A 112592-nucleotide genomic window follows, 5' to 3' on the forward strand; every position below is an offset into this window, starting at 1 on the left:
CGGCGCCTGTCATTATAGATACTTCTCTTGCTAGCTGATTAACTATTTCCTTTAGACTTTGAGGTACCATAGACAGCTGCTCACTTTCTGGAAACAGCGCCGCCAGCCGCGCCGACTCCCGCCGGCTACGGGCGAAAGCGCGGAGCTGCAAGCCGACAATCAGCGCCACGACCAGCAGCTCCAGCAGGGAAAGGGCCATAATCAGTAGAGTGCGGGGCTCGCCCCCGCCCGGCGCGGGAACGATAATCGAAGAGAAAATTAAATCGGCGCGAATGCCGGGCGGGGGCAAGCCCCGCACCCTACGCGAAGTGAATCTGCGCCTTCTGGCTGATGTGCCAGTCGCCCGAGGCCTGCCGCTGCACTGTGCCCGGCACGTCGGTAATGATGCGCGAAACCGCTCCCTGCGGATAGTTATACGTGCAGGCCGGGTCCAGAATGCTGTGGTGCGAGCCGATGTAGCCGCTGTGGGCCGCCTCGTTGCGCGTGACTACGAACGTGCCCTGGTCGGGCGTCTGCGCATCAACCGTGATTTCAAAAATAGTGTACGAGGCCGGCGCGTCGGCCAGGTTGTCGCGCCGGAAAGCTCCGTCGAGCGGCTGCTGATTAACGTAGATGGTGCGCAGCTGGGGGATAGGAGCGGGGGTCGTAGCCGCGGCGGGTTCGGCTGTCACCAGTTCCAGCAGGCTGGGCGGCAGGGGGGGGGTAGGGCCTGCCGCCAGAGCGGGTGCGGGCGGGCTCACCGCCGGGGTCGCGGCGCGCGGCGCGGCTACTGGCGCCGCTACATTTCGCGGCGCTGAGGGGGGCAGCACCACGGCCGGCGGGCTGACTGCGGGCTGAGAGGCCGCGGGCAGCGCCGCCAGCACCTGTCTGTGCACTTCCTTACGCAGCTCTTCATATTGGCCGGGGCTGAACGTGTTGCTGTCGATAGTCCGGCGGCTGGTACCGCTGGAAGCCGCTGGGCGGCCAAGTCCGCTCTTGGGCCGGGCGCGGGTCAGCAGCAGATACAGCACACCCAGCAGGCTGAGCGCCGACATAATCAGGGAAAGCATAGGCAGCCAGGAAGAAGCGCTTTCGGGCGCGGGGTCGGAGTAAGGGGCTGGCGCGGGTAGGGCGGGGGCGGGCTGCGGGGCGGTATCGGAGGTGCCTGCCGCCGGCGCCGCTACCGGTAGTCCGGCGCCGATGGCGGGGCCGGCCAGGGTGAGAGCGGCGGGAGCTGGCGGCAACGATGGAGCCGTAGCCAGTTGGCTGAGCTGCGCCGACAAGGCATCAAGCCGTTGCTTGCGGGCCGGGTCCTTCATACGGTCGGCGTTGCTTTCCAGCTTGCTGCGGATGGCCGTTAGCAGCTTCGGTAGGTTCGTGGTGCCCCGGGTTTCTTCGTAAAAGGTCTGGAAGGTTTGCAGGTGACTCTGCTGCCTGGGCCGCTGCTGCTTTTCTGCGTTTACGGCGTCGGTGAGGCTGCTGGCGAACGTGGACAGGCTGCCCTCATCCATCGCCGGCTCCAGCTCCGGGCGCAAACTCGCCAGGTCCGGGTCGTCGGCGTAGATGAACCGGGCCGCGGCGCCCCAAATTCGGGCGCGGCGCTCGTCATTGGTTGCTGACGGTTGAGTGGCTCCCGCCGCTGGCCGCGCCGCGGGCTGGCCCTGGCCCGCCGCCGGGCGGCTGAGCCCAGCTGTGAGGAGCATGAGTGCCAGAGCGTGGCCCAGCCTGGCTGGCTTATTTAGGTTGCGCGGCATAGTAGCGGCGGAAAAGCTCCCGGCCCAGCTGAAACAGCGCGTCGCGGAAAGGGAAGAAAAACAGGGTTTCGGGGAGCTTGTCCTCAGGCTTGGCGCCGGCGCTCAGCAGCTGGTTGAGGCCCGCGTTGAGGCTGTCCTTGAGTTGGCCGTCGAGGTAGTTGTACACAAAATCCGGGTCCAGCTCCACGTTCAAATCATCCCACAGCTCCCGCACGCCGGGCGAGTCGTGGGTGATGAAGCGGGTCAGGCGGCGGGCATTGGCCAGCACGTCCTCGCGCAAGCTCACGGCCTCGCCCAGCGTGATGAGGCCAGTCGGTGCGGCGGCATTGGCCGCCGACGGGGGGGTAGGGGCCACGGGAGCCGGCTCCAAAACTGGCACTGGCGCCGGAGCGGCTGCCGCCGAAGCTCCGCCCGCACCCTCAACCGGCGCGCTGCCCCAGCCGATGCTGCCCAAGTCGGGGAAGCCATCTGCTTCGGCCGGCGCCGGGTCCGGCATGGCGGGGGGGGTAGGGACGAAAGTCGGCGCCGAAGTTGGGGCGGATACATTCGCGGCGGCTACCGACGGCGGCAAAAACTCCGGCGTGGCGGTGCTCACGACGGGCGAGGGCACCGGATTGCCAGCCGCCAGCGCCACAACGGCCGGCGCTGGCGTTACGGCCGGCGCCGGGGCGGCGGTTGCCGGAGCATTAGCCCCGTCGGGCGTCCAGGCGCCGGCCAGCACGAACTCCGGCGGCGAGGCCAGCCGGCCGCCGCCGCTCAGCTTCCAGAGTACGGCGCCGTTGGCCGTGGCTTCCTTGGGCTGCGAAACCAACGTCAGGCGGAAGTCGCGCGGGGCCGCCGCACCGGCCGCGAACTCCAGCACCAGCCGCGCCAGCTGGGTCAGAGCCGACAAATCAGCGTTCAAATCCAGCAGCCGCAGATACATGCTGCCCTTGCCCGAAAAGCACAGGTGCCGCGGCACCGCCACGCCCCTGGCCCGGCACACCTGTCCGACGTGGTACACGACGGCCGCGAAGTGCAGCAACAGCACCACGCGCAGATACTTGGCCCCGCGCAGCTCCCGCGTAAACTCCAGCTGCTTGTCAAACCCGAAGAGCAGGCTCACCACGTCGGCCGAGCCAGCCTTGCTTTGCAGGGCTGATTTGACCACCTCGCGGGCTGCGAAGGCTTCCTGGCTGATGGGCTTATTGGCCGTGCGGCTCACGTAGTAGTAGAGCATCCCGTTTTGCTGGCGGGCGCCGCCGGCCGCGCCATCGCCCCAGAGCACCTCGCCGGCAAAGCGGAACGAGAGCGAGGCTTCGGGCTGCCGGCCGCGCAAGAGCAGCACGTCCGTGGTACCGCCGCCGATGTCGATGTTGACCACGTTGTCGTAGTCGTTGGGCACGATGCCGCCGTCGGTGCGCGGGTCGGTGAGATAGAGGTAGGGCGCCCACGACTCCGTGATATCGGCCAGCCGGGCGCCGGGCGCGGCCCCAAACACGCGCTCAAACTCCGACTGCCATACGTCCTCGAACAGCCGCCGCCCAATCGGCTTCATGCTCAGGGGTCGCGACCAGACCACTTGCGTCAGGCTCACATCGCCCTCATTCAGCGCCACTTTGTGCTTAATCATCAGCAGCAACTCGCGCACGAAGGCCCGGATGCGCTCCTCGCCGGCCGCCCGGTTGCTGCCCTCGGTGTCCCACTTGAGGTTGGTCTGGTAGCGGCCTTTTTCGGGTTGATTGTAGAGCGCCCCGTCGCGGCTCATGTGGAAGCCGATGTTGATGGAGCCAAACAGCATGGGGTCGCCCTCGCTCACGAAGGCCGGCGACTCGCAGGTCGCCGTGCGAATCGGGAAGGCCACGTCGGCGCCCTCAGCTCCGACGAAGGCGGGCACGAACTCGCGGTTGCGAATTGTATCGGCCAACGGCATCGAGCCCAGGCTGTTGACGCCGTAGCGCTTGGCCAGGCTGTAGTCGGCCGAGAGCAGCGGCCGGTTCAGGGTCACGACTTGCAGCTCCTTTTCCTTGCTGATGTTAAACGGCTGCGGTTCGGCCCGCTCGGCCGTGGCGAAGCTCACGTGGGTGTTCGTGGTACCAAAATCGACCGCAAACGTGTAGCGTCCGGCCCCGCCAACGGCCGTTTGCCAGCGCGGCACGAGCAGGCCGTTCACGGCCGAGCCGGCCGGCGCGAACCCGCCCAGCGGCGAGGCCACTTCCACGAAGTCGAAGGGCGTGCCGAGCACCTCGTAGTAGGTGCTGGCCGGCTCGCCGGGGTTGCGGCCCTGGCGCGCGTGCGTGCGCACGCCGCGGGTGCTGCCGCCCGCCAGCGGCCCCAGTTCCTGCGAGCCCACAAAAAACCGCAGCCGGGCCAGGTCAGCGCCCTCGTTCTGGTCCAGCAGCTCGACGTAGTACTCGCTGTTGAAGCCCGGCTGGGAGCTGTTCGGAAATTTATAAAACGGAAATACGCTCACGTTGACGCGGGCGCTGACCCGGCCGCCGACGTAGGGCGTCTTGGCGTTGTCGCTGGGCGCGGCGGCCACGGGCTGGTCGGCGCTGGCACCGGGGCCGGGCCGGTAATAGTAGCGCCGCTCGTACACCACTTCGCGAGCGCTCTGCACCGGCAAGGTGAGCTGCACCAGCACGTGGTTGTCGAATACAGTCAGGCGCAGGTAGCGGTCGAGGTCTTCGGGGCGGAAGTAGTCGAAATAGCGCTTCTTGAGCGGCAGCAGAAACCGGAACGGCCGGTCCTCGGCGCGCGCGCCCGGCTCGGCCTGCACCGTGCCGAAGTAGAACCGCTCGGTATTGACCGCAAACGGCACTTCGATGAGCTGGTCTTCCAACAAGTCATTGACCGTCAAGAAGGGATACAGCACGCCCAGCCCTTCGAGCCGGCGCTCTTCCGGCGGCTGGGGGTAGGACCATCTAATCACGGTCTGGTCGGTGCCCGGCGTGCCGCCGAAGTAGTTGCTGCGCCGCAAATCCAGCCCCGGCAAGAGTGCCAGCGGCGTTTTGCCCAGCTGCGGCACCGTAGCCGCCAGAAACCAGTCGGAGCTAATCGGCTGCTGCGCCTCCGCCAAATGCCGCAGCACCACGCCCCGAATCTGCACCGCGTTGCCCTGCGCATCGCGCAGTGGTTCATACGGCTGATTGAACGCGGCTTCGGTCAGCTTCTGCTCGGCCAGCGCGTTGATGCGCGGGTTGTCAAGCGTGGTGAGCAGCCCGTACACGGCGCCCGCAAAATCAGCCTCGCGCAAGGTCGGCTGCACCGTGAACAGACCATAGACGTAGTCCTGAAAAGCGGCGCTGCGGCTGCCCAGCGGCACTACCTGCGCGTCGAAATAGAAGCCCGCGCCGCCCTTGCGCTGGGTGTTCAGCGGCTGAATTTCAGGGTGCACGAAAACGAGCGTGAACGGCGAGGTGCCGCCCAGCAGCTGCGTGGTGCGCGGCCCGCCGCCGGGCGCCTGCCGGTCGGCAAAAATCAAATACAGCGAATCGACATCCCGGAAATGCTCATCGGCTAGGTACAAGGCCAGCGTGTCGCCGAGCAGCTTCACCCGCAGGTCAGAGCTGCCCTGCATGAGCGCCAGCTGCTCCTGTTTCTGCCAGGCCACGAACCGCAGCTGGTACTCGTCGGTCGGCTTGGAGTAGAAGAGTAGCTCCAGCATGTCCCAGCACTGCGACACGAGCCGGTGATACAGCGAGGTGCCCTGCGGCTGCTGGCGCACGAACTTAAAGGCCGTTTCCAGCAGATGGAGCCGCCCGAAGGGGGTAGGGATGGCCGTGGCCGTGCGCCGCGAGGTGCCCGCCGCCGGGTCCGCAATCCGCTCGGCTTCGAGGGCCGTGAGCTGGTTGGATTCCTGCCAGCCGCGCAGGTTGGCGTTACCGCGTTCGAGCAGTTGAAGGATGTTGCTCATTTATAGTTGGTTGCTGATTATAAATTCATCTGTCATGCTGAGCTTGCGAAGCATCTTATCACGTGAGAACGACGCAGTAACCATCTGTTCTGGTATCGTTCCTCGGCGAGAGGATGCTTCGCAAGCTCAGCATGACAGTCTTTGAAGTAATGTCTCCTACCTCCTAAAACCCCGGCACCTTCTCCGTCACTACCTCGTGCATCACGTCGCTGAAAGCCCGAATAAATTCGCCCGGCGCCTCGGCGTCCGTCACTTTGCGCAGCTGCTTGTCCAGCCGCTCCCGCACGTAGCTGCGGCTGATAACATCGGAGTTAAAAAAGCCTTTTTTCGCCTCCTGCCCGACCACAATCTTGTCGAAATCGGCCTCACCCAGCCGGAACGGCGCGAAGCGGCGCGCGTTGCCTTGCAGCTCGCGCAGCCAGGCCGAGAAGCTAATGGGCTGGCCTTCGGGCGAGTTATAGTCGAACAAAAACCGGCGCAAGTCGCGGTAGAAGGCGCCCGTCTGCCAGGCCGATTTCAGGCCGATGTTCTTGGCGTACACCGCGTCGTCGGTATCGGGAAAGTGGTGTTCGAGCCAGGTGGCGAAAAACTCAAACTCGGTGAGCGCGGCGCCGATGAGCGGCCGGGTTTGGCCGGGGTCGAAGCTCTGGAACTGCACGTCCTGGTCGTCGCGCTCCAGACCGTACTCGTAGTAGTGCGTGTCCTGGAGCAGCGTGGCGGCCGGGTGGCGCATGAAATCGAACACGGCCAGCGCGCCCACTACTTCCACGAAGTGGGCGTCGTTGCGCTGCTGGCCTCCGCCTTCGCGGTTTTCCTGCTGCTTTTTGGCCTGGTCGCCCACGTAGTAGAGCGCGTTTAAGCCCGGCAGATTGCGTTGGTAGTAAGCCAGCGCGGCTTTGGTTTTGGTGATGAACGTGTTCGAGTCGATGGCGCTGGTCTCGTCGCTCTTCAGGTCGAAGTAGGGCAGCACCGTCAGGGCGCCCATCGGCGCGGCGTTCAGGCGGTCCTGCTTGGGCAGCTTGCCGGCGGGGTTGCGCAGGTTTTTGAGCAAGAGCGGAAAGCCCGCCGCGCCCGTGCCGCCGAAGATAGACGAGATGAAGAACACCCGGTCGTCGGGCCCGAAGCCGTTGGCAAAAAAGTCGATTTCCGGCGAAGTCGAAAGCTGGTTCAGGACCACGCTACCCACGTTCGGACTGCCCTTGAAACCCACTTTCAGGTTCTCATCAAGATTCTTCTTGTCGAAGAGCAAATCAACCAGGTGGCGGCTTTCCACGGGTAGGGCGTGGTAGTGCAGGTAGTCGCGCAGCGGCTCGTCCATGCCCGAGAAATTATACTCAAACGTCTCCTTCACCCGCGGGTCGCGCACCTGCCCGCTCGTGCTCGCCAGCGAGGCCAGCGTGGCAACTTCGGTATGGAAAAACTGGCCGGCCTCCGGCGCCGGCTGCAACTGGCTGCGCAGGCGCTGGTAGGTCTTGAGCAGCTCAATGGTGCGCTGCTTGTCACCGTTGAGCGCGTCGGGGTCGATGAGGATGGGCACCACGCGGTCGCAGTTCTGCATCTCAACGCCGGCTGCCAGCAGCATGGTCAGCGAGCGGATGACGCGGGCGCCGGTGCCGCCGATGCCGAAAACATATAAGGTTGCCATAGGCTAGAGTTTGAAAAAAAGAACGTCATGCTGAGCTTGCGAAGCATTTTATCACGTGTGAACGACGCAGTAACTAATTGTTCTGGCTTCGTTCGGCAGCGAGAGGATGCTTCGCAGGCTCAGCATGACAGACGGGGGTAGGGATTCCACAAAATCTAATTCGGCCAGCGCACCGGCGTGGTGCGCGCGCTCACCGATAAGCTCTTCACGGCAAAGGAAAGCAGCACGTAAAACAAGACCGCGACCAGCGCATTCGTCGCCGTGAAGCCCCACAGGTAGCGCTTCAGCGTGGCCGCCTGCCCGGTCGTCAGCTCCTCGCCGGTCTGCGCCAGTTGGTCGGTGACAGCGGCGGCGGCCTGCTGCCAGGCCACGACGGCGCCCAATACGGCCGTGAGCAGCAGCACCAGCGCCCAGTGCCGGGTTTTAAACCAGGAAGTGGTCAGCGCGCGGTTCAGCACCACATAAAAGACCAGCGCCATTGCCAGCGCCAAAAACAGCGTGCTCAGCCCCACGCCCGGAAAAATGCTCTGCCGGTACACCGGAATCAGGCTGGCCGGGTCGGGGTTGCCCAGAAAGGTTTGGTAGAGGGCCGAGAAGAAATTTTGCAGCATTGTACGCTTCGCTTAATGAAGAATTAGGAATGAAGAAGGAGGAATTGCGCCCTGCGAAACACTGCGTGAAATGACGTCTGCTCAGTCGTGGCGCACCGTCAGCGGCACGTCGAATACCGCCGCATTCGCCGCCGGCTGCCCCGCAAAATAGTCACGCACGCCGGTCAATACTTCCGTCAGCAAGAACGTTTTCGCCCCCTGACTGACAATGCGGCTGTCGTTGGTGGTCGAGTAGCCCGCCACCCAGGTCGGCATCGGCGGCGCCAAGGTGAAGCGCAGCGTCTGCGGCTTGCTGCCCGGCAACCGGCTCAACCCAACCTGCGCGAAGTGCGAGTACGCCCGGCCGGCCGGCGGCACGGCCGGCCCGGCGCCTACCCCCCAGGTTTTGAGCAGGCGCGCATCGGTGTTGGTAGCGTCGAGCTGGAGCTGCGGCGCCTTGAAATTTTGCTGCACCGCCAGCGGCAGGTTCTTCAAATCGAAGCCCACCGTGAGCTGCGCGGGGGCCGTTTTCGACAGCTCCGTGAAGCTCACGCCCGTGGCCTTGCCGCCATCTGGGCCCGGCTCGGCATACCACTGGCCCTGGCTCTGGTAGCCGGTTACGACGCCGTGAGGGGGGGTAGGGAAATGCAGGTTGAAGTGCGCCTGCGGCTGGCCGTCGAGCCGGCTGAGCAGGTTAGTATCAACTTGCCGCACCAGCTCCGGCGCGCCCAGCACCCAGATGTAGTAGGGCAGGCGGGCGCCCTTCAGCAGCTGCGGCGCCGTGCGGTTGCCGGGGAAAAACTTGTCGCTGAACTCGGATACATTCGCGAAAACCGACACCGCCAGCTGCGCCGGGTCGGGCGCGGTGCGCAGGGCGTCCTTCACGTCGGTCTTCACCCGGAACACCTGCCGCGAATCCTGCGGGCCGTAAATAAAATCGGAGATGATGACGCTCACCGTGCCGGGCTTCTGGGCGTGCAGGCGCAGCACCTGGCGCAGCATTTCGGGCATCTCGGTGCCCGTGGCCGACTTTTTCATCCCTACCCCCACGGTTTGCGTCAGTTCGTCGTAGGTCGTTGGCATCAGCCCGCCCGGCGCCTGCGGAGTGGGTTGGCCCACGAAATAATAGGCCGGCTGCGCGCCTGGCGTGGCATTCACATCGGAGAGCAGCCCGGTCACGGTTTGCTGAAACTGGCTGCCCGGCTCGCCCGGCCGGTTGGGCTTCATAAAGCCGCGCATCCCGGTCGAGATGTCCACGAACACGTTGAGCTGGCGCAGGCCGGCGGGCGCGGTTTTGTCGGCGGCGGCGCCGCTGGGCGCCGGGGCGTCGGCGGCGTTGGCTTTCGCGGCGGCGCGCTGTTCGGCCTGCTTCTCGCCGGGGGCAGTGCAGTTGGTCAGGCCTAGAGCTAATCCGCTGGCCAGCAGCAGCCCAAAGTGTCCGAAATTTCCTCTCATAAGCTCAATAAATCAACCGCGAAGCCAGTTAAACGAAGAAGCGCCGCAAACTAGTCAATTGCCCAGCTTAATCAGGCAGTTGGGCCTATAAGCTACTAAGCCACCGGCGCGACCCCAGTACATTTACGCCCACCGCTGGCCCGCCGCAAACGCCATTCCCTACCCCCATGTTGCGCCTGAACCCCCTCCGACTGGCCTTCACCGCCACTCTCTTCGCCGGGAGCCTGAGTGCCCAGGCCCAAACCAGTGCCCCACTTTATCCGAAGCTGAGCAAAACGCTCGACAGTCTCGCCGCCGTCGACCAGCGCCCCATGCAGCAAATGATGCAGGGCCCGCAGCCCGATAGCGTCATGAAACGCCTCGTGGCCGAACAGCCGCTCAACTTTGCCCGGCACCAGCCCATCCTGGAGGCTATTGTGAAGAAATACGGCTATCCCGGCTTCCGGCAAGTCGGCGAGAAAAGCTCCAATAACTTCTGGCTGCTCGTACAGCACGCCGACGCCTACCCCCTCTTCCAGCGCCAAGTCCTGAAGCTCATGCTAGTTGAGGTACAGCGCAAAAACGCCAGCCCCCGCAACTACGCCTACCTCACCGACCGCATCGCCGAAAACTCCGGCCAGCTCCAGGAGTACGGCACGCAAGTCAAGTACGAAGGTCCCGGCATTGGCAAAGCTGCCCCGCGTTCCCTGCGCGACCCGAAAAACGTGAACAAGCGCCGCGCCGCCATCGGCATGGAAACGCTGGAAGACTATCTGAAAACAAGCGACGCCCTGCACGAGCAGATGAACGTGGCGAAGCCGAAGAACTTCTAATAGTAGAAGCAATGATAATGCGTTACATAACAGCAAGAAGAATCATCTTGAGTTTTATAATGATAGGTTGCCTTTTACTAGCTCTACGGCTGCGTAATCACAATCTGGCTGTGCGATACTTGGCTAATTGTAAAAAAGTTGAAGTAGGCATGACAGTTCAACAAGCAGAGTGGATTATGGGTGACGAGGACGGCTCCGGTCATCAAATTTCTAAGGATGGCCTAATAGAATATAACACTCCTCTCTTTGCCCGGACGGGCACTATTATTTCTTTCAACCCAAAAACTGGTATTGTAACAGAGGTAATTTGCGGAGACCAAGTTTGGAAGGGATTGAACAATTAAAAAGCCCGCTAGCATAATGCCAGCGGGCTTTCCCATTCTAAAAGCATACTGAAGCTTACGCCCCAATCGCCACGCGCTTGAAGTCTGAAACGGTCAGGCCTTTCGACTTCTTGTCCAGCAACTGCGCGATGGTCACGGAGTTGTCTTTTACGAACTCTTGGTTGAGCAACGTCTGGTCTTTGTAGAACTTGTTGAGCTTGCCCTGGGCGATTTTCTCCAGCATGGCTTCGGGCTTCCCTTCGGCGCGGGCCTGCTCCTTGCCGATTTCAATCTCACGCTCCACGGTGCCGGCGTCCACGCCGTCCTTGTCCACGGCGACGGGCTTCATGGCTACGATTTGCATCGCCACGTCGCGGCCTACTTCGGCCGTATCAGCGCCGCCCACGTTCTTCAGGCCCACAAGCACGCCTTTTTTCTGGTCGGAGTGGATGTAGGAAGCCACTTTCTCGGCCGTCAGCGTGGCGTAGGTCACATCGAGCTTCTCGCCGATTTTGCCCATCAGGTCGGTGATGTGGTCCTGCACAGTCAGGCCATCGGACTCTTTCGCGCTGAGCAAGTCTTCCTTGGTGCCGGCATTGGTGCGCACGGCGGCGTCCAGAATCTGCTGAGCTAATTCGCGAAAATTGGCGACTTTGGCCACCGATTCGGTTTCGCAAGCCAGGGCAACGAGCTTGCCGCTGGTCTCATCGTCGCTCAGGCTCACGAGCACCAGACCTTCCGAGGTCTCATTCTCAGCGCGCTTATCAGCGATTTTCTGGCCCTGCTTGCGCAGGATGTCGCGGGCGGCTTCGAAGTCGCCGTCGGCTTCCACGAGGGCTTTTTTGCAATCCATCATGCCCGCGCCAGTCATGGAGCGGAGCTTGTTTACGTCTGCGGCGGTAATGGCGGCCATACAAGTAGCGCGGACTTTGTAGTCCGCGAATTAGGTGAAAAGTAGCGCGGAAACTATAGTCCGCGATTTGAATGATTTTTTTGAATACTCGCGGACTACAAAGTCCGCGCTACACCTCGCTATAGAAAAAGGGAACCCCCGGAGCCAACGGCCGCGCGAAGGTTCCCTTCTTTCAAAAGGCAAAAAGAAGCTTACTCAGCGGTATCAGCGGCCGTTTTCTCAGCAATGGCTGCCTCATCGGCTTCCTTGCGGTCGGCATCTTCCTTGTCCACCTTGCGCTCCGACATGCCATCCTCGATGGCCTTGCTAATAACGCCCACAATCAGCTGAATCGACTTCGAAGCGTCGTCGTTGGCCGGAATCGGGAATTGCACCAGCTCGGGGTTCGAGTTCGTGTCGCACATAGCGAACACCGGAATGCCCAGCTTCTGCGCTTCTTTCACGGCGATGTGCTCGCGCTTCACGTCCACCACAAACAGGGCGGCGGGCAGGCGGCTCAGGTCGGCGATGCCACCGAGCACGCGGTCGAGCTTCTCCCGCTCGCGCGACATCATCAGCTTCTCGCGCTTGGCCAAAGCGGCGTAGGCGGTGTTTTCCTTCACCATCTTGTCAATGGTGCTCATTTTCTTGAGCGACTTACGCACCGTGGCGAAGTTGGTCAGCATCCCGCCGAGCCACCGGTCGGTCACGTAAGGCATTTTCAGCCGCACGGCCTCCGTGGTCACGATTTCCTGCGCCTGCTTCTTAGTGGCCACGAACATGACTTTGCGGCCGCTCTTGGCGATGTTACGGATGGCTTGCGCCGCGTAATCAAGCGAAACCAGCGTCTTGTTCAGGTCAATAATGTGGATGCCGTTCTTCTCCATGAAGATGTACGGCGCCATTTTAGGGTCCCACTTGCGCGTGAGGTGGCCGAAGTGGGCACCCGCGTCAAGGAGTTCTTTATAGGTGGTGGACTGAGCCATAATAGATTGCGATGCTGGAGTTTAGCGTTTGGAGAACTGGAATGAGCGGCGGGCCTTGCGCTTGCCGAATTTCTTGCGTTCCACCATGCGCGGGTCGCGGGTCAGGAAGCCTTCTTTCTTGAGCGCGGGCCGGGTTTCGGCGTTGTCGCTCACGAGGGCTTTGGTGATGGCGAGGCGAATGGCTTCGGCCTGCGCCGAGATGCCGCCGCCGTGCACGTTCACCTTAATGTCGTACTGCCCGATTTGCTCCAGAATCGCAAGGGGTTGGTTCACGACGTTCTCCAGCAGCTCGTTGCTGAAGTACGATTTCATGTCCCGGTCATTGATAGTGATATTCCCTTGCCCGGCCTGCATGTAGATGCGGGCCACCGAGGTTTTTCTTCTACCAGAGGTGTTAGTAATTGCCATTAGTTGGAAAATAGAAAAAACGCAGACCGATTTCGGCCTACAGGTTGGTCAGTTCAATTGCTTTGGGCTGCTGCGCCTCGTGCGGATGCTCGGTGCCGGCATACACGTAGAGGTTGCGGTACTGAGCCGCGCCGAGCTTGTTGCCCTGCAACATTCCGCGCACAGCGTGCTCAATCACGCGGGTCGAGTCGCGGTTCATGTGCTCGCGCAGGGTGCGCTGCTTCTGGCCGCCGGGGTAGCCCGAGTGGGTGATGTAGACCTTATCGGTCATCTTCTTGCCCGTCACGCGCAGCTTGTCGGCGTTCAGCACGATGACGTGGTCGCCGCAGTCGGCGTTAGGGGTGAACGACGGCTTGTGCTTGCCGCGCAGAATGTTGGCAATCTGGCTGCACACGCGGCCCAGGGGCGCAACGCTGGCATCCACGATAACCCACTGCTTTTGCGCGTTGGCTTTGTTGACGGCTTGCGTCTTAAAGCTCAGATGGTCCATGACGGGAAGGCTAAACGGTTGAAAATGAAGGCCGGGCCAAGGTCAGCTCCGGGAAAAACGGACACAAAGGTAAGCTTTTATCGGCAGAATGCCAAGCTACACCTTGAAGTTGTGCCTGATAGCGAATAGTTTCCGTCGCTACGCATACTGCCGCAACGTCTCGACCAGCACCCGGAAATCCTTGGGGTAGGGCGCTTCCATAGTTATTTCCTCACCATCCAATCCGGTGAAGCTCAGCCGCAGCGCGTGCAAGGCGAAACGCTTAATGAAGGGTTGCTCCTCCTCGCCCTCCTTCAGATTAAACCGCTTCTTCAACGATGACAGATAGAAGTCCTCGCCGCCATAAAGCCCGTCGCCGATGATGGGCGCCTGCAAATACATCAGGTGCAGCCGTATCTGGTGCATCCGGCCCGTGACAGGCTCGGCCAGAACCAGCGCGTGCTTAGCGAAGGTGTCGAGGGTTGTGAAATAGGTTTCGGCGGGCTTGCCGTTGTAGGCCAGGCGGGCCTTGCCGCGGGTCGTGTTCTCGATGTTGCGGTTGACCAGCTGATGCTCTAGTTGCGGCGTGCCCCACACCACGGCGTGGTACTGCTTTTTCACCTCGCGATTCTCGAATTGCATAGCCAGGTGCCGGTAGGCAGCCGGGTTTTTGGCTAAGGCCAGCACGCCGCTCGTGTCACGGTCGAGGCGGTGGCCGACCTGAATGTCGTCGTAGTGCTGGCGAGCCAGGCCCAGCAGGTTCACCGCGCCGCCTACCCGCTCGTCGAGCGTGGGCAGGAACGGCGGCTTGCTGACGACTACGTAGTCGTCGTTTTCGAACAGAATCAGGTCGGGAAAGGCGAGGGGCTTCATATTGCCCACGAAGGTAGGGGTAGGGACGTGGGCTGTTCAACGACGGTTCCCGCAGAAGGCGCAGAAGAAACGCAGAGGTCCGCGACGTGCCTACTGCGCTTTCGGCCGTGGTAGCTTAAACTCCAGCGTGGTGCCCTGGCCCAGCTCACTGCGCACCCGAATCGTCGATTTGTGTGCCTCAATGATGTGCTTGCTAATCGCCAGCCCCAGCCCGGAGCCACCTGATTCGCGCGAGCGGCTCTTGTCAATGCGGTAGAACCGCTCGAAGATGCGGTTCAAATGCTCCTGCGCGATGCCGGCGCCGTCGTCGCGCACGGCTAGGCGCACGGCGCTTTTGCTTTCCACCAGCGACACGACTACGTGGCCATGTTCGCGGCCGTACTTGATGGCGTTATCAATCAAATTGACTAGCACCTGCCGGATGCGGTTGCGGTCGGCGAGCACGGGCAGGCCAGGGTCAGACAACTCGGCCAGGGTAGGGGGAAACAGCTCCAGGCGCACATCGCGGCGGGCGGCTTGCTGCTCCAGCAGCTCAAAAATCTCGCGTACCAGCGTCACGAGGTCGAAGCGCTGGCGGCGCATTCGTACTACGCCCTTTTCGAGTTGCGAGATGGTGACCAAATCCTGCACCAGCGCATCGAGCGCGTCGAGGCTGACGGCGGCTTTTTGCAAAAACTTGCGCCGCATTACCGGGTCCGATTCGCCCTCCTCGTCCTCATCCAGGATGGTGTGCACGAAGCCTTGCGCGGCGAAAATCGGCGTTTTCAGCTCGTGCGATACGTCGGCCAGAAACTCGCGGCGCAGGACTTGCAGCCGCTTCAGCTCCTCTAATTCCTGTTGGCGCCGCTCGGCCATCTGCAAAATTTCGTCGCGCACCCGCTTGATGGGTTCGGAGCGAAATAAGAACTTGTTGCTCAACCGCTTAAACTCCTTGCGCTTGATGTGCTCCAGGCCGGCGTAAATGCCGTTGATTTCCTGAAATATCAGCGCCTCAAACGAGAGATATACCAGCAAAAAACACCCCGCTACGGTGATGCCCACCGCCAGCACCGCCTCCCGAAACGGCAGCGTCGGCACGATGATGGCGGTCGTCGTGAGCACTCCCGCTACCAGCAGTGCAATCAGGATTGCGACGGTGCGCGACGAGAGGTTCATTTAGGCAGTGAGCAGAAGCAGATACAAAGGAACGTCATGCTTCCTCTAGCGTCCGCTTGCCGAAGCATCTCGCGGGCAGCACTAATCGATGATGCTTTAACGATTAGACTACTTTCCCTGGCGAGATGCCTCGGCAAGCGGACGCTAGAGGAAGCATGACGTTCTTTAATTCCCTACCCCCTCAATCCGCGTTAAACTTATACCCTACCCCCTTTATCGTCTGGATGTGGTGCTCGCCCACCTTCTCGCGCACCTTGCGCACGTGCACGTCCACGGTGCGGGCCAGCACAAAAACGTCGTTGCCCCAGATGTTTTGCAGTAGTTCCTCGCGGTTGAATACCTTGTGCGGGGAGGCGGCCAGGAAAGCTAGCAGCTCAAATTCCTTTTTGGGCAAGGTGATTTTGCGGCCCTCTTGGTACACGGCGTAGCCGGTGCGGTCGATGCGCAGGCCGTTGATTTCAATGGCATCGATGGCGGCGTGCGGGTCCTGCTCGCGGCGCTTGACGGCGGCCAGCCGGCCCAGCAGCGCCCGCGGCTTAATGGGCTTGGCGATAAAGTCGTCGGCACCGGCCTCAAAGGCGGCGACTTCCGAAAACTCCTCGGCTCGCGCCGTCAGAAACATGATGTACGTGTCCTTGAACTTGGGCTGCTCGCGCAACTGCCGGCAGGTGGCAATGCCGTCGAGGTGGGGCATCATCACGTCGAGCAGGATGATGTCGGGGCCGAAATCAGGGGCGATTTCAAGGGCCCGGCGGCCGTCGGGAGCGGAGGCCGTCAGGTAGCCTTCTCTTTTCAGATTATACTCCAGCAACTCCACAATGTCGGGGTCGTCGTCGACGACGAGAATCTTGTAAGCGTTGGGTTTGGGCGTTGCCACGGCGCGAGGGGGGTAGGAAAAGGTACGGTCCTGCTTACGCAAAAGTACCGGGTGAGCCAGGGCGGGCGCTGTTACGTTTTTGTTACCGGGCCATGTTCAGCCGGCTTTTCAGGCCCTCTGCCTTGTACATATCCACCTTGATGGCGCCCACAAACAGCTCCGCTTGAAACAAGACCGGAATCTTGTTTTTGTCGTCCGACAAATACACCGAAATAGCATTTTCTCCCCGAAACAGCTTGTTGGCCGGCATCTTTGGCGTCAGCTTGATGGTGCGGATGGCGCCGGCCTTGGTTTCGGTAATTTCGCGGCCCCGGAATGTGACTTCCAGCACGTAGCTCTCGCCTTCCAGGAAGCCCGGCACCTTGAGCACGTCGCCGGGCTTCAGCTTTTCATAGTTCAGCGTGCGCAGGAAGTAAAAGCCGCTCACCATATCCTGCGCATTATTGAGAATCTTGACCGTGGTGCGCTTTTCGCGGTCTTTCTTGTGCTCGTGCACCTCGGCCAAATCGCGGGAGTGGTCGAAGTTGACCGTTTCTTTCTTGCGATAATTCTTCTCCGCAATGTCGCGGGTGGCGCGCAGGGGCAGGATGCTGGCCGTGTCGATGTAGGAGCGCCACTGGTCGCGGACGCGCAGGAAATAGTCGAACGAGCCCGTCGTGCGCCCGGTCACGGTGGCCTGGTAGCAGGGCCGCTCGTTGATGCGCTCGAGCCGGCCGCTGGTTTCAATGGTGGCCTCGGCCGCGTTGATGAAGCCGTAATGAACGCGGTAGCGGATGGTTTCGCCGCGGCCGAAGCTGTTCTGCGGCACCACCCGCGCCGCCTCGCCGGGACCGCCCGCGCCGGGATTGGGTTGGGCGGCCAGCAGCAGTGCGGCCACAAACGGAGTAGCAAAAAGCCAGCGGCGGTTCATCGGATAGAATAGCTAGAATAGCAAATAGGACGGGACGAATAAGGCGCGCCTTGACAAACGCAATGCCAGGCAAAGGTAAAGTAGCCGCAACGCTGCGGGCGGCGGTGCCGGGCTTGCCCAACCGCGTTCCCTACCCCCCTGTTTGAAGAGAGGGGGTAGGGAATGGGCGGCAGCCGCAACGCGGTAACGCAAAAAAGCCCGCCACGATATCGTAGCGGGCCAGTTTTGTTTGCTCCTCGGAGAGCGGCGTGGCCTACAGCGTGTCCTCGCCGTCCTCGGGGCCGCTCAGGTCCACGGGAATGACGGCGGCGATGTCCGCCGGCCCGTTCTTGACGAGGTCGCGGATTTTCTGCTCGATTTCGTCGGCCATCTCGGGGTTATCGAGCAGCAGGGTTTTCACCTGCTCGCGGCCCTGGCCGATGCGGTTGCCGTCGTAGCTGAACCACGAGCCTGACTTGGCGATAATGCCCATATCGGTGCCCAGGTCCAGGATTTCGCCCACTTTCGAGATGCCCAAGCCATAAAGCAAATCGAACTCAATAACCTTGAAGGGCGGCGACACCTTGTTTTTCACCACTTTAACTTTAGTGCGGTTGCCGACCACGTTGTCCTTGTCCTCCTTAATCTGGCCGATGCGGCGAATGTCGAGGCGCACGGAGGCGTAGAACTTGAGGGCGTTGCCGCCGGTCGTGGTCTCGGGCGTACCGAACATGACGCCGATTTTCTCGCGCAGCTGGTTGATGAAAATGCACAAGCAGCCGGTCTTGTTGATGGTGCCGGTGAGCTTGCGCAGCGCCTGGCTCATGAGGCGGGCGTGCAGGCCCACTTTCGAGTCTCCCATGTCGCCTTCGAGTTCGGCCTTGGGCACGAGGGCCGCTACCGAGTCAATCACGATGATGTCGATGGCGCCGGAGCTAATGAGCTGGTCAGCGATTTCGAGGGCCTGCTCGCCGTTGTCGGGCTGCGAGATAATCAGGTTGCTGGTATCAATGCCCAGCTTGGCGGCATAAATCGGGTCGAAGGCGTGCTCGGCGTCGATGAAGGCGGCCACGCCGCCGGCTTTCTGGGCCTCGGCGATGCAGTGCATGGTGAGCGTGGTTTTGCCCGACGACTCCGGGCCGTAGATTTCGACCACCCGGCCGCGGGGCAGCCCGCCGATGCCCAGGGCAATATCAAGACCGAGCGAGCCGGTGCTGATGGCCGGAATATCAATCTTGGGGGTGTCGCTGAGCTTCATCACGGTACCCTTGCCAAAAGCCTTATCCAGCTTCTCCATCGTGAGCTGGAGGGCCTTGAGCTTTTCTGCGCTGGCGTTGGAGGGACCGGAGGTCTTGTCGGCGCGCTCGCCTTTATCGGCCTTGTCAGCCTTCTCTACTTTGTCAGCCTTGTCGGCTTTGGTTGCAAATGCCATGAATGGAAGTGGTTGGGAAAAAGGAAGTAGGTTTGGCAAAGAGAAGCAGCGTGGCAGCCGGTAAAAATGGCCTTAAAACCCGCGCCAGGGTCGTTTTCAGGCGGCTTTTAGTAACAGGCTCCACCCCGGTTTCGTGCCGTTGAGTAAGGAAATATATGGGAAAGTTTCTTAGGATTTTGCTACTGTCTGGCCTCGTGCTGCTTAGCGCCGGGCAGGCACGGGCGCAGCTGGACAACCGGGCGTTTATGAGCGAAGAGCCCGGAATACGGCGAGGCATTCTCTTCCTAGAAAATCCCTTGCATGAATATAAATTTCGTGTCCTTCAAGACCGACGTGATTCATTAGGTCAAGTTTTACTTTCTCTTAACGCATTCACTTTCTTCAAGGATAACGAATATTTTAACAAAATCATCGAGGGCTATACCTTATTCGGTACGCAACTCAACCCGCAACTTGCTTATTATCCCATCAAAGGCTTGCGACTAGAAGCGGGCGTTTTTCTTTGGAAGGATTTTGGAAATCCACAATTGCAACTGGTGCGCCCAACCTACCGCGCGACTTGGACGAAAGGTCCTAACCAATTCATTCTAGGCAACATTCGGCCGCATTTGAACCATCAGTACATCGAGCCGCTATTCAATTTTGAGCGGGTGATGTTGAATCCATTGGAAGAGGGTTTGCAATACCGGCTGCAAACGTCGAAGCTTTGGCTTGACGTGTGGGTTGATTGGCAGCGGCAGCAATACCGATACAGCAATTACCAGGAACAGTTGGCTGGAGGCCTGAGCAGCCGGTTTTCTCTCACCCGCCCCGAAAACGCTATTCAGGTTGTGCTCCCCTTCCAGTTTACAGCTACCCATAGTGGCGGGCAGATTGACACATTGGATAAACCGCTGCAAACGTTATTCAACGAAGCTATTGGACTAGAAGCGCGCATGATGCTTGGCTACCGGCTGCGGGCTTTCCGCTTAAACGCTTATGCCCTTGGCTTTCAAGACCGCTCTTTTACTCAGGTATTTCCTTTTAAGCGAGGCGCGGGCTTATACCTCAACGGCACGCTAGAAACCAAGCATGTGCACACCATGCTCAGCTATTGGCAGGGCCGGCGCTTCATCGCCCCGCTCGGCGGCGACCTGTACCAGGGCGTCTCGCGCACGGTTAATAATCCCGCTTATCGCGAAGCCAATCGCCACCTGCTGCTCTTGCGCCTGCTGCGCGACTTCCGCATCAGCGACGCGGCGGCGCTGACCGTGCGCGTGGAGCCAGTGTATGATTTGAACGCCCGGCTGCTGGATTTCTCGTTTGGAATTTATTTGAACTTCCGGCAGGAGTGGCTGCTGGGCAATGTGAGGCAACGGGTGCGGGTCGGGCAGTGAGGGGCCATCCGGCCGGCCGTCATGCTGACAAAGGGAGCATCCTATCACGTTAGAGCGAGGCAGTAGTCGCTGTTCTGGTTTCGTTCCCTGGTGATAGGATGCTTCCTTCGTCAGCATGACAGGATGCCAGCATAACAGTACCTAACCTACGCCCTACCCCCCCGCTCCAGCGCGAAGTGCAAAATCGTGGGCTCAATCGGGGCCGTGCCGCTCCACCAGTGGCGGCGGGGCGTGGGCGTGGTTTTCCAGACCCGGAAGCCTGCGGCTCTGGCCACGGCGTGGGCGCGGGGGTTGTTCTCGTAGCAGCGGATGACCAGCCGCTGGGCGCCCACGGCGTCGAAGCCAAAGCCAACGAGGGCGGCCAGCGCCTCGCGGGCGTAGCCGTGGCCTTCGGCTTCGGGAGCTAAGTAGTAGCCAATTTCGGCGCTGCCATCCAGCTTGGGCATCAGGCAGATGTCGCCGAGGTATGGGCCGGTTTCCTGCTGCCAGATGCCGAACACGTAGAAGCGGCCCGTTTGCCAGTCGCGGGCGAAGCCGGCCAGCGCGCGGGCGGCGGCGGCCAAGTCGTACACGGTGTTGGTGCGGTCGGGAAAGGCTTGGCGCAGGCGGCTGCGGTGCTGGTTGAGCAAGCCGAAAAAAGCCGGCGCGTCGGCCGGCACGTAGGGGCGCAGGTGCAGGCGCGGGGTGAAGAGTGCGGTAGTGGCGGGAATGGCGAGTGACACGGACGGCAGCGGCAAAAGCAAACGCGGGACTGGCTTGGGCAGAGTAGGGGGGGTAGGGAGTGCGCGGCAGCTCAGGCGTAGCAACCCCACCGAAAGCAGCTCGTTAGCAACGTGGCGGCCGTACCGCGGTTGCCAAAAACCGGGCCGCCACTTTCCCTACCCCCTGCTCTACTTTCCAACCCTTCCAACCAACCCTTTTTTCCTGATTTTTATGGCAACAACTCACAGCTACGGCCGCCTGCAGGGCAAGGTCGCTATTGTCACGGGGGGCGGCGCTGGCATCGGTGAGGCCATCTGCAAGAAATTCGCGCGGGAAGGCGCGGCTGTGGTCGTAGCCGGCTTCGACGAAGACCCGGTGCGGGATGTCGTGGACGAGATTCAGGCCGTCGGTGGCCGGGCCTACGGCTTCATCGGCGACCTCAGCCGTCAGGACGCGGCCGAAGCCTGCGTGAAGCACACGATAAAGCACTTCGGCCGGCTCGATATCCTGATTAACAACGCCGGCGTGTTTCCCGAAACCGCCGAGCTGGACAAGTACCCGGTCGAGGCGTTCGAATATTTAGTTAAAAACAACATCTACTCGGTTTTCCACATGACCCGCGCGGCGCTGCCGCAGCTCCAGAAGTACCGCGGCAACATCGTTTCGGCCGGCTCGGAGGCCGGGCAGATGGGCTCGCCCAACATCACGCCCTACGGCGCGACCAAAGCCTGGGTGATGACCTTCATGAAGGGCTTGGCTACGGAGCAGGCCAAGCACGGCGTGCGCGCCAACAGCGTCGGCCCCGGCCCCATCGACACGGCCTGGACCCACCAGGAAAGTGGCCCGATGGACTCGAAAATGGAGAAAAACACCGTCAACGGCCCGCCGATGGGCCGCCGCGGCACGCCCGAAGAAGTTGCCAACGTCTACTTATTCTTAGCTTCGGACGAAGCCAGCTACGTCACCGGTGCCACGTATTTCGTTGACGGCGGCGTCACCAATTCCAAAAGCCTCGCCGGTGAGGAAGTGCCCGCCGAGCTGAAAAAGCAGCCCAAAGGCAAGCTGGACCTGCGCCACGCCCAGGCCGGCCACGCCGAGCTGCGCCAGCAGGACGCCGGCCGGATGCGCTAAGTTTGTCTGAACCACGGATTTATCGGATTAAACGGATTGGTCGGATTTTGTAGACGGCGCCGCGTTCACCTCTTATCGAGTCCTTCCCTACCCCCGCCAAAAGTTAAAGGCCACTCAAGCGAGTGGCCTTTTTCATGTTATTAATCACCAAGCAGCGCCATCTACAAAATCCGACCAATCCGTTTAATCCGATAAATCCGTGGTTCAGACATGCTGCTGAGGGCTGCCCAGCGCCTGCTGCGTGCGCATCACGTTTACCTGCCGGGCCGCTTCGTTGAAAAACTCCAGCCGGCGGAAGAGCATCTCCTTGGTCAGCACTCGGCCTTCGGGCGTGCGCATCGACGCTTTTTTATCTCCCAGAATGCGCGCCATCGTGGCTTCAGTCTGCGTTTCGTGCGCGAAAAACTGGCCGGCAAAGTCACGCAGCAAGTCTATGCCCCGATGCTCCGGGTTCAGCCGAAACTGCTCGCCGCCCTGGTTGAGCACCTCGCAAAGCACATATACTTCAATCGGCAGCGAGGTTTGCAGCGCCGTCGTGCGCAGGTCCAGCCCCGCGTCGAAGGCATCGAGGAGGATGCGCAGGTTGCGCTCAAATTGCTGGTAGTAGGCTTGGGCTTCCATAAACGTTTGTCATGTTGAGCGCAGCGAAACACCTTATCACGTTCGCGCTCCTCCGAGTAAGTAGCTAAAGTGGCGCGAACGTGATAAGGTGTTTCGCTGCGCTCAACATAACCGAATTTATAACAGCTCTCTCACAATCTGCTCGATGCTCACGCCTTCGGCTTCGGCCTTGAAGTTGCGCACCAGCCGGTGGCGCAGTATCGGCAGGGCCACGGCGCGTACATCCTCAATGTCAGGCGAGTACTTGCCGGTGAGTAAGGCGTTGCACTTGGCGCCCACAATCAGGTGCTGCGAGGCGCGCGGGCCGGCGCCCCACTCCAGCAGCTGCGTGGCACGCGGGGCGGCGCGCTCGGTGCCAGGGCGGGTTTTGTGCACCAGGCCCACGGCGTACTCTACCACGTTGTCGGCCACCGGTACGCGGCGCACCAAGTCCTGATACGCTTGAATGTCGGGCCCGTGCAGCACTTTGCCCACCGTCGTTTTGCGGTCCGAGGTTGTGTTCTTGACGATGTTCAATTCCTCAGCGTAGCTGGGATAGCCCAGCTCGATGTTGAACATGAAGCGGTCGAGCTGGGCCTCGGGCAGGGGGTAGGTGCCTTCCTGCTCAATCGGGTTCTGGGTCGCCAGCACGAAAAACGGGCGCTGCAAGGCGTAGCGCTGCCCGGCCACGGTCACGGCGTATTCCTGCATACTTTCCAGCAGCGCGGCCTGGGTCTTGGGCGGTGTCCGGTTAATTTCGTCGGCCAGGATGATGTTGGCGAACACGGGGCCTTTCACGAATTGAAAGTCCCGGCTCTGCGTCAGCGTCTCCGAGCCGACGATGTCGGAGGGCATCAAGTCGGGCGTGAACTGGATGCGGTTGAAGCTCAAATCCAACGAGTCGGCGATGGTTTGAACCAGCAGCGTCTTGGCCAGGCCGGGCACCCCAACCAGCAGGCTGTGGCCCTGCGAAAACACGGCCGTCAGCACCAGCCGCACCACTTCGTCCTGGCCTACGATGACCTTGCCGATTTCGCGGCGCAGCGTTTGGTAGGATGCTGCGAGAGCATCAGCGGCTTCTTTGTCGTTAGTGAAATTGGGCATTAACTATAGTAGAACGTCATGCGGAGCTTGCCAAAGCATCTCACCTGGGGTACTAACCCTAATAAAAAATAGATTACTGCCCCATGCGAAATGCTTCGGCAAGCTCCGCATAACGTTCTTTTTTTGATTCCTCAGCACTACTGCGACTCCAGCACCTTGCACTGCGCGTATTCCGGCGCTACCTCCAGGTATACGCTGCCGCGGTTTTTCAGAAACCACGCGTCCAGCGCCTTGTTGCGCTTTTCATTGAGGGCGGCGGCGGCAATCTTCTGGTAATCTGCCTGCAAATTAGCCTGGTGGGGCGGCGTGTTGGACTTCAGCCACAGGATGCGCATTCCGTCCTTGCCGTCGTCGGTGCGGTAGGGCAGGGGTGGGGTGATGTGGCCCACCTTCATCGTGTCGATGGTGAAGAAGATGGCCGGGTCGAGCTTATCGAGCGGCATCCGCGAGCCGCCATCCTGGCGGTTGGCCAGCAGGCCGCCGTTGCCGGCGCTAGTTTTGTCGGAGCTGAACTCCTTGGCCGCTTTGGCAAAGCTGAGGCTGTCTTTCAGAATCTGGCGGCGCAGCGTGGTTAGCTTTTTAGCCGCTTCGTTGGCGTCGGCCGCGCCGGTGGCGGGCTTGAGCAGGATGTGGCGCGAGCTGAACGAGTCGCCCTTGCGCTCAATGAGCTGAATCAGGTGAAAGCCGAACTGCGAGCCCACGACCGGCGAAAGCTGGCCCGGCTCCAGCCGCAGCGCGGCGGCCGTGTACTCGGGCACCAGCTCGCCCTTCTTGAAAAAGCCCAGGTAGCCGCCTTCCTTGCCCGAGCCAGGGTCTTCGGAGTACTGCTTGGCCAGGTCTTCAAACTTTTCGCCCGCCAGCACCCGGCCCCGCAGGTCGTTGAGCTTGGTGATGGTTTCCTGCTTGGCCTTGTCGCTGATTTGGGCCGGCAGCACAATCTGGCCCACCTCCACTTCGGTCGAAAAGTAGGGCAGGCTGTCCTTGGGCACGCGGGTAAAGTAGGCGCTTACCTCGCGCGGCGTCACCGAGAGCTTGCCCGTAATTTCCTCCTGCATTTTCTGCTGCGTGAGCTGGTCTTTCACCTGCGGGCGCAGGTCTTCCTTCAGCGTTCTAACGGGCTTGTTATACAGCTCTTCAAGCTTCTTTTCCGAGCCGATTTGCTGCACGAAGTAGGCCATGCGGCGGTCCAGCTCGCCGTTAACCTGCGCGTCAGTCACGGTTACGGAGTCCACTTCGGCGCGGGCCAGCATCAGCTTGTTGATAACCAGGCTTTGCAGAATCTTGCACTTCAAGTCGGGGGGTAGGAGCTTGCCCTCAGCGCGGGCCACTTCCTGGGCATAGATGTTCTCCACATCCGAGCGGAGCACGATTTGGTTGTCCACCTTCACCACGATGCCGTCGAGCAGCTGCTGGCCCTGAGGCCGGCCGACGCCGAGCTGGGCGCGGCTGACGAGGGGGGGTAGGGAAAGCATCAGGGCGAAAAGCAGCGGCAGGCGCCGCGAGATAAATTGCATCATAACGCTAGAGAGGCCGAAAGCCGGGCAAAGGTTGCGGCGTGGCAGAGGGGGTAGGATTTGCTCGCTAAAGGTTGCGGAGTGCAACAACTGCCTTTAGCCGAATTAGTAGTGGTGCTCCAACACCGGAAGCCGTCCAGATATTCCGCGAAACGGCGGGCTGACTCGGATTATTTCGTGACGAGCCTGCCGACTTCGGCCTCATTCACCTGCACCGGGTACTGCTGGCGCAGCTGGCCTATCCACTCTTTTTCGAGGTAAGTCTGGTAGTCGCTGGTGGCCTGACCGCGGGCGTCGGCCAGGGTTTTGGGGCCGGCGGGCAAGGCTTTATTCACCTTGATGACGTAGTAGCGGCCATCCTGCTGGGTGGTGTAGGTGCCCGGCGCGCGGTTCAGGTAGGCGTCCATCACTTTGTTGTCGCCTTGCTGGAAGGTGCGCTGGCTGATTTGCACGGCCAGCGGATTGCGCTCGTTCAGCTGGGCTTCGAGCGCAGTGGGGTTGGTGCTGGTCAGGGCAATCTCAACCGCCGCGGCTCCGCCGGCCGCCGCTTTAGGGGCCGTGCGCAACTGGCGCGCTGAGCCAAAGCCTTTCTGCGTCAGATAAGCTACGGCGGCTTTGGCGCGGCGGGCGGCCAGGCTCGCCGGCTCGCCCTTGCGCCCGCGCCCCGTGAAGGTGACGGCCGTGAGCGTGTCGGCCGAGAGCCGCTGGCCGACTTCATCCAGCGCTGCCGCGCCGGCCTTGGTCAGCTTATCGGAGTTGGGGCTGAAGGCAGCAGCAGCGGGCACGCCGCGCGTGAGGCGGTAGCGGCCGGTAGCCAGCTCGCGCTGGGCGCGGGCCAGCAGCTGCGGGCTGGCGGCCGAAATCAAGGTGCCCTGCGCGCGCTGGCCCCACTGATAATTGCCCTGATTGGCGGCGAAGAATTTGCGCAGGCCCACCGTATCCTCGATGGCCTTGCTCCACACTTTCTCGTCCATCAACTGGAAGAGCAGAATGCCATCGCGGTATTCCTTGACCAGCATCCGGTAGTCCTCGTACTTGGTGTCGAGGTTATTCTTCTCGAACTCGGTCAGGCTCTGGTCCACGTACTGGTCGTAGAACTGCTGCATCACGAAGGCGGGCTGGGCCGTGGGCCGGGGCCGCTGGTTGGCTTGCACGAAGGCCAAAAAGTCCTTCACCAGGTAGGGCTGCGCTTTGATGGTAAATAGCGGCACGTTGTCGGAGCCGGCTTGGACCGATTTCCTACCCCCCTTGCCGGCCGCCACCGCCACCGGTGTGTACTTGAAGCGGCCCTTCACCAGCGCCGTGTCGGCTTTGGCAAAGGCAAACGACCGGGCGGCCGGAATCTCCAGAAACTGGTTTTCGGTGCGGATGCGCTTGAGGAACGCGGCCCGGTTCAGCTCCGAGCGGGAATCCTTAGCCACCTTGCCTTTCAGGCTCGGCTCCAGGTCGGCGAACTTCGCCACGGGCTGCTTTTCGAGCAGCTTGATAACGTGGAAGCCGTAGGGCGTTTGCACCGGCGCGGCGATGTCGCCGGGCTTTTGCAGCTTGAAGGCCACCTCCTCGAAGGCCGGAATCATGCGGCCCGTGCCGAAGGGCGGCAGCTCGCCGCTGTTGGCGGCCGAGCCGGCATCCTCGGAGAACTGCGCCACGAGCTTGTCCCAGCTTTCGCCCTTGCGCAGGCGGCTGTACAGCTCGTCAATCTTCTTTCGGGCCGTGGCCGAGTCGGCCTTGGGCGCGCCTGCGTTCAGGCGCACCATCAGGTGCGCCACCTTGATTTCGCCCTGCGCCGGCCGGCGGTCGTTGACCTTGATGATATGGTAGCCGAAGCGCGTGCGCACCGGCGGGCTGACCTGCCCGACGGGCGTCTTGTACGCCGCCGTCTCAAATGGATAAACCATCTGCATGGCCGTGAAGTAGCCCAACTTGCCGCCATTCTCCCTGGCCGACGGGTCTTCCGACACGGTGCCGGCGAGCTTGGCAAAGTCCTCGCCGCCGGTTACTTGCTGGCGGTATTGGCTGATTTTCTGGTAGGCGGCCAGCGTGTCGGCCGGCACGGCGTCGGGCGCCACGCGCACCAGGATGTGGGCGGCGCTGATTTCCTGCTGCATCCGCTCGTAGGCCTCGCGCACGAGCTGGTCGGTCACGCTTTTCTCGGTCAGATAGGGCTGGGCGAGCTGCTGGCGGTAGCCGTCCAGCTCCCGCTTAAACGCCTGCGTGGTGTCGAGGCCGCGCTTTTCGGCTTCCAGCACCTTAAGGCGGAAGTTGGTGTAGAGGTCCAGGTATTCCTGCACGCTGGCCTTGGTGCCGTACTCCGGCGCCGAGCCGTTATTTTTGCGGTAAACGTAGGCGAACTCGCGGGCCGGTACCACCACCGGGCCCAGGGTTTCGATGGCCGCGCCGCTGCCCGTGGCGGCGGCCGTAGTAGCAGCCGGTTTGCTGGCCTGGCAGCCCGCCAGCAGGGATACGGCGGCGCTGCCGACGTACAAAAGACGTTTGTGCATAAACGAATAAAAGGAGAAGAGTCGGCCGGGGCGAAAAGGAGCTGTCAGCGCCGCTGACGAATTGGAGTGCGCAAGGCCAACGACGCAAATTTAGCGAATGTTCAGCCGGCGACGGATGGGCGGAGAAATTATGCTTGTTAGCGGAATAACCAAAAACGCCGCTCAAACGAGAGGTTTGAGCGGCGTTTGCTGAGAAGAGAGGGGTAGGAAATCAGGCCAGATGCTTGTGCAAGTGGCAAACTGTGTGGCTGCCGCGCTCAAAAAACTCCACCCGGTCCATGATGCGGTTGACCAGCGTCATCCCTACCCCCCCCTTGCGGCCCTGACGAATGTACTCGCGCAAGTCGGGGTTCTGGTGGGCGGGGGGCAGGTAAATAGTGTCGCCGTGGTCTTCAATCTCTACTTCGAGGTTGCGGTTGTCGAGCACCAGCCGCAGGTCCAGAAACTGCGCCTCATTCTCCTCGTTGGCATGGATGATGAAGTTGGCCACGACCTCATCCACGGCCAGCACTACCTGGTTGACGGCCAGGTCGGGCAGGCTGGCCGCCACCAGAAAGCCGCCCACGAAGTCGCGCACCTGTTTAAGGTTGTGGCGCGAGCAACTAATGCGGAGGGCATTCTTCATCGGTGAATGAGCGATTGAGCAACTAAGTAAACCAGTGACTGTGAGCGGATTAGTCAGGGAAGCGAAGCAGGATTCACTTAGCCGATTATTCACCCACTCCCTTATTGGCTAGGCGGCCACCGCTTCGGCCTGGGTGGGCACGATGGTCATCAGCCCATCGAGGCCCAGAATCTCGAACACGTTAAACACTTTCTCCTGCATGTTGAAGAAAATCAGCTTCACGTTGGCATCCTGCAATCGTTGGAGGTGGGAGATAAAGACGCCCAGGCCGGCGGAGGAAATATAAGTAAGTTTGACGCAGTCAATCAATACTTTACGAAAATTAAGAACCTCCGGTTTGGTCAGCTCGGTGTCAAGCAGCACGGCGGAGGAGGCATCCAGCTCGCCGTCGAGGGCGAGGGTGAGCGAGTCGTCGGTGGGAAGGGCGGTTACTTTCATAATGTGTGCGGGTACGTCAGGCCCGGCTGGCGGGTTGGGTTGGGTGCGCGGCTTTAAACTTAATCACGAGCAGGGTCTGGTCGTCGTGCATGGGCTGGCCGGCAGTGAAGGCGTTGAGGTCATCGAGGATAAAGGCCTTGATATCCTCGGCTGAGCGGTAGTAGCTCTCTTCCAGGCGCAGCATGAGGCGGTCTTCGCCGTACTCTTCGGCGCCCGGCCCGCGAGCCTCCACGATGCCGTCGGTGTACATCACCATCACGTCGCCGGGGGCGTAGTCGTAGAACTGGTTGTTGATGTGCTTCTCGTAGCCCGGCCCGCGGATGATGCCCAGCCCGAGGCCCGTGGAGCGGAAATACTCGACTTTTTCCTGGTTCGAGCTGTAGTAGAGCGTGTGACAGTGGCCGGCGCGGGCAAACATAAACCCGCCGTTCTCATAGTCAATCAGAAACAGCGAAGCCGTGATAAATGACGACTTTTCGAGGCAATGAGTCAGGGCCGCGTTGGCCTGGGTCATAAACTGGGCCGGCACCGGGTACTGGGTGCGGTCCGACTTGGCCAGCGGGTTGGGCTGCATCAGGGAGTGAAAGATACCCTTCATCTGGGCCATGTGGAAGGCGGCCGTCACGCCCTTGCCGCTCACATCACCGATGAGCACGGCCAGGCGCTTGCCGGGCAGCAGCAGCAGGTCGTAGAAGTCGCCGCCCACTTCCTTGGCCGCCAGGGCGTGGGAGCTGATTTCAAACCAGTCGTCGGTGGGCAGCTTCTTCGGAATCAGGCTTTCCTGCACGTGGGCCGCGATGCGCAGCTCGTCCTGCACGCTCTGGTTTTGCAGGGACTGCGCCGCCAGCTGCAGGTTTTCGAGGCTCAGCACCGTCTGGCTGGTAAAGGCCTGGAGCATGTTCAGGTCTTCCTGCTCGAAGCCGTGGGGCTCGGTTTTGAGCAGGTAGAGCGTGGCGTAGTAGCGGGCGTCGGTGCGCAGCGGCAGCACCACCAGCGACTGGTAGGGCAGCTGCAAGCCTGCCAGCGCCGGCTGGCGGCTGAGGTTATTATTTTGGAAATCGAGGTTGAGCAGCCCTTCCCGGCGCAGGCCCTCGCGCAGAGTCAGGGCCTGGTCGGCGGGCAACTCGTAGAGGTCTTCGGGCAGGGGGGGGGGTAGGGAATCGCCGGGGGCCAGCGGGGCCACGTCGAGCCAGGCGGCGGCGGCGCGGGTGGTTTGCACGGCCGAGTCGAGTAGGGCCTGGTAGATTTCGGCGGCCGTCTGCCCGCGCTGAATCACCTGGGTCAGGCGCTGCAAGCTCAGAATTTCGGCGCGGCGCTGCTCATAAACGCCAGCCGTGGGCAGATTAAAAAACGTGACCAGCAGACCGGCGGCGGCAAACAAGGCGCCGAAAAAGGCCGTGAACAGCAAAAATGTGTGCTGCGCGGCGGGCACCATGAGTTGCGGCGCCTGGCGGGAATGGCGGAAATAGGCCACAAACAGCAGCAGCCCCCCCAGCACGGCCAACTCATAGCCCATAGCCTGCCACTTCTGCTGCGGCTCCAGATACGCCACCCAGCGCTGGTTGGCACTCAGGTAAACCCCAAACAACCCCAGCACGCCTAGCAGCAGCACGTTGACCAGCTCAACCGGGCCGCTGCCCTGGTCGAGCAGCAGCAGCAGCAACCCCAGGCCCAGCAGCAGCTCAAACCACGGCCAGACCCGGCGCACGCCGGGCGCGCTTTTAAATAAGACCAGTGCCCGCCAACTGTGGTTAACGTGGGCCACGAACAAGAGAAACAAGCCCGTATTCAGCGTGTAAACGACGTTGGAAACAATCAGATTGCCGCCCGGAGTGCGGGTGGCTACCACCCGCTCCAGCGTAAACAGGGCCGCGCTGGCCAGGGCCAGCAGGCCCGGCCCGGCCCCCAGGCCGCGCAGCAAAGCCAGAAAGTTCTGCTCGCGCAATGGGCTGGGCTGTTGCCGAACGTAGATAAAGATGCTCAGCACCAGCAGGGCCTGCGCGGCCAGTGTGGTCCAGGCCGGCCACGCACCGCCCAGCGCTGCACCCGCACCGGTGCGGCTCAGGGTGCTCAGCAGCAGCAGCAGCCAGCTAAGCACAATAGCCCGGGTAAAATAGAAGTGTAGCCGGAAAGGCACCAAAAGCAGAAAGCAGGAGAATGAAAAGAGGCCGCAAGATAGGGCAGTTAACAGTTAGTAGTTATCAGTGAGCAGTTGCCAGGCATTAGGTTACTCCTGCTCACTGTTAACTACTAACTACTAACTGCTCACTGCCTTCTCACCGGCTGCTGTAGTTAGGTGCCTCGCGCGTCACCTGCACGTCGTGGGGATGGCTCTCGCGCAGGCCGGCGCCGGTGATGCGCACCATCTGGGCAGCTTGCAGAGCCAGGAGGTCGGGGGCGCCGACGTAGCCCATGCCGGCGCGCAGGCCGCCAGCCATTTGGTATAAGACCTCGGCTACGGGGCCTTTGAAGGGCACCCGGCCCACGATGCCCTCGGGCACGAGCTTCTTCACGTCGTCCTCGGCGTCCTGAAAATAGCGGTCCTTCGAGCCGTCTTCCATCGCCTCGACCGAACCCATGCCGCGATAGGTTTTATACTTGCGGCCTTCGTAGATAATCAGGTCGCCGGGCGCCTCTTCGGCGCCGGCCAGCAAGGAGCCCACCATCACCGTGGAGGCGCCGCCGGCCAGGGCCTTGACGATATCGCCCGAAAACTTGATGCCGCCATCGGCCACCAGCGGCACGCCGGTGCCTTCGAGGCCGCGGGCAGCTTCCATCACGGCCGAAAGCTGCGGCACGCCGATACCGGCAATGATGCGCGTGGTGCAGATTGAGCCCGGCCCTACCCCCACCTTAACGGCATCAGCGCCAGCTTCTTGCAAAGCTTTGGCGCCGGCGGCCGTGGCGACGTTGCCGGCCATCACGTCGAGAGTGGGGTAGGCTTTTTTGACGGCCCGCACGGCGTCGAGCACGCCCTTGCTGTGGCCGTGGGCAGTGTCGATGCTGATGAGGTCCACGCCGGCTTCGGCCAGGGCGGCCACGCGCTGGAGCAAATCGGGCGTGACGCCCACCGCCGCGCCCACGCGCAGGCGGCCGAGGCCGTCCTTGCTGGCGCGGGGCGTCTTGCGGCGCTTGCGGATGTCCTTGTACGTCATCAGGCCGGTGAGCTTGCCGTTGGTATCCACCACGGGCAGCTTCTCGACTTTGCCGTCTTGCAGCATCTGCTCGGCGGTGGCCTGGTCGGTGCCGGCGGGCGCGGTGAGCAGGCGCGCGGCGGGCGTCATAATTTCGGCCACGGCCAGGCTCAGGTCTTTCTCGAAGCGCAAGTCGCGGCTGGTGAGGATGCCCAGCAGGCGGCGCCCATCGTCCACAATCGGGATGCCGCCAATGCTATGGTCGCGCATCAGCTGCTTGGCCTGGCCCAGCGTGGCTTTCGGGCCGAGCGTGAACGGGTCCAGAATCAGGCCCGACTCGGAGCGCTTGACGCGGCGCACCTGCTCAGCCTGCTTGCTGATGCTCATGTTCTTATGAATGATGCCGAGCCCGCCTTCCTGGGCCAGGGCAATGGCCATCTCGGCCTCGGTCACGGTGTCCATCGCGGCCGAGATAATCGGCAAGCTCAGGCGAATATTGCGGGTGAGCGGGGCGCTGGTGTCGCAGTCGCGGGGCAGCACCTCGGAGTAGGCGGGCAGCAGCAGCACGTCGTCGTAGGTCAGGGCCTCGAAAACGATTTTGGGGGCGGCGTGGTCGGCCATAAGCAAAAGGAAAGGGGGTAGGGGCCTTTTGCCGGACCAAGGTACGGCGCCGGGCGGGGACGGGCAGGCGAATGCCTTACCAGGTAGTTCAAGCTTTAGCGTAATCATAAAAAAAGCCGGCTCAAAGCCGGCTTTTTTTAAGCTAAACATAACCCGTCAACAAGACCGGATTAGCCAAATGGCTATTCAGCCACCGCGTCAATCTCGATATGATAACGGCATTTTTCCGGTATGCCTCCGCACCCTTTATCACCCGTGAGCCGCAGGTTCTCATCATCGAGCTGCACTATCTGATAACTACCAGCTAATACCGTTTCAGCGTCCCGGAACTGCTTTTGCAACGGCCCCGTATAACGGTCGCCATTGATAGCAACCGACTCATTTCCAGTTACTTGAAATGTAAATGGAAGTGATGCTTCCGGCGTCTGATAGGTAAGCTTGCAGTTGGAAGGTTGCTTGTTCTGATTTTTTGAGCAGGCGCTGAACACGAGAAACGTAGCAGCTGGCTCTGTCACCACTGAGTCCGAACCAGTTTCGGTATCTACGTAATGAAGTCGGGTGATTTTCCAGGTGCCATCAATTTTACGTAGGGGCTGATAATTTTGCGAATCCTCGCAATTAGTGAGGAAGAGAATGAGTGCTAGCAAGGCTAGCAGGTTTCTTGCTTTCATGATGAAAAAATGGGATTATAAGATTTGCCAGTCCATTGCGCTAACAGATAGAGAGAGCAAAAAATTTCTATTAATAAGGGTCGTAATCCAACATGAACTTCAACAGGTCGTTGCCGTGAGCCCGGAGGTCAGAGTTGGCGCAGAAAGTGCGGTCTACCGGAAAAGTGCCAATCTTTTCGTCATCGTCCCGAATATTTATGGTGAAGTCCGAAGTAATTTTAAATCCGGCAACCCTACCCTCTATTTTGATGGGCCAGGAAATGATGCTGCCACCATCGTCCTCCCAGTAAGTAAAGTTAAGAATGTCGCCGTAGGCCGGCGACCAGCGCACGAGCCGGTCCGTGAGGTACCACCACCGCTCGTCCATGTTGCTCCGCCGGTTCGGCTCCCACAGATTGCCCGCGTCAGAGCCGCCGCCGTAAAGCACCTTCTGAACGTTGCTGTTCTGGTCCAGGTAGTGTATGTACATGCGAATCTCGGGCGCACCGTTGGCCCACGACTCGATGGCGCTGATGTTGTTGGAGCGAAGGCCCCGCAGGTACAGCACTTCATCAAAGGGCATGGTCCCGCAAAACTCGCCGTTGTGCAGATTAGCAGTAGGTTGAGAAGTAGAGGCCTTTTTGCTGGCGGCCGTTATTGCAATTAGGCCTTGCTTAAGTCCTACTTTGCCTTGCGCTAACTCGGTCCGCTCGTTCTGACTAATGACGATGACTGGGACCGTGGGTGCCTGGCGCGAATCCAATAGGTGAACCGTGCCGGTAGCATCGAAAGCGGCGATGGGGGCGGTGCTTTTCTCGTCGAAATGGTCGGGCAGGTACGCGACCAGCGGTGTAAAGCTGGCGGCATCCCACTTGTCAATGTTAACCGGTACGGCCACGTTGAGTAAGGGGAATTTGCTGGTGATAGTGGCCAGTTCTTGCAACTCGGCCGTCTCAGGATGCTGAGCCGCGTAGTCGAGCAAGCGAGTGAACAGCACATCATAGTCACCGTCAAACTTTTTGAGCGCTTCCGCCTTCAAGAAGTCTCGTACACCAGCGTTAGCGAGTGTTTTTGCTAGCTTGCGGGCTACTTTCTCGTGCGCCGCTCCCGATCCGAGAAGCTGCGTGTTCTGCGCCTCGCTCGTACTAAGCGGCCGTACATCTTCGGCCGGCTGCTTCTCACAGGCTGCCAGCACAGTGGCCGCTGCTGCGAATAAAAGGGTTTTAAAAGTTGTCCTCATGGGGGGTAGGGTGTGGGTGATAAGGGGTTAGGTGATAATTTTGGATAGGCAAAATTATTCTGCTTCTTACCGTCATGAGGTTGATATTTGTCACTATCTACCCTTGACAAACATCAAAATCTAGCCCGCAACCGGCTCAGAGTGGCCGGGTCAATCCCCAGATAGGTAGCGATATAACTCAGAGGTACCCGCCGGTAAAATTCAGACTGCTCCTGGCTAAATACCTCCTGCCGTTCTTTGGCTTTGGGAATTTGCAAGAGCCGGATGCGGGCCATAAAAAGTAGTAAGTATCGCTCCATCAACCGGTACTCCACGTCCGCCAACGACTTATACGACCGCTTCACTGCCTCTAGGTCCGCGCGCTCCAGCATGAGCACCGTCGTAGGCTCCAGCAACTGCATCGTTTCCCGAGCGGGCCGGCCCAAAAAAGAACACGGTAGTGAACAAAGCGCTTGTCCTTCGTCGGACAGCCAGGAGGTTATTTCGCGGCTATCCTCGTTGTAGAAAGCGCGGACCAGGCCCCGTTCCACGAAAAATATCTTGTCGCTTACCTCTCCCTCTTCCAGCAACAATGCTCCCCTGGGCAAGCTACGCCGCTTAGCTATTTGCTGGAGGGCCTCCTGAGCGGGGAGCGTCATGGGGCCAATAGTATTAAGCGCAGCTAACAGGTGGAGGCTCATAATCTGAGAGTTAGGGATGAAACTAAACGCGGGTAACACTGGGCTAGTTGCTGCCTTTCAAACCACAGTGCCTTTCTTCTAGCGGGAGACTGGCGCCTTACCTCCACCGCGCAGGCTTATATAACTGGCTGGGGTCACGCCGCCAGCCACTGGATATTGCGCAAGCTCCACCTAAACATTTGCCTTCGCCAACCCGTCTTACCAGCGTCTTTACGCTATTCTTCTCTTTCCCATGCCAACCCCTAAAACCTGGTTTATTACTGGCGTCTCGTCCGGCTTCGGCGCCGCGCTGGCTGATTTAGCCCTTGAAAAAGGTGACAAAGTTGCCGCCACCTTTCGCAAGCCCGAGCAGGCCGAAGAATTCACCCGAAAAGCCGGCGAAAACAGCCGCGGCCTGGTCTGCGACGTGACCGATGAGGCGCAGGTGAAAACCGTCGTCGCCGACGCTATTGCCGCCTTCGGCCGGCTCGATGTGATTGTCAACAATGCCGGCTACGGCTCGCTGGGCAGCATCGAGGAAGTGCCGGCCGGGGAAGTACAGCGGCAGTTTGAGGTCAACGTGTTCGGGCCGCTGCACGTGCTGCGGGCGGTGCTGCCGCAGCTACGGGAGCAGCGCGGCGGCCACGTATTGAATGTTACCAGCATCGGGGGTTTGAAAACTTTTCCGGGGGTAGGGATTTACAACGCCTCCAAGTTTGCCCTCGAAGCCATCGGCGAAAGTTTGGCGCAGCAAGTCAAGCCCCTCGGCATTCACGTCACCAACATCGAGCCCAGCGGCTTCCGCACCGAGTGGGCCGGCGCCTCGGCCACCTACGCCGAGACCCATATTGAGGACTATCAGAGCACGGTGGGCGAAAACCTGCGCGGCATTCAGGACTACAGTGGGCGCCAGCCCGGCGACCCGGTGCGTGCCGCCCAGGCCATGTACGACGTGGTGCAGCAGGACAACCCGCCGCTGCACCTGCCGCTGGGCAAAGCCGCCGTCAAGGGTGCCCGCGAGAAGTTCGAGAGCATCCTGAAAGAGGTCAACGAGTATGCCGCCGTGGGCGAGGGCGCCGACTACCCGGCCGGCGAGTAGCGGAATCGTAACGCGAAACTCCGTTTCGCGGCGAGCAAGGCGAGCAGCTTGCGTCAGGATTGTTGCGCGGTCCGGCGCGGTGCCGCCTGCTCGCGCTGCTCGCCGCGAAATGGAGTTTCGCGTTACAAACTATCCTGGCGCGGTACTATGTGAGCGGCGAAATTCAATATTTGTGAGCCGGGCGCCGCCGGTTCTTTTTCGTGTCCGGTGCCGGGCTCGCGGTGGCCGGCGCCCCAGAATCCCTACCCCCTCTCTTTTCTTTAAAGCCCTTATGGCCTACTCTCCCAACGACCTCGTGGCCCAGAGCTGGGAAGAGCTGCAGCACCTGGTTTTCCGCGATACCTGGGATGAGCGGCTGGGGCGCTACCGCTCGCCGTTCGTGTACCGTGGGATGCGCAGCAGCCAGTACTTGCTCAGCACCAGCTTGCAGCGGCTGGGCGGCTGCTATCATCAGCTCGAAAATCACCTGCTGCGCAACTTCCGCAAGTATGCCCACGACCGGGCGGCGCCGGTGCTCAACTCGGCCTCGCCCTGGGACTGGCTGGCCCTGGCCCAGCACCACGGCCTGCCCACGCGGATGCTCGACTGGACCTACTCGCCCTACGTGGCCCTGCACTTCGCCACCGATGACCTCGAAGCCTACGACCAGGATGGCCTGATTTGGGCCATCAACTACGTGAAGGCCGCCGAGCACCTGCCCCCGGCCCTGCGCAACGCCCTGCGCGCCGAGGGCTCCAACGTGTTCACGCCCGAGCTGCTGGAGCCCGTGTGCCAGAACCTGGCCGCGCTGGAAACGATTCAGGACGAGCCGTTTGTGTTGTTCCTGGAGCCGCCTTCCCTGGATGAGCGCATCGTGCACCAGCACGCGCTGTTTGCGCTCATGAGCCACTCGCAAGCGGTATTGCACGAGTGGCTCGATGCGCGGCCGGAACTGTTTTTTCGCATCGTCATCCCGGCCCGCCTCAAGTGGGAAGTGCGCGACAAGCTCGACCAGGCCAACATCACCGAGCGGGTGCTCTTCCCCGGCCTCGGGGGCCTCAGCCGCTGGCTGCACCGCCACTACAGCCCCACCCAGCGCCCTGAGTCCGACCGCAGCCAATCGGAAGAACTGGCCGCCAGGCTGATGAAGGGTGCGCACTAAGAAACGATAAGAAATGAGCGCCAATAAGGCGGTCATGTCGGGCGAAATGCTTCGTCCCCGGCTTGATAGGCCACCTGCTCGGCATGACCGCCTTGTTAGCGCTCATTCCTTAGTCAGCGCTGACCCGTGGCGCACATCCGGGCGAAAGGTGAAGCCGACTTGCAGCACCGTGCCGGGAGAGCCGTCGTCGGAGCCGGGGCTGGCGGTGAGCGACTGATGTACTACACCCGCTTCCAGTGCCGACGCGCCACTGAGCTGCAAGCCCAGCAGCAGGCTGAGGCGGTTTTGGTCAAAGAAGGACGGGGCCGGACCCAGGTTGACGAACAACTCATTGGCACCTACCAGGTAGGCGGTGCCGGGCGTCAGGCGGTGGTCGCCGCGCAGGGGCAGCAGCAATTGCACTTGGTAGCGCAGGCGGGTGTGGTAGGTGCGGGCGGCGTTTTCGCGCAGCCAGCGCTCTTCGAGGCGGTAGCGGTGCCGGGTCCAGAGCGCGCCGGTTTGCTCACCGACCTGCAGCTGCTGGTACAGGCGCCGCTCCCGGGCGCCGGGTCCGGGGGCGTTGGACTGGTCGGAGGGGGGTAGGGAATAGGCGTGAGCGTAGCCGGCCGAGGCCACGGCCTGCTCGCTTAGGTGCACATTCAGGCCGGCGCGCACCAGGGCTTTGGCAGGCATGGCGGCCGGACGCGGGCCGCCGCGCCAGTGCAAGTCGGCGTGCAGGCCCAGGCGCCGGCTCAGGTGGGCATCGCTGCTGAGCCGGAACCACACGCCGGGCGCGGGCACTCTCGCCGCCGGCTGGGCTTGCGCCGGCGGCCAGCTTAAAAGCACCCAGACTGCCGTTGCCAGAGCGGTTTTTCCTAAAAGTAGAAGTTGTTTCATCCGCCTGCTAGAGCTACATTACGTAATTGTTACCTGATATTACGCAAATGTTACCAGCTGGCCAAATTCTCCCTAAAAACTTAACATTGAGGCCAGTGACGTCCGGGGCTGCCACTCGTAACAGCATCCTACCGGGCGCCTGATGGTTTGGGCAAGAAAATGAGCCGGCCGCCCAAAAGATGAGCCTTCCGGCGGCGGCAGGGGGGTAGGAAATCGGCTTTCACTACAGGTCCAGTATTAGACAGCGAGCTGTCTGCCAAATGCTTAACTAGCTCCGAGCCGCTTCTTGGTGAGCTTGGTGGGCACGTGGCTCAGCGGGTCGTCGGGCCAGGGGTGCCTGGGGTAGCGCCCGCGCAGCTCCTTGCGCACCTCGAAGTAGCCGCCGGCCCAGAAGCTGCGCAAGTCGCGCGTGACCTGCGCCGGCTTGCCGCCCGGCGAGAGCAGGTGCAGCAGCACCGGCACCCGCGCCGGCCCACCCACCGTGGGCGTGTCGAGCAGGCCAAACAGCTCTTGCAGCTTCACGGCCAGCACTGGCGCGGCGGGGTTTTCATAGCTGAGGCTGATGTGGGAGCCGCTGGGCACTTCCAGCGCGGCGGGCGCCAGGCGGTCCAGCTCCTGGCGCTGGGCCCAGCCGCCGGGCAGGCGCGCCAGCAGTGGCTCGCGCAGGTCGAGGCGCTGCACGTCGGTCAGGCTTTTGAGGCCGGCCAGGTGCGGGCCCAGCCACGCGGGCAGCCCGGCCAGCAGCGTGGCGTCATCTGCGGCAGGCCAGGCTTCCGTTGCTTGTTGACCGAAATGCTGATGCATAAACACCAGCCGCTGTTGCAGCTGCCGGGCTTCGGCGGTCCAGTTCAGCTTGCTAAAACCCTCCGCCTGCACGTAGGCCAGCAGCGCCCGCGCCACCAGCGCCGCGTCGGGCTGGCCGATGACGGTTTCGCCCAGCAGCAAGGCCCCCAGGCGGCGCACGCGGCGGCCCGTCACGCGCTGAGCCGTAGCGTCGTAGCTGACTTCGTCGGTGGTCGTAATCTGCTCGGCGAAAGCGGTTTCCAGCTCGGCACGGGTGAGGGCGGCGGCCAGCGTGGCGCGGGGCGCGGCGGCCGTGCCCGCCAGGTGAGCCACGGCGAAAAACTCGGCCTGCGCATCCACATCTTCGGTTTTCAGGCTCACCCGCTGCCCCGTGATGAGGCGCAGGCGGTCGGCGGTTTCGCGTTGGGCCAGCCGGTCGGGGTAGGCCAGGGCCAGCAGCGCGGCGTCGCTGAGGCTGGCTGTTAGCTGCTGGTTCGTAGTCAGTGGTTGGGCTGAAGCTGCCAGAGGAGACACGGGCATTCTCGAAGCCGGAGCGGCACCTAAAGCCAAGGCTCGGCCCATTTTTTGGCGCTGCGTAAGCTGCCGCGCTACTTCCCGGATGCGCGGCAGCGTGGCGTGGTGCAGCGCCAGGCCGGGCAGCGGCGGCCGGCCGGTGCGCAGGGCTTCGAGGCGCAGGCGCAGGTCGGGGGGTAGGGCGCGCGGGTCGGCCGGGTCTTGCCAGCGCAGCAGCTCGCGCTCGGCCAGCAGAGCAGCCAGCTCGGCGGCGGCCGGTCCCTGGCCCAGCTCGGTGCCGCGCACCACCAAGTGGCCCAGGCGCGGCGGCAGGCCCAGGCGGGCCAGGGCTTTGCCGTGGGCCGTGGGCTTTAAGTTTGAATTAAAAATGGCTTGTTCAGGGCCGACCTGAGTTAATTTTGTGGTAAGGTCAGCTGGTTGGTTTCCTACCCCCTCGCTGCTTTCTAACTGCTTATTTTTAATTCCTTCCAACGCGCCCAGCCTTAGTAAAAGCTCGCGCGCCTGACCCACGGCGGCGGCGGGCGGCGCATCGAGCCAGCGCAGGCTGCCCGGTTCCGGGACGCCCCACAGGGCTATTTCCAGCGTCAGGCCGCTGAGGTCGGCGGTCTGAATTTCGGGGGCTCGGTGGGCGGGCAGCTGGTGGTGCTCGGCCGGGGTCCAGAGCCGGTAGCAGGTGCCGGGCGCCACGCGGCCGGCGCGGCCCCGGCGCTGGTCGGCGGCGGCCTGGCTCACGGGCACGGTTTCGAGCGTAGTGAAGCCCGTGCGCGGCAAAAAGCGCGGCACCCGCGCGAAGCCGCCGTCAATCACGACCCGCACGCCCTCGATGGTGAGGCTGGTTTCGGCGATGCTGGTGGCCAGAATGACCTTGCGGCGGCCCGGCGCGGCGTTGCGCAGAGCCGCCTCCTGGGCTTCGAGCGGCAGCTCGCCATGCAGCAGGTGCAGCGTCACGTCGGCGGGCAAATCGGTCAGCCTGCGCTCGATGCGCTGCAAGTCGCCTACCCCCGGCAGAAACACCAGCACGTCGCCCGCGTGGGCGGCCAGCGCGGCGCGCACCTGCGCTGGCACCAGTGCGGCCAGCCGCTCGGCGGGTCGGTTGGGCAAGGCCGCTGTCCTGCCGGAGCTGCCCTGGCGCGGGTCGAGGTAATGAGTTTCAACCGGAAACAGAAAGCCCGACGACGACACCACCGGCGCCGGCAGCCACTGCCCCAGCCGCCCGGCCTCCAGCGTGGCCGACATGAGCAGGATTTTCAGCTCCGGCCGCAGCAAAGCCTGCGCGTCCAGCGCCAGCGCCAGACCCAGGTCCGCGTTCAGGCTGCGCTCGTGAAACTCGTCGAACACCACGCCGGCCACGCCTTCCAGGGCCGGGTCGTCCTGCATCATGCGCGTCAGAATGCCTTCGGTAATCACTTCAATGCGCGTGGCCGCCGATATTTTACTGTCGAGCCGCACGCGGTAGCCCACCGTCTGGCCCACGGGCTCGCCCAGCAGCTGTGCCAAGCGGGCGGCGGCGGCGCGGGCGGCCAGCTGCCGCGGCTCCAGCACCAGAATCTTATCAGCCGGAGCGCGCCAGGCGGCGGCCAGCAGCGCCAGCGGCACCACCGTGGTTTTGCCCGCGCCGGGCGGCGCTTCCAGCACCACCCGGCTGTTCGTCTCGAGGGCGGCCAGCAGCGCCGGCAGCGCCGCCACGATGGGTAGCTCGGGTAGGTTGGCGGGCAGAGGGGGGGGTAGGGAAGCGGCCATGCCGCGAAGGTCGGCAGGGCAGCGGCTTAACGGTCAAAAAAGGCAGTTGTGCGGAGCGGGTGGCGCATCCAGCCAGGAACGCAGCGAAGTCAAAGCATCTTGGCTGTGCCAGGGGGGTAGGGAATCCAGTCGTTGGCTACCACTGATTACGGCTACCCACGAGATGCTTCGGCAAGCGGACGCCAGATGAGCATGACCGCCTTTTTTTGACTTTCATGCTTAATTCATGCTTAATATACCGGCACGCTGGGGTCTACGCGCAGGCTCCAGGCGTGAATGCCGCCGCGCAGGTTGCGCAAATTCTGGTGGCCGTGGCGCTGCGCCAGATACGCCAGCGCCTGCGCTGAGCGCACGCCGTGGTGGCAGACCAGCACCACGGGGTGGTCGGTGGGCACTTCGGCGGCGCGGGCGGGCAGCTCGCCCAGCGGAATCAGCACGCTGCCGGGCAGGTGGCAGTAGGCGAACTCTTCCGGCTCGCGCACATCGAGCAGCAGGATGTTTTCGCCCGCCAGCTGGGCGGCGCGCAGGGCTTCGGGCGTCAGGTCAGGCAGCATGGGGGGGGTAGGAAATTCTAGAATATTCGTGGTGCTAGCTATCAGTAGCTGCTGTCAGCCTAAATTGGTGTTTGCCTCACGCAACCAAAATTGGGTTTGAGAAATCAGGCATTTAACTCCTATACCTGAAACTTGAAACTTGGTGTCTTATGAAAACTATCCGACTGCTACTGTTGGCTGGTCTGAGCGCATTAACCATGAGCAGCAGCTGTGAAACAAACTGTGGGCTTGAGCAGCCGCCCTGTCCGGGCGGCCCGGTTACTCAAATCCAGATTCCGGGCCTGGCTGATTATTCTGCTTACGGTTTTGCGGGGCCCATAGCGGATGTGAGCCCGGTGAAACAGTACGTTATCAATTCGGCTGCCGAGTACGAGGCATTGTTTACGCGCCAACCCCGGCCCGTCATTGATTTCCAGGCCTACACGCTGCTGGCCGGCGAAACCAGAATGACGAGCGGCGGCTCGGTGGCATCGCAGGTGGTGTCCTATCCGTGTCCGGGTCCGGACTATACGTTCGCCGTGAAGCTGAGCCCCGGCGTGACCCAGGCCATTACGGAGGTGGCCTATTTCGCCGTGGTGCCCAAGCTGCCGGCCGGCGCGAAAGTGACCTTCGACGTGCAGCTGCTGCCATAGCGCGGGCCTTCCCGGCTACGCTACTTTTGCGGGCCGCGCCGGGCGAGTTGTCCGGCGCGGCCCGCCTCTTTTATGTCCCTACCTGACTTCTACCATTTCTGGACGTCGGCCGCCGGCGGCACGCCGCTGGAGTGGGTGGCCGTGCTCACAGGCTTCGCCTGCGTGTGGCTGGCCGCGCGCGAGTCGCTCTGGAATTTTCCGGTGGCCATCGTCAGCTGCGGGCTTTACGTGCTGGTGTACCACCGCACGCAGCTGTATTCTGACCGCAATTTGCAGGTCTTTTTCATTCTCTTCAACCTCTACGGCTGGTACGAGTGGCGCTTCGGCGGCCGGGGCCGCACCGCGCTGCCCGTGACGCGCACCCGGCCGGCCGAGTGGGCGGCGCTGGCTCTTTTCGCGGCCGTGTTCACGCTGGGCTCGGGCTATTATTTCGCCCACCGCACCGACGCCGCGCTGCCCTACTGGGACAGCTTTACGACCGGCGGCAGCCTCGTAGGGCAGTACTTGCTGATGCGCAAGCGCCTGGAAAACTGGCTGGTCTGGATAGTGGTCGACATCATTTACGTGCCCATTCTCTGGTTTAAGCAGCTCTACCCGACCACGGCGCTCTACGCGCTTTACCTGGGCTTGGCCGTGTACGGCTACCTGGAGTGGCGCCGCGCCCTGCGCCCGGCCGTTGCCCCCGCCCCGGCCGCAAAGCTGCCCGTCTAATGCGGCGCATCTCCATCACTGGTCCCGAATCGACCGGCAAATCGACGCTGGCTGCCCAGCTGGCCGCGCACTTCGGCGCCGCCTTCGTCCCGGAATACGCCCGCGAGTACCTGGCCGCCCACGGCCCGGCTTATGCGCTGCCCGACCTGGAAGAAATAGCCCGCGGCCAGCTGCGAGAGGAAGAAATGGCCGCCGCGCGGGGGCATGGGCTGCTGTTTTGTGATACCGATTTGCTGGTGATAAAAGTCTGGGCTGAGCACGCGTTTGGCCGCTGCCCGGCCTGGATTGTCGAGGAGCTGCGCCGCCCGCGCTACGCCCTCACACTGCTGCCCGACGTGGATTTGCCCTGGCAGCCCGACCCGCTGCGCGAGCATCCGCACCTGCGGGCCCATTTTATGCAACTGTATCGCCGCGAGCTGGCCGCGCTGGGCTGGCTGGTAGCCGAAATCAGCGGCACCGATGCGCAGCGGCTGGCGCGGGCCGTGGCGGCGGTTGAGGGGCTTACAGCACAAGGAAGGGGGTAGGGAAGTGAGGGGTGAAATGAGGCAAAAAGCCGGTCATGCTGAGCAGAGCGAAGCATATCTACCGCTAACTAATTCAATCGTTGCTAGCCATTAATTACTTACGTGGTAGAGATGCTTCGGCAAGCTCAGCATGACCGGCTTTTTGCCTCATTTCCCTACCCCCTCCTTTTATGCTAATTATGCTAACCCTTACTAACGCCCGCTGCCGGGCCACCTTCAGCCCCCACGGCGCTGAGCTGACCAGCTTCACCCTCGATGCGCTCGACTACCTCTGGCCCGCCGAGCCGGCCGTGTGGGGCCGCCACGCGCCGGTGCTGTTTCCCATCGTCGGCCGCCTGCCCGATGACACGTTTCTGCACCGGGGCCGGTCGTTTCACCTGCCGCAGCATGGCTTTGCCCGCGACCGGGAGTTCGCGCTCATCGGTCAAAGCGCTGAGGCGCTGACGTTTGAGCTGCGTGATGATGCTCAGTCCCACGAAGTTTTCCCCTTTGCCTTCGCGCTGCGCATCCGCTACGAGCTGCGCGGCACCACGCTCACCGTGGGCTGGGAAGTGCACAATCCTGACCTCGGGCAGGAGCTGTTGTTCAGCATCGGCGCGCACCCGGCTTTTCGGTGCCCGCTGCTGCCGGAAGAGCAGTTTGAAGACTATTACTTCGCCTTCGACCACCCGGTCACGCTGCCCCGGCAGCTGCTGCGCGGCGGCCTGCGCACCGGCGAAACCGCGCCCGTGCTCACCCAGCAAGCCGAGCTGCCGCTGCGCTACGAGCTATTCGCCGACGATGCGCTGGTGTTCTCAAACTACGATTTCACCGCCCTCACCCTGCGCTCGCGCCGCTCAGCGCGCTTTGTGCGCGTACGCTTCGACGGCTTTCCCTACCTGGGTCTCTGGACCAAAGGCCCCGGCGCGAACTTCGTCTGCATCGAGCCCTGGCAGGGCGTCGCCAGCCCCGCCGGCCCGCCGCAGGAGCTGGCCGACAAGGAAGGCATCCTGACGCTAGCGCCCGGCCAGCGCTTTACGGCGGCTTACCACGTGGAGCTGGGGTAGGGAAGGGGCGGCGCCCCTTGATAGCGCCGCTGCTGCCTGATTCGCAAGGTCCGGCGGGGCGACATGTTGGTAGGAAAAGGGGGGGTAGGAAAACAATTGAGCCCCAGCAGGGCGACACACAAACGTTAGCAAACGTCGGGTGTCGCTCTGCTGGGGCTTGGTCGTTTTGGTTAGCGGGCCTCATTGCCAACATGCCGTCCCGCCGGGCGTAGCTTAATCAACTCATTAAACCAACCCGCTTTCTACCCGGCCGGCACGCGGGGGCGGTTGTAATCTGGCTCCCAATCGTTGATGGGCAGGGTGATGCCGGGGGGCAGGTCAAGGTCGGGCAGGCCGGAGTCGCGCGGCTCACCACCGCCGTCGTTGTCATCGTCGGGCTGGGAGGGGCGCGGGCGCGGCCGGCGGCGCGGCACCACCCAAATCAGGGTGAAAGCCGCCAGAAACAGCAAAGTATAGAGCAGCATATACATCGGATAAACGAGCTAGGGGCGGCAGGAGCAGTAGGCAGGCGGCGCTTAATGTCAACGCAGCATCGGCCCTGGGTGTTGCGGCCGGGCAGCAGTTGGTTTGGCCTGCCTAAATTAACAAAAAGCTGGCAGATTGGCGCGGCGCTTAATGAAGAATGAGGAGTGAAGAATTACCACAGCAGTAATTCTTCACTCCTCATTCTTCATTAAGCGCCGCTTCGGCCTTACCTTTGCCGCATGTTTAGGGGTGCTGCCTTTGTGCACGAAGGCGGCTGAGATAATACCCATTGAACCTGAACCAGGTAATGCTGGCGCAGGGAACAAACAATCCACGGACGTTTCCGCGGCGGCTCCGACCCCTGGGGCTGCCGTGCGTTCTATTCTTTCCTTTCCTTTTTTGAAAACTGTACTCCTTGCGGGGGCGGCGCTGCTGGCGCTGGCTTCCGCGCCGGCGCGGGCGCAAGGCCCCGTGTCCGGCACCCTCACCGCGGCCCCAACCGGCCAGGCCCTGCCCGGCGCCACGGTCGTAATCACGGATTTGCCCGGCCTGGGTGCTACTACTGATGCCGCCGGCCGCTTCGAGCTGCCGGCCGTGCCGGCCGGCCCGCATACGCTGCGCATCAGCTACGTGGGCTTCGAGGCGCTGAGCCAGCCGCTGCAAGGGCAGCCCGCCGCCCAATCCCTACCCCCCCTCGCGCTGCAAACCGCCCGCAACCTCACGCCCGACGCCGTGGTGACGGCCACCCGCGCCACCGAAAAAACCGGCACCGCCTACCAGAACGTGAGCCGCGAAGAGCTGCAAGCCCGCAACTTCGGCCAGGATTTGCCCTACCTGCTCGACCAGACACCGAGCGTAGTGACGACCTCCGACGCGGGCACCGGCGTGGGCTACACCGGCCTGCGCATCCGCGGCACCGACGGCACCCGCATCAACGTGACCCTCAATGGCGTGCCGGTGAATGAGGCCGAAAGCCACGGCGTGTTTTTTGTCGATTTGCCCGATTTGGCTTCCAGCGTGCAGAGCATTCAGGTGCAGCGCGGCGCCGGACCCAGCACCAACGGCGCGGGCGCCTTCGGCGCCAGCCTGAACGTGGAAACCCTGGGCTTGCGCTCGAAAGCCTACGGCGAAATCAACAACTCAGCCGGCTCGTTCGGCACCTGGAAAACGACCGTGGCGGCCGGCACCGGCCTGCTCGGCGGCCACTTCGCCGTCGATGCGCGGGCCTCGCGCATTCAGAGCGACGGCTACATCGACCGGGCCAGCGCCCGGCTCAAGTCGCTGTATCTGACGGGCACGTACTCGGATGAGAAAACGCTGCTGCGCGCCCTGGTGCTCACCGGCTACGAGACCACCTACCAGAGCTGGTACGGCCTGGCCGACTCGCTATTGCACCGCAACCGCCGCTACAACGAGGCCGGCACCGACTACGGCCAGCACCTGCCGGCCTATAAAAACCAGACCGACAACTACCAGCAGGACTACTACCAGTTCCTGGTTTCGCGCCAGCTTTCAAGCAGTTTAAATCTGAGCGTGACGCCCTTCTGGACGCGCGGCGGCGGCTACTACGAGGAGTACAAGGCCAATCAAGACTTCGAGCAATACGGCATTACTGGGCCAGGATATCAGCCTAACCCGGCCGGCGGCCTCGACACGCTCACAACTACGGACGTGATTCGGCGCCGCTGGCTCCGAACGGACCTCTACGGCGCGACCTATGCCTTGCAGCTGCGGCCCGCCGCCGGCCGTTTCACTGAGGCGACGCTCGGTGGGGCGGTGGTCGACTACCGCGGCCAGCACTTCGATGAGTTGACCTGGGCGCAGCGCGGGCTGAATATTCCGGAAAGCGGCAGCCGCTACGCCCAGGAGCCCAACGCCCACAAGCTGGACGTGAACACCTACGCCCGCGCCACGGCTGCGCTCACCGAGCAGCTTTCCGCCTTCGGCGACCTGCAATACCGCTACGTGAACTACGAGCTGCTGGCGCCCAACGGCGGCCCCGACAATGCCAAGAGCCAGCAGGCCATTGACTTTCAGTTCCTTAACCCCAAAGCTGGCCTGACCTATCAACTGCGCGCGGGCCTGGCCGCCTACGCCTCCTACGCCCTGGCCCAGCGCGAGCCCACCCGCACCGACTACACCGACACGCCCGCCGCCCGCCGCCCCACCGCCGAAAAGCTGCACAACATCGAAGCCGGCCTGCGCCGCACTACTGGCCCGCTGCAATGGTCGGCCAACTACTACTACATGCGCTACCGCGACCAGCTCGTGCTCAGCGGGCAGCTCGACGACGTGGGCAACCCCATCCACGCCAACGTGCGCGACTCCTACCGCACCGGCCTGGAGTTGCAGCTGGCTGCGCGAGTTCATAATAAGCTCACCCTCAGTCCTACGGCCACCATCAGCCGCAACAAAATCAACAACTACCGCGATTACCTGGCCGACTACGACCAGGGCGGCGAGCAGGTCACGGCTTATAAGCAGACGACTATTTCTTTCTCGCCCAGCCTCACTTTCGCCTACACCGCCGAGTATGAGCCGCTGTCCGGCCTCAAGCTCGCCACGCTGGCCCGCTACGCCAGCCGCCAGTATTTGGACAATACTAGCACCGCCGCCCGCAGCATCCCGAGCTACTACGTGCAGGATGTGCGCCTGCGCTACGGCTGGCAACCGCGAAAGCTTGGTTTAGAGCAAATAGAGCTGGCGGTGCTGCTCAACAACATCTTTGCCACCGAGTACGTGAACAACGGCTACACCTATGGCTACGTGAGTGGGGGTAGGGCGCAGTATTTCAACTACTTCTATCCGCAAGCCAAACGCAACCTGCTGGCCGCCGTGAACCTGCGCTTTTAATCGCAGATGGTGCAGATTAAATGATCAGCCGCACCCCGCCCAATTCCGAGAGCTGATAGGGAAAACGGTCGTCGGGCGAGCCGATGAACATGAAATTTTTGGGGACGTTCCACTTGGTTGACAGCTCCTCAATCAGGGCGGGGCCAAACTCGCCTTCCAGCGTAACTACTTCTACCTCAATCTGCTCGTAAGCGCGGTCGAGCACCCTGATGTCGTCCAGCAGATGGTCGGGATACTTGTCGCCGGGCCGGCACAGTCACTATTTTCAGGCGCTTGGTGAACTCGTTTTCCACGACGTAGGCCATTACCTTGTTGAGGTTGACCACGTTGTCATTCTTGGTGAAGAACACAAACTCCTGCTGCGTCAGCTCGCGCAGCTGGCGCTGCATCTGCAGGCGGCTTGCGCGGGCGGCCTGCGGCAGGCGCGTTTCCAGCGACTGCGTGGCCGGTAGCAACAGGTTGAAGATGGCCGTGCGATTGAGCATGATGGCGACCAGGGCCATCGAAGGCAGGAAGTATTGCAGGAACACGACCAGGTAGTCGGGGTGAATCACGACGTTGCCGTAGAGGGCCACCAGCACGCCGAGCAGGGCCAGCGTCACGGTCAGCACACTCGCGTAGACGGGCCGCGGCAGGTTGGGGCGCTTGCGCTTGAGCAGGAAGTTGCCGAGGGTAAAAAAGGCCATCACCGACAGAAATGAGATGGTGTAGACGCCCGCCAGCGGCCCGAGCGGCCCGTTCGTAATCAGTAGCACCGACACACAGAGCAAAAAGAACGTGATGAGAATCACGTAGTTGCTTTTGCGGGTGTTCTCCTTCAGGAAAAACTGGGGCAGGATGCGGTCCAGAGCCATGCGCTTCATCAGGCCGCTCACGCCCACGAACGAGGTGAGCACCGCCCCGCTGAGCACGGCCACCGCATTAACTGAAATCACCGTGCCCAGCCAGCGCCCACCCGTGACAGTGCCCAGGTGTTAGAGCAGGGTTTCGGTGTGCTGCCCCACCTCGGCCAGCGGCAGCACCGCGATGGCCAGAAACGCGAGCAGCGGGTTGAAAATCGTCACCACAATCCACATGTTACGCAGCGTTTTTTGAAATACGCCCCGCGCCTGCTCTTCCACGAAGTTGGCTGAGCTTTCAAACCCCGAAATGCCCAGCATGGCCGCGCTGAACCCGAAAAACAGGGCCGTGACGATGCTGCCGCCCTTCACCGGCGCCTGAAAATTCAGGCTCAGATTTCCTGCCCCGTGCGTGGCCAGGTACCAGATGGCCACGCCCACGAGCAGGGTAAGCGAGACCAGATGAGTGAGAAAAATAATCACCGCCACGATGGCCGACTCGGAGATGCCCAGCAGGGTGAGGGCCAGAAACAGTCCCAGCAGTCCCAGCGTGGCCCCGATAATGGGCAGCTCCGCCCAGAGCGTGTGCAGGTAGTGCATGGCCTCGTTGGCCGAGAGCACGGCCGTGGCCATGTAGGAAAGAATGGTGAGGCAGGCGGCCAGCGCCGCGTTGCGCTTGCTCGTGGTGTTGAGCAGCACATTGTAGGCGCCACCGTTCAGGGGCAGGGCGCCAACGACCTCGCCGTAGATTTTGCGGAATAGAAACAGCACCGCCCCCACGATGAGCAGCGCCAGCCAGGCGTATTGCCCGGCGTAAGAAATAGCCAGCGCCGACACGTAGAGGCAGGACGAGGAAATGTCGTTGCCGCAGATAGCCGTGGCTTCCAGCTCGTTAAGTTTCTTTGCGTGGCTCATAAATAATCGGGCAGAACGTGGCGGAGGGGTAGGATGGAGGCTGTACGGGAAACTGCGCCATTGGAGAATGCGGCCCGGCGAATTTAGCGGCCCGGCGCCCGCCCGGCTCGCCGAACCCGGTTCCCGTCCGGCCTGTTAGCGGCCTGTTATCTTTGCCTACCCCCCCTTTAATTCCCAACCACTATGTCCTCCCAAGCCGACGTACTTTCTCCCCAAGCCAAGGCCCACACCAGCCAGAAGGGCAGCACCAACGCCAACGGCTTCACCGACTACTTCGACCTCGACGGCCTGCTCACCGAGGAGCACCTGCTCATCCGGCAGAGCATCCGCGATTTCGTGAAAAAGGAGATTTCGCCCAGCATTGAGAAGTGGGCGCAGGCCGGGCATTTCCCATCCGAGATTGTGCGCAAGTTCGGTGACGTGGGGGCCTTCGGGCCGACCATCCCGCAGGAGTACGGTGGCGGCGGCCTCGACTACATTTCCTACGGCCTCATCATGCAGGAGATTGAGCGCGGCGATTCCGGGATGCGCTCCACGGCCTCGGTGCAGGGCTCGCTGGTGATGTTCCCGATTTACCAGTACGGCTCGGAGGAGCAGCGCCGCAAGTTTCTGCCCAAGCTGGCCTCCGGCGAGTGGCTGGGCTGCTTCGGCCTCACCGAGCCCGACCACGGCTCGAACCCCGGCGGCATGACCACCAAAATCGTGGATAAGGGTGACTACTACCTGCTCAACGGCGCCAAGCTCTGGATTTCGAACTCGCCGGAGTGCCAGGTGGCCGTGGTCTGGGCCAAGAACGAGGAAGGCCGCATCAAGGGCGTCATCGTCGAGCGCGGCATGGAAGGCTTCACAACCCCCGAAATCCACAACAAATGGAGCCTGCGCGCCTCCACCACCGGCGAGCTGGTGTTTGAGGACGTGAAAATTCCGAAGGAAAACATCCTGCCCAACATCGACGGCCTGAAAGGTCCGCTCTCCTGCCTCGATTCGGCCCGCTTCGGTATTGCCTGGGGCGCCATCGGCGCGGCCATCGATTGCTACGAATCGGCCCTGAAATATTCGTTGCAGCGCGAGCAGTTCGGCAAGCCGATTGCGAGCTACCAACTCCAGCAGCGCAAGCTGGCCGAGATGATAACCGAAATCACCAAGGCGCAACTCTTGGCTTGGCGCCTCGGCGTTCTAAAGAATGAAGGCAAAGCCACGAGCGCCCAAATCTCAATGGCCAAGCGCAACTCCGTAGACATGGCCCTGCACGTGGCGCGCGAGGCGCGGCAGATTCACGGCGGCATGGGCATCACGGGCGAGTACCCCATCATGCGCCACATGATGAACCTCGAATCGGTCATTACCTACGAAGGCACCCACGACATCCACCTGCTTATTACGGGCGCCGATATTACCGGCATTCAGGCCTTTAAGTAGAAGGCATTTTCATAAAGAAAGCCCTGCTGATGTAGTATCAGCAGGGCTTTCTTTATTGGAAGGGGGTAGGGATTGAGTCTATAGCAGAATGGTTAGGGTTTCAACTTCGCGCCGGGCCGCCATCAGCGTAAGCTCGTCGGGAAACGTGGTTTGAATGAATTGTACGAACTGCTCCAACTCGGCGCAGTCCTCGAAGGGAGTAGCCGATGACGAGCGCGCAGCACACGGCGCAGGCAGGTCATCGAGGGCTCCGCTCACCAGAGCTAGGGCCCGAACCTGCGCCGCCTGGTAGAGCAGGGCCAGCTCAGGTAGGGAAAGGGCGATGGTGCTAGCTGGGCTCAGCTGTTGGAACCGCTTTCGCAAAGCTGCGGCCTGCGCTGGGGGCAAGCCCGGCAGTTCCGCTACAGCGCGCGCAAACGGCAGCTCCGGGACTTGCGCCAACTGCGCTGGCAACGCCAGAGCCGCTTGCAGGGCCGCCGACTGCGTCAGGGAAAGTTGCAGCTGGGCCGCTACGGCAGCCGTGTCGGCCGTCGTGGATTCCTGGGCGTCGGCAGGCAGCCTCAAAGGCACTAGCGTATCTTCGAGGCGGGCAAAAATACTTTCCAACTGCAAGCGACGCAGGTGCCAGTCCTGGTCGAGGGTAGGAAAAGCAAAGGTTAAAAACTCAGTTAAATTGGTAATAATTTCTTCACTTGTCTCAATCAAAAACTCACGCAGAGACTCCGCTACCTCGTCATCTTCGCCGGCCTCATCGGGCAGCAGCCGCCGGACGGCGTCGAAAAGCGAACTTGCAAACGTGAGCTGCCCGAGCAGCAGATAATCGTGCAGGCGTTCGGGCTGTTGCAGCAGTAGCCGGCCCAGACCCGCCGAGCTACGCAGGCGACTCACCTGCCGCGTGGCAGCTAGGTCGAAGCCCGTAAGCTGGGCGATGGCCTGGGGCACGGGGTCAGTCTGGCGGCCCAGCAGCAGGAAGTTGGCCACGGCGCAGAGCTGCAGCACCGGGGCCAGCTGCTCATAAAAGTCGGCCGGAATCAGGGCCATCGCGGCGCTCAACTCTACTTCTTCGGGCTCCGAATTGGATTCAGGGCTGTCTTCCAGATAATCATCGGGCGGAAACATGGGTCAATAAGCTGAGAGGTAAAAGGATTAAGGGACGTAAGTTGGTTAAAAACTTTGAGATGGTCAAGCCCAGCAAATAGTATGATTCCTGAATTATTAAATACTCAACTGCCTTAGGCTCATCGATTTAGCAAAACGGAACTTGGTTTAAGTATATCCGCCTACCCCCACCTCCCGCCACTAGGCCAGGGCGGCTGGTCACTACCAAAAGACGGGCCATTCGCGGGGGCAAGCAGCCGGCGGCAGCTGGCCGCTAGCGCAAACCAGGGGCCGCCCGCCCGCGCCGCCCGCCCCGTCTCAGGCTGCTGCGCTTGTGAGGCCGCCGAATGGGCGTTATTTGCGGCTGAAAGGAGTTTTTTTAGCGTGCGCAGCGTTCTTAACCCGTCTTAAAACTCTTACAATACTCTCATGCGCGAAGCCTATCTCACCGGCGCGGCTGACCACCTCGACCCCACTGACAAGGACATCGACAAGGCGTTGCGGCCACTCAGCTTCGATGACTTTACCGGCCAGGACAAAATTCTGGAAAACCTGAAAGTGTTCGTTGCGGCGGCCAAGCAGCGCGGCGACGCCCTCGACCACGTGCTGCTCCACGGCCCTCCCGGCTTGGGCAAAACCACGCTTTCCCACATCATTGCTAATGAATTAGGCGCGGGCATCAAGATGACGTCGGGCCCGGTGCTGGACAAGCCCTCGGACCTAGCCGGCCTGCTTACCAACCTGGAGGCGCACGACGTGCTCTTCATCGACGAGATTCACCGCCTTAACCCCGTGGTGGAGGAGTATTTGTACTCGGCGATGGAGGATTATCGCATCGATATTATGCTCGACTCGGGCCCGAATGCCCGCTCGGTGCAGATTTCGCTCTCACCCTTCACGCTCATCGGCGCCACCACGCGCTCCGGGATGCTGACGGCCCCGCTGCGCGCCCGCTTCGGGATTTCGGCACGCCTGGAATATTATGATTCCAAGCTGCTGACCACCATTGTGTTGCGCTCGGCCGAGATTTTGGGTACACCCATTCACGAGGACGCGGCCTTCGAAATTGCCCGCCGCTCGCGGGGCACCCCGCGCATTGCCAACAACCTGCTGCGCCGCACCCGCGACTTTGCCCAGATTAAAGGCACCGGCACCATCACCGTCGAAATCGCGCAGTTTGCCCTCAACGCCCTCGACGTGGACGCCCGCGGCCTCGACGACATGGACAAGCGCATCCTGACGACCATCATCGACAAGTTCAAGGGTGGCCCGGTTGGCATCAGCACCATCGCTACCGCCTGCGGCGAAGAAGGCGAGACGATTGAGGAAGTCTATGAGCCGTTCCTGATTCAGGAAGGCTACATCAAGCGCACGGCGCGGGGCCGCGAGGCCACTGAGGCGGCCTATCAGCACCTGGGCCGCCTGCTGCCCCAGCACTTGCGCGGCAACAACGGCGAGCTGTTTCCAGCGCAGGAGGGGTAGGGCCGGGATGTCTCGGCTGGGCTGAATTAGAAACGCGCCACTAGCCTAGCAGCGGCGCGTTTCTTTTTTAAAATCGTAGATGTACGAACTGCCTTTGCTAGCCCGTAACCAACGATATTTCCAGTTTATTCCCGTCTGTAACTTTTACCCTATCCCCTACCGCCTGATGCTGCTTCGTGCCGAATGGACGCCCTACGTCAAGCGCCGCGCCGCGGAGCTGGGCTTTATGGCCTGCGGTATTTCGCGGGCCGGCTTTCTGGAAGGAGACGCGCCACGGCTGGAAAACTGGCTGCACCAGGGTCGGCACGGCCAGATGGCGTGGATGGAAAACCATTTCGACAAACGCCTCGACCCGCGGTTGCTGGTCGACGGCGCCCAATCGGTGATTTCCCTGCTGCTGAATTACTACCCCCCCCCGGAAGCGCAACAGCCTGCTGACACGCTGAAAATCAGCAAGTATGCCTACGGGCGCGACTATCATTTCGTCATCAAGGACAAGCTCAAAACCTTGCTGGCGGATATGCAGGCCGAGATTGGCGAGATTTCCGGGCGCTGTTTTGTCGATTCGGCGCCGGTGCTCGACAAGGCCTGGGCCCGAAAGAGCGGACTGGGGTGGGTAGGGAAAAACTCGAACCTGATTACGCCCGGCGCGGGCTCATTTTACTTCATCGCCGAGCTGATTGTGGATGTGGAACTGGACTACGACCACGCCATTCAGGACTACTGCGGCACCTGCACGCGCTGCCTCGATGCCTGCCCCACGCAGGCCATCACCGAGCCATACGTCGTGGATGGCTCCAAGTGCATCAGCTACTTCACCATCGAGCTGAAGGGGCAGATTCCAAATGAGGTCGGCGGCAAGCTCGGCAACTGGATTTTTGGCTGCGATATCTGCCAGGACGTGTGCCCCTGGAACCGTTTCAGTCAGCCCACACCGGAGGCGCAGTTTCAAGCCAACCCCAACTTAAAAGACTTAACGCGCAGCGACTGGCAGGACATCACGCACGAGCTGTTCACGGAGTTGTTTCGGCAGTCGGCGGTAAAGCGCACGGGCTACGATGGCCTGCGGCGCAACATCCGTTTCGTGACGGAGGGGGGGTAGGAACTTAGTGGCTAACGATTAATTATCAGACTGCTATAGTGGTCTAAAGACTTGATAATTAGTCATTAGCTGCTAATCACTAACCACTATAATTTAAACTGCCGAAAGCGCGCTTGAGCACCTTGCGGTAAATGCCGGCAAATTGTTGGTAGCACCAGGCCCGGAAATCGGGCAGCTCGGTTGGCAGCACTACGCGCAGGGCTTTGCGCAGCTCCTTTTCAAATAAAGCTTTATTGAAGCTTACTTTGAGCAGAATTATCTTTGCGTAGTCCAGCATAAGGCGTCGATAAAAAGCGGGAATGAATAAGTGAAAGTGTCCGGCTAGCCCCCAACGGGGCCTAGCTAATTCAGGCCGGAAAGGTACGAAATCGGCCGAATAAAAACCATTTTTATCTATATTGTGGTCGGTGAGTTGATGCTCCTGACGCATAAAAAAACGGCCGAAGCCGTCTTTCTAATTTAAAATGCCAAAATGTTGCGGCGCCGGCTTATCGAAACAAGGCCAGCAAGGCGGCAGCATCCGCCGTTGACAGCGGCTCGTCGAAGGCTTCGGCCAGGGCCGTAGTCTGCACGCTCGAGCTAGTGAACAAGGCGTTGAAATTGATGTAGCGCAGGCTGCCGGCCGCCGTGCCGGGCACGGCCTGGTTCAGGTTGTCTTCCCCAGCCTGAATGGCGGCCAAGACCGCTGGGGCCGCCGGGTCGGTAAGGCTAGGCCAGCTTTTGGGGGTAGGACCACTGCCCAGGTTCCGGCGCAGCGTGCGTAGGTGCGCTGCTTGCCGGGCCTCCACCGCCTGTCGGCGCAGCACCGCGCCCAGCAGCTGCGCATTGGTGCGCAGCGTAGCTAGCTGGCCCAGGTAGGAGCGGGCGGCGGCATCGGCCAGGGGCTGGGCGAGCTGCAGAAAATCGCTGAACGAGGCGAACACCCCCGCAAACAGCACCGGCCCCGTGCCATTGCGACTGCCGCTGAAATCGAAGGCGGGCGCGGCGGGCACCGAGGCGCCAGCGGACTCAAACAGCCGCCGCAGAAAAGTGGCCTGCTGCCGCTGCTGCGTCTGAATCAAGACCAGGTCGGCGCGCACGTCGGCCGGAACCAAGCCCGCCGTGTCGAGGGCACGGGTATAGAGCGCGGCTTGCAGGTCGGCCAGCGTGAGCAGCAGCGTGAGGCTGTCGAGCACGGTTTCGGTGAGCTGAGCGGTGGCCGCCGGGGTTGCCAGCAGCGAGAGGGGTAGGGCCGCGGCCAGCGCCCGCCCGCCGGCTTGGCCGGCGGCCCGCAGCAAGGTCCGGCGCCCCCCAGCGGGCAAGCTAGCGGGCCCGGCCGCACCGGCCGCCGAAACAGCGGGCACGGTGCCGAGCGTATCGAGCAGGGAAAGCAAATTCATAAGAGAAAGCAAAAGCCGCCCCGCAGCGCGCGGCTAAGTCGTGGGCAGCGAGTCGGTGTTGATAGTGAGCGTGGGCAGGAACGGCTTCAGAATGACCGCCACCTCGGCTGGCGTGAGGGCTTTAGCCTGACCCGCTTGCAAGCCCGTGGTTTCCACGACATCGTCGCCCACAAAGGAGCCGGGCGTCTGCACGTCGCGCATCAGCGCCGCGTGGCGGGCTTCTGCCGAGGCCATCTTGGCGGCCAGCGTGAAGAGCGTATTGCTATTGAGCAGGGGTAGCACGCCCAGAAAGGCTTGGGCGCCGGTATCTTCGAGCAGCTTGGCGGCATCGAGCACGCCGGCGCGGGTGTTGAGCGTGACGGACGCGAAGTCAAAGGGCAGTGGCGCCAGCGCGTTAGCACCCAGCACATTGCCCAGCACCTGCCGCTGCACCAGCTCGTGGTCACGCAGGTCGCGGAAATACGTCTGCTCCGGGGCCGTGACGTCGGCTGGAAAAGCACCTATTGCTTTGTCGTAGAAGGCAAACTCCAGCTGCTTGATAAAGAACAAGTAGTTGAGCACCCGCATGTCGCCGGTACTCTGGTCGTTGCCGAAGCTGAGCACCGTGGGCGTGGTGGTATCGGGCGTCGGCTCATCTTTGCCGCAGCCGGCCAGCACCAAGCCCACCGTGACGGCCGAGGCGCCGGCCACGCGCAAAAAATCCCGGCGCGGCACGGCGCCGGCCGCCGGGGCAGATTCGGATGAAGAAGGGAGGTCAGTCATTAAAAAGAAAACAAGCCCGCTACTCCTACGCAGCTGCCTACAAAGATACTCGCCCCGCGTTGAAGGCTGCATAGGGGATAGGAAAGCACCAAAAAGGGCAACCCAGCGGGGCCGCCCTTTTCAAGCTGTTTACGATGCTAAATTTAGGTTTAGGCGAAAAGACCAAGAGCTTCCCCAGCCGGGGAACGGAAATTACGCGCAATTTCCTTCACTCGAACATCATCTAAGGGCTCATCAAACGCTTCCGAGGCGGCGGCATTTGCATTGAGTGTGTAACCAGCGATGGTGGGGTAGCTAGGGGTGTTGGTTTGCACGTTCACCGTAGCCTGTATCACATTATTTTCGGCTGGGAAAGCAGTAGTAGTACCGGGCCCATACACTGGGGCAGTAACAGCGGGTGCGGGGCCGCCATTTTCATCTAGTGAAACCCAGCTCTTCGGATTTAGATTGTTGGTGCCACCGGCCACGTCGCCGCCATTATTTGAGCCAGCTAGTACGCGGCGGAACTCGCGGATGTGCGACGAGTGCCGGGCCTCCACTGAGTGAATGTTGAGGGCCGCCGTCAGGATGGCCTTGTTAGTCATTAACTTGGGAGCGCCGCCTTTGTAGGCCCGCACACCGGTATCCACAAAGCCTTGCGAAGTGCCGTAGTACATGGCCGCCGAGCTGAACGGCATCAACCGGCCTTGGGCGGTATAATCGAAGGCCGTAGGGCCTGGGTCGGGAATATCATTAGTACTGCCTTTGCCCAGCACCGTCCGAATAGCGTCTATATGGCCGGCCTCATCATCGCGGATGATGGTGATGGCCTGCCGGTCCGCGTCCGGAATGATGGTATTGGTGTTCGGCGCCTTTAAGCCTTGATCATAGTAGTGAAACTCCAGATACTCCAGTTGCAACGCCAAGCGGAGCGTGGCAATAATGTTGGCATCCAGACCGGCAGTCTGGCCATATGCTTTGTTGAACATCGCGCTCAGCATAGCGGGCATGGTGGCGGCGGTGATGGTTTTGCCTAAGCCAGCCATGTGCTTGAACACGCGGCGCCGGGTGTCGAAACGCTCATACACCTCTTCATCGATTTTTTCGATTTCGGAGAAGATTTTAAATAAGTCCATAACAAGACAGGATAAGTCGAAAGATGAAAGGAAAAGAAAACGAATGAAGCCTACACCAACCTGGTAGCGCTCAGCTGCGAATCAGCCTTCAGGAAGGTATTGGCCGAGGCCAGCACTTCGGCCGGCAACTTCGACTTTTCCTGCCGGGCGTTGGCGCCGGTCAGGTTAAAGTTTACCACGTCCTCACCCACGAAGGTGTTGGTTGTAATCAGGTCGCGGATGAGACCGGCGTGGCGGGCTTCCACCGATACGATTTTGCCGGCTAGTACTAAGTAGTCAGGATTGGTGATGAATTGGCCAGCCCCATTATAGGCAGCCACGCCAAGGTCTTCAAACGTCCGCGCCGCACCGAGCACACTGGTCTTGGAAGTAAAGTCAATCGCCCCAAATTCCGGGTTGAGCGGCTTTAGCATCAGCGTAGGATTGGCAGTCGTAGCCGCCGTAATGGCAGTTCTGAAAAAGTCAACGTGAATCCGCTCGTGGATGGCAATGTCGCCCAGAATCTGCTTCTCAGCAGCACTTGCCCCGGCGTAATAGGAGCCGGCTACTACCTGCGCATAAAACGCGGCTTCAAGCTGCTCCAGGGCGTAGGCGTAATTCAACACACCCACATCAGCGCTACCAACATCAGTTATGCTAGTCGCCGGGTCGTCATCGGTATTATTTTCGTCATCATCATCGCAGCCCGAGAGCAGCAGCGCCGTGGCCCCGGCCGTGGCGCCAGCATACATGAAGAACGAGCGCCGCTTGATGGGCGTGTACAGCGGCCGGGCGAGGTTTTCGGTCGCGGGGTCCTGGGGTTTAAGTTGGTCGGACATAGGTAAGAAAAGAGGGGGTAGGAAATAAAATTGGGAAGACTTGGCTAACCAGTAGCGGCTGAAACGCGGGGCAACTAATTCATATTCAACTCGCATACGGCGCAAACAACGGCCAGGGTTTGTCCAATAGCACACATTCTCCGAAAGTTATTACCGCTGGAGTTCTATTTTACCTTAGTAAAAATCTGAGCGTTAACTATAAGAAAACGCTAAATGCCCAGGTTACGGCTGCTAATTAAAATTGCCATCCGGCGGAAAGCTGATTTCCCAAACCACAAAAAAGCCGGCCCCGCGGAGGCGGAGCCGGCTTAGAGGCCTTAGCTGCAAAAGAGAGGGTAGGGCCCAGTTTGTTAGGCGCCAATCAGGCCCCCGGCGCGCGAAGGCGCGGTTACTTCGGCCACGGTCAGGATTTCGTCGAACGAAGCCTGCGCGTCCTTGGGGCTGTAGCCGGAGCCCAGCTTGGTGATGTCCACCATTGATTGAGTGGTGTTGCTTTCCGGGATGGCACCCTTGTAGTGCTCCTGCCCGTCGAGGTCGCCGTCGCCGCTAATCCAGGGCGTCTGGCCGCGCATGTAGCGGATGTGGGCGGCGTGGCGCGCTTCCACTGAGTGAATTTGAAGCGCGGCCTGCAACGGATTGACCATGCCCACGCCAGCGATGTTAACGTCGGCAATGCCCTGCAAGTCGCCGGCGCGGCCTTTGTAAGCCCGCACCCCAGTGTCTTCCAGCAGCTGTGCTACCACCAGCTGCTCCGCGAACGTTTTATAAGTAGCAAATGTGGCAGCTTTAAAGGTAACGGGCGCATTGGGCGTCCCGCCGATGCCGCTGATAACCGTCTTCAGCAGGTTTACGTGGGCCGTTTCGTGCTTCGAAATCTGCTGGATAGCCGCCCGGTCCACGTCCGAGGCCGTGGCGAACAGGGGCGAAGCAATCATCTTGTTATAGAAGTCGGCCTCCAGGTACTCCAGCGTCAGGGCGTAGTTGAAAACCTCCTTGGAGTCGCCGGCGGTGGTGCCGGCATAGGCCTTCGAGAAAAACGAAGCCAGCAGGGCGGGCGTGGCAGCCAGAGCCACCCGTTTGCCAGTCATGGTCAGCGAGTTGAATACCGCGCGCCGCGAATCCAGGCGGCCCATTACGTCGGGGTCCACTTCGGCGAGCTGGTTGATGATATTGAAGAAATTCATGGCGAAGATTAATTACAATGGAAGGGAGAGGGATTAGTTAACGCCAATGGTGCTACCATCCAGCTTTTCGGTCACGAAGGTTTGCGCAACGGTCAGCACCTGGGCCGGCGTCATCGCCATGTCCAGACCAAGCGCGTTCACCTGGTCGTCGGCGGCGAAGGAGCCGGGCGCAATCAGGTCGCGGATATAGGCGGCATGGCGGGCTTCCACGGAAACAATCTGCCCGGCAATAACGAGGTAAGCAGGCGTTTTGAGGAGCTTGCCCGCACCATTGTAGGCGGCCACACCGAGGTCTTCAAAGGCTTTGGCCGTAGCCAGAATGCTGGTGCGGCTGTCAAAAGTGCCCGCTGGGTAGTTGGGCGTCAGGTCGCGCAGCACTTGGCCGGCGGCGTCGCGGGTGATGGCCGCCTTGAAGAAGTCGCGGTGAATGGCTTCGTGCTTGGCTACTTGCTGGAAGTAGGCAAACTCGTTGGTGCCTATTAGCGCCGCGCCATTGGTGAGCTTGGCTACGCGGTCGTAGAAGTCGGCTTCCAGCTGCTCCAGCGCGTAGGCATAGTTCAGCACGCCCACGTCGCCCGAGCCGAGGCTGATGGAGCCGTTGGCGGTGGTGGAGTTGCCGGCCGGCAGCGAAGGATTATTGTCGTCATCGTCGTCGCAGCCGGAGAGCAGCAGGGCGGTGGCCCCGGCGGTAGCGCCGGCATACATGAAAAACGAGCGCCGCTTGATGGGCGTGTACAGCGGCTGGGCCAGGCCGTCCGTAGTAGCGTCCTGATTTTTGAGTTGGTCGGACATAAAGAAATGTAGAAGAAAATAAAAAAAGTACAAAACCAATTCCCGGCGCGCTCTTGACCTAACTATGCTAGGTTCGATAGGACGAAAACAAGGTTGAATCGGGATATCAGGGCCAAGGTACGACGAGTCGGAAAGTAAGGATTGAGCTGAACAGTATTTTAAGCAAGATTCAGCTTAATAAGCTAAAAAATATAGGCTGAGTACCACTGAGGAGCCTTTGCAGGGGCAGCTCCGACGATGGCGGCCAAGCCGGGAGGCCGTACTTTTGGGGCCGCTGCTTTGCTTTAGCTGTCTTGGTTTCTGCCCCGCTCCTCTGCTTGTTGACCGCAGTGGTCGTCGCCGCCGCGCCGGCCCGGCAGGTGCCGCCCGAAGTGGCCATCGTGCTGGGGCCGCGCGCCGTGGCCCTGACCGACTACTACACGCTCGGCTTCCGCCTGCGCGGGGCCGCCTTGCAGCAGTACACCGAGTTTCCCGAGCTGGAAGGCTTCAGGAAAAGCGGCAAAACCAGCACCACTACCACGCGGGTGGTGCAGGGCCGCAGCTTCAGTGAGCTGACCATCAGCCAGCGCTACGCGCCCTACGGTGAGGGCGAGTTCGTAATCAAGCCGTTTCAACTGACGGTCAATGGCCTGCTGGTGCGCAGCGCGGGCGGGCGGGTGCGGGTGGGGCCCGCGCCCCCGCTCACGCCTACGGCCCCTACCCCCCCCGCGGCGGCCAAACCCGCCGCCAGTCCTGGTTCCGCGCCGGGTCCGGCCGGTCCTACCCCCCCGCCGGCCGCCAACCCCAGCCCGGCGCCCGCCTCGCCGCCGGCGGGCATCGGCTCACTCGACCAGCTGCTGGGCAAGCCTAAGCCGGCCCTCTACACCGAGCCGCCCGACCGGGCTTTTCTGGCCATCGTGGCCGAGCGGCCGCAGGTGTTCGTGGGGCAGGGCGTGCGGGTGGGGCTGTACTTCTACCTGACGCCCGCCGACCAGGCCCTGCTGGCGTTTCACGACTACAACGACCAGCTGCCGAGCCTGTTGCGGCAACTGCGCCAGCCCGGCGCCTGGGAGGTGCCCGCCCCCGAGGCGCCGGCCACGCCCGATTCGGTGCGGCGCGGCACGCAGCTGTACCTGCGCTACCGGCTGGCCGAAAGCACTTACTATCCCCTCACGAGCGCACCGCTACTTTTTCCGGCTCTGGCGCTGACCATGACCAAGTTCCGGGTGCTGAAGAAGCCCGAGCCCGGCGTGGATAATCGCCTGGCCACCTACAAAACCTACCTCGCGCCCGGCTTGCGGGTGGCCGTGCGCCCGCTGCCGCCCCGCCCGGCCGGCGCCGATGGCGTAGTGCCCGGTGCCGAAGTGGCCGTGGGCGACTACGAGCTGCGTGAGCGACTGAGCCTCACCCGTCCGCGGGCCGGGCAGCCGTTTACCTACGTGCTGGCAGTGGAGGGCCGCGGCAACCTGGCGGCGCTGGCCGCCCCGCCGCTAGGGCCCCGGCCCGGCCTCGACGTGTACGGGCCCGACGTGCGCGAGGAGCGCCTGCCTGGCGGCGCGGGCCGCAAGACGTTTCGCTACCGCCTCGTGGCCCGGCAGCCCGGCCCGCTGCCGCTCGACAGCCTCGTGCAGCTCGCCATCTTCAACCCGCGCACGGCCCGCTACGCCGTGCTACGCCCGCGGCTTCGGCCCGTGGTGCTGGGCCGGCCGCCTACCCCCCTGCCGCGCAGCCAACCCACCGACGACCCCTTCTATGGCCCGGCCCTGGCCGGGGCCGATGCCACGCTCCAGGACCTCGACGTGTATGCGCGGGTGCGGCAGGCGGCCCGCTACCTGGTGCTAGCCGTGCTGGGCGTGGCCGCCGTGGGCTGGTGGCGAAGCCGGAGATTTTGAGTTTTGAGCCTTATGTTGTGAGTGGGGAAAAGTGGCTGGGTGCAGCTTGCCGAAGCTTGAAGCAGTTGGCTGCTCTTACCTTATTGCCTCAAGCCCCCAGAATCCCTACCCCCTCGCATTCCGTCAAGGCTGCTTTGGCTGCGTTTGCGTCGCTGTCTTCATCTCAAAAGGCGGGGCATAGCACTTTTTTAACTCAATCCTTAAAAACTCAACCCTTCGATGTCAAATTCTTTCGGGACGCTGTTTCGCATCACCACGTTTGGCGAGTCGCACGGGGCGGGCATCGGCGTCATCATCGACGGCTGCCCGGCCGGGCTGGCCGTGGACGCGGCCCACATCCAGGCGGCGCTGGACCGGCGCCGGCCGGGGCAGTCGGCCCTGACCACGCCCCGGCAGGAAGCCGACCGGGTGCAGATTCAGTCGGGCTTGTTTGAGGGCGAAACGACCGGCACGCCCATTAGCCTTTTTATTCCCAATGCCGACCAGCGCTCCGGCGACTACGAGCACGTGCAGCACGCCTACCGGCCCTCGCACGCCGACTACACCTATCAAATAAAGTATGGCCGGCGCGACTACCGCGGCGGCGGGCGGTCCTCGGCCCGCGAAACGGCGGCGCGGGTGGCGGCCGGGGCGGTGGCGGCGCAGCTGCTGGCGCAGCTCGGCCTCACGGTGCAAGCCTACGTGTCGGCGGTGGGCGAGATAGAGCTGCCCCTGGGCTATCAGGAGCTGGATTTAAGCCTCATCGAAACCAACCTCGTGCGCTGCCCGCACCCCGAAACGGCCGCCCTGATGCAGCGCCGCATCGAGGCGGCCCGCGACGCCCACGACACCGTGGGCGGCGTCATCACGGGTGTGGCGCGGGGCGTGCCGGTGGGCCTGGGCGAGCCCGTGTTCGACAAATTACCCGCCGTGCTGGGCCACGCGCTGCTGAGCATCAACGCCGTAAAGGGCTTTGAAATCGGCTCCGGCTTTGCCGGCACGCGGCTGGCCGGCTCCCAGCACAACGACCCGTTTTATATCGACGAGGCCGGCCGCGTGCGCACCCGCACCAACCACTCCGGCGGCGTGCAGGGCGGCATCTCCAATGGCGAGGACGTCGTGTTTCGCGCGGCCTTCAAGCCCGTGGCCACGCTCTTGCAGCCCCAGGAAACCATCAACGACCAGGGCGAGGCCATCAGCCTAGCCGGCCGGGGCCGCCACGACCCCTGCGTGCTGCCCCGCGCCGTGCCCATCGTCGAGGCCATGACGCAGCTGGTGCTGGCCGATTTGGTCTTGCGCGCCCGCGCCAACCGGGCCTGACCGCGGGCACCAATCCCTACCCCCCCTCTTACCTTTGCAACCTGCGCCGCCCTGACGCTGTTGTGGGTGGGTTATTAGCTGCCTATTGTCAGTTCGCGTTGGCATTTAACTGACGATTTTTACTTGCTGATTGACCACTAATCACTGACCGTTAACCACTAAAGCCATGTCTGCCATTTCCATTTACGCCGAGGCGTCCCCGAACCCGGAGAGCATGAAGTTTGTGCTCAACCAGCAGTTGCTCGCCGATGGGGTGAGCGTCGATTATCCCACCCTGGAGGCTGCCGCCGACTCGCCGCTGGCCCAGGAGCTGTTCAACTTCGACTACGTGGGCCGCGTTTTCATTGCCCAGAACTTCGTCACCATCACCAAAACGCAGCCCGACATGACCTGGACCCAGCTCATCCCCGAGCTGCGCCAATTTCTGAAAAGCTACGTCGAGGCCGGCGGCCCGCTCTTCACCGTCGACCCCGCCCTGGCCCACAAGGCCGCGCAGGAGGCCGCCGCTACCGGCGACCACTCGGCCGCCGACCAGCAGACGGCCCAGAAAGTTATCGACCTGCTCGACAACTACGTGCGCCCCGCTGTGGAGCAGGACGGCGGCAACATCACCTTCAAGTCGTATCACGAAGGCACCGTCACCGTGAATCTGCAAGGCTCGTGTTCGGGCTGCCCCTCGGCCACGGTCACGCTCAAGTCGGGCATCGAAAACCTGCTCAAGCGCATGGTGCCCGAGGTGAAGGAAGTGGTGGCCGAGGGCATCCTGGTGTAAGGCCACAATTCCCTACCCCCCTTAACTTGAAAAGCCCCGCCGTAGTGATACGGCGGGGCTTTTCAAGTTAAGGGGGGTAGGGAATTTATTAACGCAGATTCGAGCGCACCGTGAAGTTGCGGGCCACGGCGAAGCCGAAGTAGATGCCGCCGGTGAGGAAATTTTCGGTGGTCTGGGTCAGGGAAACGGCTTCGGCCATGCCGCGCGAGTTGCTCAGGTGCAGCTGAAAGACGTGGCCACCGGTTTCGATATCTACGCCCAGGCCCAGCGGGTTGCGCATCTTGGCCGACTTGCCGCCGGGCAGCAGGTAGAAGTAGTCGCCGGTGAAGGCAATGCGCTTGGTGATTTTCTGGCGAAAGCCCGCCCCGAGCGCGTACACGTCGTTTTTGCCGGCATCGGCCATCACGTAGTTGCGGTGCACCAGCGTGGGCATGAGCTGCACCGACAGCTCGGGGCTGAACTTGCGGGCAATCAGGGCCTGGTAGGTGTAAGCTAGGCGCGAGGCCGTGGTGCGGTTTTCCTCGTTGTCGCCGTCGAATTTGCGGGTCATGATGGCCGCCGACGTGAAGAGCGTCACCGAAACCGGCGTGGCGCCGGCGCCGCCCGAAGTCTGGCGCAGGGCCCGGTACTTCACGAAGCCGTCGAAGGTCTTGTCGATGTTGTAGCGCCCCACTCCCAGGGCCACTTTATCGGTTAGGCCATACTCGAAGCCGAGGCGCAGCACGGCCTGGTCGAGGCCAAAAAGCTCATACGGGCCCTGGTCGATGGTGCCGAAACGGTGCTGAATCAGGAAGTTAAGCGTGCCGGGCCCTTCGATTTCAACGGTTTGGGAGTTGATGATGTGGGTGCCCTTGAACGTGGCCTGCACCACTTCCCGCCGGGCGGGGGGGGTAGTGTTTTCTAGGTCGCCGAGCAGGTCGGCCTGGGCCTGGGCCGGGGCGGCGCCCAAGGTCAGCAGGGCCGCGCTCAGCAGGAAAAAGGAAGCGGAAAAGTAGCGGGTAAGCATAGCAGTAAGTAATGAGCGAATCAATCGGGAAGTAAGGACAAGAAGAGAGTAAGAGCAGGGAGGGAGGCCGGCGCGCTAGTTGGCGGCGCGGCCCGGCGCGGCCGGCACTACGTCGCAGGTGAGGGCCACGCGGATGCTGACCGTCTTGGCGATGTGGTCGCGCACGAGCAGCGGCACGTCGATGGCGTAGTCGGCCGGCGCCACCGTGAAGAGGGCGAAGGCCAGGATATGCCCCTCCTTCAGCTCGACCGAGGCGGGCACCGAGATGTGCTTGGTGACGCCGTGGATGGTCAAATCGCCCTCGATGTGCACCGGATGGGCGCCGGGCAGCTGCAAGGTTTCGAGGCTCAAGTCGGTGAACTTGCCCGAAAACGTGGACTTAGGATATTTCTCCGATTCCATGTAGTTCTCGTTGAAGTGCTCCTGCATGAGGGTGCGCTTGAACTTGAAGCCGCGAATCGGGATAGAGAAGGCTAGCTGGGCCGCCCCGAGGTCGACGGCGGCGGCGGCCTCCTCGTTGCGGGCCTCGATGTCCTCCATAATGGAGGCTGAGAAGAACGTGACCCGCCCGGTGCGGGTCAGGTACTTGGTTTGGGCCTGGGCGGCGCCGGCGCCGCCCAGGCTCAGGCCCAGCAGCAACAGCAGCGCCGGTAGACAGCGGCGGGGGAAGGGGGGGTAGGACACGACAGGCGGCGCTTAATTTTGGGGGGCGCCGGCCGCAACCCAGGCTTTAATGCGCTCGATGTCGCAGGCCGAGAGCTTCTGCCCGCCGCGTGGCATATACACGTTCTTGTAGCTCTTGTCGGTTTGCTCGACTACGGCCGTGAGCACGCCGCTTTTGGCGTAGTCCTGCAGACGCTTGAAGTTTTCCCAGCTGTAGCCGCCGCCCGCCCCCTTGTTTTGGTCGCTGTGGCACTGGTAGCAGTTGGCTTGCAAAAGGGGCTTGATGTCAGTGGCGTAGGTTACGGCCGACAGGTCCTCGGTGCAGGGCGCGACTACCTCGCCCACCTCGTAGGTGCAGCCCGCGCCAAAAAGCAGGCCGGCCAGCCCCAAAGCCAGTTGGATGGTGCGCAGTGGTAAAATAATTTTCATGGTGACAATAGTAGCTGACGGCCTTATTTAAATGCGCTGTTTCTAGAAGTATGCAAAGTAAGGCCCTTCCTAATATAATAAATTCTTAATTCCGGCGAAAGTCATACTGTGCTAGCTGGGTAAATAAAAAAGCCCGATTAAAAATCGGGCTTTTTTAGCGTGCTGCACAATTAACGAGAATCGGAGGGGTAGGGGCTGGTTTCAGGTGTAAAGAAAATATCCTAAAATTTCAAGCCAAACTACCCGCTGGCCCACCTATACCGAGGCCGTGCTCAGCTTGGGCGCGTCGCCGGGCAGGCCGGTCATGTCTTCGCCAGCGGCGAGGCGCTCACGGGCTTCCTTCTTGCCGTAGGTGTCGAGGATGATGGGCGTGGCAATGAAGAGCGACGAATAGGTGCCGAAGATGACGCCGATAATCATGGCAAACGAAAACGAGCGCAGCGTTTCGCCGCCGAAGATGTAGAGCACCAGCACGACCAGAAACACCGTGGTGAACGTAATCATGGTGCGCGAAAAAGTCGAGTTCAAGGCCGGGTTCACCACTTGGGCGAAGGTGAGCTTGGGGTTTTCGCGCAGATACTCGCGGATGCGGTCGTAAATCACGACCGTGTCGTTCATGGAAAAGCCGATGACGGTGAGCAGCGCGGCTACGAAAATTTGGTCCATCTCGTAATTGACGCCGAACAGGCGCGCAATCGGGAAGGCCGCAATCACCAGCAGGGCATCGTGAAATAGGGCCACCACGGCGGCCATCGAGTACTGCCACTTCTCGAAGCGGAAGAGCACGTAGACGAAGATGCCCAGCAAGGTCAGGCCCAGCGAGAGCACCGAGGTGCGCTTGATGTCGTCGGCGATGGTGGCCCCGACTTTGGAAGTTGATTGGATAACCGGTGCGTCGGCGCTATACTGCTGCAGGCCCTGGTTGAGGGCGGCGGCCACTTTGGCGTCGGCGGCGGTGCTCTCGTCTTCGGCCAAGTAGCCGGTCGTGATGCGCAGGCGGTCGGGAGCGCCGTACTGCTTCACTTCGAGGCCCGCGCCCTGGAATACCGGCCGCAGCTTGTCGCCTACGCGGGAGGCTTCCATCGTTTTGTTGAAGTCCACCACGTAGGCCCTACCCCCCTTGAAGTCGACACCCAGGTTGGGGCCGCCCTGATAGGCCATCAGGCCAAAGCCAAACAGGATGAACAGCGCGGAGAAGGCGTAAGCCAGCTTGCGCTTGCCCACGATGTCAAAGCTCAGATTATTAAACAGATTGCGCGAGAGAGCGGTCGAGAAGGTAATCTGACTCGTTTCCTTGCCCTTTACCAGCCACTCGATGATGAGGCGCGACACGTACACGGCCGACAGGAACGAGGTCAGCACGCCGATGCCGAGCGTGACGGCGAAGCTCTGCACCGGGCCGGTGCCGAAAAAGCCGAGAATAACGGCAATCAGCATCGTAGTCACGTTGGAGTCGAAGATGGCCGAGAAGGCGCGCGAGTAGCCCTTGTTGATGGCATCGTGCAGGGATAGGCCGTGGTTCAGCTCCTCACGGATGCGCTCGAAAATCAGCACGTTCGCATCGACGGACGAGCCGATGACCAGAATTAGGCCCGCGATGCCGGGCAGGGTGAGGGCCGTGCCGAACTGGGCCAGCACCCCCAAAATCAGGAACATGTTGAAGAGCAGCGCCACGTCGGCGACGAGGCCGGCGCGGCCGTAGTACACGGCCATGAAAATCATGATAATCAAGAGGCCGGCCAGCGAGGAGTAGAGGCCCTGGTTGATGGCTTCCTGGCCGAGCGAAGGGCCAACTACGGCCTCCTCCACGATGCGCGTCGGGGCGGGCAGCTTGCCGGCCTTGAGCACGTTGGCCAGGTCCTGGGCTTCCTCAATCGAGAAATTGCCCGAAATCTGGGTGTTGCCGCCCGCTATTTCACCCTGCACCACCGGGTCGGAGTACACGTAGTCGTCGAGCACGATGCCGACCTGCTTGCCGATGTTGGCGGCCGTCATGCGCTGCCATTTCTTCGAGCCCGAGGGCGTCATGCTCATCGACACTTCGGGGCGGCCACCCTGGTCGTAGTCCATGCGGGCGTCGCTGACGACTTCGCCGGCCACCGGCGCCTGCCCGCCGACGGTCTTGCGGATGGCGTTCAATTGCAGGTATTCCTGCTTGTCAACCACGGTCGGCTTCACGTCCCAGAGCAGGGCCATCGTGGGCGGCAGCACGGCTTTGGCTTCGGGCGAGCGCAGAATCTGGTTCATGCGGGCCGTGTCGCGCACGTTCACGCCGAGCTGGCCGGGCATGGTGAAGAGGCGTGTGAGCACGCCCCCGCGGCTGGCCGCCACGGCCGAGTCAGCTTTGGCTTTGGTGGCCGGCGTCTTTTTGGCGAGCTGGGCGGCCAGCGAAGTAGAGTCGCCAGCGGCAGCGGGGGTAGGGGTGGCGCCCGGCGTCGTGGCGAGAGCCGGAGTGGCGGCGGCTTTGGCAGCGGCTTCCTTGGCCGTCAGGGCCTGGTCGAGCTGAGCCAGGAACGGCACGACTTCCTGCTGCGGGTACACTTCCCAAAACTCCAGCTTGGCCTGGCCTTGCAGCAGCTTGCGCACGCGGTCGGGGTTGTCGACGCCGGGCAACTCAATCTGGAGGCGGCCGGTGCCCTTCACGCGCTGAATCGTGGGCTGATTCACGCCAAACTTATCGACGCGGGTGCGCAGGATGTTGAACGAGCGGTCGATGGCCTCTTCCACTTCCTTGTCGATAGCGCCGATGACCTTCTCATTCGAGGAGTTGATGTCGAGGCCCCGGCTCTTGTTAGTGGTGTTAGCGAAGATTTTAGCCAGCGGCTGGCTGGGCGCCACTTCGCGGTAGGCACTGGCAAACAGGGCCGTGAACGGCGTGCCGGAATTGGTTTTCTGGGCTTCGACGGCGCGGTTGAGGGCCGTATTAAAGGCGGGGTCCTTGGAGTTGCCGCTCATGGCGCGCACAATTTCGACGGGCGACACTTCCAGCGTCACGTGCATTCCGCCCTTGAGGTCGAGGCCCAGGCCCAGCTCGCTCTGGCGCACTTCGCGGTAGGTGAAGGGCCCGAACACCGGCGCCCGCCACACCGAGTCCAGGTAGTGCTGGCGGCGCGGCTCGTCGAGCTTGCCGGCGCGCGTGGCGTAGGCCACGGCCTTTTGCTGCACCCCGCGCGAGACGAAGGTGAAGAAGAGAAAGTAAGCACACAGCGCCGACACAATGAGCGTGAGGGCGATAATTAATCCTTTATTACGCATCTGGTTGAGGTATGAATTATGAGTTAGAAGTTATGAGTTGAGGTCATGAGTTAGAAGCTTATGAGGAGCGCCTGCATCGTGCTAGCCCACCAACTCATAACTTTTAACTCATAACTCATAACTTCCTTAAGGCGCCTGCGGCGACAAGGCCACGGCCAGCAGCCGGGCCCGGAAGATTTCGCCGGCGCCAGGAGCAGCGGGAGCGGGCCGCGCTGCCACGGCCCGGCGCAGGCTGGTGCGCCAGGTGGCGGCGAAAACGGGCGGCGGCAGCCAGGCATCGGCGGCCGGCGCCACGAAGTGAGCCAGCGAAGCCGTGGCTTCGAGCAGCACTTTCTGCTTAATGACCGTGGCCTTGGCTGGGGCCGCAACCCGGCCTGAGCCCGCAGGGGGGGGTAGGGATAAGACGCTCACGGCGCGCTGGTTCAGGCCCAGCACGAGCAGCACCGAGGCGGTGAGCAGCGTGAAGCGCACAGAAAACCAGAAGCGGGAAAGAAGAAGCGGCATGGCGGCAAACGGGGACTACAAAGATAGGCCTCAGCCCCGAAAACTGCTTTGTCTGGTTGGCTCCGTCCTATTAATCCTGATTTATAGCCGCTTATAGCTGCCGCAGCTCCTCAAACGCGTACTGCGCGTCAGCCCAAAACGCATCGAGTGCGACGAGGCGGGGCTTGAAAAAGGAAATCAGCGCCGGCCAGCTCTCGCGGGCGAAGACGTTGGCCGGGCGCAGTTCCTGGTAGATGCCGCTCAGCGGCTGGCCGTGGGCGTCGGTGGCGTCGGCCTGCCAGGTCCATTCCTCGCCCAGCGTTTCGTGCAGCAGGGTTTTCAGGGCCTCAAACTGCTCGAAGAACAGCGCCCGCACGTCGGCGTCAGCTTGGGTTAGCTCGATGCTGATGCGGGCGCTTCGGGCGTCGGCGTGCAGGCGGAAGAACACGCCTTTCAGGCCGGTTTTGTAGTTCGTCCAGTTCACGGACCCGCCCTCGGCTGGCGGCACGGGCCGCATATACTGCCCGAACGCGGTCCAGAACTCCTGCCGCAGACGCGAGGCTTCGGCCTGAGAGTACATCGAAGGAAAAGAGGGGGTAGGGAATCAGGCCGCCCGCCGCAAGGGGCGCAAATCAAGCCGGAAACCGGGCAGCACGGGCTCGCCGCTCAGCTCCTGACCGTAGCCTTGAACGAGTTCTACGGCTTGGCCGGGGCGGTAGATGTACGCAGTTTCGGCTTCCACATCGAGCAAAAAGCCGAGTTGCGCACCGTTCGCCAGATATTCTTCCATTTTGGCTTGCAAGGTTGCCAGCCGGTCGGAAGGGGACCGGATTTCGACAACAAACTCCGGGCAAATAGCCAGAAAGCCGCCGGCTTGCTGCGCCATTGTGCGCGCCGCCCGGCTAAGCCAAGCAATGTCAGGCGAGCGCACGGCCCCGTTGGGCAGCACAAAGCCGGCCGACGACTCATAGGCGTGGCCCGCTACCGGCGCCTGCGTCTTATTCCAATGCTTGAGCTGGTAGTTGACTTCAGAGCCATCTTCGCTCGCGTCGGGGTAGGCGGGGGGCATGATAATAAGATTGTAATCGGAGTCCCGCTCCAGCCGAAATTGGGGATTTGCCTGGCAAAGTTCAAAAAAAGCTGCATCGGAAAGTTGCGTAGCGGGGGGAAGCCGCAAAACCACGGGACTGAGCACCAAGTCCATCTCTTGGGGAGCGCGAGCAGCTAGGGCGAGCATAGTCGTAAGGTTAATGAGTGATGGCTAGGCAAGATACGACCGCAGCCGCCAGCGGATAAGCCCCTACCCCCCTGCCGCCACTTTACCCCGCAAAAAGCCCACGAGTACTTCCAGGCCATTCTCAAAGTGCCTGTTATTAGGAATAATAATATCAGCCTCGGCTTTGAAGGGCTGAATAAACTTCTCGTAGGTCGGGGCCACGTGGTTGGCGTAGCGGTAGAGCACGTCGGCCAGGTCGTAGCCGCGCTCGTCGCGGTCGCGGATGATGCGGCGGTGCAGCTTGACGTGCTCCTGGGCGTCGATATACACTTTTAGGTTCAGCAGCCGGGCAATTTCCTCGAAGTAGAACACGAAGATGCCCTCTACCACCACAATGGGCGCGGGCCGGAACACCAGCTCCTGGGGCGTGGCATTAGAGTTATTAAACAGGTATTCCAGCCGGCGCACTTCCTGGCCCTGGCTAATGCGCAGCACGTCGGCAGCGTAGGCCTCGGAGTCGATGCTGACGGGCAAATCAAAATTTTCGACGCCCTGCGCGTCGCGGTGCTGCAACTCGCGGGGGTGGTAGTAGTTGTCCTGCGAAATCAGACAAATCTGCTCTTCCGGAAACGCGGCCAGCAGGCGGCGCAGAAACGTGGTTTTGCCCGAGGCGCTGCCGCCGGTGATGCCCACCAGGTAAGGAGTATTCATTTAACAGGTATCATTTAACATTTAACAGAGCTTGCAAAGCCAGCCGGCAACTGACCGGCCGGCCGCGCTAGCTCCTCCTACTGAGAAAGGACCTGCTTTCTCGGGCCAAAAAGGCAGGCAAAGTTCGGGTGCTTGCCGCCATTTGTAAGCCGGCGGTATTGCGTTCCCTGCTTATCGGCCGGTTTGTTGAATGTTAATTGATACTTGTTAAATGGCGCACCAGCCCGGCCACGGCCCGCGCCCGGTGGCTGATTTGGTTTTTCTCGGCCAGCGTCATTTCGGCAAACGTGCGGCCGTCGCCCTCGTCGGGCACAAAAATCGGGTCGTAGCCGAAGCCGCCTACCCCTTTGGGCGCCTCGGCGATGCGCCCCGGCACGACGCCTTCGAACAACTGCTCGGTGGCCGTCAGTCCCACCAGCGCTACCACGGTGCGGAAGCGCGCCGTGCGGTCAGCGGCGCCGCGCAGCTCCTTGAGCAGCCGGGCCACGTTGTCGTCGGCGCGGCGCTGTGGGCCGGCGTAGCGGGCCGAATACACGCCCGGTGCGCCGTGCAGGGCCGCTACTTCCAGGCCCGTATCATCGGCAAAGCAGGGCACGCCGTAGTGCTGCCAGACGTAGGCCGCTTTTTGCAAGGCGTTGCCTTTCAGGGTGTCCTGCGTTTCGGGCAACTCCTCGTGGCAGTTGATGTCGGCCAAGCTCAGCAGCACCAGGCCGGCGGGCAGCAGCGGCCGGATTTCGTCCAGCTTGTGGGCATTATTGGAAGCGAAACAGAGGCGCATTCAAGGAGATGATCAACTGGTAAGATGGTGAGCATCAGGTTCGGGCAGCACAAGCAAGGCCAGCGAAACAGCAGGCGCGCCAGCTCCCTATTTCGCTAGCTCACTGCTAGCGGAACATCAGCTTGATGGTGCTCCAGGAGCGCTGCACGGCGCTGGGCGGCGGCGACGCCGAGGGGGCAGGAAGCGGCGGCCCGCTCCTGTCGCCTTGGAGCGCGCTGGGGGGGTAGGCCAGCTGCGCCAGGCCGCGCTGAGCGGCGGGCGCCTGCGTGACGAGTTGCGCGGGGGTAGTGGTTGGCGCCGTTACCACTTCGGCCCAGCCGGCCCGCACGCCGCTGCTGCTATCGAGCACAACGGCGCAGGCCGTGACCGTGACCGCCACCACCGCCAGGCTGCCGAGCAGCAGCGCAACGGGTAAGCCGCGCGGCACCTGCTGGCTTCCCCTATCGGTATCGGGGCGACGGAAGCGACCTAATTGGCGAATAAAAGCAGCTGACAGCATACTGGCGAAGAGCCCGGAAAATCAGGCTTGTTTCAAAAGTAAACAAATTTTGCCCAGGCTCATCGGTGCCGCTTAGCCGTGCCGACACTGGCCAACTGAAAATCAGCGGCCTGGTTTGGCTAATCCGCTCAGGCGCCGTACTTTTGCAGTCCCTTCCGCAAAACCGGCGGGGCTCAGCTAGCTAACCCGGCATTCCGACATGAAAAAGGACACCCACCCCGAATACCGCGAAGTAGTGTTTCAGGACTCTTCTTCGGATTTTAAATTTATCACCCGCTCCACGATGACCTCGGCCGAGACCATCACGCTGGAAGACGGCAAGACCTACCCTGTGATTAAGGTGGAAGTGAGCAGCGCCTCGCACCCCTTCTACACCGGCAAAAATATGTTTATCGACACGGCCGGCCGCGTCGAGAAGTTCCGCAGCCGCTACTCGAAGAAAGAGCAGGCCAGCGACAACAAGTAAGCGCCAGATTTATAATTGACAAGAACTCCTGTCGGGCAGCCGGCAGGAGTTTTTTTGTGGAAGCTCTGACAGCTTGGACGGTCATCTAATCAGACCGTCATGCTTCGCTGCGCTCTGCATGACGGTCTAGTTCCCCTAGAGCCCACGTTTTACCTTTGCCGCCATGCACCTGCTTGTTTTCGACGACCCTGCCATTCGGCCGCACCTGCTGCCGTTTACCTTCACGCGGCCGGTCGGGGCACTGCGCTGCGGCATCCTCACCATCGCCGAGAAGTGGCAGCGGCGGCTGGCGTCGCCCACGGTCGGCTTTCTGACCGAGCCCTACCTGAAAGCCAAGTTTCCGGTCTGCGACGATGGCGTGGTGAGTGGCCCGGTGCTGGTGGTGAACGGCGCCGTGTGCCCCGACGCGCTGCTGGCCGCGCAGGTACGGGCGCTGGCCCCCAACGAAGGCCTCTACTGCGGCGAACTGCTGGTAGCGGCTCGCCTGGCCGATGCGTCGCTCGTGGCCGAGCTGATTCAGGATGGCCTGAGCCAAAAGGAAGTCGCCGAGCCCGTCACCGTCATCAGCCGGCCCTGGCACTTGTTTTTGCGTAACGGCGCCGAAATCCGCCGCGACTTCGAGCTGCTGACGGGGGGTAGGGAATCGGCCCCGATTACCGACCCGCACACCATCGTGTACGGCGCCGAAAACATCTTCCTGGAGCCGGGCGTGCAGATTCGGGCCGCCATTCTGAATGCCGAGAAGGGCCCGATTTACTTGGGTAAAGACAGCCAGGTGCACGAGGGCGCCATTATCAGCGGGCCGCTGGCTTTGGGCGAAGGCGCGCACGTGAACATGGGCGCCCGGCTGCGCGGCGACAACACCATCGGCCCCTACTGCAAGGTGGGCGGCGAAATCGCCAACAGCATCCTGCTGGGCTACAGCAACAAGGGCCACGACGGCTACCTGGGCAACTCGGTCATCGGCGAGTGGTGCAACCTGGGCGCCGACACCAACACGTCGAACCTGAAAAACAACTACGCCCCGGTCAAGGTCTGGAGCCACGCCGCCGCCCGCTTCGTCGACACGGGCCTGACCTTCTGCGGCCTGCTCATGGGCGACCATAGCAAGTGCGCCATCAACACCATGTTCAACACGGGCACGGTGGTGGGGGTAGGGGCCAATATTTTCGGGGCCGGCTTCCCACGCCAGTTTGTTCCGAGCTTCAGTTGGGGCGGCGCGGCCGGGTTTGAAACATTCAAGCTTGATAAAGCGGGCGAGGTAGCCGAGCGCGTCATGGCGCGGCGGCAGTTGGCCTATGATGAAGCGGAGCAGTCAATAATGAAAGAGGTGTTCGCGGCCACGGAGGGGGGTAGGGTTTGGGAAAAGGTGAAGTAATTAATCCGCTGTCATGCTGAGCTTGCGAAGCATCTTATCACGTCTGAGCGACGCAGTGATTAACTATTCTGGCTTCGTTCAGGCGTGACAGGATGCTTCGCAAGCTCAGCATGACGAACGTCTTACTAATATGCTCTTCTCCGCCATCCCCGCTCATACCGACCTCAAGCGCGTGCTCACGCAGGCGGCGCGGCGCGGCCACGTGGCCCACGCCCAGCTGTTTCGCGGGGCCGAAGGCTCGGCGGCCCTGGCCCTGGCCCTGGCCTACGCTACATTTCTGAACTGTGAGGGCCGGGCGGAGGCCGATGAAGACAGCTGCGGGACCTGCGCCTCGTGCCTGAAAACCAGCAAGCTGGCGCACCCGGACTTGAATTTTATTTTTCCCGTCACCACGACCAAGGCTGTGAGCAAGGACGCCACGAGCCAGAAGTTCGCGGCCGAGTGGCGGGCGTTTCTGCTCGAAAATCCCTACCAGGGCTTCAACGACTGGATGCAGTTTATCGGCGCCGAAAACCGGCAGGGCAGCATCGCCAAGGATGAGGCCGGCGCGCTGCTCAAGCTGGTCTCGCTCAAGGCGTTTGAGGCGAAGTTCAAGATTGCCATCGTCTGGCTGCCCGAGCTGATGCACCCGGCCGCCGCCAACGCCGTGCTTAAGCTGTTGGAAGAGCCGCCCGGCGCCACGGTTTTTCTGCTCGTCAGCCACGCGCCAGAGCAACTCTTGCCTACCATTCTGAGCCGGGTGCAGCCCGTGGTGGTGCGCCCGCTGCGCGAGGACGAGCTGACCGCCTACCTGCGCGACGCCCAGCACCTGCCCGAAGCCAAAGCCCGGCAGGTCGCGCAATTGGCTGAGGGAAATATTGGCGCCGCCCTGGACAGTCGCGAGAAAAGCGCCGACCACGACTATTTCGCCTTCTTCCGCGAGTGGATGCGCCTGTGCTTCGGCTTTCACACCAAGGCGGCTGAGATTCTCAAGCAGAGCGAAGAGTTTCAGAAGCTGGGCCGCGAAAACCAAAAAGAGCTGCTGAGCTACGCGCTGGGCCTTTTGCGCAAGGTGTTGCTCTACGGCCTCGACCCGGCGCTGGTGCCGCACCTGCCGGCCGCGGAGCAGGATTTTATTCACCGCTTCAGCCGTTTCATCACCCTGCGCAACGCCGATCAGCTTACCCAGGAGCTGAACGATGCCCACTACCATGTCGAGCGCAATGCCAACCCGCGCATGGTGTTTGTCGATACGTCGCTCAGAGTGGGCGGGCTTTTGAAGATTTGAAGAGTGAGAGCATCGCTAAAAGAACGTCATGCTGAGCGCCAGCGAAGCATCTCGCGGGCAGTAGTAATCAACGGTAAACAACGATTACATTATTTCCCCTGGCGAGATGCTTCGCGCTGCTCAGCATGACCGTCAGACATTAAGCATTAAAGCCTTGAACCCAACTAAAATTCGCCTCGGCACCCGCGGCAGCCGCCTTGCCCTCTGGCAGGCCGAACACGTGGCCCAACTCCTGAATCAGGCCGGTCTGGCGACCGAAATCGTGATTATCCAAACCATCGGCGACAAGGTGCTTGACCGCTCGCTGGATAAAATCGGGGCCAAGGGTGTGTTCACCGAGGAGCTGGAAGTCAGCCTGCGCCGCGGCGAAACGCACCTGGCCATCCACTCGGCCAAGGACGTGCAAAGCGCCCTACCCCCCGATTTGGAGCTGCTGGCCTTCCTGGCGCGCGAAAAAGTGAACGACGTGGTGCTGAGCTTCGACGAGAGCTTCTCGCTCGACAAGCCCGGCATCGTGCTCGGCACCAGCAGCACCCGGCGCCGCGCCCAGCTGCGGCGCTTCTACCCCCTGGCCCAGACCGCCGAGTCGCGCGGCAACCTGCAAACTCGCCTGCGCAAGCTCGAAGAGGGACAGTTCGACGGCCTCGTGCTGGCCTACGCCGGCGTGCACCGCATGGGCTACGACGAGCTGATTCGCTACACCTTGCCCGAAACGCAGTTCGTGCCCGCCACCGGCCAGGGCAGCGTGGCCGTGGAGTGCGCCAAAAGCCTCGACGCCGACCTGAAAGCGCAGCTCAAGCAAGTGCTCGATGACCCCGCCACCCACACCTGCCTGAGCGCCGAGCGTGCCTTTCTGCGCACGATGGAAGGCGGGTGCAGCATTCCGTCGTTCGCGCTGGCCCGGCTCGGGACCAATGGGGCGCTGACGCTGCACGGCGGCATCATCAGCCTCAGCGGCGAAGAGCTGGTGGCCGAAACGCTGACTACGCCCACTGCTGCCGGCGCCGAGGTGTTGGGCGTGCAGGTGGCCGAAAGCGTGCTCAGCCGCGGCGGCGAGCAGATTCTGGCTAGTATCCGCCAACATAGGGGGTAGGGAACTGGGGCACAACCGGAGAAGAGAGTCCTGCGGCTTTTTCCGCTGCCAGGCTATTTCTGTCAGGCTATTCTTTGGGCGCAACAATTCCCTACCCCCTCCTGTGGCGTTAGCGTAGCCCAGCCATTGCCAAAGCTGCCTCATCATACCAAGCTGGCAGGCGCAACGTAGTTTTGCCCCATTATTCAGTGCCAAACTCGCCGCTTAAAACTTTTTATGTTTCGCTATTCCCGCTTTCTGCTTCAGTTGCTCGCGTGCGTCCTGCTGGCCGGCCCCTTGCTGGCGGCCAAGCCCCCTAGGAAAAGCAAGAAGGATGAGGTGGTCACTATTAGCACCTCGCTCGGCGACATTCGCCTGATTCTTTTTGACGACACGCCCCTGCACAAGGCCAATTTTCTGGCCAAGGCCAAGAGCGGCTTCTACACCGGCACCACGTTTCACCGCGTCATCCCGGAGTTTATGGTGCAGGGTGGCGATGCGAACTCCAAAGACCAGGACCCCGGCAACGACGGCCTGGGCCAGCCCGGCGCCCCCACCATCCCGGCCGAGCTGTCGGCCGGCCATCAGCACGGGTATGGTGCCGTGGCCGCCGCCCGCCAGGGCGATATGGTCAACCCGCAGCGCGCCAGCAGCAGCGCGCAGTTTTACCTGGTCGAGAAGCACGACGGCACCCACTTCCTCGACGGGCAGTACACGGTTTTCGGCCAGGTCATTCAGGGCCTCGATGTGATTGATAAAATCGCCGCCCAGCCTAAGGACGACCGCGACCGGCCCTTGTCGGACGTGAAAATGACCGTCAAAGTCGAGCGGCTCAAGAAGAAGAAGATAGCCGAGCTGTACGGGTATAAGTATCAATAAATCAGCAACCCAGAACGTCATGCTTTATCTGGCGTCCGCTTGCCAAAGCATCTCGCTCGGGGAGCTGACTTAATCGTTGTTACCAATTGATTACTTCCCCTGGCGAGATGTCTCGGCAAGCTCGACATGACCGCCTGGCAGCTTAGTTACTTCCCCACGCAAGATGCTTGGGCTCCGCCGCGCTCTTGATTTGATGCTTCACTGCGCTCAGCATGACGTTCTTTGGTCTTTCAACTCCTGAATTTTGAGTTCATGAAAATTCTGATAACTGGCTCTAACGGCCTGCTGGGCCAGAAATTAGCCGAGCTGCTACGCCAGCAGCCCGACGTGGCCATCGTGGCTACCTCGCGCGGCGCCAACAAGCTGGCTGGTCTCTATCCCGACTTGCCCTTCGCGGCCCTCGACGTGACCGATGCGGCCCAGGTGGCCCAAGTGCTGGATAAACAGCGGCCCACCCACGTCATTCACACCGCTGCTATGACCAACGTGGACGAGTGCGAGCTGAACCACGAGCCCTGCTGGGCGCAGAACGTGACCGCGGTTGAGCACCTGGTCGCCGCCTGCGCCGCGCGCCGTATTCACCTCACCCACGTCAGCACCGACTTCATTTTCAGCGGCGAGCACGGCCCGCTGACCGAGGAGGCCACGCCCGCGCCGGTCAATTTCTACGGCGAAAGCAAGCTCGCCGCCGAGCGGGTTGTGCAAGCCAGCGCCGGCCCGTGGGCCATTGCCCGCACCGTGCTGGTCTACGGCACCGCCCACGACTACGGCCGCTCCAACATCGTGCTCTGGGTGCGCGACTCGCTGCGGGCCGGCAAGACTATCCAGGTAGTTGACGACCAGTGGCGCACGCCCACGCTGGCTGAAGATTTGGCCCAGGGCTGCTGGCTGCTGGCCCGGCACAGCGCCCAGGGCATCTACAACATCTCGGGCCGCGAGCTGCTGACCCCGTATGCAATGGCCTTGCAGGTAGCCGACCATTTTCAGCTCGATAAAAGCTTGATTACCAAGGCCGACGGCAGCATCTTCACCCAGCCCGCCCGCCGCCCGCTGCGCACGGGCTTTATTATTGAGAAAGCTGAGCGCGAGCTGGGTTATCAGCCCCACTCATTCGCCGAGGGCATTGAGCTGGTAGGAGGGGGGTAGGGGGCAGGAAAAAAGAGAACGTCATGCTGAACGCAGTGAAGCATCTCGCTCGCGTCGTTGAACGGTTGAATTAGTTCACCACGCGAGATGCTTCACTCCGCTGCGCTGCGTTCAGCATGACGTTCTTTTGCTTTCCCTACCCCCCTACTTCGCCACCACCTTGAACTCGGTGCGCCGATTCAGCTGGCGGTTGACCTTATTCGTGTTGGGCAGCACGGGCTTCGTGTCGCCGTAGCCGGCAGCGGTGAGGCGCTCGCCGCTCACGCCCTTGCCCACGAGGTAGGCTACCACGGCTTGGGCGCGGCGCTGGCTCAGGTCGCGGTTGGTGGCGGCGGTGCCCACGTTGTCGGTGTGGCCGGCCATTTCCAGCTTCAGGGCAGGCTGCTCTTCGAGGAGTTTGAGCAGGCGGCTCAGCTCGGCGGTGCTTTCGGGGCGAAGCGTGGCCTTGCCGGTGTCGAAAAAAATGTTGCGCAACACGATGGTCGTGCCCACTTCCAGCTTCTTGAGCTGCACGTCCTTGACCACTTCGGCATACGTGGCGGCGGCGGGCAAATCGAAGTTTTCGGAGTGAAACAGGTAGCCGTCCTGCCGCACCACGATGCCGTAATTAATACCCGAGGGCAGGCTCACCAGGTAGCGGCCCGACACGCCGTTGGCCTGAAACGTGGCGATGCTCTCGCCCCGCAGGTTGTCAATCACGTCGATGGTCGCGGCCACGGGCTGCTTGCTCAGCGCGTCAGTCACTACCCCCTTCAAAATAGTCACCTTGGCCGTGGTCACGGCCACGGCCGGCGCCAGCTGTGTCTCCTTGATGGGCTGGGCGCGGCCGGCCAGCAAGGGCTCTTCCTGGCTGAAAGCGGGCTGCTTTTCGGGCCCCAGAAACGTGATGCGGTAGATATCCTTGCTGCCCAGCCCGCCGGCCCTATCCGAGGAGTAATAGCCGTGGCGGCCCGAGGCCGAGGTGACCAGAAACACGTCGTCGTCGGGCGTATTGATGGGCCAGCCCAGGTTTTCGGGCGCGCTCCACTGCCCGTTGTCGCCGAGCGTAGTCTTGAAAATGTCGTAGCCACCCATCGAGTTGTGGCCTTCCGACGAGAAGTACATGGTCTTGCCGTCGGGCATCAGAAACACGCCTTCCTCGCCGTAGGGCGTGTTGATGACCGGCCCCAGGTTCCGGGCCTTGTCGGTGCCCTCGATGGTGATGCGGTAGATGTCGCGCCCGCCGCGCCCGCCCTCGGGCTTGTCGGACACGAAGTACAGGCTGCGTCCGTCGGGCGTGTAGCAAGCCGACGACTCGTGGTACTTGGTGTTGATGCGCGAGCCCAGGCGGCGGGGCTTGCTCCAGGCCGCGCCCTCCAGGTTGGCCTCGTTGAGGTCGCCGCCGTTTTCCTCCACGTACACCAGCATCCGCTGGCCGTCGGGCGCGATGCCCACGGTCGCGTCGTGGCCGCCGGTGTTGACGGGTGCGCCCAGGTTGCGGGCCGGAATCCACTGGTTGTCGGCGCTGATTTGAGCCAGGTAGATGTCCTCGAAAAAGCCCTCGCTGTTGCGCTCGCGCTGCCCGCCCGTCGAGCCGGGCCGGCGCGAAGTAAGCAGCAGCACCGACTCATCAGCCGAAACCAGCGGCCCATAATCCGGGCCGGCCGAGTTGATGGCCGGCCCCGCATTATCGATGAAAACCCGCGCCGGCCGGGCTTGCAGCTCGATGCCGTTGCGGCACTCCTGAATGCGGCGGGCCAGGTCGGCAGCGGTCACGGTTTCGCCGGCCCGGTCGTCGGCCAGGGGCCGGGCCCGCTGGTATTCGGCAATGGCTTCGCTCCACTTCGCATTCAGGTGCAGGGCCCGGCCCAGCAGATACGACAGGCGGGCGCTGGCTTCGGGGTGCAGCTGCTGGGCTTTCTGCAAATAAGCAAGGGCGGCGGGCTTGGTGTCGGAGTGCAGGTAGGCTTCGCCGATTTTCAGGTTCAGGGCCGCGTTGCTGGGGTTCACGGCGGAGGCGCGCAGGTAGTGGGGTAGGGCGGCGGCGTAGCGGGCCGGGTCGGCTTCGGCCTCCGCGTCGCCGAGCTTGATTTCGCGCAGGGCCAGCTTGAGGTTTTCGCGGTCGGGCAGGTCTTCCTTGGTAAACTCTGCGTTTTGGGCGGCGCCTGACCGCGCCGCGCCAAGCAGCAGAAAAGAAGCTAGTAAAGGCTTGAATAGATTTCGCATCGTCAAAAGCAATAGCAGTTAAAAAGAAGTATCCCCACCGGCCGGGCCATTCTACTTCACGGCCGCCTGGTCGGGCTGGTCGGTGGCGCTGCCGCAGCCCGATTGGGCGGCGTAGGCCGTGCCGCTGGCCAGGCCCAGGGCGGCGGCGCGCAGCCAGTCCTGGCAGGCGGCGTCGGGCTGGCGCAGCATTTCGCGGGCGTGGCCGCGGTTGAGGTAGGCTTCGGCGAAGCCAGGGTTCAGCGCAATGGCCTGGCTGGCGTCGGCCTCGGCCTGGGCGTAGTCTTGCATTTTCAGCTGCGCGGCGGCGCGGTTGTTCCAGGCAAAAGCGTAGCGCGCATCCAGCGCCACGGCCTTGCTGAAGTCTTCAATAGCGCCCTTGTAATCCTTGTTTTCGGCGCGAGCAGTGCCGCGGTTGGTATAGGCCAGCGCGTTGGTCGCGTTCTGCCGGAGGTAGTCGTCGTAGTCGGCCAGCGCCTCGGTCAGCTTGCTGGCCCGGCGCCGCACGGCGGCCCGGTTGAGCAAGGCCGGCAGCAGGGTGGGCTGGGCGGCCAGCGCTTTGGTGTAGTCGGCTTCGGCGGCGGCTAGGTCGCCGAGCTGCCGGGCGGTGCTGGCGCGGTCGTGGTAGGCGTGGGCGTAGGCCGGGTCGGCTTTGAGGGCGGCGTCGAAGTCGGCGCGGGCGGCCGGGTAGTTGCCCTTTTCGAAGCGCAGCACGCCGCGGCTGTACCAGGCCGGCGCGAAGCCCGGCTGCGCCTGCACGGCAGCGGTATAGTCCTGCTCGGCCTCCGCACTTTGCTTCAAGGCTTCGCGGGCCTGGCCGCGCCCAAAAAACGAGTTGTAGGAGCCCGTGGGGTCTAGTTTCAAGGCTTCGGTGTAGTCGGCCACGGCCTGCTCAAACTCCTTTAGCTCGTAGCGTACGGCGCCCCGGTTGGCGTAGGCCTGCGCGAAGTTGGGCCGCGCGGCCAGCGCCTGCGTGAAGCTGGCCAGCGCGGCCGGGTAGCTTTTAGCCTGCGCGCTGGCCACGCCGCTGTTATAAGCCAGCTCGGCGGTTTGCTTGCCGGGCAGGGTTTTGGCCCGCACCGAATCGACTTGCGCCCGGCTGGCCAGCGGCAGCGCCAGGAAGAGGGTGATAAGCAGTTTGTTTTGCATTTTATTTAGTAATAATGCTTCAAATAACCCGATGAGAGCGAAGTTATTGCATTTTTATCTTGTATCAAACTGTTAATCCTGTCAACGCCGTTCTTTCCCGCCGCCCAGCTCAGCGCCGCCAGCCGGGCCGGGCCGAACCTTTCAACCACGCCCCGGCTTTTAGCAAAGCACGCCGGGCCAGCCCGGCAGTTGTAATTTTGCCTTTGGCAACGGCCTGTTGCTCCTTCCTTTTCATTTCCCTACCCCCTTTCAATGTCAACCTACCCCGAATACATGGTGGCTCCCATTCGCCAGGACCTGGTGGAAGCCGGCTTCGAGCAGCTCATGACGCCCACCGAAGTTGATGCCGCCCTCAACGACACCGAAGGCACCGTGCTCGTGGCCGTGAACAGCGTTTGCGGCTGCGCCGCCGGCAAGGCCCGCCCGGCCCTGAAAATGGCCCTGGCCAGCGCCGAGAAAAAGCCCAGCAAGCTCGTCACGGTGTTTGCTGGCATGGAAACCGACGCCGTGGCCAAGGTGCGCGAGCACCTGCTGCCCTACCCCCCCTCCTCGCCCTGCATCGCCCTGTTCAAGGATGGTGAGCTGGTGCACATGATTGAGCGCTACCACATTGAGGGCAACGACGCCATGCGCATCGTCAACAACTTGCAAGGCGCGTTCGAGGAGTATTGCTAAATCATAGATGTTGCAGATTAACCGTGATGAAAGCCGATGCAGACGGCGCTAATCTGTCCCGCAACGGTCTGTGATAGTGTTGATTGCCAGTGCCTTATTATATTGAACGCAAAAAACCGCCCTGATTTCAAGGCGGTTTTTTGCGTTCAAGCCACTATGCTTTCTGAAAGCAGCTGGCTAACCCGCTCACTCTCCGGCTGGTTTGGTAAAGGCAATCAGCAGTGCGCCGCTGCCCATCATAACGGCGCCGAGGATAATTTGCCAGGTCAGCTTTTCTTTCAGAAAAATGGCCGCCAGCGTCACCGAGAATACCAGTGCCACGTTGGTCAGCGGCGACACGCGCGAGGCGTTGCCGAGTGATAAGGCTCGGAAAGACAGCAGCGACGAAACGCCCGTCAGCACTCCCGCCGCCAGCAGAAACAGCCAGCTGCGGCGCTCTATCTTGCCCAGCTCGGGCAGCAGCTTCTGCCAAAGCACCGTGCTCCAGGCCACGATTAAAATCAATACGCTTTGGATGGCGAAGGCCAGGCTTGGTGGCACATTCCGAAGCCCGGCCTTGGAGAGGATGACCACGACGGCTGAAACCAGCGCCGCCAGCAGCGCAAAGAAAATCCACATTACCCGGGGGTGAAAAGCCAGCGTTCAGCCTGGTGCTGCCGATGCTTACGCCTGCCCCGCGTCAGGGTTGGCCCGGCGCCGACGCATGAGCGGCCAGTTAAACGAACGGATTAATAATCCGTAACCGGCCCTCAATTAGCTGATTGTGCTGAAAGTCAGCTGAGTACAGAGTAGTACAATTTGCTTCTAGCGCGGCGGCCACAACGATGCTGTCGAAAAGCTGGAAGTCGTAGCGCGCCAGCAGGCGGGCCGCCAGGGCCAGGGTGCTGTGAGTCGTCGGCGCAATCTTACATACGGCAAACACCAGGTTGCACCGGCGTAGCACTTCGTCTTTCGGTACGGGCAGCAACCGGCGGGAGATGTTCAAATACTCGGTAATCACCTGCTGGCTGATTACCGGCTCTTGGCTGGTTAGCTGTTCCGCCACGATACGGGTCTGTTGCTGAATGTCGTCGTACAAGTGCACCAAAATATTGGTGTCGACTGCCACTCGCTCAGCCGTCATAATTGTTTGCTTCGTCGCGGTCGAACTTATAGTTGCTTAAATCAACCCGCACCCCATCAAAAATGGAGCGAACGTGCGCAAGGCGCTGCTCCGTATCTGCGGCTGACAACCCGCCTTGCCCCGGTACGTCAGTTGGCCGTAACTCAAATGCGAGCACCTCAATTTCTTTGCCCACTAGGTCATCCGGCAATTCCAGCGTCAGAATATTGCTGGTCGGAATCATAATTTCACGTATCATAGTCAAGTCAATTTAACGCTTACACTCCTGCCATCGCAACAACGCGCGGGCTCCCAATTAATCCGTCCAATCCGTTAGAATCTGCTTAATCTGCGTCCGCTTAGTTCGCCACCTCGCTAATAAACTTAATGCGCATCAGGCGCAGCTCTTCCTCGGTATAGTCCTCGTCGCCCAGCTTCTGCAACGCGACGGCGATGCTGTCGGTGCTCGCGTTCATGAAGTAGTCGTACATCTCCTCCTGCCGCTCCTCCTCAATCATGCCCTGAATATAATAATCCAGGTTGAGGCGGGTGCCGGAGTAGCAGATGTGCTCGATTTCCTCCATTAGCTCAACCATGCCGATGCCTTTGGACGAGGCAATGTCCTCCAGGTTCATCTTCTTGTCAATCTGCTGGATAACGTAGATTTTTATCTTCGAGCGGTTCACCGCCGACTTTACAATCACGTCGGCTTCGGTCTCGATGTCGTTGTCTTCGACGTACTTCTTAATCAAGGCCACGAACGGCGCGCCGAACTTGCTAGCCTTGCCTTGCCCTACCCCCGACACGTGGGTCAGGTCGTTGAGCGAAGTCGGGAAAGTCGTTGCCATTTCCTTCAGGCTTGGGTCCTGGAAGAGCACGTAGGGCGGCAGGTTTTTCTGCTTGGCAACCTGCTTGCGCAGCTCCTTGAGCTGGGTGAACAAGGCTTCGTCGTGGCCGGCGGCCTGCTGCTCGTCGGCGCGCTCCTCATCGGCCTGCACCTCGGCGTCGAAGTTGTGGTCTTTGGTAAGCGTGAGGGGGTAGGGATTCTCAATGAAGTCCATGCCGGCCGAGGTCACGCGCACGAGCCCGATGTTGTCGATGTCCTTTTCCAGCAAGCCATTGAGCAGGCATTGGCGCAGCACCGAATGCCAGAAGCCCATGTCGCCCAGCGCCTTGCCTTGCCCATACACCGGCAGCGCGTTGTGGGCGTAGCTCTCGATGTGCGGATTACTCAGGCCCAGCAGCACCTGCGCCACGTGCTCGAAGTTAAAGCGGCACTCAGTCTGCACCACGGTGCGCAGGGCCAGCCCGACAGCTTCTTCGCCCTCAAACCGCTCCTTGGGGTGGCGGCAGTTGTCGCAGAAGCCGCAGTCCGTGGCCATGTGCTCGCCGAAATAGTGCAAAAGCTGCCGCCGCCGGCACACCGCGCCCTCGGCGTAGTTGGTCATCTCGGCCAGCAGCTGCCGGGCGTTGTCGCGCTCGGTGACGGGCTTGTCCTTGCTGAATTTTTCGAGCTTCAGAATATCGTCGTAGCTGTAAAACATCAGGCAATTGCCTTCCAGGCCATCACGGCCGCCGCGGCCGGTTTCCTGGTAGTAGCCCTCAATGCTCTTGGGCGCGTCGTAGTGAATCACGAAGCGCACATCGGGCTTGTCGATGCCCATGCCGAAGGCAATGGTGGCCACGATAACGTCACATTCCTCGTTCAAGAACGCATCCTGATTATCAATGCGCACCTGCTGGTCCAGGCCCGCGTGGTAGGGCCGGGCCCGCACGCCGTTCACTTTTAGCAGCTCCGCGATTTCCTCGACTTTCTTGCGGCTCAGGCAGTAGATGATGCCGGCCTTGCCCTTGTGCGAGTGCACGTACTGAATGAGCTGCTTCTTGGTGTTGTGCTTGGCCCGAACTTCGTAGTACAAATTGGTGCGGTTGAACGAGGTTTTAAACACGTTCGCGTCATCCATTTGCAGGTTTTTTTGGATGTCGAGCTGCACCTTGGGCGTGGCCGTGGCCGTGAGGGCAATGATGGGAATGCGCCCGCCCAGATTGTCAATAATGCCGCGAATCTTGCGGTATTCCGGCCGGAAGTCGTGGCCCCATTCCGAGATGCAGTGGGCTTCGTCGATGGCGACAAACGAGATGTTGGTTTGCTGCAAAAAGGCGATGGTGTCGTCCTTGGTCAGGCTTTCGGGCGCGACGTAGAGCATCCGCACGTCGCCGCGCACCACGTCCTTTTTCACCCGGTTCATCTCCGTTTTGGTCAAGGTCGAGTTGTAGACCTGGGCATTGATGCCGAAGGCGCCCATCTGGTCTACCTGGTTCTTCATCAGGGCGATAAGCGGCGAGATGACGATGGCCGTGCCGGGCAGCACCAGGGCCGGCAGCTGGTAGCAGAGGCTTTTGCCGGCGCCCGTGGGCATGATGACAAACGTGTTGTGGCCGCCCATCACATTCTGAATAATGGCCTCCTGCACCCCCCTGAACTGGCCGTAGCCGAAAACTTCTTTTAAGGTGCCCTTCAGGTCGGCGAGGGGGGTAGGGGCGGTTTCGAGCACGTTCGTCAGCATAAGGCAGCGGGGCAGGCGGGGTAGTCGCAGAAAGTGAGGTGGTAAACGAAGATAAGCACGAGTTTAAATTAGGATTATGATTACGTGCTCTTTTTCCAGTTTTAGGCTAAAATAAATCTCTTGAATTGCTAAGCGCCCTTGGGTAAGTAGAAACCCAGCGCGGCGGCGGGCGGGCGGCGGAGTTCACAGTTTGCCCATTACTACGCAGTAGGATTTTCGCCCGAACTCCGCTCAACTCGCCTGACCTTTGCCGCCCCGGCCGGCGCTTTAGCGGCCTTCGTTCGCCCATGCTCCCTACCCCCCTCCCCGCCACCAACCTGCTCGGCGTTGCCCGGCAGGTCCTGCTTGAAGAAGCCGCCGCCTTGCGCGATGTGGCCGCCGCGCTCGGTACCACGCCCGATTTTGAAAATTGCGTCCGTGCCATTCTCCGGCTCGAAGGCCGCGTGGTGGTGACGGGCATCGGCAAGAGCGCCCACATTGCGGGCAAAATCGTGGCCACGCTTAATTCGACGGGCACGCCGGCCTTGTTCATGCATGCTGCCGACGCCATTCACGGCGATTTGGGCATGATTCAGCCCCAGGATTTCGTGGTCGCCATCAGCAAATCGGGCGACACGCCCGAAATCAAAGTGCTCGTGCCTTTGCTGCGCCGCAAGGGGGTAGGGCTGGCCGCGCTCGTCGCCAATGCGGACTCTTACCTGGCTCAGCAGGCCGATTTCGTGCTGCACGCGCCGGTGCGGCGCGAGGCCGGCCCCCACGACCTGGCCCCCACGACCAGCACCACGGCCGCGCTGGGCCTGGGCGACGCGCTGGCCGTGTGTCTGCTCGAGGCCCGGCAGTTCACGCCCCAGGACTTTGCCCGCCTGCACCCCGGCGGCACGCTGGGCAAGAAGCTTTACCTGAAAGTGGGCGATTTGAGCCGCCAGAACCAGCGCCCGCACGTGCCGGAAGGTGCCTCACTCAAGGAAGTGCTGCTCGAAATATCTGGCAAGCGCCTCGGCGCCACCGCTGTGCTCGACGCGGCCGGCGCGCTGGCCGGCATCATCACCGACGGCGACCTGCGCCGGATGCTGGGCGGGCAGCTAGGCCACATCACGGACCTGGAAAGCGTCCGCGCCCGCGACATTCTCACGCCCCGCCCGGCCACGATTGAGGTCGATGACTTTGCCGCTGAAGCCCTGGCCCGGATGCAGGCCCGCAACATCACCCAGCTCGTGGTGACGGAGGCCGGCCGGTTCGCGGGCTTCATTCACTTGCACGATTTGCTGCGCGAAGGGCTGGTGTGATACTGGCAGTCTCGCCCGACGCACTACCTCCAGCAGCACAGAAGGCGGTCAAAGGTGGTTAGCATGACTATACTGAGAATAAATTTAATGTAACAAATACCCAAACTACAAAAAGTATAACATTCGGGCGTTTTTATGGTGAATTTTTAGAGATATGATAATCTTCCTCTAGGTTTAATGAAAATTTCACCCTAATTCCATCCAAACATGATGAAGTTTACAAAATCCGCTGTGCTGGCTTTGTGCGGCGCCGCGTCTCTCTCGTTGGCCGGCTGCCAGAAACAGGAAGAAGCGGCGGCCAAGCCGGAGCTTTCGGCCGAAACCATCAGCCAGATTAAGGCCCTGGGCTTCGGCACTGCCGACGCCAAGGCGGTAGAAGGTGGCGTGCTGGTAGAAGGCGACATTCTGCTAACCCCAGAGGTGCTGGCCAGCAAAGCCGACTATAACATGCTGCGCGTGGGCGACGACGAGCAATACCGCACCACCAACGTGGTGAGCGTGGGCTCGGGCCGCACCATCAACGTGGCCATCTCTACCTCTCTGCCCTCCACGTATGTGGCGGCCGTGGATGAGGCCATCCGCCGCTTCAACGCCGAGGGCCTGCTCCTCCGCTACCGCCGCGTCTCATCGGGCTACAACACACTGCTCACCGCCGCACCCAGCGGCTCGACCTACCTGGCGTCGGCTGGCTTTCCGTCGGGCGGCAACCCTTTTTCCAGCGTAAAAGTGAACGTGGGCGCCATTGGCAGTAACCCTAATACCAACTACCTGGCCACCATTCTGGCGCACGAGCTGGGCCACACCATCGGCTTCCGCCACACCGACTATGCCGACCGGAGCTACAGCTGCGGCGGAGCCTACACCAACGAAGGCGCCAGCGACGTAGGCGCCATCCTGATTCCGGGTACGCCCAGCGGCCCCGACCCGAACTCGTGGATGCTGGCCTGCATCGGCACCGGCGCCAACCGCTACTTCAACACCAACGACCGCACTGCCCTGCGGTACATCTACTAATAGGGCGCAGCGACTGACTCAAAGCAAACCCTGGCTCATTGGAGCCGGGGTTTTGCATTTTTTCAGTAATAGTCTGGCTGAACTGATTAGATTGTCTAATCTACCCATTATCTTTACCAAATCTTCAATTTCTTAACAAACTCATCTATGAAAATTACTCGTTTACTGTCAGCCAGCCTGTGCTTCGCTTCGACGCTGGCTTTCTCTTCCTGCTCGAAGGAAAACGAATCGGTTACGGCATCTAATGACGTGCCGCAGGCGGTGCTCGGCCAAATCAAGCAGCTTGGCTTCACCACGCAGGGCGCGGCCCAGGTGGAAGGCGGCTACCTGGTGGAGGGCGACATCTTCCTCACCAACGAAAACCTGGCCTCGACCAGCGCCGCGCAGCTGCTGCGCGTGGGCGCCGACGAGCAGTACCGCACTACGGAAGTCGTGAGCGTGGGCGCAGGCCGCACCGTGAGCGTAGCCGTATCGAGCGTCCTGCCGGCCGCCTACGTGACGGCCACCGATGAGGTCATTCGCCGCTACAACGCTGAGAATTTGCTAATTAAACTCGTGCGCGTCTCGTCGGGGGGCGAAATCACGCTGACTGAGGCGCCCCGCAACGCGCGCTACCTGGCTTCGGCGGGCTTTCCCACGGGCGGCAACCCCTTTAACTCGGTGAAAGTCAATGCCCGCTCCATCGGCACCGCCAACCCCGCCACGTATATCGCCACCATTCTGGCCCACGAAATCGGGCACTGCATCGGCTTCCGCCACACCGACTATATGGACCGCAGCTACAGCTGCGGCGGCTCGGTGAGCAACGAGGGCGCCAGCACCGTGGGCGCCGTGCTCATTCCCGGCACGCCCGCCACGGCCGACTCCAACTCCTGGATGCTGGCCTGCATCGGCAGCGGCGCCAACCGGCCCTTCAATGCCAACGACCGCACCGCGCTGAGCTTCATCTACTAGGGTAGGAAATTGCAGCATTGGCCGCCCGGCCATGTAGAAACCCCGGACTTAATTTGTAAGTCCGGGGTTTTTTGTGCCGACATTTTTCCACTTAAGTCAGCTTCCCTACCCCCTCACTCCAGCACAATGCGCCGCGTGACGTCGGGTCCGGTGCTGAGGCGGGCCCGTAACAGGTAAAGGCCCGGCCGCAGGCCGCTGGTGTCGAACACGTTGATGGCGCCGGTGCCTTCGCCCGCGCGCACGGGGCGGCCCAGCGCGTCGTAGAGACGTAATTGCAGGGTGGCGCCGGGCACGGCCACCACTTGCAGCGGCTCGCCGGCACGGGCCGGCACCGGATACACCAGCAGCTCGGCCTGGCGCACCTGCTGCACGCTTTCGACGGCACTGTAGAAGCTGCGGCCAGCCGCGTCCTGCCCCCAGATGCGGTACTGGTTGAGGCCGGCGCGGGCCGTCAGGTCCGTGAATTCCAGGCTCGTCTGGTCCACCGGCTGCCGGGTCTGAATCGTCTCAAACTCCCCGCTGACCGGGTCCAGGCGCTGCAAGTGAATGGCTTGCAAGCGGTACAGACTACTCAGCACTAGGCTCAGCCGCACGGTGTCGGCCACCGGCTGTCGGGGCACGAAGGCGCGGATGTAGCAGCTCAGGCCCGCGCCGGCGGGGCTGGCGGCGTTGCTGCGCTCGATGAGGCGGCCCCGCAGGCGCGGGGCCACGGCAAAATAGGACCCGGCTGGCAGCGGCGCGGGCAGCACCAGCAGCGTGTCGGTGGTTTGCCGCAGCGGCTCGTAGGCGGTGGCGCCGAGGCGGTAGACTTGGTAGCCGGTGGCGCCCGCCACGGCCGGCCAGGTGAGCAGCGCTTCGGTTGCGCAGGCGTAGGCCACGCGCAGGGGTAGGAGCGGGGCTAGGGCAAAGGTGTCGGAGACAAATTCCCTACCCCCCCCCACGGCGCGCAACTGCGCCAGCGTCGTTGTGTCGGGCGGCGTCCAGGTCAGGGTTTGGGAAGCCAGCTCGGCACTGACTTCTAATGGCCGCCAGGCTACCTGACCCACTGGGCGCCAGGCAAACTGCGCCGACGCCGATTCGCCCGTCCACTGCCAGCGCAGGAGGGTAGGCTGGCCGGGCCGCAAGTTGCGCGTGAGGTTGGGGAAGAGCCATTCCAGGCCGGACGCCGTCACCTCGTAAGCCACGCTGAATGCCTGCGAGGCGCCGCTGCTCACTCTGAATCCGCGCACCCGCACCCGGTAGCGGCCGGCGGCCGGGCGGCGCAGCGTGATTTGCTCAGCATTGTTGAGATGGTCGGCCCCGCGGCGGGCGGGCAGGGCCAGCGAGTCGGGATGGGGGTAGGCGCTCAGCACCCAGGGCTGCCAGCGGGCGCCGGGCGCCGGGCCAAGCAGCTCCAGGTCGAGGTCGTTGACCAGGGCCTGCGCCGCATTGGGCGCGGCCTCGGGGTCGGTCCAGGCCAAGGTGAGCTTGAGCTGCGCGGTGCCGGGCGGCACCGTTAGCTCAAACGTCTGCTCGGCGGCCGGCGCCACCTGGCCGCCGAAGTGGCGGCCTTCCAGCACGGCGCGCACTGCGCCCAACGCATCGGCTTGGCCGTAGCCGCTCACAAAATCCAATTCTGGGCGGCCGAGGTCGTCGGCGCTGGTTAGCAGCGCGGCCTTCACCAGCGCCGACGACGGCCGCGTGCCGCCGTGCCGGCTGGCGTAGGCGTGCTGCACCAGCAGGCTGATGCCCGACACCAGCGCCGCCGCATCCGACGAGCCGGCATCGCCGAAAGCCACCAGCTCCGGCTTCACGCGGCCATCGTAGGCGGGGCCGCGCGAGCTTTGCGGCGCCACCTGACCCAGCGCGTTGGTCGCGCCCACGCTCAGCGAGTTCTTCGACATCTTAAACTGCCCGGTCAGGTTGGCCACCGCGGGCAGGCTCTGGTAAGCGCCGCCGGGGCTGGCCAGCAGCCCGGAGTTGCCGCTCGAAAACACGTGCAGCAGCGCGGGCAGGGCCGCGGCCTGGCGGTCGTAGTCGCGGGCTTCGAGGCCGTAATAGTTCTCAATGCCCGTGCCGTAGGAGTGGTTTTGCACGCTCACGCCGAGCTGGGTGAGCTGGGCGTCGGGCTCGGGCAGCAGGTTGGCGTAGGAGTGCGAAACCAGGCGGGCCTCGCGGGCGGCACCCTCGCCGGCCGGACCGGTGTTGCCGGCCCCGGCGATGAGCGTAGCCATGATGCTGGCGTGAGCCGACTCAATCACGGTGCCGGAGTCCACCAGCAGCCGGCCCCGAAAGTCCAGGTCCAGCGGGTCAATCGGGTTTTCCTTGACTGAAACCGTCAGGCCGCGCCCCGTCAGCGCCGGGTAGTGCCGGTGCACCGCCCGGATGGCATTCACCGTGAGGTCAGCCTGATTGACCAGCCGCTCATCGTGGGCCACTCGCGTGGGCTGGTCGATGAACAGCACCAGCGGCGAATCCAGCAATTGGGTCAGGGCGGCCGGCGTCACGTCGCGGAGCGTGAAAATGCCGCCTGCCTTGCTCGCCAGCTGAGCCGGGACTTCCGGCAGTGTCCGGGCCATCCAGGCGGCAAACGCGGCTTGGTCGCGTACGCTCACCCGCACCGCCTGCCGGGCTTGCCGCTTGGCCAGCCCCGGCGCCAGCCGCGATGCCGCGGCAGCTGTCCTCACCGCGCCGGGCGGCGCCTGCGCCGCGCCTACCCCCCCTTGCAGCAGCAAAGCCAGCAGGGGTAGGAACCGGCAAACCAAGCGGGAGCAGCAGGGCGCAACGGAGGGCATATCAGAATGACAAATGAAGCAGGCAGAACAGGCCGGGCCGCCGGCCTAACAAGCTGTTTAAGAAGTTGTCCAAAACTCCATTGAAACGTCATGCTGAGCCTGCCGAAGCATCTCTACCGTGTCGTTGAACAGCCCTAACGACGCGGCAGAGATGCTTCGACAAGCTCAGCATGACCGCCTGGAGGCCTCCTAAATAGCTTCTAAGATACGGCAAGCGCTGCGCTGCCTATTTCTTACAAAGAAAAACGCCGGTCTGCTGGGGCAGGCCGGCGTTTTCAGGTGCGCTAGTCAAGCAGTAGCTCAGGGCTTGAGCACCACTTTCACGCAGTTATCTTTCTTGTTCTTGAAGATGTCGTAGCCGTGGGGCGCCTCGCTCAGGGGCAGGTGGTGGGTGATGATGTCGTCGAGCTTTACCTGCCCCTTGATTACGTGGTCTAGCAGGCGGTCGATGTGCTTGTGCACCGGCGCCTGCCCGCCCCGGATGCTGAAGCCCTTGTCGAAGAACTGGCCGATGGGAAAGTTGTCGTAGGGCGTGGGGAACACGCCCACTACCGAGACGATGCCGCCCCGCCGCACGGCGCTCATGCAGGCCTCGATGGTTTTGACGGAGCCTTTTTCAAAGTTGATAACGGCCTTGGCGCGGTCGAGCAGGTCGCGGTCGGGCTCGAAGCCCACAGCCTCGACGCACACGTCGGCGCCGCGGCCCTCGCTCATGCTACGGATTTGCTCCACCACATCCTTCATGTTTTCCCAAAGAATGGTTTCGCAGTTGGCCGACTGCCGGGCTTTGTCCAGACGGTACTGCTGGGTGTCAACGATGATGACGCGGGCCGCGCCGCGCAGCCAGGCCGACTTGGCGGCCATGATGCCGACCGGGCCGGCACCGAAGATGGCTACAATCTCGCCGCCGTTCACCTCGCCCCAGTCGATAGCCGAGTAGCCGGTGGGGAAAATATCGGTCAGAAACAGAGCCTGGTCATCGGTGAGCGAATCGGGGATGATGCGGGGGCCGAAGTCGGCGTAGGGCACGCGCACGTACTCAGCCTGCCCGCCGTCGATGCCACCGTAGAGGTCAGTGTAGCCGAACATGGCGCCGCCTTTCTGGGTCAGCAGGCCGCCTTCGGGGCCGTAGTGGTCGGGGTTGGAGTTTTCGCAGTGGCCGGGCAGGGCGTGATTGCAGAAGAAGCAGGTGCCGCAGGCCACCGGGAAGGGCACCACCACCCGGTCGCCGACGCGGAGGTTGCCCACGCCGCGGCCCACTTCCTCGACGATGCCCATGAACTCGTGGCCAATGACCATTGGGCGCGGCTGCGGCAGGCCACCGCTGTAGAGGTGCAAGTCGGAGCCGCAAATGGCCGTGCTCGTGACGCGGATGATGGCGTCGCGGGCTTCTTCAATTTTGGGGTCGTCCACCGTATCGACGCGCACGTCGAAAGGGCCGTGAATCTGGAGAGCCTTCATGAAAAGGAGTTTGGAAGTGAGAGAGGTTTCCAAACCTAACGGCGGGCTCTACGGCCGGGTTGCTACGGCTGAGGGGGGTAGGGAATCGGGCGGCGCTCAGCGCAGCCGGTACACCAGCACGCCCGCAGCCGTCACGAAATACGCCGCGTCCTCGCCCAGCAGCACCTGGCGCACGCTGGCCGGGTCGAAGGGGGTAGGGGGCCAGGGTTGGCGCCGCTCCTGAAGCTTGTATAAGTTGAAGAAGTGCAGGCCGTCGGCGGCGAAATAATACAGCTCGTCGCCGCGAAAGCCCACGTAATTCAGACCCGCAAAGGGCAGCTTCTTTTGATAGTTGCCCAGGTTGTCGAAGATAAAAATGCCGCTGGCCCGGTCGACGAGGTAAAGATTGTTCTGGTAGTGGCGCAGGAAGCGAAAGTCGGGCCGGGCGCGGCCGATAAGCAAATCCAGGGGCGTATTCTGGGGGCGCAGGCCGGCTTGCGGGTCGAGGGTGCGCAGGGTCAGCGTGCTTTCGTCGAGTAGCCAGACGCGACCGTCGGGGGCGAGCGTGGCGGTGCGCACGGTGGCGTCGGGCAGGTAGTCGGCGAGCCGGATTTCGCTGAGGGGCGCCATAAATCTATCCAGCAGCACGAGTTGCTGGCGGTCGTCGTAGAAGAGCAGCGTCTGGGTCAGGTTCCAGGCCTCAACCAGCCCCACGCGGCCGGGCTGGGGCGGGGCGTAGGTGTTCAGGGCCTGGCCGTCGCGGGCAAATTGGCGCAGGTTGTTGCTGGCATCGGCCACGTAAAGCGTGCCGCGCCGGTCCAGCGAAGCTGGGCCGGGGTTCGGCAACTTTATGGTGGCGACCAGCTCCCAGCCCATCTCCCCGGCTTTGTCCGGCGAAGGGGGGGTAGGGGCCATGACGGTTTGGGCCGGCGCCGCCTTGGCTGCCGGCGCCACGGAAGCGGCGTTGGGCACGGTCTGGGCCCGCGCCGCGCTTACCAGCACGACCACTGCGAGACACTGCGCCAAACACTGCGAAACACTGCGTGAAATAAGCCTCACGCTACTCCTCAAAATGCCGCAAAGCCAGCTCATTGCCATCATACATCCCATAGGAACAATAATTGACCCACTCGCCGAGGTTAATATACTGGCTGCCCGGCCCCACGGCCACATCCAGCGGCAGGTGCCGGTGGCCAAATACGTAGTAGTCGTGGTGCTGCCGCGCTTCCAGCTCGCGGCAGTACACGAGCAGCCACTCGTCTTCGCCAAAATACTTGGCGTCCGCCTCCCCGTTCTGAATCCGGCTGCGGCGGCTCCAGGCATTGGCCAGGCCGATGCCGAAGTTGGGGTGCAGCCGCGCAAACAGCCACTGCGTGAAGCGGGCGCCAAACAGCGGCTTGAGCACGCGCTTGTAGGCGTGGTCGCCGGGGCCGAGGCCGTCGCCGTGGCCGATGTGAAAGCGCCGCCCACCAATCGTCTGGCTCACGGGATGGCGCAGAATCGGAATGCCCAGCTCCTGGGTAAAATAGCCGAACATCCACATATCGTGGTTGCCGGTAAATATAGTGATGGGCAGCCCGGCGTCGGTCAGCTCAGCCAGCTTGCCTTGCAGCCGGATAAAACCCTTCGGAATGGCGTGGCGGTATTCAAACCAGAAGTCGAAGATGTCGCCGAGCAAATAAATGGCCGCCGCATCGGGCGCCACGGCATCGAGCCAGCGCACAATGCGCCGCTCCCGCGTCAGGGATGAAGCGGCATCCGGCGCGCCCAAATGGAAGTCAGAGGCGAAGTAAACGTTGCGGCCGGGGGGCAGCGCCAGTTCAGGCAGGAAGTTGGTGCTTGGTGCTTGGTGCATAGTGCTTAGTTGTTGCTTGGCACTCGGTGCCTGGTCTAGTGGTTAGAAGTACCATGCACCAAGCACTAGGCACCAAGCACCAAATTATCATCGAGCAAAAATAGGGCAAGCCGGCGCGGACCGTGGGCGCCGAGCACCAAGGTCTTTTCGATGTCGGCCGTGCGGCTGGGCCCCGTCGTCAGCGAAATCATAGAGGGTAGGCCGGCGCCGTACTTATCCTGCATCAGCTGCAAGGCGTCGCCGATTTCGGCCACCACCTGGCCCGGCCGCGCCACGACCAAGTGCTGGTCGGGGTAGATGCTGAGCCGGCGTCCGCCGGCCGTCGCGGCCGACACGAGTACGCTACCCGTGCGCGCCACCAGCGCTTCGCAGCTGGTCAGGCCTAGGTCAGCATTCTGGCGAAAGTCGTCTTCCCCGGCCCGAAACGGCACTTTGGCATCGGCCAGTAGCTGCTGCAATTCCGGCTCCCACACGTAGGGTGGCGCCAGCGCCGGCTGCTTCGCCCAGAAACTTGCTAGGTGGGCGGCCAGGTGCGCCGGGCTTTCGCAGTAGTAAAACTCGCCGCCGCTGCGCTGAAAATTGGCCGCAAACACCACGGCCAAGTCCTCGGCCGGCAGCGGCGGATGCACCGGCGCCGCAAAATCTGGCCGCTCCGGCAGCGGCACCGGCTGGGCCAGGGCCCCGCGAATGCGGGCGAGGATAGCGGTGCGAGCAGCATTGTCAGGCATCAGGCAAAGATATCAATTGAGCAGGCCAGGCTGGCTGCGCTGTTTCCCTACCCCCCTTACGGCGTCACAAGGGGGGTAGGGAAACAGGGCGCAATACGCAAAAAAGCCAGCCTCTACAGAGAAGCTGGCTTTTCACTTTTTAACTAAAAGACCACTTTTACAACCCAGCTACCGCCGAGCCTGAGGGCGTTGCCGCTTCGCTGCCACTGCTGCCATTGTCGAGGCCCGGCAGGTGCAAATCGGGCAGGTCATTGCCAAGCTTGCCGGCGGCCACCTGCTCGCCTTTCACCTCCGAAGCGGTTTCACTGCGGTCGGTGCCGGCCATGTGAGCCTGGTAGTTGGTCTGCCCGCCGTAGGGGCGCTTGCCCACCAGCCGCTCCAGGTCTTCCTGCAACAGTACTTCCTTCTCCAGCAACTCCTTGGCCACCAGCTCCAACTCGTGGCGGCGCTCGACGAGCAGTTCCTTAGTGCGGGTGTAAGCCTGGTCAATGATGTTGCGTACTTCTTCGTCAATCATCTGCGACGTGGCTTCCGAATAAGGCTTGCTGAAGCCGTACTCATTCTGACCCTTCGAGTCGTAGAAGGAGACGTTGCCGAGCTTGGCGTTCATGCCGTACATCGTTACAATAGAGTAGGCCATCTTGGTGATGCGCTCTAGGTCGCTGAGCGCGCCGGTCGAGATTTTACCGAACACCAACTCTTCGGCCGCGCGTCCACCCAAAGCCATGCACATTTCATCGGTCAGTTGCTCGGTGTTGTACAAGAACTGCTCCTTGGGTAAATACTGCGCGTAGCCCAGCGCCGCTACCCCGCGCGGCACGATGCTCACTTTCACCAGCGGGTCGGTATGCTCCAGAAACCAGCCGGCAATGGCGTGGCCAGCCTCGTGGTAAGCCACGATGCGTTTTTCGCCGGGCGAGATAATCTTGTTCTTTTTCTCCAGGCCACCAATCACGCGGTCAATAGCGTCGGTGAAGTCCTGGTCGGTGACCATTTTTTTGTCGCGGCGGGCCGCAATCAGAGCGGCCTCGTTGCAGACGTTGGCAATCTCAGCGCCGGCAAAGCCGGGCGTCTGAGCTGAAAGGCGCCTGGCGTCCACGTCGGGGCCCAGCGTTAGCGGCTTGAGGTGTACCTGGAAAATCTCGGTGCGGCCGTTGATATCGGGCTTGTCGATGCTGATTTGGCGGTCGAAGCGGCCGGGGCGCAACAGCGCTGAGTCCAGCGTGTCGGGCCGGTTCGTAGCGGCCAGGATAATAACGCCGGAATCGGTGCCGAAGCCGTCCATCTCCACCAGCAGCGAGTTCAAGGTGTTCTCCCGCTCATCGTTGCCACCGGGCACCGAGCCGCGCGAACGGCTGCGCCCCACGGCGTCAATCTCATCGATAAAGATGATGCAGGGTGCCTTGGCCTTAGCCTGCTTGAACAAGTCGCGTACGCGGGCCGCACCCACGCCCACGAACATCTCCACAAAGTCAGAGCCTGAGAGCGAGAAGAACGGTACGTCGGCCTCACCCGCTACGGCTTTGGCCAGCAAAGTCTTGCCGGTGCCAGGAGGACCTACCAGCAGCGCGCCCTTCGGAATCTTGCCGCCCAGGACGGTGAACTTGCTCGGATTCTTCAAAAACTCGACAATCTCCTGCACTTCCTCCTTGGCTTCTTCGAGGCCGGCCACGTCTTTAAAGGTGATTTTAACTTTATCACCACCCTCAAACAAGGCCGCCTTGCTCTTGCCAATGTTAAAAATCTGGCCGCCCGGACCCGCCGCGTTGCTCATGCGGCGCATCAAAAACCAGAAGCCCACGAAGAGCAGAATTGTGAAGCCCCAGGTGCTAAGCAGGTCCACGTAGCTCTGCCGGGTGTCAATGTTGAGCGGAATGCGCTGCTCCGGCGCCAGAGCCACCTGCGCCTTGTCCAAATCTTCCTTGAACTGCTTGGCATCAACGACCGGAAAGTAGAACTGCGGGCCACGCTCCGCTGCCGTGCCGAGCGGGCCGCGCCGGGTCAACTCCGGCAGGTACTCCGGTTTGCGCAACGCCTCCGGCTTGAGTTTTACCTCGACTACCTTCTCGTTGATGAGCGTAATTTCGCTCACGTCGCCCGCGCGTAATATGGTCTCGAAGCGCTGCTGATTAATTTTCTGGCTGGGGTTGAGGCTATTGAAATAAAACATTCCGAATAGAAACACCAGCAGACCGGCCAGAATCCAGAGCTGCGCCCCCGGCCGGGGGGTAGGGGTAGGCGAGCCCGGCTTTTTCTTTTTAGGCGTGATATCCGACATGAGGATTTAAAGCTAAGACGATAGGATAATGGGGCTAGAACACCCGGTTTTGGGGAATGGTTTGGGGCCGATACCCGCACAATTCGGGCCTGCCAAGGCAGCCACCGAACCCATGACGGTCCGGCGCGCTAAGCCATTGACGAACGGCCGCAAAGCATATTTTAGCGGCCGGATTTTAGCGGCCTAGCGCAGCGGGCGCGGCCTCGGCTTCGATGTAGCTGATGTCGGCGTCGCCCCACAGCTCTTCGAGGGCGTAGAACTGACGCCGGTCGCGCAGAAACACGTGCACCACGACATCGACGTAATCGAGCAGCACCCATTCGCCGTTGGTGCGGCCCTCGCTCTGCCAAGGGTTCTGGCCAGTGACTTTCTGCACCTCGTCTTCCACCGAGCGCGCCACGGCGTCGAGCTGCGTGTCGGAACCGGCCGAGCAGATGATAAAATAATCGGCAACAGCATTTTTTAATTCCTTTAAATTCAGCACGACGATATCAAGGCCTTTTTTCTCCTGAATGCCGCGTACGACTACTTCTGCCAATGTGTCCGAATCCTGCCGGACCAAGGTGCTCTTCATAGGGGAGGGGTAAGTTTGGGCGCGCCGGCCGCCACTGGCCGCCGGACGGCGAAAAACAACGTTAAGTAACTTAAAGATACGCCGCTAAAAGCAAGGCGGGCCGCCGCTAAGGGTAGTTTTGGTAAAAATATGGGGCTGATTACTCCCAACACATTCTTCACGGGCCAGCAGCTGATTTGGTTGCCCAACTGTCCTTCCACCAACTCCGAAGCGCAGGCTTTAGTTGGCCAAAACCGCGCCAGCGAGGGCTGTACTGTCATAACCGACGAGCAGACCGCCGGCCGCGGGCAGCGCGGCAACCGCTGGGAAGCCGCGCCCGGCGAAAACCTGACCTTATCGGTCGTGCTCCACCCTACTTTTCTGGCCGCGCCCGCCCAGTTTGCCCTGAGCCAGGCCGTTGCCCTAACTCTGCACGACTGGGCCAGTGCCCTGCTCGGCGAGAGCAGCAGCCCGGCCCTAAAAGTGAAATGGCCCAACGACCTCTATTTCCACGACCAAAAGCTGGGCGGCGTTTTGCTGGAGAACACCCTGACCGGCCCAAAAATTCAGCATAGCATAGTCGGAATAGGACTAAACGTAAATCAGCTGCAGTTCGGCGTGCCCACGGCCACCTCGCTGGCCCGGCTGACTGGCCGCCGCTACCAGTTGCCGGCCGTGGCCGCCCGCCTGCTCGAATGCCTGGAGCGGCGCTACCTACAGTTGCGGGCCGGGCAGTTGGGCAGCCTGCGCCAACAGTACCTGCGGGCCCTCTACCGCTATCAGGAAACTCACTTTTTTGAAGTCGGGGGCCGCGTGGTTTCGGGTCAAATTGTGGGCGTAGACGAAGATGGCCGCCTGGCCGTGGCCATAGCCGGCGAGCTGCGCCGGTTCGGACTCCAGGAGATTCGCTACCGCTGAAGGGACTGAGCGCCGGAGATTGAGCCCATTGCTTGAAGCCCTACCCCCCACCCGCTGCCCAAACCCTAAGCAACCAGCGGGGCCTGCCGGCCATCTATGATACCGATGCCGCCCGGCACGGTGCTTGCCAATGCGGGGACAGCGGCGCTAAAACACCTATCTTCACGCGGCCTCTTTTCTGCCCTAACGTCATGAGAATCTTTACGAAACTGGCGCTGCTGCTCGGCGGACTGCTAAGCATGGTTTCCGGGGTGGCGGCGCCCCTTCGGCCAGCCGCAGCTGTCAGTTCGCCCGCCACGAGTCAGGGGCAGGTGCCGCCGCTGGGTGGCGGCACCCTGAGCCTGTTTCCCAACCCCAGCCAGGGCCTCATCACCGTCAGGCTGATGGGGCCGCAACTGGGCCCTTACTACCAACTGCGCCTGCGCAACATCATCGGCCAGGAAGTGCGCACCATCGCCCTGCGCCCCGAGCTGATGGGCGCCACCGGCCTACCCCTCGATTTGTCGGATTTGCCGGCCGGCCTCTATTTCTACAGCCTGCTGGTAGATAATAGAGCCGTGCTCACCAAGCGCCTGACGCTGCAATAAGCCGGCGACGGATTGCAACCAATTGTGAAAGCAGCCGCCCTTGGGTGGCTGCTTTTTTCGTGCAAGACACTTTCCATCATGGCCACGCACCCTGCTTCATCTGCCTCTGTTGCCCCCGGTAAGCCGCCGGTTCCGGCTGTCCGCCCGGCCTTTATGCCTACTTTTGACCCTGATATCCTTCCCTTAACCGGCGCCCCGCGCCCTGGTATGCGTTCCTTTAGAAGTCTGAATAATCTGGTGGGCTGGCTCGTGTTTGCCATTGCCTTCGTCACCTATCTGCTCACGCTGGAGCCCACGGCCTCGTTCTGGGATTGCGGCGAGTTCATCGCCTGCGCCTACAAGCTGCTGGTGCCGCACCCGCCGGGCGCGCCGACGTTTCTGCTGCTGGGCCGGGTTTTGTCGCTATTCTCGTTCGGCGACGTGACCAAAGTGGCCGTGCTGATTAACGCCCTTTCGGGCCTGAGCAGCGCCTTCACGGTCTTGTTTCTGTTCTGGATTATCACCCACCTGGCCCGCAAGCTGCTCCTTGCGCGGCCCGACTTCAGCCTCGAAACGCCGGAGCCCAGCCGCCTCGACACTTTCCTGATTCTGGGCGCGGGCGCCGTGGGCGCGCTGGCCTTCGCCTTCTCCGATTCATTCTGGTTTAACGCCGTCGAGGGCGAGGTCTACGCCATGTCGGCGCTCTGCACGGCGGCCGTGGTTTGGATAATAATGAAGTGGGAGGCCCGCGCTGACCAGCCCGACTCCGATAAGTGGCTCATCCTCATCGCCTACGTCATCGGCCTGAGCATCGGCGTACACTTGCTCAACCTGCTTACCCTGCCGGCTTTGGGGTTGATTTACTATTTCCGCCGCTCAAAAAATCCGTCGCTGCGCGGCGGCGCTATCGTGCTGGTGGTGAGCATGATTATCGTCGGCTCTATTCTGGTCGGCATCATTCCCGGCCTGCCCACGCTGGCCGGCGCCTTCGAGGTGTTCTTCGTGAACTCAGTGGGCCTGCCCTTCAGTGGCGGGCTGATTGTCTTCCTTATTGTATTCGTGGGCCTGACCTATCTGGGCTTCCGGCTCTCGTTTCAGCGGCGCAGCCAGCTGCTGAACACGGCCATGCTGTGCTTTCTGTTCATTTTGATTGGCTATTCGAGCTACCTCATCGTGCCGATTCGGGCCAACTACAAGCCCACGATTAACGAAAACGACCCCAGCGACGTGCTCTCGTTCGTGAGTTACCTCAAGCGCGAGCAGTACGGCTCGCGGCCCCTGCTCTACGGCCCGCAGTTCAACGCCCAGCCCGAAAGCTACGCCGAGGGCGCCCCGCGCTACACCCGCAACATCGCCACCGGCAAGTACGACGAAATCCTACCCCGCCAGCAAGAGCCCGTGTACCGCGACGAAGACAAGATGCTCCTGCCGCGTCTCTACTCCTACGAGCCGGCCCAGATTGCCGAGTACCAGAAATGGGTTGACATTCAGCAGGAAACCAAGCCCACGATGGGCCAGAACCTCTCGTTCATGGCGCGCTACCAGATGGGCCACATGTTCTGGCGCTACTTCATGTGGAACTACGTCGGGCGTGAGTCCGATGTGCAGCAGGCCGGCGTGCTCACGCCCTTCAGCCCCGGCCGGAATTCCCTACCCCCCCCCGTGGCCCAGAGCATGGCCCGCAACAACTTCCTGGCTATCCCCCTGATTCTGGGCATCTTCGGCTTGTTCTTCCAGGCCCGGCGGCGCGGGCAGGACGCCCTCATCGTGGGCCTTTTGTTCCTGATGACCGGCCTGGCCATCGTCATCTACCTCAACCAGCCGCCGAGCGAGCCGCGGGAGCGCGACTACACCTTCACCGGCGCCACGTTTGCTTTCGCCATCTGGATTGGCCTGGGCGTGCTGGGCATCGCGGACTTGCTGCGCTCGGTGCTCAAGGCCGACGGGCTGCGCACCGGCGCGGCCGTGCTGCTGGGCCTCATCGCCCCTGGCATCATGGTGGCGCAGGGCTGGGACGACCACAACCGCTCGAACCGCTACAACTCGGTTGATTCGGCCAAAAACCTGCTCGATAGCTGCGCGCCCAACGCGGTATTGTTCACCAACGGCGACAACGACACCTTCCCGCTCTGGTACGTGCAGGAGGTGGAAGGCTACCGCACCGACGTGCGCGTGGCCGTCACCAGCTACCTCAACACCGATTGGTATATCGCCCAGATGAAGCGCCGGGCCTACAAGTCCGACCCGCTGCCCATCAGCATGGACGCCAAGGCCTACGTGCAGGGCAACAACGACGTGCTCTACTACGCCGCCAACCCGGCCGTGAAGGAGTTGAACCTGAATGAGTTCATCGGCCTCGTGAATCAAGCCAGCCCGCTCCTGCGCCAGCAGTACGGCGAGGGCGGCCCCGAAGTCACGACCTACCCCACGAACCAGTTCTTTATGAACGTGGACACGGCGGCGGTGAAAAAGCTGGGCCTCGTGCCCAAGGGCCGCGAAAAGCAGCTCGTCGCGCGCCTCGACTGGAGCATGGGCAAGCGCTTGATTGAGAAGAAAAACCTGGTGATTCTCGACATGATTGCCACTAACAACTGGCAGCGGCCCATCTATTTCTCCAGCACTATCAACCCCAGCGACTACATGAACCTCCAGCCGTATTTTCAGCTGGAAGGCATGGCCTACCGCCTGCTGCCGTTCAAGGACCCCAACTACGACCCGCGTGGCGACGAGGGCTACGTGGCCCTGGACCTGAACTACCAGAAACTGATGCAGCAGTACAGCTACCGCGGCCTGAACAACCCGAAGATCTTCTACGACGAAAACAACCTGCGCTTTCCGGCCAACTACCGCGACAAGTTTGCCCGCCTCGCCACGGCCTACCTGCAAGCCGGCGACACCGCCAAGGCCCGCGAAGTAGCCGTCAAGTGCCTAGCCCTGATGCCCGACGAAGCCATTCCCTTCGACGTGTACACGCCGCAGCTCGTGCCGGCCCTGGTAGCCGGTGGCGAGAAGGCCCGCGCCAACCAAATCATGGACCTGCTCACCGACCGCGCCAGCCAGATGCTCTCCTACTACGCCACCCGCCCCGATGCCGCCCTCTTCGACAACGACCAGCGCGGCTACCTCGTCACACTGAACAGCGTGGGCCGCGCCGCCGAGCAAGTCGGCGACAAGGCCCGCAGCCAGAAGGCCATCGGGCTGTTGCAGCAGTTCTACCCGCAGCAGTAGGGGGGTAGGAAAGTGCTAATAAAAAGGCCGGCCTGCACACTGCGGACCGGCCTTTCTTATTTTCGGCCAAGCAGATTATCCAGGTCGTTCTGGTCACGGGGACGGCCAGCGGCGCGCTTGGCTTGCAGCAGGTGCTGGTAGTGAATGAGCCGGACAGTCAGACCTTCGACTTCCATATCCGTGGCCTGGGGATAAGCCTCGGCAAAGTCCAGTCCTTTCAGGGTCGTGATGATGTCGATGGCAACCGGCGGGCGGCCAAACGTGAACACGTCGTAGTCGGGCCGATTTAAGAAATTGTCGGTGCTCATATCGAAAACTGGCATTCCGAAGGCGTGAAAAGCGTGCACCAGTTGATTGTAGTTAGCCAACGATTTCTCAACCCAGATGTCGAGGTCGCCAGTCGTGCGGCTATAGCCGTGCAGGATGACGGAATAGCCGCCAACCAGCAGGTAACGCACCTGATGCTGGCGCAACGCCATCAGAAAATCCCGAAAGTCGGCGTTGAAGATGTTAGCCATCGCGGCGGTGCGCGTGGGCCCGGCACGAAAAGGCCGTCCGGTCGAGGCGCGGCGGGTTGTTCACATCATAGTTGAAGGCCACGCTGTTCAGGTACGCAGCTGCCCGTAGCCGCTCAGTTGGCGTGGCGGGCTGGTTTTGGCGGTGGTAGGCTTCGGCTTCCTCATGCGTACCCGCGTGAAAAGCTGTTCGGTCGAGACGAAAATTCATGGTAGCGAAGGTACTTGGTTACGCAGAAGCTACTAAAATTTCCTACCCCCCTCCCTGGCCCGGTAGTGGGCAAGCCGCCGAGTAGCACCGGCCCTTCCCGCAGGTGAGCTTCTTACTTTTGAAACACATGAAGCGCCTTATCCTTCTGCTCCTGCCGCTGCTGGCCGCCGCGCCCGCCGCCGGGCCGCGCCCCGAGTTTGCCGGCCTCTACCGCCCCGCCGGGCCGCGCTTGCTGCTGGACACCCGCCGCGAGGGCGACAGCCTGCGCCTGCTGCTGCACCAGACGGACGGCGGCGCGGTAGGTGCTGAGGGCCGGCCAGTGCGCCTCACCGCCTGGGCCGGCTACGATGCTCGCGCCCCGCTCTGGCAGATTAATCTGCCTGGCCTGCGCCGCCACGCCGCCGCGCCCGAGACGGGTAGCGCCGCCTGGGCCGAGGGCTGCGTGGCCGCCGCCCAGGTGCCGGCCGGCACGGTGCTGCAAGTAGAAACCGCCGCCGCGGCCGAGCCAGGGGCGTTTCAGGATGGCAGCACGACGGCCTGGCGGCGCCTGCGGGCGGCGGATTTAAATCGCTCGTTCGTGCTCACCGATTCGGTGGGCGTGCCGCTGGGCCGGCGCTACCTGCGGCCCAACGAGCCATTTGGCGTGGCTGAGTTTGGGCTGGAGCTGCCGATTCGCTGGCGGCGCTACGCCGCCACGGCCACGGCGGCCCTACCCCCCTTCGCCGGACCAGGCAGCCGGCCCCAAGTGCCGCGCACGCTGGCGGTGCTGGATTCGGCGGCCGAGCCGGCCGGCACCCAGCTGCGCCTGCCGGAGCCGGGCCTCTACACGCTGCGGGCCGATGCCGAGGCGCGCCCGCTGGCGGTGCTGGTGGCGGCGGCGCCCGATTTTCCGGGCCAGAGCCAGGCCCGCGAGTTGATTGAGAGCCTGCTCTACCTGACCACGAGCCAGGAGCGGCAGCAGCTGACCAACGCGCCCGACCCTAAACGGGCCGTGGACCGCTTCTGGCTCGATGCCGCGCGCGGCGACCAGCGCCGGGGTAGGGAATTGATTCGGACCTACTACGGCCGGGTGCAGGCGGCCAACGAGCTGTTCACGGCTCACAAGCCCGGCTGGCTTACCGACCAGGGGCTGCTCTACGTGGTGCTGGGGCCGCCGGCGGGCGTACGGCGGCTGGCCACGGGCGAGGAGCGCTGGTTTTACCGCGCGCCTGCGCCCGGCTTTGGGCCCGTCACCTTCAGCTTCCAGCCCAAACCCAGTACCTTTGCTCCTGATTATCATGAACTGGTGCGCCGCCCCGAGTATGAAGCTCTGTGGTATGCGGCCGTGGAGCAATGGAGAACCGGAACGACCGCCCCGACCGACCGCTAGGCCCCGGCCGGCGCTTTTACGACAGCCAGAACCGCCAAGTGCCGGCCAAGCCGCGTTCCCCGGACCGCCCCGGCGTCCGCCGCTACGGCGCCGATGAGGAGCGCGACGGCCGGCCCGCCCGCGACGAGGAAAGCCGGCAGTTGGCCGACATGGGCCTGGCCCCGGCGCCACGCGGCACCCGCAGCGACCGGCCGCCTTTCGGCGACAAGCCCCGCTACCCGAACCGCCCGGCCGCCGACCGCAGCATCGACATGCTCTTTGGCCTGCGCCCCATTCTCGAAGCCCTGAACGCGGGCCGCACGCTAGACAAGATTTTCCTCTTGCGCGGCACTAAAAACAGCATGGTCACGGACATCTCCGACCTGGCCCGTAAGGCTGGGGCGCCGGTGTCGCTGGTGCCGAGCGAGAAGCTCGACGGGCTGACGCGCAAGAACCATCAGGGCGCCGTGGCCTTCGTGTCGCCCATCAGCTACGCGCCGCTGGATAATTTGCTGGCAGGCTTGTTTGAGGAGGGCAAAACGCCGTTTCTGCTCGTGCTCGACCGCATTACCGACGTGCGCAACTTCGGCGCCATTGCCCGCTCGGCCGAGTGCCTGGGCGTGCAGGCGCTGGTGGTGCCCGGCCGCGGCGCCGCCCAAATCAACGGCGACGCCCTCAAAACGTCGGCCGGCGCCCTGAACCTGCTGCCCGTCTGCCGCGAAAACAACCTGCGCGACACCCTTCAATTTCTCAAGCAGTCGGGCCTGACTATCATCGCCTGCACCGAAAAGGCCGACGCAGCCGTGGGCACCGCCGAGGTCGATTTTTCCGGCCCCGTCGCCATCCTCATGGGCTCGGAAGAAGATGGCATCGACCCGGACTTGCTGCGTCTGGCCGACGTGCGCCTGCGCATCCCAATGATTGGCCAGATTCAGAGCCTGAACGTGGGCGTGGCGGCGGGCATCATGCTGTTTGAGGTGGCCCGGCAGCGGGCGGCGCAGTGATCATTCTGCGGTTATGAACCAGGTAGAACACATACGTGGAGAGAATGAGAGCTACGACTGGGCCAACATCATTGCCCATTACGAAGACCTCACCACTTATGGCTGGGGCCACGAAATGCTGGCATTAGTGCAGTACATTGTTTCGTCGGGGGTATCTACTCGTTTGTTTGCTTATACCTCACACGCTACGCTCAAAGTGAGTATTTATAAGTCAAGACGCTCAAGGCAGGAGGAGCTTCATATAGATTTTGATAGTCAGGAGCAGGTTTTCTATTTTGACTACTATGCTACAGAGCAGGTGCACGGGCAGCCAGAGTTTCACAGGAAGTATCCAGTTGAGGCGGGAATAGAAAAGTTCGACCAATTCTTGCGTTGGATGCGCTGGTAAGCCAATTATAAAAAAACCCGCCGTCAAGCAGGCTTTTTTGTATCTGTCGTGCTGCCGTGGCTCTCCTCTCTTTTGGAGAGGGGTAGGGGGTGAGGTTAACTAGCCGCCTAATGAAATCCATTGCCCTTTTTGGCCTTCACGTCGGCCACGAACTCCTTCACCCGCTGCTCCTCGGTGCGCTTGCAGATGAGCAGCACGTTGTCATACTCGGCCACGATGAAGCCGTCGAGGCCCTGCACCACAACTAGCCGCTCGGTGGGTGTCTTGATGATGGAGTCGCGCGTGTCGTAGAGCATCACCTCACCGTTGATGACGTTGCCGTGCTCGTCGGGCTGGCCAAGGCGGTGCAGCGAGTCCCAGGTGCCCACGTCGCTCCAGCCGAACTCGGCGGGCAGCACGTACACGTTATCGGCCTTTTCCATGATGCCGTAGTCGATGCTCACGTTGCGGCAGCGCGAGTAGGCTTCGCTGATAAAGGCTTCTTCCTGGTCGGTGCCGAGTTGGTCAGCGCCCTCATCAAACACCTCGGCAATGTCACTGAGGTAGTGGCGGAAGGCATGCAGAATTACATCGGCGCGCCACACGAACAGGCCGGAGTTCCAAAGGAAGTCGCCGCTCTCCACGAACATGCGCGCCAGCTCCGGATTGGGCTTTTCAGTGAAGGTCTTGACCTTGAACAGCTCCGTGCCGGGCAGCTTGTGGGCCGCGCCGTCCATGTACTGAATGTAGCCGTAGCCGGTGTCGGGGCGCGAGGGATGGAGGCCGAGCGTGATGAGCACGTCGTGGGCGCGGGCGCCATCGATGGCTAGCTGCACGACGCGCCGAAACTCGTCTTCGCGGCCCACGGCGTGGTCGGCGGGCGAGACGATAATCGTGGCTTGCGGGTCGCGCTGGGCGATGCGGTAGGCGGCGTAGGCGATGCAGGGCGCGGTGTTGCGGCCAATAGGCTCGCCCAGAATCTGGTTGGGCGGCAGCGCCGGCAGGTGCTGCTGCACCAAGCCCACGTAGTCGCGGTTCGTGACCACGAACACGTTTTCGGGCGGGCAGATGCCGGCAAAGCGGTCCATTGTAACCTGAAGCATGGAGCGCCCGACGCCCAGCACATCATGGAACTGCTTGGGGTGATGGGTGCGGCTAAAGGGCCAAAACCGGCTCCCAATGCCGCCGGCCATAATGACGAGGTAGGTATTTTTCATCGGGACAAAGGTAGGAAGACCGGCCCGGCGAACGCGGGTAAGCAAGTATTTTATAAATTGAATGCTTGTTAAAATTTCAGTTAAAAAGTGCCTTGGCGGCCGGGCTGGGGGTAGGGTTGGGGAGGAACTGCCCCGCCCTGGTTATGCTTATCTTTGCTAGGAACCGACTTTTCGTGCGGAATGCTATTTCTCCGCCTCACCAATATATTTATTCGTTACCCGTGGCTTGTTCAACTTGTTCAACTGGCGGCGGCTGCTCGACCTCATCCTCAACCGGGGGCAAGGTGGGCGGCTGCGGCTCCAAGGGTGGCTGTAGCTCCGGCTGCACCCGCCTCAACGTATTCGACTGGCTCCAGGACGTGGAGCTGCCCGACAATTTTCAGGGCTTTGACATCGCTGAAATCCGCTTTAAAGGCGGCCGCAAGGAGTTTTTTAGGAATGATAAGCGCCTGCCGCTCGTCACCGGCGACGCCGTAGTAGTGGAGGCGGCCGGCGCGGGCTGGCACCTGGGCCACGTCTCGCTCAAGGGCGAGTTGGTGCGCCTACAGATGCGCAAAAAGAAGGTTGCCACGGATTCCAAGGACATCCGCAGCATCCTGCGCGTGGCGACGCCGGAGGATGAGGAGCGCTGGCAGGCCGTGCGCGACCTCGAAAACGGCACCATGTTCCGGGCCCGCGCCGTGGTCAGCGAGCTGCGCCTGCGCATGAAGCTTTCGGACGTGGAATACCAGGCTGACCGCACCAAGGCCCTGTTTTTCTATTCGGCCGAAGACCGCGTGGACTTCCGCGACCTCATCCGCCGGCTGGCCGATGAGTTTCGGGTGCGGGTTGAGATGCGCCAGATTTCGCTGCGCCAGGAAGCTGGCCGCATCGGCGGCATCGGCGTGTGTGGCCGCGAGCTGTGCTGCTCGACCTGGCTGCAAGACTTCAAGACCGTGAGCACCACCGCCGCCCGCTACCAGAACCTGAGCCTGAACCCGCAGAAGCTGGCCGGGCAGTGCGGCCGCCTCAAGTGCTGCCTGAATTATGAGCTGGACGCGTACATGGATGCGCTCAAGGATATTCCGAGCGTGCAGCGCCCGCTGCAAACCGAGCGCGGCGAGGCCTTTTTGCAGAAGACCGATATCTTCCGGCGCCGTATGTGGTTTGCCTTCAAAGGCGATAATAACTGGGTGATGCTCAGCACTGAGCGCGTGCGCGAGCTGCTGGAAATGAACAAGCGCGGCGAGAAAATTGACAACCTGCTGGCCCCGCGCCCGGAAGCCGAAATCCTGCCCGAAGTCACGGCGATGGTCGAGGATTCGCTTGACCGCCTCGACGACAAAATCAAATCTGGCAAGCGCAGCAAGCGCAAGAAAAAGGACGGCCGCGACGGCGCTGGCCGCCCCGAGGGCGCCGCCGCCGATGGCCGCCCTACCCCCCCTGCCCGCCGCAACCCCCGCGACACCGATGGTCGTCCGCGCCAGCCCCACCCGGACGCCGGCCCTGCCGCCAACCCTGGCGCTGCACCCAGCCCGGCGCCGGGCTTCCCGCACGAGGCTTTTGCCGCCCCCGATGCCGTGGCCACGCCCGGCCTGACGCCGCCCGCCGACGCCCGGCCCGGCCTGCCCACCGAGGCCGAGAGCGCCGAGCAGCGCGGCCGGCGCGGTGCCGCCGCCCGCCCCCTCAACCGGCGCGGGGGCCGCAACCGTGGCAGCGGCGCCGCCGAAGCGGGCACTGCTACCCCCGACGCGCCCCGTCCCGACGGGGAAATCCCTACCCCCCGCCGCCCGAATGAAGGCCGCCCGGCCGAGGGCAACCGCCCCGACCGCCCTGAGCGCCTCGCCCGCCCCGAAGGCAGCCGCCGCGCCGATGGCAACTTCAACCGCCCCGGCGCCGATGCCCCACGCGCCACGCGCCCGGCTAACCCAGATGGCGCGCCCGGTGCCCGCCCCGAAGGCAGCTCTGCCGAGCCCCGCAGCCGCCGCGACGGCAACGAGCCGCGCCGGGAGAGCCGCGAGGGCCGGGAGCCGCGCGGTGAAAACCGGAGCGAGCCGCGCAATGAAAACCGGGGCGGGCGCAACCGGCGGGGCCCGCGTCCTGATGGCAGCGGCAGCGCTGGCTCGCCGGCTCCTTCTACCCCGCCACCCGGCCCGGCCGGGGCTTAGCTTATGCCCGACAATCCGTTGATTTTGACCAAGAAAAAGCAGCGGCCGACGCGCCAGTATTTATTAGTGCTGGTGTTGCCGCTGCTGCTAGCCGCCTGCGACCCCAACCGGGTATTTGAGGAAAATACCGACTTTAAAGACTACTCCTGGGACGTGCAGCAGAAGCCCAGCTTCACGTTCCAGATTCAGGACACGGCGGCGCGCTACAACCTGTATTTCAACGTGCGCAACGCCTCGGCCTACGGCTACTACAATCTTTATCTCAAGCACACGCTCACTGGCCCGGCCGGCCCCGTGGGCAGCCCGCGCCTGCACGAAATAACCCTCATGGACCCCAAAACCGGGGAGCCCCGCGGCAGCGGCACCGGCGACATCTTCGACCACCAGGTGCTGGCCCTGCCTAACTTGAAGTTTGCCCAGCCCGGCGCCTACACCCTGACTATGGAGCAGTACATGCGCCAAAGCCAGCTGCCCGGCCTGATGGCCGTGGGCTTGCGCGTAGCCAAAGTGGGCAAGTAGGGGCGGGGCTTGCCCCCGCCCGAACGCTGGCGCCGCTTGGATGCTACCCGAACGAACGGGCAGGGGCGAGCCCCGTCCCTACGCACCCCTACCCCCGCTCCACAATCCGCTCCACATCGACGGCATTCGGGCCTTTCTTGCCGGCCTTAATGACAAACCGCACCCGGTCGCCGTCCTGAATCTCGTGGATGAG

The 112592-nt window shown here is 62.2% G+C and carries 101 protein-coding genes, 1 pseudogene and 1 riboswitch (2 of these 103 only partly in view); of the genes and pseudogenes, 34 read left to right on the forward strand and 68 right to left on the reverse strand.

Annotation, left to right across the window (positions count from 1 at the left end):
• From ACFE70_RS00835 to ACFE70_RS00860, 6 genes are all read right to left on the reverse strand, one after another.
• Nucleotides 1-199, reverse strand: the 5' end (the start) of a protein-coding gene (locus tag ACFE70_RS00835; RefSeq protein ID WP_375415802.1) for a hypothetical protein. The gene continues 1277 nt to the left of window position 1, outside the view; 199 of the gene's 1476 nt are visible here — the first part of the coding sequence; the start codon lies at nt 197-199; the stop codon falls past the left edge of the window.
• A gap of 100 nt (nt 200-299) precedes the next feature.
• Entirely contained in the window at nt 300-1682 is a 1383-nt protein-coding gene (locus ACFE70_RS00840; protein WP_375415803.1) for a hypothetical protein, read from the reverse strand.
• A 31-nt stretch (nt 1683-1713) separates the two neighbouring features.
• Nucleotides 1714-5628 carry a hypothetical protein gene (locus ACFE70_RS00845; RefSeq protein WP_375415804.1) on the reverse strand — a complete coding sequence of 1305 codons (3915 nt, stop codon included), beginning with the start codon at nt 5626-5628 and terminating at the stop codon, nt 1714-1716.
• A 163-nt stretch (nt 5629-5791) separates the two neighbouring features.
• Nucleotides 5792-7273 (reverse strand): hypothetical protein, encoded by a 1482-nt coding sequence (locus ACFE70_RS00850; protein WP_375415805.1) that lies wholly within the window; start codon nt 7271-7273, stop codon nt 5792-5794.
• A gap of 155 nt (nt 7274-7428) precedes the next feature.
• A complete protein-coding gene (locus ACFE70_RS00855) occupies nt 7429-7884 on the reverse strand; it encodes a hypothetical protein (protein WP_375415806.1) in 456 nt (151 codons plus the stop codon).
• 81 nt (nt 7885-7965) lie between these two features.
• The gene (locus tag ACFE70_RS00860) at nt 7966-9318 is read right to left on the reverse strand and encodes a hypothetical protein (protein ID WP_375415807.1); all 1353 of its coding nucleotides are present in this window, start codon (nt 9316-9318) and stop codon (nt 7966-7968) included.
• A 167-nt stretch (nt 9319-9485) separates the two neighbouring features.
• On the opposite strand from ACFE70_RS00860, the gene ACFE70_RS00865 reads away from it, so the two are divergent.
• Nucleotides 9486-10130 (forward strand): DUF6624 domain-containing protein, encoded by a 645-nt coding sequence (locus ACFE70_RS00865; RefSeq protein WP_375415808.1) that lies wholly within the window; start codon nt 9486-9488, stop codon nt 10128-10130.
• 399 nt (nt 10131-10529) lie between these two features.
• Here ACFE70_RS00865 and tsf read toward each other — a convergent pair whose 3' ends face one another.
• From tsf to recA, 9 genes are all read right to left on the reverse strand, one after another.
• A complete protein-coding gene (gene tsf, locus ACFE70_RS00870; RefSeq protein WP_375415809.1) occupies nt 10530-11366 on the reverse strand; it encodes a translation elongation factor Ts in 837 nt (278 codons plus the stop codon).
• A 191-nt stretch (nt 11367-11557) separates the two neighbouring features.
• Nucleotides 11558-12331: a 30S ribosomal protein S2 gene (gene rpsB, locus ACFE70_RS00875; RefSeq protein ID WP_375415810.1), complete on the reverse strand. Its 774-nt coding sequence runs from the start codon at nt 12329-12331 to the stop codon at nt 11558-11560.
• Between the two features lie 21 nt (nt 12332-12352).
• Complete coding sequence (rpsI, locus tag ACFE70_RS00880; protein ID WP_375415811.1) at nt 12353-12739, reverse strand: 30S ribosomal protein S9; 387 nt, start codon at nt 12737-12739, stop codon at nt 12353-12355.
• A 37-nt stretch (nt 12740-12776) separates the two neighbouring features.
• Entirely contained in the window at nt 12777-13229 is a 453-nt protein-coding gene (gene rplM / locus ACFE70_RS00885) for a 50S ribosomal protein L13 (RefSeq protein ID WP_375415812.1), read from the reverse strand.
• Nucleotides 13230-13367: 138 nt separating this feature from the next.
• Nucleotides 13368-14081: an RluA family pseudouridine synthase gene (locus ACFE70_RS00890; RefSeq protein ID WP_375415813.1), complete on the reverse strand. Its 714-nt coding sequence runs from the start codon at nt 14079-14081 to the stop codon at nt 13368-13370.
• Between the two features lie 90 nt (nt 14082-14171).
• Complete coding sequence (locus ACFE70_RS00895; protein WP_375415814.1) at nt 14172-15236, reverse strand: sensor histidine kinase; 1065 nt, start codon at nt 15234-15236, stop codon at nt 14172-14174.
• A 181-nt stretch (nt 15237-15417) separates the two neighbouring features.
• On the reverse strand, nt 15418-16113 hold the full coding sequence (locus ACFE70_RS00900; protein ID WP_375415815.1) for a response regulator transcription factor: 696 nt from the start codon (nt 16111-16113) through the stop codon (nt 15418-15420).
• An 82-nt stretch (nt 16114-16195) separates the two neighbouring features.
• Complete coding sequence (locus tag ACFE70_RS00905) at nt 16196-17023, reverse strand: DUF3108 domain-containing protein (RefSeq protein WP_375415816.1); 828 nt, start codon at nt 17021-17023, stop codon at nt 16196-16198.
• Nucleotides 17024-17276: 253 nt separating this feature from the next.
• Complete coding sequence (gene recA / locus ACFE70_RS00910; protein ID WP_375415940.1) at nt 17277-18299, reverse strand: recombinase RecA; 1023 nt, start codon at nt 18297-18299, stop codon at nt 17277-17279.
• Between the two features lie 329 nt (nt 18300-18628).
• Between recA and ACFE70_RS00915 the strand changes: the two genes are divergently transcribed.
• The gene (locus ACFE70_RS00915; RefSeq protein WP_375415817.1) at nt 18629-19810 is read left to right on the forward strand and encodes a hypothetical protein; all 1182 of its coding nucleotides are present in this window, start codon (nt 18629-18631) and stop codon (nt 19808-19810) included.
• Nucleotides 19811-19956: 146 nt separating this feature from the next.
• Here ACFE70_RS00915 and ACFE70_RS00920 read toward each other — a convergent pair whose 3' ends face one another.
• Nucleotides 19957-20532, reverse strand: a complete 576-nt coding sequence (locus ACFE70_RS00920) for a GNAT family N-acetyltransferase (RefSeq protein ID WP_375415818.1) — start codon at nt 20530-20532, stop codon at nt 19957-19959.
• Nucleotides 20533-20743: 211 nt separating this feature from the next.
• Between ACFE70_RS00920 and ACFE70_RS00925 the strand changes: the two genes are divergently transcribed.
• Complete coding sequence (locus tag ACFE70_RS00925; RefSeq protein WP_375415819.1) at nt 20744-21643, forward strand: SDR family NAD(P)-dependent oxidoreductase; 900 nt, start codon at nt 20744-20746, stop codon at nt 21641-21643.
• 204 nt (nt 21644-21847) lie between these two features.
• Here the strand turns inward: ACFE70_RS00925 and ACFE70_RS00930 are convergent, their stop codons facing one another.
• The 11 genes from ACFE70_RS00930 to ACFE70_RS00980 all read right to left on the reverse strand — a co-directional run bounded on the left by ACFE70_RS00930 (nt 21848) and on the right by ACFE70_RS00980 (nt 34708).
• Entirely contained in the window at nt 21848-22264 is a 417-nt protein-coding gene (locus ACFE70_RS00930; RefSeq protein ID WP_375415820.1) for a hypothetical protein, read from the reverse strand.
• Nucleotides 22265-22381: 117 nt separating this feature from the next.
• A complete protein-coding gene (locus ACFE70_RS00935) occupies nt 22382-23347 on the reverse strand; it encodes an AAA family ATPase (protein ID WP_375415821.1) in 966 nt (321 codons plus the stop codon).
• 137 nt (nt 23348-23484) lie between these two features.
• Nucleotides 23485-24864, reverse strand: a complete 1380-nt coding sequence (locus ACFE70_RS00940; protein WP_375415822.1) for a peptidylprolyl isomerase — start codon at nt 24862-24864, stop codon at nt 23485-23487.
• 167 nt (nt 24865-25031) lie between these two features.
• On the reverse strand, nt 25032-27362 hold the full coding sequence (locus tag ACFE70_RS00945) for a peptidylprolyl isomerase (protein ID WP_375415823.1): 2331 nt from the start codon (nt 27360-27362) through the stop codon (nt 25032-25034).
• Between the two features lie 211 nt (nt 27363-27573).
• Nucleotides 27574-27987, reverse strand: coding sequence for an ATP-binding protein (locus ACFE70_RS00950; RefSeq protein WP_375415824.1), 414 nt, complete (start codon nt 27985-27987; stop codon nt 27574-27576).
• Between the two features lie 108 nt (nt 27988-28095).
• Nucleotides 28096-28425: an STAS domain-containing protein gene (locus ACFE70_RS00955; protein WP_375415825.1), complete on the reverse strand. Its 330-nt coding sequence runs from the start codon at nt 28423-28425 to the stop codon at nt 28096-28098.
• A gap of 16 nt (nt 28426-28441) precedes the next feature.
• Nucleotides 28442-30523, reverse strand: coding sequence for a PP2C family protein-serine/threonine phosphatase (locus ACFE70_RS00960; RefSeq protein ID WP_375415826.1), 2082 nt, complete (start codon nt 30521-30523; stop codon nt 28442-28444).
• Nucleotides 30524-30701: 178 nt separating this feature from the next.
• Nucleotides 30702-32180: an IMP dehydrogenase gene (guaB, locus tag ACFE70_RS00965; protein WP_375415827.1), complete on the reverse strand. Its 1479-nt coding sequence runs from the start codon at nt 32178-32180 to the stop codon at nt 30702-30704.
• A 182-nt stretch (nt 32181-32362) separates the two neighbouring features.
• A complete protein-coding gene (locus ACFE70_RS00970; RefSeq protein ID WP_375415828.1) occupies nt 32363-32851 on the reverse strand; it encodes a hypothetical protein in 489 nt (162 codons plus the stop codon).
• A gap of 70 nt (nt 32852-32921) precedes the next feature.
• On the reverse strand, nt 32922-34070 hold the full coding sequence (locus tag ACFE70_RS00975; RefSeq protein ID WP_375415829.1) for a DUF3103 family protein: 1149 nt from the start codon (nt 34068-34070) through the stop codon (nt 32922-32924).
• A gap of 113 nt (nt 34071-34183) precedes the next feature.
• The gene (locus ACFE70_RS00980; RefSeq protein WP_375415830.1) at nt 34184-34708 is read right to left on the reverse strand and encodes a Crp/Fnr family transcriptional regulator; all 525 of its coding nucleotides are present in this window, start codon (nt 34706-34708) and stop codon (nt 34184-34186) included.
• 274 nt (nt 34709-34982) lie between these two features.
• Here ACFE70_RS00980 and ACFE70_RS00985 point away from each other — a divergent pair, with 274 nt between their 5' ends.
• Together ACFE70_RS00985 and ACFE70_RS00990 are read left to right on the forward strand one after the other, a co-directional pair.
• Nucleotides 34983-35828 carry an oxidoreductase gene (locus ACFE70_RS00985; RefSeq protein ID WP_375415831.1) on the forward strand — a complete coding sequence of 282 codons (846 nt, stop codon included), beginning with the start codon at nt 34983-34985 and terminating at the stop codon, nt 35826-35828.
• 271 nt (nt 35829-36099) lie between these two features.
• On the forward strand, nt 36100-36969 hold the full coding sequence (locus ACFE70_RS00990) for an FRG domain-containing protein (RefSeq protein ID WP_375415832.1): 870 nt from the start codon (nt 36100-36102) through the stop codon (nt 36967-36969).
• A gap of 102 nt (nt 36970-37071) precedes the next feature.
• Here the strand turns inward: ACFE70_RS00990 and ACFE70_RS00995 are convergent, their stop codons facing one another.
• From ACFE70_RS00995 to ACFE70_RS01005, 3 genes are all read right to left on the reverse strand, one after another.
• The gene (locus ACFE70_RS00995) at nt 37072-37845 is read right to left on the reverse strand and encodes a DUF2490 domain-containing protein (protein WP_375415833.1); all 774 of its coding nucleotides are present in this window, start codon (nt 37843-37845) and stop codon (nt 37072-37074) included.
• Between the two features lie 264 nt (nt 37846-38109).
• A complete protein-coding gene (gene hrpB / locus ACFE70_RS01000; RefSeq protein ID WP_375415834.1) occupies nt 38110-40902 on the reverse strand; it encodes an ATP-dependent helicase HrpB in 2793 nt (930 codons plus the stop codon).
• Between the two features lie 230 nt (nt 40903-41132).
• Nucleotides 41133-41456 (reverse strand): rhodanese-like domain-containing protein, encoded by a 324-nt coding sequence (locus tag ACFE70_RS01005; RefSeq protein ID WP_375415835.1) that lies wholly within the window; start codon nt 41454-41456, stop codon nt 41133-41135.
• Between the two features lie 335 nt (nt 41457-41791).
• On the opposite strand from ACFE70_RS01005, the gene ACFE70_RS01010 reads away from it, so the two are divergent.
• The 4 genes from ACFE70_RS01010 to ACFE70_RS01025 all read left to right on the forward strand — a co-directional run bounded on the left by ACFE70_RS01010 (nt 41792) and on the right by ACFE70_RS01025 (nt 44369).
• Nucleotides 41792-42088, forward strand: coding sequence for a hypothetical protein (locus tag ACFE70_RS01010; RefSeq protein ID WP_375415836.1), 297 nt, complete (start codon nt 41792-41794; stop codon nt 42086-42088).
• A 72-nt stretch (nt 42089-42160) separates the two neighbouring features.
• Nucleotides 42161-42799 (forward strand): nicotinamide riboside transporter PnuC, encoded by a 639-nt coding sequence (pnuC, locus tag ACFE70_RS01015; protein WP_375415837.1) that lies wholly within the window; start codon nt 42161-42163, stop codon nt 42797-42799.
• Nucleotides 42799-43323, forward strand: a complete 525-nt coding sequence (locus tag ACFE70_RS01020; RefSeq protein ID WP_375415838.1) for an AAA family ATPase — start codon at nt 42799-42801, stop codon at nt 43321-43323. Before pnuC ends, ACFE70_RS01020 begins: the two co-directional genes overlap by 1 nt.
• Before the next feature lie 170 nt (nt 43324-43493).
• A complete protein-coding gene (locus ACFE70_RS01025; RefSeq protein ID WP_375415839.1) occupies nt 43494-44369 on the forward strand; it encodes an aldose 1-epimerase family protein in 876 nt (291 codons plus the stop codon).
• Between the two features lie 242 nt (nt 44370-44611).
• On the opposite strand, the gene ACFE70_RS01030 is transcribed toward ACFE70_RS01025, so the two are convergent.
• Nucleotides 44612-44833, reverse strand: coding sequence for a hypothetical protein (locus tag ACFE70_RS01030; RefSeq protein ID WP_375415840.1), 222 nt, complete (start codon nt 44831-44833; stop codon nt 44612-44614).
• Between the two features lie 236 nt (nt 44834-45069).
• A riboswitch (TPP riboswitch) is annotated at nt 45070-45175 on the forward strand.
• Between the two features lie 58 nt (nt 45176-45233).
• On the opposite strand from ACFE70_RS01030, the gene ACFE70_RS01035 reads away from it, so the two are divergent.
• A complete protein-coding gene (locus ACFE70_RS01035; RefSeq protein ID WP_375415841.1) occupies nt 45234-47687 on the forward strand; it encodes a TonB-dependent receptor in 2454 nt (817 codons plus the stop codon).
• Between the two features lie 16 nt (nt 47688-47703).
• On the opposite strand, the gene ACFE70_RS01040 is transcribed toward ACFE70_RS01035, so the two are convergent.
• Nucleotides 47704-47892 carry a hypothetical protein gene (locus tag ACFE70_RS01040; protein ID WP_375415842.1) on the reverse strand — a complete coding sequence of 63 codons (189 nt, stop codon included), beginning with the start codon at nt 47890-47892 and terminating at the stop codon, nt 47704-47706.
• Nucleotides 47864-49441, reverse strand: a pseudogene (locus tag ACFE70_RS01045) (APC family permease). Before ACFE70_RS01045 ends, ACFE70_RS01040 begins: the two are co-directional and overlap by 29 nt.
• Nucleotides 49442-49624: 183 nt before the next feature.
• On the opposite strand from ACFE70_RS01045, the gene ACFE70_RS01050 reads away from it, so the two are divergent.
• Nucleotides 49625-50860, forward strand: a complete 1236-nt coding sequence (locus tag ACFE70_RS01050) for an acyl-CoA dehydrogenase family protein (protein ID WP_375415843.1) — start codon at nt 49625-49627, stop codon at nt 50858-50860.
• 78 nt (nt 50861-50938) lie between these two features.
• Here the strand turns inward: ACFE70_RS01050 and ACFE70_RS01055 are convergent, their stop codons facing one another.
• Complete coding sequence (locus tag ACFE70_RS01055) at nt 50939-51979, reverse strand: hypothetical protein (RefSeq protein WP_375415844.1); 1041 nt, start codon at nt 51977-51979, stop codon at nt 50939-50941.
• Nucleotides 51980-52387: 408 nt separating this feature from the next.
• Between ACFE70_RS01055 and ruvB the strand changes: the two genes are divergently transcribed.
• Both ruvB and queG read left to right on the forward strand, forming a co-directional pair.
• Entirely contained in the window at nt 52388-53440 is a 1053-nt protein-coding gene (ruvB, locus tag ACFE70_RS01060) for a Holliday junction branch migration DNA helicase RuvB (protein WP_375415845.1), read from the forward strand.
• A gap of 166 nt (nt 53441-53606) precedes the next feature.
• Nucleotides 53607-54542 carry a tRNA epoxyqueuosine(34) reductase QueG gene (queG, locus tag ACFE70_RS01065; RefSeq protein WP_375415846.1) on the forward strand — a complete coding sequence of 312 codons (936 nt, stop codon included), beginning with the start codon at nt 53607-53609 and terminating at the stop codon, nt 54540-54542.
• Nucleotides 54543-54621: 79 nt separating this feature from the next.
• Here the strand turns inward: queG and ACFE70_RS01070 are convergent, their stop codons facing one another.
• The 7 genes from ACFE70_RS01070 to ACFE70_RS01100 all read right to left on the reverse strand — a co-directional run bounded on the left by ACFE70_RS01070 (nt 54622) and on the right by ACFE70_RS01100 (nt 60592).
• Nucleotides 54622-54972 carry a hypothetical protein gene (locus ACFE70_RS01070; protein ID WP_375415847.1) on the reverse strand — a complete coding sequence of 117 codons (351 nt, stop codon included), beginning with the start codon at nt 54970-54972 and terminating at the stop codon, nt 54622-54624.
• Between the two features lie 58 nt (nt 54973-55030).
• Nucleotides 55031-55921 carry a ferritin-like domain-containing protein gene (locus tag ACFE70_RS01075; protein WP_375415848.1) on the reverse strand — a complete coding sequence of 297 codons (891 nt, stop codon included), beginning with the start codon at nt 55919-55921 and terminating at the stop codon, nt 55031-55033.
• 33 nt (nt 55922-55954) lie between these two features.
• Complete coding sequence (locus ACFE70_RS01080; RefSeq protein ID WP_375415849.1) at nt 55955-56683, reverse strand: ferritin-like domain-containing protein; 729 nt, start codon at nt 56681-56683, stop codon at nt 55955-55957.
• A 149-nt stretch (nt 56684-56832) separates the two neighbouring features.
• On the reverse strand, nt 56833-57798 hold the full coding sequence (locus ACFE70_RS01085; protein WP_375415850.1) for a ferritin-like domain-containing protein: 966 nt from the start codon (nt 57796-57798) through the stop codon (nt 56833-56835).
• A 50-nt stretch (nt 57799-57848) separates the two neighbouring features.
• Nucleotides 57849-58616, reverse strand: a complete 768-nt coding sequence (locus tag ACFE70_RS01090) for a ferritin-like domain-containing protein (RefSeq protein WP_375415851.1) — start codon at nt 58614-58616, stop codon at nt 57849-57851.
• Between the two features lie 350 nt (nt 58617-58966).
• The gene (locus tag ACFE70_RS01095; protein WP_375415852.1) at nt 58967-59800 is read right to left on the reverse strand and encodes a ferritin-like domain-containing protein; all 834 of its coding nucleotides are present in this window, start codon (nt 59798-59800) and stop codon (nt 58967-58969) included.
• Nucleotides 59801-59833: 33 nt separating this feature from the next.
• The gene (locus tag ACFE70_RS01100; RefSeq protein WP_375415853.1) at nt 59834-60592 is read right to left on the reverse strand and encodes a ferritin-like domain-containing protein; all 759 of its coding nucleotides are present in this window, start codon (nt 60590-60592) and stop codon (nt 59834-59836) included.
• A gap of 317 nt (nt 60593-60909) precedes the next feature.
• Between ACFE70_RS01100 and ACFE70_RS01105 the strand changes: the two genes are divergently transcribed.
• The 3 genes from ACFE70_RS01105 (at nt 60910) to ACFE70_RS01115 (ending at nt 64534) form a co-directional block, all read left to right on the forward strand.
• Complete coding sequence (locus tag ACFE70_RS01105) at nt 60910-62463, forward strand: hypothetical protein (protein WP_375415854.1); 1554 nt, start codon at nt 60910-60912, stop codon at nt 62461-62463.
• Nucleotides 62464-62682: 219 nt separating this feature from the next.
• Nucleotides 62683-63762, forward strand: coding sequence for a chorismate synthase (aroC, locus tag ACFE70_RS01110; RefSeq protein WP_375415855.1), 1080 nt, complete (start codon nt 62683-62685; stop codon nt 63760-63762).
• Between the two features lie 166 nt (nt 63763-63928).
• Nucleotides 63929-64534 (forward strand): NifU family protein, encoded by a 606-nt coding sequence (locus ACFE70_RS01115; protein ID WP_375415856.1) that lies wholly within the window; start codon nt 63929-63931, stop codon nt 64532-64534.
• 88 nt (nt 64535-64622) lie between these two features.
• On the opposite strand, the gene ACFE70_RS01120 is transcribed toward ACFE70_RS01115, so the two are convergent.
• The 10 genes from ACFE70_RS01120 to ACFE70_RS01165 form a co-directional block, all read right to left on the reverse strand.
• Nucleotides 64623-65540, reverse strand: a complete 918-nt coding sequence (locus ACFE70_RS01120; protein ID WP_375415857.1) for a DUF5777 family beta-barrel protein — start codon at nt 65538-65540, stop codon at nt 64623-64625.
• A gap of 75 nt (nt 65541-65615) precedes the next feature.
• The gene (locus ACFE70_RS01125) at nt 65616-66224 is read right to left on the reverse strand and encodes a YceI family protein (RefSeq protein WP_375415858.1); all 609 of its coding nucleotides are present in this window, start codon (nt 66222-66224) and stop codon (nt 65616-65618) included.
• A 12-nt stretch (nt 66225-66236) separates the two neighbouring features.
• Nucleotides 66237-66632 carry a hypothetical protein gene (locus ACFE70_RS01130; RefSeq protein ID WP_375415859.1) on the reverse strand — a complete coding sequence of 132 codons (396 nt, stop codon included), beginning with the start codon at nt 66630-66632 and terminating at the stop codon, nt 66237-66239.
• Nucleotides 66633-66887: 255 nt separating this feature from the next.
• Complete coding sequence (gene secDF, locus ACFE70_RS01135) at nt 66888-69887, reverse strand: protein translocase subunit SecDF (protein ID WP_375415860.1); 3000 nt, start codon at nt 69885-69887, stop codon at nt 66888-66890.
• Between the two features lie 126 nt (nt 69888-70013).
• A complete protein-coding gene (locus ACFE70_RS01140; protein ID WP_375415861.1) occupies nt 70014-70391 on the reverse strand; it encodes a hypothetical protein in 378 nt (125 codons plus the stop codon).
• A 91-nt stretch (nt 70392-70482) separates the two neighbouring features.
• Nucleotides 70483-70950 (reverse strand): DUF4268 domain-containing protein, encoded by a 468-nt coding sequence (locus tag ACFE70_RS01145; protein ID WP_375415862.1) that lies wholly within the window; start codon nt 70948-70950, stop codon nt 70483-70485.
• Nucleotides 70951-70974: 24 nt separating this feature from the next.
• Nucleotides 70975-71607, reverse strand: a complete 633-nt coding sequence (locus ACFE70_RS01150; protein WP_375415863.1) for a Uma2 family endonuclease — start codon at nt 71605-71607, stop codon at nt 70975-70977.
• A 63-nt stretch (nt 71608-71670) separates the two neighbouring features.
• Nucleotides 71671-72297: a uridine kinase gene (locus ACFE70_RS01155; RefSeq protein ID WP_375415864.1), complete on the reverse strand. Its 627-nt coding sequence runs from the start codon at nt 72295-72297 to the stop codon at nt 71671-71673.
• A 193-nt stretch (nt 72298-72490) separates the two neighbouring features.
• Complete coding sequence (rdgB, locus tag ACFE70_RS01160; protein WP_375415865.1) at nt 72491-73075, reverse strand: RdgB/HAM1 family non-canonical purine NTP pyrophosphatase; 585 nt, start codon at nt 73073-73075, stop codon at nt 72491-72493.
• Nucleotides 73076-73181: 106 nt separating this feature from the next.
• Entirely contained in the window at nt 73182-73574 is a 393-nt protein-coding gene (locus ACFE70_RS01165; protein WP_375415866.1) for a hypothetical protein, read from the reverse strand.
• Between the two features lie 199 nt (nt 73575-73773).
• On the opposite strand from ACFE70_RS01165, the gene ACFE70_RS01170 reads away from it, so the two are divergent.
• The 6 genes from ACFE70_RS01170 (at nt 73774) to ACFE70_RS01195 (ending at nt 79782) form a co-directional block, all read left to right on the forward strand.
• A complete protein-coding gene (locus ACFE70_RS01170) occupies nt 73774-74040 on the forward strand; it encodes a type B 50S ribosomal protein L31 (RefSeq protein ID WP_375415867.1) in 267 nt (88 codons plus the stop codon).
• Nucleotides 74041-74203: 163 nt separating this feature from the next.
• Nucleotides 74204-75418, forward strand: coding sequence for a GlmU family protein (locus ACFE70_RS01175; protein WP_375415868.1), 1215 nt, complete (start codon nt 74204-74206; stop codon nt 75416-75418).
• Nucleotides 75419-75548: 130 nt separating this feature from the next.
• Entirely contained in the window at nt 75549-76685 is a 1137-nt protein-coding gene (locus ACFE70_RS01180; protein ID WP_375415869.1) for an ATP-binding protein, read from the forward strand.
• Nucleotides 76686-76839: 154 nt separating this feature from the next.
• The gene (gene hemC, locus ACFE70_RS01185; protein ID WP_375415870.1) at nt 76840-77778 is read left to right on the forward strand and encodes a hydroxymethylbilane synthase; all 939 of its coding nucleotides are present in this window, start codon (nt 76840-76842) and stop codon (nt 77776-77778) included.
• Between the two features lie 216 nt (nt 77779-77994).
• On the forward strand, nt 77995-78636 hold the full coding sequence (locus ACFE70_RS01190; protein ID WP_375415871.1) for a peptidylprolyl isomerase: 642 nt from the start codon (nt 77995-77997) through the stop codon (nt 78634-78636).
• A 252-nt stretch (nt 78637-78888) separates the two neighbouring features.
• Nucleotides 78889-79782 carry an SDR family oxidoreductase gene (locus tag ACFE70_RS01195; RefSeq protein ID WP_375415872.1) on the forward strand — a complete coding sequence of 298 codons (894 nt, stop codon included), beginning with the start codon at nt 78889-78891 and terminating at the stop codon, nt 79780-79782.
• 144 nt (nt 79783-79926) lie between these two features.
• Here ACFE70_RS01195 and ACFE70_RS01200 read toward each other — a convergent pair whose 3' ends face one another.
• Together ACFE70_RS01200 and ACFE70_RS01205 are read right to left on the reverse strand one after the other, a co-directional pair.
• On the reverse strand, nt 79927-81987 hold the full coding sequence (locus ACFE70_RS01200; RefSeq protein ID WP_375415873.1) for an OmpA family protein: 2061 nt from the start codon (nt 81985-81987) through the stop codon (nt 79927-79929).
• A 51-nt stretch (nt 81988-82038) separates the two neighbouring features.
• Nucleotides 82039-83133, reverse strand: coding sequence for a tetratricopeptide repeat protein (locus tag ACFE70_RS01205; RefSeq protein ID WP_375415874.1), 1095 nt, complete (start codon nt 83131-83133; stop codon nt 82039-82041).
• A gap of 252 nt (nt 83134-83385) precedes the next feature.
• Here ACFE70_RS01205 and ACFE70_RS01210 point away from each other — a divergent pair, with 252 nt between their 5' ends.
• Nucleotides 83386-83808: a BrxA/BrxB family bacilliredoxin gene (locus ACFE70_RS01210; protein WP_375415875.1), complete on the forward strand. Its 423-nt coding sequence runs from the start codon at nt 83386-83388 to the stop codon at nt 83806-83808.
• Between the two features lie 186 nt (nt 83809-83994).
• Here ACFE70_RS01210 and ACFE70_RS01215 read toward each other — a convergent pair whose 3' ends face one another.
• The 4 genes from ACFE70_RS01215 to recQ form a co-directional block, all read right to left on the reverse strand.
• Nucleotides 83995-84426, reverse strand: coding sequence for an EamA family transporter (locus tag ACFE70_RS01215; RefSeq protein WP_375415876.1), 432 nt, complete (start codon nt 84424-84426; stop codon nt 83995-83997).
• 97 nt (nt 84427-84523) lie between these two features.
• A complete protein-coding gene (locus ACFE70_RS01220) occupies nt 84524-84916 on the reverse strand; it encodes a PIN domain-containing protein (protein ID WP_375415877.1) in 393 nt (130 codons plus the stop codon).
• A 4-nt stretch (nt 84917-84920) separates the two neighbouring features.
• Complete coding sequence (locus ACFE70_RS01225; RefSeq protein WP_375415878.1) at nt 84921-85169, reverse strand: hypothetical protein; 249 nt, start codon at nt 85167-85169, stop codon at nt 84921-84923.
• A 100-nt stretch (nt 85170-85269) separates the two neighbouring features.
• Nucleotides 85270-87477 carry a DNA helicase RecQ gene (recQ, locus tag ACFE70_RS01230; RefSeq protein WP_375415879.1) on the reverse strand — a complete coding sequence of 736 codons (2208 nt, stop codon included), beginning with the start codon at nt 87475-87477 and terminating at the stop codon, nt 85270-85272.
• A 287-nt stretch (nt 87478-87764) separates the two neighbouring features.
• On the opposite strand from recQ, the gene ACFE70_RS01235 reads away from it, so the two are divergent.
• From ACFE70_RS01235 to ACFE70_RS01245, 3 genes are all read left to right on the forward strand, one after another.
• Nucleotides 87765-88763, forward strand: coding sequence for an SIS domain-containing protein (locus ACFE70_RS01235; RefSeq protein ID WP_375415880.1), 999 nt, complete (start codon nt 87765-87767; stop codon nt 88761-88763).
• Nucleotides 88764-88970: 207 nt separating this feature from the next.
• Nucleotides 88971-89777, forward strand: a complete 807-nt coding sequence (locus ACFE70_RS01240) for a M57 family metalloprotease (protein WP_375415881.1) — start codon at nt 88971-88973, stop codon at nt 89775-89777.
• Nucleotides 89778-89924: 147 nt separating this feature from the next.
• A complete protein-coding gene (locus ACFE70_RS01245; protein ID WP_375415882.1) occupies nt 89925-90731 on the forward strand; it encodes a M57 family metalloprotease in 807 nt (268 codons plus the stop codon).
• Between the two features lie 113 nt (nt 90732-90844).
• Here the strand turns inward: ACFE70_RS01245 and ACFE70_RS01250 are convergent, their stop codons facing one another.
• The 7 genes from ACFE70_RS01250 to rsfS all read right to left on the reverse strand — a co-directional run bounded on the left by ACFE70_RS01250 (nt 90845) and on the right by rsfS (nt 100380).
• Complete coding sequence (locus ACFE70_RS01250; RefSeq protein ID WP_375415883.1) at nt 90845-93505, reverse strand: S8 family serine peptidase; 2661 nt, start codon at nt 93503-93505, stop codon at nt 90845-90847.
• A 300-nt stretch (nt 93506-93805) separates the two neighbouring features.
• Entirely contained in the window at nt 93806-94966 is a 1161-nt protein-coding gene (locus ACFE70_RS01255; RefSeq protein WP_375415884.1) for a zinc-dependent alcohol dehydrogenase, read from the reverse strand.
• A 96-nt stretch (nt 94967-95062) separates the two neighbouring features.
• The gene (locus ACFE70_RS01260; protein WP_375415885.1) at nt 95063-95971 is read right to left on the reverse strand and encodes a hypothetical protein; all 909 of its coding nucleotides are present in this window, start codon (nt 95969-95971) and stop codon (nt 95063-95065) included.
• A gap of 34 nt (nt 95972-96005) precedes the next feature.
• Complete coding sequence (locus tag ACFE70_RS01265; protein ID WP_375415886.1) at nt 96006-96800, reverse strand: UDP-2,3-diacylglucosamine diphosphatase; 795 nt, start codon at nt 96798-96800, stop codon at nt 96006-96008.
• Between the two features lie 65 nt (nt 96801-96865).
• On the reverse strand, nt 96866-97528 hold the full coding sequence (locus ACFE70_RS01270; protein ID WP_375415887.1) for a lactate utilization protein C: 663 nt from the start codon (nt 97526-97528) through the stop codon (nt 96866-96868).
• A 157-nt stretch (nt 97529-97685) separates the two neighbouring features.
• The gene (gene ftsH / locus ACFE70_RS01275; protein WP_375415888.1) at nt 97686-99806 is read right to left on the reverse strand and encodes an ATP-dependent zinc metalloprotease FtsH; all 2121 of its coding nucleotides are present in this window, start codon (nt 99804-99806) and stop codon (nt 97686-97688) included.
• Between the two features lie 175 nt (nt 99807-99981).
• On the reverse strand, nt 99982-100380 hold the full coding sequence (rsfS, locus tag ACFE70_RS01280) for a ribosome silencing factor (RefSeq protein ID WP_375415889.1): 399 nt from the start codon (nt 100378-100380) through the stop codon (nt 99982-99984).
• Between the two features lie 129 nt (nt 100381-100509).
• Between rsfS and ACFE70_RS01285 the strand changes: the two genes are divergently transcribed.
• From ACFE70_RS01285 to ACFE70_RS01295, 3 genes are all read left to right on the forward strand, one after another.
• Nucleotides 100510-101277, forward strand: a complete 768-nt coding sequence (locus ACFE70_RS01285) for a biotin--[acetyl-CoA-carboxylase] ligase (protein WP_375415890.1) — start codon at nt 100510-100512, stop codon at nt 101275-101277.
• 191 nt (nt 101278-101468) lie between these two features.
• Entirely contained in the window at nt 101469-101864 is a 396-nt protein-coding gene (locus tag ACFE70_RS01290; protein WP_375415891.1) for a T9SS type A sorting domain-containing protein, read from the forward strand.
• A 207-nt stretch (nt 101865-102071) separates the two neighbouring features.
• The gene (locus ACFE70_RS01295) at nt 102072-105071 is read left to right on the forward strand and encodes a protein O-mannosyl-transferase family (RefSeq protein ID WP_375415892.1); all 3000 of its coding nucleotides are present in this window, start codon (nt 102072-102074) and stop codon (nt 105069-105071) included.
• 56 nt (nt 105072-105127) lie between these two features.
• Here the strand turns inward: ACFE70_RS01295 and ACFE70_RS01300 are convergent, their stop codons facing one another.
• Both ACFE70_RS01300 and ACFE70_RS01305 read right to left on the reverse strand, forming a co-directional pair.
• A complete protein-coding gene (locus tag ACFE70_RS01300; protein WP_375415893.1) occupies nt 105128-105589 on the reverse strand; it encodes a hypothetical protein in 462 nt (153 codons plus the stop codon).
• Entirely contained in the window at nt 105582-105797 is a 216-nt protein-coding gene (locus ACFE70_RS01305) for a hypothetical protein (RefSeq protein WP_375415894.1), read from the reverse strand. The genes ACFE70_RS01300 and ACFE70_RS01305 overlap by 8 nt, the downstream gene beginning before the upstream one ends.
• A gap of 127 nt (nt 105798-105924) precedes the next feature.
• On the opposite strand from ACFE70_RS01305, the gene ACFE70_RS01310 reads away from it, so the two are divergent.
• From ACFE70_RS01310 to ACFE70_RS01320, 3 genes are read left to right on the forward strand one after another with little or no spacing between them, the layout of a single operon-like run.
• Complete coding sequence (locus ACFE70_RS01310) at nt 105925-107166, forward strand: GWxTD domain-containing protein (protein WP_375415895.1); 1242 nt, start codon at nt 105925-105927, stop codon at nt 107164-107166.
• Entirely contained in the window at nt 107130-108149 is a 1020-nt protein-coding gene (gene rlmB / locus ACFE70_RS01315; protein WP_375415896.1) for a 23S rRNA (guanosine(2251)-2'-O)-methyltransferase RlmB, read from the forward strand. The genes ACFE70_RS01310 and rlmB overlap by 37 nt, the downstream gene beginning before the upstream one ends.
• 13 nt (nt 108150-108162) lie before the next feature.
• Nucleotides 108163-108537, forward strand: a complete 375-nt coding sequence (locus tag ACFE70_RS01320) for a hypothetical protein (protein WP_375415897.1) — start codon at nt 108163-108165, stop codon at nt 108535-108537.
• 107 nt (nt 108538-108644) lie between these two features.
• On the opposite strand, the gene ACFE70_RS01325 is transcribed toward ACFE70_RS01320, so the two are convergent.
• Nucleotides 108645-109733 (reverse strand): mannose-1-phosphate guanylyltransferase, encoded by a 1089-nt coding sequence (locus tag ACFE70_RS01325; protein WP_375415898.1) that lies wholly within the window; start codon nt 109731-109733, stop codon nt 108645-108647.
• A 221-nt stretch (nt 109734-109954) separates the two neighbouring features.
• On the opposite strand from ACFE70_RS01325, the gene ricT reads away from it, so the two are divergent.
• Entirely contained in the window at nt 109955-111880 is a 1926-nt protein-coding gene (gene ricT, locus ACFE70_RS01330; protein WP_375415899.1) for a regulatory iron-sulfur-containing complex subunit RicT, read from the forward strand.
• A 3-nt stretch (nt 111881-111883) separates the two neighbouring features.
• Nucleotides 111884-112399 (forward strand): gliding motility lipoprotein GldH, encoded by a 516-nt coding sequence (locus ACFE70_RS01335; RefSeq protein WP_375415900.1) that lies wholly within the window; start codon nt 111884-111886, stop codon nt 112397-112399.
• A gap of 88 nt (nt 112400-112487) precedes the next feature.
• Here ACFE70_RS01335 and ACFE70_RS01340 read toward each other — a convergent pair whose 3' ends face one another.
• Nucleotides 112488-112592, reverse strand: partial view of a cold-shock protein gene (locus tag ACFE70_RS01340; protein ID WP_375415901.1) — the 3' portion only. It continues 99 nt past the right edge of the window; only the last 105 of its 204 coding nucleotides appear in the window; its start codon lies off the right edge, out of view; its stop codon occupies nt 112488-112490.

Source organism: uncultured Hymenobacter sp., assembly GCF_964243305.1.
Classification (GTDB): domain Bacteria; phylum Bacteroidota; class Bacteroidia; order Cytophagales; family Hymenobacteraceae; genus Hymenobacter.

What these genes read in the sequence shown, in the direction of transcription:
- ACFE70_RS01285 (WP_375415890.1), top strand. Translation starts at nt 100,510, where the DNA reads ATGGGGCTGATTACTCCCAACACATTCTTCACGGGCCAGCAGCTGATT.
- ACFE70_RS01075 (WP_375415848.1), bottom strand. Translation starts at nt 55,921, where the DNA reads ATGAATTTGCTTTCCCTGCTCGATACGCTCGGCACCGTGCCCGCTGTT.
- pnuC (WP_375415837.1), top strand. Translation starts at nt 42,161, where the DNA reads ATGTCCCTACCTGACTTCTACCATTTCTGGACGTCGGCCGCCGGCGGC.
- ACFE70_RS01325 (WP_375415898.1), bottom strand. Translation starts at nt 109,733, where the DNA reads ATGAAAAATACCTACCTCGTCATTATGGCCGGCGGCATTGGGAGCCGG.
- ACFE70_RS01240 (WP_375415881.1), top strand. Translation starts at nt 88,971, where the DNA reads ATGATGAAGTTTACAAAATCCGCTGTGCTGGCTTTGTGCGGCGCCGCG.
- ACFE70_RS01155 (WP_375415864.1), bottom strand. Translation starts at nt 72,297, where the DNA reads ATGAATACTCCTTACCTGGTGGGCATCACCGGCGGCAGCGCCTCGGGC.
- ACFE70_RS01130 (WP_375415859.1), bottom strand. Translation starts at nt 66,632, where the DNA reads ATGAAAATTATTTTACCACTGCGCACCATCCAACTGGCTTTGGGGCTG.
- guaB (WP_375415827.1), bottom strand. Translation starts at nt 32,180, where the DNA reads ATGGCCGACCACGCCGCCCCCAAAATCGTTTTCGAGGCCCTGACCTAC.
- rplM (WP_375415812.1), bottom strand. Translation starts at nt 13,229, where the DNA reads ATGGACCATCTGAGCTTTAAGACGCAAGCCGTCAACAAAGCCAACGCG.
- ACFE70_RS01195 (WP_375415872.1), top strand. Translation starts at nt 78,889, where the DNA reads ATGAAAATTCTGATAACTGGCTCTAACGGCCTGCTGGGCCAGAAATTA.
- ACFE70_RS01310 (WP_375415895.1), top strand. Translation starts at nt 105,925, where the DNA reads ATGAAGCGCCTTATCCTTCTGCTCCTGCCGCTGCTGGCCGCCGCGCCC.
- ACFE70_RS00995 (WP_375415833.1), bottom strand. Translation starts at nt 37,845, where the DNA reads ATGAAACAACTTCTACTTTTAGGAAAAACCGCTCTGGCAACGGCAGTC.
- ACFE70_RS01255 (WP_375415884.1), bottom strand. Translation starts at nt 94,966, where the DNA reads ATGAAGGCTCTCCAGATTCACGGCCCTTTCGACGTGCGCGTCGATACG.
- ACFE70_RS01145 (WP_375415862.1), bottom strand. Translation starts at nt 70,950, where the DNA reads ATGTACTCTCAGGCCGAAGCCTCGCGTCTGCGGCAGGAGTTCTGGACC.
- ACFE70_RS01095 (WP_375415852.1), bottom strand. Translation starts at nt 59,800, where the DNA reads ATGAATTTCTTCAATATCATCAACCAGCTCGCCGAAGTGGACCCCGAC.
- tsf (WP_375415809.1), bottom strand. Translation starts at nt 11,366, where the DNA reads ATGGCCGCCATTACCGCCGCAGACGTAAACAAGCTCCGCTCCATGACT.
- ACFE70_RS00950 (WP_375415824.1), bottom strand. Translation starts at nt 27,987, where the DNA reads ATGAAGAATGCCCTCCGCATTAGTTGCTCGCGCCACAACCTTAAACAG.
- ACFE70_RS00970 (WP_375415828.1), bottom strand. Translation starts at nt 32,851, where the DNA reads ATGAAAGCAAGAAACCTGCTAGCCTTGCTAGCACTCATTCTCTTCCTC.
- ACFE70_RS01165 (WP_375415866.1), bottom strand. Translation starts at nt 73,574, where the DNA reads ATGCTGTCAGCTGCTTTTATTCGCCAATTAGGTCGCTTCCGTCGCCCC.
- ACFE70_RS00850 (WP_375415805.1), bottom strand. Translation starts at nt 7,273, where the DNA reads ATGGCAACCTTATATGTTTTCGGCATCGGCGGCACCGGCGCCCGCGTC.
- ACFE70_RS01115 (WP_375415856.1), top strand. Translation starts at nt 63,929, where the DNA reads ATGTCTGCCATTTCCATTTACGCCGAGGCGTCCCCGAACCCGGAGAGC.
- ACFE70_RS01245 (WP_375415882.1), top strand. Translation starts at nt 89,925, where the DNA reads ATGAAAATTACTCGTTTACTGTCAGCCAGCCTGTGCTTCGCTTCGACG.
- ACFE70_RS01305 (WP_375415894.1), bottom strand. Translation starts at nt 105,797, where the DNA reads ATGAATTTTCGTCTCGACCGAACAGCTTTTCACGCGGGTACGCATGAG.
- rsfS (WP_375415889.1), bottom strand. Translation starts at nt 100,380, where the DNA reads ATGAAGAGCACCTTGGTCCGGCAGGATTCGGACACATTGGCAGAAGTA.
- ACFE70_RS01170 (WP_375415867.1), top strand. Translation starts at nt 73,774, where the DNA reads ATGAAAAAGGACACCCACCCCGAATACCGCGAAGTAGTGTTTCAGGAC.
- ACFE70_RS00865 (WP_375415808.1), top strand. Translation starts at nt 9,486, where the DNA reads ATGTTGCGCCTGAACCCCCTCCGACTGGCCTTCACCGCCACTCTCTTC.
- ACFE70_RS01055 (WP_375415844.1), bottom strand. Translation starts at nt 51,979, where the DNA reads ATGTTTCCGCCCGATGATTATCTGGAAGACAGCCCTGAATCCAATTCG.
- ACFE70_RS01140 (WP_375415861.1), bottom strand. Translation starts at nt 70,391, where the DNA reads ATGCCGCTTCTTCTTTCCCGCTTCTGGTTTTCTGTGCGCTTCACGCTG.
- ACFE70_RS01270 (WP_375415887.1), bottom strand. Translation starts at nt 97,528, where the DNA reads ATGCCTGACAATGCTGCTCGCACCGCTATCCTCGCCCGCATTCGCGGG.
- ACFE70_RS00840 (WP_375415803.1), bottom strand. Translation starts at nt 1,682, where the DNA reads ATGCTCCTCACAGCTGGGCTCAGCCGCCCGGCGGCGGGCCAGGGCCAG.
- ACFE70_RS01030 (WP_375415840.1), bottom strand. Translation starts at nt 44,833, where the DNA reads ATGCTGCTCTATACTTTGCTGTTTCTGGCGGCTTTCACCCTGATTTGG.
- ACFE70_RS01180 (WP_375415869.1), top strand. Translation starts at nt 75,549, where the DNA reads ATGCTCTTCTCCGCCATCCCCGCTCATACCGACCTCAAGCGCGTGCTC.
- aroC (WP_375415855.1), top strand. Translation starts at nt 62,683, where the DNA reads ATGTCAAATTCTTTCGGGACGCTGTTTCGCATCACCACGTTTGGCGAG.
- ACFE70_RS01085 (WP_375415850.1), bottom strand. Translation starts at nt 57,798, where the DNA reads ATGGACTTATTTAAAATCTTCTCCGAAATCGAAAAAATCGATGAAGAG.
- ACFE70_RS01025 (WP_375415839.1), top strand. Translation starts at nt 43,494, where the DNA reads ATGCTAATTATGCTAACCCTTACTAACGCCCGCTGCCGGGCCACCTTC.
- recQ (WP_375415879.1), bottom strand. Translation starts at nt 87,477, where the DNA reads ATGCTGACGAACGTGCTCGAAACCGCCCCTACCCCCCTCGCCGACCTG.
- ACFE70_RS01335 (WP_375415900.1), top strand. Translation starts at nt 111,884, where the DNA reads ATGCCCGACAATCCGTTGATTTTGACCAAGAAAAAGCAGCGGCCGACG.
- hrpB (WP_375415834.1), bottom strand. Translation starts at nt 40,902, where the DNA reads ATGGCCGCTTCCCTACCCCCCCCTCTGCCCGCCAACCTACCCGAGCTA.
- rdgB (WP_375415865.1), bottom strand. Translation starts at nt 73,075, where the DNA reads ATGCGCCTCTGTTTCGCTTCCAATAATGCCCACAAGCTGGACGAAATC.
- ACFE70_RS00895 (WP_375415814.1), bottom strand. Translation starts at nt 15,236, where the DNA reads ATGAACCTCTCGTCGCGCACCGTCGCAATCCTGATTGCACTGCTGGTA.
- ACFE70_RS01225 (WP_375415878.1), bottom strand. Translation starts at nt 85,169, where the DNA reads ATGATACGTGAAATTATGATTCCGACCAGCAATATTCTGACGCTGGAA.
- rpsI (WP_375415811.1), bottom strand. Translation starts at nt 12,739, where the DNA reads ATGGCAATTACTAACACCTCTGGTAGAAGAAAAACCTCGGTGGCCCGC.
- ACFE70_RS01100 (WP_375415853.1), bottom strand. Translation starts at nt 60,592, where the DNA reads ATGTCCGACCAACTCAAAAATCAGGACGCTACTACGGACGGCCTGGCC.
- queG (WP_375415846.1), top strand. Translation starts at nt 53,607, where the DNA reads ATGCTGCTTCGTGCCGAATGGACGCCCTACGTCAAGCGCCGCGCCGCG.
- ACFE70_RS00955 (WP_375415825.1), bottom strand. Translation starts at nt 28,425, where the DNA reads ATGAAAGTAACCGCCCTTCCCACCGACGACTCGCTCACCCTCGCCCTC.
- ACFE70_RS00845 (WP_375415804.1), bottom strand. Translation starts at nt 5,628, where the DNA reads ATGAGCAACATCCTTCAACTGCTCGAACGCGGTAACGCCAACCTGCGC.
- ACFE70_RS00935 (WP_375415821.1), bottom strand. Translation starts at nt 23,347, where the DNA reads ATGCCCAATTTCACTAACGACAAAGAAGCCGCTGATGCTCTCGCAGCA.
- ACFE70_RS01120 (WP_375415857.1), bottom strand. Translation starts at nt 65,540, where the DNA reads ATGCTTACCCGCTACTTTTCCGCTTCCTTTTTCCTGCTGAGCGCGGCC.
- ACFE70_RS01200 (WP_375415873.1), bottom strand. Translation starts at nt 81,987, where the DNA reads ATGCGAAATCTATTCAAGCCTTTACTAGCTTCTTTTCTGCTGCTTGGC.
- ACFE70_RS01265 (WP_375415886.1), bottom strand. Translation starts at nt 96,800, where the DNA reads ATGCACCAAGCACCAAGCACCAACTTCCTGCCTGAACTGGCGCTGCCC.
- ACFE70_RS01295 (WP_375415892.1), top strand. Translation starts at nt 102,072, where the DNA reads ATGCGTTCCTTTAGAAGTCTGAATAATCTGGTGGGCTGGCTCGTGTTT.
- ACFE70_RS01005 (WP_375415835.1), bottom strand. Translation starts at nt 41,456, where the DNA reads ATGCTGCCTGACCTGACGCCCGAAGCCCTGCGCGCCGCCCAGCTGGCG.
- ACFE70_RS00985 (WP_375415831.1), top strand. Translation starts at nt 34,983, where the DNA reads ATGCCAACCCCTAAAACCTGGTTTATTACTGGCGTCTCGTCCGGCTTC.
- ACFE70_RS00890 (WP_375415813.1), bottom strand. Translation starts at nt 14,081, where the DNA reads ATGAAGCCCCTCGCCTTTCCCGACCTGATTCTGTTCGAAAACGACGAC.
- ACFE70_RS01290 (WP_375415891.1), top strand. Translation starts at nt 101,469, where the DNA reads ATGAGAATCTTTACGAAACTGGCGCTGCTGCTCGGCGGACTGCTAAGC.
- ACFE70_RS01250 (WP_375415883.1), bottom strand. Translation starts at nt 93,505, where the DNA reads ATGCCCTCCGTTGCGCCCTGCTGCTCCCGCTTGGTTTGCCGGTTCCTA.
- ACFE70_RS00945 (WP_375415823.1), bottom strand. Translation starts at nt 27,362, where the DNA reads ATGCACAAACGTCTTTTGTACGTCGGCAGCGCCGCCGTATCCCTGCTG.
- ACFE70_RS00855 (WP_375415806.1), bottom strand. Translation starts at nt 7,884, where the DNA reads ATGCTGCAAAATTTCTTCTCGGCCCTCTACCAAACCTTTCTGGGCAAC.
- ACFE70_RS01300 (WP_375415893.1), bottom strand. Translation starts at nt 105,589, where the DNA reads ATGGCTAACATCTTCAACGCCGACTTTCGGGATTTTCTGATGGCGTTG.
- ACFE70_RS01190 (WP_375415871.1), top strand. Translation starts at nt 77,995, where the DNA reads ATGTTTCGCTATTCCCGCTTTCTGCTTCAGTTGCTCGCGTGCGTCCTG.
- ACFE70_RS00930 (WP_375415820.1), bottom strand. Translation starts at nt 22,264, where the DNA reads ATGGAAGCCCAAGCCTACTACCAGCAATTTGAGCGCAACCTGCGCATC.
- ACFE70_RS01020 (WP_375415838.1), top strand. Translation starts at nt 42,799, where the DNA reads ATGCGGCGCATCTCCATCACTGGTCCCGAATCGACCGGCAAATCGACG.
- rlmB (WP_375415896.1), top strand. Translation starts at nt 107,130, where the DNA reads ATGGAGAACCGGAACGACCGCCCCGACCGACCGCTAGGCCCCGGCCGG.
- recA (WP_375415940.1), bottom strand. Translation starts at nt 18,299, where the DNA reads ATGGAGAAGCTGGATAAGGCTTTTGGCAAGGGTACCGTGATGAAGCTC.
- ACFE70_RS01070 (WP_375415847.1), bottom strand. Translation starts at nt 54,972, where the DNA reads ATGCGTCAGGAGCATCAACTCACCGACCACAATATAGATAAAAATGGT.
- ACFE70_RS01205 (WP_375415874.1), bottom strand. Translation starts at nt 83,133, where the DNA reads ATGCAAAACAAACTGCTTATCACCCTCTTCCTGGCGCTGCCGCTGGCC.
- ACFE70_RS01235 (WP_375415880.1), top strand. Translation starts at nt 87,765, where the DNA reads ATGCTCCCTACCCCCCTCCCCGCCACCAACCTGCTCGGCGTTGCCCGG.
- secDF (WP_375415860.1), bottom strand. Translation starts at nt 69,887, where the DNA reads ATGCGTAATAAAGGATTAATTATCGCCCTCACGCTCATTGTGTCGGCG.
- ACFE70_RS00990 (WP_375415832.1), top strand. Translation starts at nt 36,100, where the DNA reads ATGGCCTACTCTCCCAACGACCTCGTGGCCCAGAGCTGGGAAGAGCTG.
- ACFE70_RS01215 (WP_375415876.1), bottom strand. Translation starts at nt 84,426, where the DNA reads ATGTGGATTTTCTTTGCGCTGCTGGCGGCGCTGGTTTCAGCCGTCGTG.
- ACFE70_RS00925 (WP_375415819.1), top strand. Translation starts at nt 20,744, where the DNA reads ATGGCAACAACTCACAGCTACGGCCGCCTGCAGGGCAAGGTCGCTATT.
- ACFE70_RS01080 (WP_375415849.1), bottom strand. Translation starts at nt 56,683, where the DNA reads ATGACTGACCTCCCTTCTTCATCCGAATCTGCCCCGGCGGCCGGCGCC.
- ruvB (WP_375415845.1), top strand. Translation starts at nt 52,388, where the DNA reads ATGCGCGAAGCCTATCTCACCGGCGCGGCTGACCACCTCGACCCCACT.
- ACFE70_RS00975 (WP_375415829.1), bottom strand. Translation starts at nt 34,070, where the DNA reads ATGAGGACAACTTTTAAAACCCTTTTATTCGCAGCAGCGGCCACTGTG.
- ftsH (WP_375415888.1), bottom strand. Translation starts at nt 99,806, where the DNA reads ATGTCGGATATCACGCCTAAAAAGAAAAAGCCGGGCTCGCCTACCCCT.
- ACFE70_RS00940 (WP_375415822.1), bottom strand. Translation starts at nt 24,864, where the DNA reads ATGATGCAATTTATCTCGCGGCGCCTGCCGCTGCTTTTCGCCCTGATG.
- ACFE70_RS00860 (WP_375415807.1), bottom strand. Translation starts at nt 9,318, where the DNA reads ATGAGAGGAAATTTCGGACACTTTGGGCTGCTGCTGGCCAGCGGATTA.
- ACFE70_RS00905 (WP_375415816.1), bottom strand. Translation starts at nt 17,023, where the DNA reads ATGAACCGCCGCTGGCTTTTTGCTACTCCGTTTGTGGCCGCACTGCTG.
- ACFE70_RS01090 (WP_375415851.1), bottom strand. Translation starts at nt 58,616, where the DNA reads ATGTCCGACCAACTTAAACCCCAGGACCCCGCGACCGAAAACCTCGCC.
- ACFE70_RS00980 (WP_375415830.1), bottom strand. Translation starts at nt 34,708, where the DNA reads ATGACGCTCCCCGCTCAGGAGGCCCTCCAGCAAATAGCTAAGCGGCGT.
- ACFE70_RS01150 (WP_375415863.1), bottom strand. Translation starts at nt 71,607, where the DNA reads ATGCTCGCCCTAGCTGCTCGCGCTCCCCAAGAGATGGACTTGGTGCTC.
- rpsB (WP_375415810.1), bottom strand. Translation starts at nt 12,331, where the DNA reads ATGGCTCAGTCCACCACCTATAAAGAACTCCTTGACGCGGGTGCCCAC.
- ACFE70_RS01210 (WP_375415875.1), top strand. Translation starts at nt 83,386, where the DNA reads ATGTCAACCTACCCCGAATACATGGTGGCTCCCATTCGCCAGGACCTG.
- ACFE70_RS01320 (WP_375415897.1), top strand. Translation starts at nt 108,163, where the DNA reads ATGAACCAGGTAGAACACATACGTGGAGAGAATGAGAGCTACGACTGG.
- ACFE70_RS01050 (WP_375415843.1), top strand. Translation starts at nt 49,625, where the DNA reads ATGTCCTCCCAAGCCGACGTACTTTCTCCCCAAGCCAAGGCCCACACC.
- ACFE70_RS01175 (WP_375415868.1), top strand. Translation starts at nt 74,204, where the DNA reads ATGCACCTGCTTGTTTTCGACGACCCTGCCATTCGGCCGCACCTGCTG.